Genomic DNA, 115,343 nt, shown 5'->3' with positions numbered 1-115,343 from the left:
GAAAGACTCGATTATTAGAGCTCCCATATGGGCCATGTTCACTAGACCTCGAACTATTGGGTGGCAGGATCCTGAACGACAGGAATTTAGATTAAAACCGAGTCCACCATCAGAAGAAAAAGCTAAGTAACTCATTCCCCTAAACTGAACATTGAGGGCGTATAGCCTCACAAAAAGAGCATTAAGCTCTCGATTGAAGACGGAATGAGGAATAGCTTAATTTCGATAGAGAACGTTAGTAGGTGTAATGAAAATTGTTGAAGAGAAGCGTTTGCATTTTCAGATTAAGCATAATTTGCTTGATTCTTATAATGGGTACGACGGGCTGTTGGAATCGTCGTGAACTGCCTACGTTAGCGATAGTCATGGGGGTTGGCATGGATAAATTCGAGGATGAAGAAGTTAACGATAAATTGCAATTAACAGTTCAAGTTGTTAAGTCAGGCGAGATGAAAGCAGGTGATAAAGGGGGTGGAAATACGGATGCTTTTTGGAATGTCAAGAATACTGGAGATAGCATTTTTGGTACAATAAGAGATTTCACTCATCAATCAAGTCGCAAGCTATATTGGCCTCACAATAAAGTGATTATCTTTGGTCGTTCGTTAGCAGAAGATGGAATCAGTGAATATCTTGATTTTTTTGTTCGAGACCAAGAAACTCGCCTTGGGGTATGGATGTTAGTAGCTGATGAGCAGGCCGGCGATATTTTTGAAGTAAAACCAAAATTAGAAAAAATGCCCGCTATTAATCTTGCGAACTTATTAGAAGCACAAGCAGCAACCTCTCAAACGGCTGCTATTAAGCTCGATGATTTTGTAACCCGTTTAATCAGTAAAACAACGGCACCCTTTGCCTCATTTGTTAAAATCTCTGGTCAGGGAAGTGAAAAATCACTACATGTGACAGGAACGGCAGTTTTCAAAGAAGATAAATTAATTGGAGAATTGAATAAGACTGAAACTCGAGGCTTACTATGGGTCATCGATGACGTGAAAAGCGGAATCATCGATGTGGAGTGCCCTGAGGATGATGGGAAAATTAGCCTGGAAATTATTCGTGCTCAGAGTAAGATCACACCAAGAATTAGCGAGGATAAAGTACATATTGAGGTGAAAATCAAGGAAGAAGGTAACATTGGAAGTCAGTCATGTTCCGATAATCTACAACTTCCGGAAGCAGTCGCAAAACTTGAAGCTGAAAATAATACTATCATCGAAAGTGAGGTTAGAGCTGCATTAAGTAAAGCTCAGAAACTAAATGCAGATATTTTTGGTTTTGGTGATGCCGTGCATCAAAAATTCCCTAAAGAGTGGAAAGAGTTAGAAAGTAACTGGGATGAGATTTTCCCTGATCTTGACGTAACGGTAACTGTCGAAGGAAAGATACGTAGATCAGGCTCTTCGAAAAAAGTAGTAGCACCGGAAAAGGAGTAAATAGATTGAAACTTGAAAAGGGAGAATTATCAAGTACGCAACTCATCTTTTTAGTAGGAGGGTTTATTCAAGGCTCCTTATTAACCTTATCCTTTGCTAGGCAAGTTGCAAAGAATGATATCTGGATAGCCTTAATTGCTGCGTTCATGATGAGTTTACCTTTGGCTTATGTCTATATAACGCTCGCCCTGAAATTTCCCGGACAAAACTTGATTCAAATTAACGATCTGATTTTTGGACCCTATTTAGGTAAATTAGTTTCAGTACAATACATCTTGTTATTTCTGATGATTGTTTCAGCCAATCTATGGTTTGTCAGTGATTTTGTGCTTACTTTTTTCTTTCCAGAAACTCCTATTTTGGCGATTATGATTATGTTTATTTTTATCTGCGCATGGGCAGTACGCTCTGGGATAGAGGTTATAGCTAGGATGAGTTTTTTGATCGTCATAACCACTATCCTAGCCGTTATAACAACCTTTTTTTTGCTGCTCAAAGAAATGAAGTTTAGTAATTTTTTACCAATCTTTGATATACCAATTTATGATTTTATCCAAGGGACTCATATAATAATGGCGATTCCCTTCAATGAAGTTTTAATTTTTATGATGGTAATCCCTTATGTCAATAAAATCAAGGAGGTCAAAACCTCCGTTTTTTTGGGGATGATTTTAGGGGGGGTGACCTTTTTTATAGTAGTGATACGAAATACAGCGGTACTGGGACCTCTTGCTGAGATTGTTGTCTCCCCTTCTATGGAAGCAGCACGATTAATAGATATAGGAAATATTATTAATCGGTTGGAAGCATTAGTAGCCATCGCATTATGGGAAACGATCTTTTTAAAGATGAGTATTTTTTACTATGCAAGTGTTTTAGGGATCGCTCAACTATTGAAACTACGCTCATATGTTCCCTTAGTGATCCCGATAGGGGTGATTGGAATTTCATTTGCTCTGTGTTATGAATCTGCGATGCAATTTAGCTATACATTGATGAATACCTACCCCATGTTCAGTTTCCCATTTTATGTTGTGCTACCACTTTTATCGCTATTTATAGCTAAGATACGCAAGTTACCTAAGTAGAAGGAAAGGAACGTTCAATGATCGTTTTGCTAATCAGTGGTTTTATTGGGATTATTCTATTTGAAGTCCCGAGTCTGATCAGGAATAAGCAGTGGCGAGAACTAGTGGTCTTTTCAAGTCTCCTACTTTTCGCATTCATATTGACGTTACTACAAACGTTAGGTATAAAAGTACCTAACCTTGGTAAAATGATCGATTTTTTGATCAGGGACGTGCTCCATTTAAATTATCGATAGTAAATAGTCCGCCATTTCAGAACTCATACCGCTGTACTTTACAGTGGATGTCATGGCTAAGGATGACAAAGTTCCCTTGTAAGAACTTTGCCTATTTGTTGCTTTCTGGCTAACTAAACAAGGGATTTCAGGGTTTTATGACGAATATACTTGAAGAAATAATAGATAGATTAAGGGAGTTAGAGGAGTCATTGAGATGAACAATAGAGATCTAATACAGAAGACTACCTTAGTCAGTATTATTGGAGTCTTTCTTTTAGTAGCGTCATCAATCCCTGTGCGAGCTGAAAACTTACAACAACAGCTCAATCAATCCAAACAGCAAGCTAATCAAATCAATGGGGTCTTAAGTGAACAAAAGGCTAAGGTGGCGGGTGTAACCCAACAGGTGCAAGCACTTAAGCAATCCGTTGAGGTTTTAAATAGTAGCATTGCCCGAGACCAAGCAAAATTAAATGAGGAACAAAGTAACCTTAAAAAGTTAGAAGAACAGCAGCAAAAACTTGAAGAACAACGAAAAGAGAATATTGAAGCCTTAGGGCACATTTTAAGGAATAACTACGAAGAGGGTGCTACGACGTATTTGGCAGTTTTGTTTGAAGCTGAAAATTTAGCGGATTTTATGGATCGCGCTGAAAATATTCAAATGCTTGTAGGTTCCTATGGTAAGCTGCATGATAATCTGATCGTGTTGAACGAAGCCTTGAATAGCCAAAAGGAACTTATCAATCAAAAAAAGGATACGATTCAAGCTGCAATACAGGGGACAACTCAAACACAGCAATCTGTGCAGCAGGTGTTAGATAAGCAACAAACTATTCTAGCTCAATTAAGTACAGATGAGAAAACCATCATGAACGCTGCTCTTTCTGCCCAAGCCAAGGTAAGTCGAATAGAAAAATTAATTGAACAAGAAAAACTCGAGGCAGCGTATGCTGCTAAGACTCCAACTCACTCCTCTAGTGGGGCTGATTCTAGCGCAGGAGTGGCTGGTACTGTTAAAGTTTCAGGTGGAGTGCAACAGATTCTGAATTATGCCGCTCAGTTTTTAGGTACACCCTATGTTTGGGGGGGAACGAAAGCATCACCAGGATTTGACTGTTCGGGATACACTCAGAGCGTGTACCGCCAGTTTGGAATAACCTTGAGTCGAACCTCTGAGCAGCAGTTTTTAAATGGAGTGTCAGTTTCGCGTTCTGACTTACGCCCCGGTGATTTAGTATTTTTCAGTACTTATCACTCTGGAGCTTCTCATGTTGGAATCTACATCGGAAAAAATACCATGATTCATTCGTCCTCAGGCGGAGTTTCTTACGATGACATGACAGACGCTTATTGGTCTAAACGGTATCTTGGGGCTCGGCGCGTAATCGCTTCCTAAAAGCAGTAAGAAAATAGTAGTAGCTGATGCTAAGCGCAAATCACTCCATTAGATCATGACTAGATCATGATTAGATAATGAAACCCAAAAAAGAAGGCGTGTTCTCTACCCCGGTAATAATTTACCAGTGAGAACGCCTTCTTTTATTATACTCAGAAAGTATAACTTTATGTTATTTACTTTCTGACGAGCATAAATGCAGTTAAGGTGACCGTCTTCGCTCATGCTTGGCGCTAACCAATTTCCTAGATGCTTATTTTTTTTTGGAATAACCGAAAGAACCTAGCTTTTCGGAAATGGAGCGGTATTCTCTTAGGCAATAACCGAAGGGCTGGATTTTGTCAATATCGGGACGTGCGTGAGAATCAAGCACATCTTCATTGTAATGAATCGCTAAAATCTCGGAGATAAAGACGTCATGACTACCGAGGAAAATGACGTTCTTAACTTTGCACTCAAGATTTACGGGACATTCGGCTATTAACGGTGCTTTTACATAGGTAGAGGAATAGGGAGTTAACCCTGTTTCAAGAAATTTGTTAACATCCCGTCCGGAAACAAGACCACAATAGTCTACGACTTTCACTTGGGATACCGACGGAATGTTGATCACAAATTCACCCGATTCTTTAATTAACTTGTGGGAATGTCTAACAGGGTTGAGGCTTATGTAGAGCATTGGGGGTTCGGAATTTAGAATTCCTGTCCAGGCAATCGTTATGATGTTCGGATCATACCCCGCGAGAAGAGACGTAACCAAGACATTGGGAACCGGTAAAAGATCAGTAGAGGGTTTTTTCATAATCTTATTCATAGATTCCGCTCCTTTCGGTTCATGAATTTAATTCTAAAGTTTAGTTAACAACTAAGCTATGATGAATAGTGCTGGCTTTTAGTATGAGATAGAACTCAGCTACCATGCAAAAGTATTATCAAATATTATACTTTAAAATCTATGATTCTATCTATGATTCTAGTCCTGAGTTTGCGTGAGACTAAATTATTAATATTTCGACATTTTATGATATAATTATAGGATGCTTTTCAGAAGGAGGTTATGTTTTGAAAGTACTCGCCATTAATCCAGGTTCAACATCTACAAAAATCGCAGCCTACGAAAACGAGACTTGCCTTTGGAAACATGGAATTGATCACCCAGCCAGTGAAATTAACGCGTTTACTCGCGTCGGAGATCAATACGGATATCGAATCGAGCAAATTTTACAAGTGATTGACGATCATGGGACACCGTTAGATGTTTTTGAGGGGATCGTGGGACGGGGTGGATTACTCAATCCTTTAGTTGGGGGCACCTATTTGGTGGATGCCTCCCTAGAGAACACATTACATAATGCACCCGGTGGGGAACATGCTTCTAACTTAGGTGGAATTATCGCCTATCACTTGGGGCGAAGAATCAACGTTCCAGTCTTTATTGTGGATCCTGTGTCAGTCGACGAAATGGAACCGGTAGCGAGGCTTTCCGGACTTCCGGAATTATCCCGCTTAAGTCAATCACATGCCTTAAACATGAAGGCTGTTGCCCGTAAAGTAGCCCAAGAACTCGGGAAAACATATCCGGACGTGAACTTAATTATCGCGCATTTAGGTGGGGGGATTTCAGTCGCCCCACACCGCAAAGGAAAAATGCTGGATGTTAATAATGCCAATAATGAGGGGCCTTATTCAGTCGAACGCTGTGGGACATTACCTTCCTTTCAACTCGTCAAACTGTGCTATTCCGGAAAGTATTCGGAAAAGGAAATGCTGACTAAACTTCTCAAAACAGGCGGTATGTTCGCTTACCTTGGAACAAAAGATGCGCGAGAAGCTGAGACGCGAATGAAGGAAGGCAACTCGGACGCCAAACTTGTACTGGAAGGCCTCTGTTATCAAGTGGCTAAGGAGATTGGCGCGATGGCCACCGTATTGGCTGGAGAAGTTGATCGAATTGTTTTAACTGGTGGACTCGCTCATTCTGAATTTATCACTCAAGAAGTTATTCGTCGTGTCTCATTTATTTCCCCTGTTGTAGTAGTACCAGGTGAAGAAGAGATGGAAGCTTTGGCCTTGGGTGCCTTAAGAGTCCTTAGAGGAGAAGAAAAAGCTTTGATCTACGAAGGATAAAAATGGGGTGAAAAAAGTGCGATTTAGTGGATTTGGATCTCTACAAGAAAAAGCGAAGAGCATAGGTCGGGTAACGGTTGCAGTGGCTGCTGCTGCTGATAAAGATATCTTAGAAGCTATCAAATTAGCCCAATATGAAGGGTTAATTACCCCTGTCCTGGTCGGAGATGTTGACCTGATTAAGAGATTAGCTCAAGATATCGGGTTAGACTTAGAAAATGCTGAACTGATTCAGGAACCATGTCCCGTTGCTGCCGCCAATAAGGCTGTAGATGCCATCGAGGATGGGCGAGCGCAGTTTTTGATGAAGGGTATAGTCAACAGCGCAGATTTTCTGCGGGCAGTGCTTAGATCAGATAGAGGACTGAGAACTGGGCGCTTACTCAGTCACCTTTCCGCATTTCAAGTTCCAGGTTTTTCTCGTTTGCTGTTTATGTCCGACGGGGGGATAAATATTGCTCCGGATTTGATGCAAAAAAAAGAAATCTTGGAGAACAGCTTGTTATATTTAAAGGATATTGGAATGGATTTGATAAAGGTTATCGCTTTGGCTGCTAATGAAGTGGCGAGCACTAAAATGCCGGCGACCATGGATGCCGAAGCTTTAGCCGGGATGAGTCGAGCCGGAGAATTCCAGGGTGCGATCGTGGAAGGTCCATTAGCTCTGGATGGAGCTGTGAGTGCAGCCGCCTTGAAACATAAGGGGATCAAGAGTCAGATCAACGGGGATGTGGATTTAATCTTAGTTCCTACGATCGAAGCAGGAAATGTTTTAGCAAAATCTTTAGTTTACTTTGCTGGAGCGACAATGGCGGGGATCGTTCTTGGGGCAAAAGTACCCATCGTTCTAACCTCAAGAAATGATACTCCGAGAAGTAAGTTCATGGCCCTAACCATGGCTGCTTTGAGTCGATAGACGAAGTGTGCAAAGAGCAGTAAGGGAGTGATTTTCTTGGATGGGTCGGGGACTTCTTTGCTGAATCGCCGAGTGTTGGTATTAGTTGGTGGGTATGGTGCCGGAAAAACTCAGCTTTTATTGATTGAATTGGAATGGTTTAATACATCGTTCCAGTATTAATCACAGGTTGACTGCTCGCTCGGAAACGATGGAGACGAGGAGGTTATTGATCATAGTAGCTTTACGCTCTTCGTCAAGTTTGACAACCCCATCTTTTTCGATTCGTTCAATTGCCATTTGAACCATGCCCACAGCACCCTCAACAATGATTTAACGGGCAGAGAGGATCGCCGAGGCTTGTTGCCTTTGCAGCATTGCGCCTGCGATTTCAGTAGCATAGGCTAGGTGGGTAAGGCGTGCTTCGCTTACTTCTACACCTGCTAGCCTAAGTCGTTGCCGGAGTTCATTCATTAATTCAGTACCTCTACCTACGTTTCCGGACCAACACCAAGATCAACAACCGGGATTTGAATCCTTGATGAATCCATTGCCTATTGCAGAATTAAAGTCACATCTTGTTATTTGAATTTTAATTATAATGATCAAAGAGTTAAACACTTGCTACTTAGCATGTATGTTTGAGGGGTCTAAATAACTAGTTTAATTTGATTAATTGATGTCACTGGGGTATTACATGGTTGAAAGGGGACCTTATGAAATCTAGCTATTTTAAACATGTTTCGATTAGACATGCTGTCCAAATACTGTTTGCGGCCGTCGTACTTTATATTGGAATAACCTTTATTGTATTTCTCGAACAGGTTGCTAATGGTTCAATAACTTACGTATCCCGACCTGCCGGAGTTGAGGCTTTTTTGCCGATCAGTGCCTTAGTTGGTTTGAAAGCATGGATTTCCACAGGAAACTTTGACTCTATCCATCCAGCGGGCCTAGTTATTTTCCTGGCGGCTATCATTTTATCTTTATTGCTTAAAAGGACCTTTTGTTCTTGGATCTGCCCGATTGGGACTCTTTCTGAAGGACTAGCGAAAATCGGGAAAGTAATTTTTGGTAGGAATTTTAAGGTTCCAAACTGGTTGGACTATGCTCTTCGATCGATTAAATACATCTTATTGTTCCTCTTTGTCTCGCTGATCTTATTTGGAATGAGTGGGGCAGAAGCAGTGGCTTTCATGAATACGCCTTACAACATGGTATCCGATGTTAAAATGCTGAGGTTTTTTCAGAGCTTAAGCATTGTAGGGATGTCAGTTATTGGTCTTCTTATCCTATTTTCGACTCTCTTCGAAAATTTTTGGTGCCGCTATCTTTGCCCATATGGTGGACTATTAGGGCTGTTTAGTACACTCAGTCCGTTTAAAATTACTCGGAATAAGCAGTCTTGCCTACAGTGTGGGAAATGTACAGCAAGTTGTCCGAATCGAATTCTTGTAGACCAAGCAGGTCAGGTATGGTCTCCGGAGTGTACGGGTTGCTTGAGCTGTGTGCAGCAATGTCCAGTTAAAGAAACTTTGACGTTTCAAGCCGTATCAGGTCAGAGGTCTCTTACCTCAAAAAACTTAGCTCTTGGTGTTCTGGGTCTATGGCTTTTGATTATCGGTGTTGCAATTCTCACAGGACATTGGGAGTCAAAGATGCCGATGGATGTGTATAGACGACTCTTGCCTGTGATTGATCAAATTGGGCATTGAACTGGACAACCATCCGTTGTAAATGGATGGTTGTTTTTTTATGGGTATAACTGAGTTATTCTTGACTTATTAAAGTAGTTATAAGTCGAACTGAATCGAAGATCCAATAATTTCAAGGTATTGAATCGATTGATTAGTACATCTAAAGAAAAATCGCATTGCCTTATATAGCGAAGAATTGCTGAATACTGTACCAAGCAGCCTTAAATGAATAGCTGTGGGAGTGAACGGTTTGTGTGCATGACTAGATATTTAGGCTTGGTTAAGAAGGGAGAATGAATATTGAAAGCCGAAAAGGAGAAAAAACCGGTCAACAGTCCCTTGATGGAAGTATTTGACGTTATGTTCATCATGGTATAACAAAGTTCATAAAAAAGTAAGTTGAAAGTTATTTTTTGATGGAGGTTATACAACTGTGAATATATGGGGATTGATGAATTGGATTGCCTGGGGGCTTTGTGCATTCTTGTTTGTAATAATGGCACAAGACTTTATCCGTGTTGAAATGAACCGCAAAGGAGGGGGCAAGTCTTGAGTGATTCAGTGGGCGTTCAACAGGAGCAACATCTTTCGAAAGTCCTAGGTCCGATGCATATTTGGGCACTGGGGGTCGGTATTGTTCTAGTCGGAGAATTTATGGGCTGGAACTTCACTGTTGCAAAAGGGGGGTCGCTGGGAGCCATTATCGCCTGTTGGGTCATCGGAATTCTTTATATATCCTTAGTAATGATTAACACAGAAATCGGGTCAGTCATTCCTGAAGCGGATCAGGTTATTACTTTTTCGATCCTTTCGGCCTTACTGGTCTATTTATTCATGGGGTACATGATGTTTAAATTCCGAAAGATGTATCCAATGGGCTCGATTGAACGTGGGTATGTCGCTCCTTGGCATCCTATTCCTGCGCTGATCTTACTAGTACTGACTTTAACGACGTTAGGTGGAATGTATTTTGGGTATTGGGTCAATGTCTTAGCAGGTTTACTATTTTACTTTTTGGCTTCTCTGTGGTTCACCTTGCATCGCTATAAATTTGTAGACACAAAGGCTTTTCTGCAGGCTGGATCTAGTCGCTGGCCTAGACCTCGTGGGTATTAAGGGATGATATGGAGGAGGCTTCGATTGCCATATCAAATTCCTATCATAGCCGCTATGATCATTCCAGGTTCAGGCTATCTCTTTTTATCGAGGCCCATGCGTGGGTTAGTGATGCTATTTTGGATGTGCATCTTCGGGTACATTACTTTTAAATTAACTTCGCCTGATATTTCAGTAATTGGCAGATATTCCGGAGGAATCGCTGTTTGGGTAATTTCTGTCCTCGAGGTATATCACATTATAAGGAAAGAACGAATCAGTTATTCGGAATGAGGAGAACCCTGATTTCAAGTCATTTATGAGTTAAGAATGACTGAAAAAAGTCCTTCGTGACTTGAACTATCGTGAAAACTAAGATAAGTTAAACATAGAAGCAGGGTTGATCTTCAGCGAAAATGCAGCTAGGATCGCTTCTAGAAACGATTACAGCAAATTGTTGCAAGAAACAATTTATGGTAAGGCGCTTCAACTTAAGATTGGCACTGAATTTGCATAGTATTAAAACCGTGTTCCAGTAGTGTGCTAGGTGTCATTTATACATGGGGGGTAGATCGGATTGATCGCGTGGACTCTAAATCCGCGTAGACGGGTGAAACTCCCGTACTCCTCGCCAATAAATTCCAGGGGGTAGCTGAGTGAGCATTACATGGACACCGATCCAAAAACAACGCTTACAAGAACTTAACGCCAATGAAGCCCAGCGAGAGATGTGTTTTGATTCTCAGCAAGCGCGCGACAGAGCTTTTCAGGAACAAGAACATCTGTTGGTAGTCGAGGGGAAGAGACACTTAATGGAACTGCGGGATATTAAGAGACGACCCTCTTTATGTCTTCTCGAACAGCAACTCGTTGAAGCTTTAACTAAGCAAGGATTCGTACAGGTGGTCACTCCGACGATCATCTCAAAAGCATCATTAGCTAAAATGTCAGTCTCTGAGGATCATCCACTTTTTGACCAGGTGTTCTGGCTTGATGCAAAGCGGTGTTTACGTCCTATGCTGGCGCCTAATCTATATACACTTTGGAAAGATTTATTGCGTTTATGGGAAAAACCGATACGCATCTTCGAGGTCGGGACTTGTTACCGGAAAGAGTCTAAGGGTTCTCTACATTTAAACGAGTTTACGATGCTTAACCTGACAGAACTTGGTTTACCAGAAGATCAGAGACATCAACGCTTGGAAGAACTTGCATCTTTGGTCATGGATACCGTTGGTATTGCCGATTATCAGTTGGAATTAACCTCGTCCGTTGTTTATGGAGATACATTAGATGTTGTTAAAGGTATCGAGTTAGGTTCAAGTGCTATGGGTCCCCATGTATTAGACGATCAGTGGGGAATTATTGATCCATGGGTTGGGATTGGATTTGGTTTAGAACGTCTATTAATGATGAAGGAAGGATCTCAGAATGTCCAGAGTATGGGTAGAAGCCTTACTTATCTTGACGGAGTACGCTTAAATATTTAAGGGCTAATCGGCAATATTACCAATCTCAGTAAATCCTTGATACTCAGGGTGTAGGATGCTAAAAAAGTGCAATTAGTGAATGGGAGGATTTATTGTCTATGCATGAACAAATTATGATCGAACCCGCTATCTCTTTGGAGACTATTGGGCGAGTTTACAAAATGATCAGTGAGATCCCTTATTTTTCGAACTCAAGAATTAGTGTGATTGAGATTTTACCCGGAGGAATAACAAACAGTAACTATAAAGTTACGATTGATGAAGTGACCTATGCTGTAAGGCTTGCTGGAGTCGGAACCATACATTACATAAATCGCCCAGCTGAAAAACACAATGCGCAGGTCATGGCTGATATGGGTATTAGTGCCCCTATTATTTATTACGACGAAACTACTGGGAATCAGGTGTGTAAATATATTGACGATAGTAAAACGTTGCATGGTGAAGATTTCAAGGAAGAGAATTACCTCATTATGGCAGCGCGCGTTTTCAGGAAATATCATGACGGTAATATAGAATTTTACTGTGATTTTAATCCTTTAAAAGAAATTGATGCTTATATAAAATTACTGGCTGACAAGAATTACGAATTTTATGAAGGCGCAGAAACAATGGTCCAAAAGATTGAAGAAATTAACGAGTTGTTTAAAAAGAACCCCCCTCCAAAGGCTCCTTGTCATAATGATCCACTTCCCGTAAATTGGTTGGATGACAAAAAGAACTTCTACCTTATTGATTGGGAGTATGCTGGGATGAACGATCCCATCTTTGATTTAGCAGCCTTATCTATCGAAGCTGAATTTTCTGAAGAACAGGAGCAATTTCTCTTAACACAATATTTCAGCGGGAAACAGACAGAGCAACAGTTGGGTTCCCTCGTTATTAATAAATTCCTGTGCGACGTTTTATGGGCGTATTGGTCTATCCTTCAAATTGCCATGGGCAAACCAAAGGAAGAGTATTGGGAGTACGGGTTAAATCGCTTTAATCGAGCTTATGATTTAATTTATAATGGAAGTTTAGATCGCTCAATTAAAGCTAATCAATAGGGCTCACTGTCTTGGGCTGTTTGCAGTCATTTTAGTAATATATTGTTGCAATTAGGGCAAGGATTAATTAGTCTATAAGTTGCATTGGAGGATGTAGTTTTATGCATGAGAAAACTCTGATTGAGCCCTCTATCTCATTGGAGACTATTGGGCGAGTCTATAAACTAATTAGTGAGATCCCAAAGTTTTCAAATTCACGAATTAGTGTTATTGAAATTTTACCTGGTGGGTTAACGAACAGTAACTACAAAGTTACCATAGATGAAGTAACCTATGCGCTAAGGCTTGCTGGAGCAGGAACGATGGAGTACTTAAATCGCCCAGCTGAAAAGCACAATGCTCAAGTTATGGCTGATATTGGCATTAGTGCTCCCATAATTTATTATGATGAAACAACAGGAAATCAAGTGTGTAAGTATATTGACGATTGCAAAACTTTACACATCAAGGATTTCAAAGAAGAAGCACGCTATCTGAGTATGGCAGCTCATGTTTTTAGAAAATACCATGACTCAAATAAAGAATTTATCTCTGACTTTAATCCCTTAAAAGAAATCGAAACCTATATACAATTATTAGCAGAGAAAAACTTTGCCTTCTATGAAGGTGCAGAAACCATGCGGGAAAAAATTGAAGAACTCAGAGTGCTCTTTAAGAATAATCCCCCGCCCTTAGCACCTTGCCATAATGATCCACTTTGCGAAAACTGGTTGGATGATCAGAAAAACTTCTACCTGATTGATTGGGAATACGGCGGTATGAATGATCCTTTGTTTGATTTGGGAGCGCTCTCCATTGAGGCAGAACTCACGGATGAACAAGAACGCTTTTTCTTAAAGGAGTATTATGGCGGGGAATTAACAGAGCAACAACTAGGTTCCCTAATTATTAATAAATTCTTATGTGATGCGTTATGGGCCTATTGGGCTGTACTGCAAATCGCTATGGGTAAATCGAGAGATGAGTATTGGCCGTATGGGTTGAATCGATATAACCGAGCGTATGCCTTAATTCACAATGGTAGTTTAGACCGATCTATTAAAGCGAATCAATAAGATTCTTTCTTAGCTCGGATCTTGTTAACTATATGACTCAACTACCTCTCTAATCTCTAATCTCTAGATCTCGAAATGTCTAAAACCTCAAACATCTCGTCAAGAAAGGGTTCAGTGCTATCGACACTGGATCCTTTCTTAATTATTAAAAGTCGATAGAGATGCAGGCTTTTCTTTATCACTAAGCATACCCTGTCAGGTATTGAAAGTGATCCAAAAGAATAAATCAAATATTCAATCCGTACTGACAAGATGGATTAAAGCAAGGTTTATACTTATTGCGGTTGTATTAACTTAAGAATATAATAAGTTAAAAATGTTACTATGGGAGGTAGTATCTAATTTTATCGCGCACTTAAGGACGGAGGTTGCAGATAAACGTCGTGCTGAAATAGGAGAAGCGTCTAAATCCTTGCCTATGTTTCGGGGTACCAGAGGGTACCCTTTTAAATGTGTGAGTTAATAATGACTTAACAGAGTACTGATGGACTTGAATTAATCCACATTTTCTCTAAGATTTCAAAATTAATACTCGACTGCTTCCACCAAAATGGAGTAATGTTTTGCGGATAGCCCTAGTGTGCGTGGGTTTCAGGGATCGAGAAAGAGAATCTAATAACAGGCGACAAATAATTATTTCTTGGCATAGAATTTGCATCATTAAGGATTAGGAGTTTTAGAAATGATTGAACAAAAAGAAGGTGATTTGATGTTAGATTCTGCAAGCTCGAAGTTAGATGTGATTCTAGAAAAAGCGGCCCAAGAGAACCCTTTGAGCAGAGACGAACTTTTGTTTTTGCTAACGTTGTCTGAAGAAACTGATCTTTCCAAAGTGTTTAACGTTGCCCGCCTGCTTCGAACCCGCTACTTTGAGGATAAAATATTTATATATGGGTTTGTTTATTTCTCAACCTATTGTCGCAATGAATGTTCTTTTTGTCTGTATCGTAAGTCAAATCACTCTATAGAACGATATCGTAAAACGGATTTAGAAATCATGGAGACAGCTTTAAGTCTCGTGGAATCGGGAGTTCACTTATTGGATTTAACGATGGGAGAAGATCCGTATTATTTTGACAAACAAGAGTCAGGCTTTGAACATTTGATAAGAACTGTAGAACTGATTAAAAAAAGCACAGAGATTCCGATTATGATCTCCGCAGGAGTTGTTTCTGAGGAGGTACTACGCGAGTTTAAGGCAGCCGGCATCGATTGGTATGCTACCTATCAAGAAACCCATAACCCTGATTTATATCATAAACTTAGACTTGGACAAAGCTATTCTGAACGAATGAAACGAAAAAAGTTTGCCCACAAGTTAGGTTTTCTCATTGAAGAAGGGTTACTGACTGGAGTGGGTGATACGGACGAAGACTTAGTAGATTCGCTGGAGGCTATGAGAGATTTAGGCGCGGATCAAGTACGGGTTATGAGTTTTGTTCCCCAGGAGGGCACTCCTATGCACCACTTCACCCCGGTAGCTCGGTATAGAGAGTTGCTGATCATCGCTATTATGCGTTTAGTCTTTCCGGATCGCCTGATTCCAGCTTCCTTAGATGTTGATGGTCTTAAGGGTTTAGCGGATCGCCTTGACGCTGGGGCTAATATTGTAACCTCGATTATTCCTCCCCAGTCTGGCTTGGCTGGAGTGTCGAATCATTCCCTAGACATTGATGACGGAAATCGAACGATAAGTAGAATTATTCCCGTACTAGCTCAGCACGGGCTGGTTCCGGCAAGCAGAGATGAGTATACAGACTGGGTCCTGAAGCGTCAAAATCGTTCATAATTCCTTTGGGAGGAGCATTAGCATGAGGGTTGTTGTTGTTGGGGGTAAGCTTCAGGGGGTTGAGGCGGTCTATCTTGCCAAGAAGGCTGGATGGGAAGTTGTCCTAGTCGATAAGAATTCTTGGGTTCCGGCGGCTGAACTTTGTGATCAGTTTCATTCAATAGATGTCACAAAAGTTGTAGAGTGGATACCTTTTCTAAAAGAGTTTGATCTGATCATTCCTGCTTTGGAGAATCAAGTCGCTTTAGATAGCCTTGTAAGAAGTGCTAAATATGCCAATGTGCCTTTAATGTTTGACGAGAATGCTTATGCCATCTCTTCTTCAAAAATTAGGTCTAATGAATTGTTTAATCGCCTAGGAGTACCTGCACCGATCGCTTGGCCGGAGTGTGGTTTTCCGCTGATCGTAAAACCTTCTGACGCAAGTGGGAGTGAAGGGGTTGTAAAGCTAGAGAGTAGTCAGGAATTTCACCACTTATTTGAAAAAGGTATGAAGGATTGGGTGATAGAGGAATACCTGGAAGGTCCGTCATATTCGCTGGAGATTATCGGTTTTTCTGGAGTCTATAAAGTCTTACAAATCACAGAATTGCATATGGATCAAGTCTATGATTGCAAACGAGTTGTGGGTTCAGTCCAATTATCAGATTCGCTAAGGGAAGAGTTTGAGCAGATCGGATTAAGTTTGGCCAAGAGCTTAAATTTGAATGGAATTATGGATGTTGAGACGATATTACATAGAGGACAGCTGAAAGTTCTAGAAATAGATGCTCGGCTTCCCAGTCAAACTCCTATCGCAGTTTATCATGCTACAGGGATTAACATGTTAGAAATCCTTGGTCAAGCCTTTGTCCTTAATAAGTCTTGGTCCGCGTTTGAGATTACCGAAAAGCGCGGCGCAATTCTAGAACACATTCAAGTAGGCAATGATTGTCTCGAAGTTTCTGGCGAGCATATTATGTCAGGTGTTGGACCGCTCTATCTTTATCCGGATTTTTTTGGGGCTGATGAAGTTCTCACCAACTACTCACCAGGTAAAACGGAGTGGGTAGCAACCCTTATAATCACAGGGGTAGACATAAAAGAGGCGTGGAGTAAGCGCTGCGCAGTCATTCAAGCGATCCGAAAGGAATGGGGCATCCGACATTATATAGACCGATACCCAGTGTATGAAGAGAGCGTTAAGCATTTTAAAAGCGCTTCAGGGAGTTGACAATATTGACACGACTTAAGGAAAACGATATTAACCAAATAGCCGAAACCTTAGTGGTTTATAATAATGATCTCGTGAGAATGACGGGATGTTCTTTAAAGGAAATAGCTGCCCAGGCTTCGGGCAAAGAGATCGACTACCTCGATATACAGAATCCGCTCGTGGCGGTAGTACCCATGACCTGTGGTCAGGGAATTATCGAAGGATTTTCAGAATCAGTGGCCAGCATTATTAATTATCTGGGCTTTAGGACTGTTATTGCAAACAACAGCGACGCTGGGGGTGTTGCTGAAGCAGTTCAAGAGGGTGCAGAAATCTTATTCATGGCCGACGATAATCGGTTTGTAGCTATTAATCTTAAAACAGGCAAGGTGTCTGATAACGGCGAAGCGACTGGTAAAGGTTATGTTACAGGCCTTAAGCACATGTGCCAAGGGCTTGAAGGTAAGCACGTGTTGCTTCTTGGGGCTGGTCCAGTAGGAAACAGTGCAGCTTTAGCGCTTGTCCGTTATGGAGCGCTGGTAACTGTTTTTGATATAGATTTATCTGCCAGTCAACGCCTGAGGGGTGTAATTGAAGATTTGGGTTATAGCGTTCAGGTAGAGACTGATTTGGAGAGCGCCTTAGCAAAACATCAGATTTTTGTTGATGCCTGTCCAGCGGTGAATGTAATAGAGCTAAAATATATTACGAAGACTACAAAAATTGCAGCACCCGGAATCCCCCTAGGAGTGCAGGGAGTAGGGGGAGAGCAACTACTTACTGATCGGTTGCTTCATGATCCGCTGCAAATTGGAGTAGCCACAATGCTAGGGGAAGTTTTGTAACGGACTTGTGCGTAGCAAAGTAGGTTGGTTTTCACTCGAATCACAGGAATCGTAGGATGGATTGGAGTTGAGACAGATGTCGATAGATTCGTCAAAAAAGCGTTATTATCGTAAGAATGTGGATTTCTTCAAGTTTGTTGAGAAGCTTAAATTATGGCCTTCAAAAAGTGGGACGTTGCATGGTATTAAGAGCATGACGATTAGAGGGAATCGCGCCGAAATCATAACTCATTGCAATGAATCATTCATGATTTACAATTCTAAAAATAGTCGGGCTGCTCGTTGCCTAAGAAACAAATTGTTCTTTAGGGCTTGCGGTACTTGCAAAATTCCGAACTGGAAACTGGTAAAATACTCAGCAACGTTTGTCAACCAAAACTACGGGTCCCGTTTATAAATTCTAATTCAACTGTTCTTAAATCTCTCAGCTAAGAACAGTGTTGCGATAGAAAGTTATTTTAGTTGATAATGCTTGTTCTACCTTTTAGCGGAAGGCAAGCTTTATTATTAAGACCATTACCTAGGGCGAGAGGTTTGCACAGGTAAATGGGCTAAATCGGATTTTTGGTTTGTTATGAATACCTAAAAAGAGGAGGAAATTTAGGAATGGCTAACTATGCGGATCTTGCAAAAAGTGTTATTGAGGGACAAAAAGATCAGGTTTTGGATCAGGTTAAGAGCCTTATTGCAGCAGGGAACAATCCACTGGAAATCGTAAACGAAGGCTTAATTGCCGGTATGAACGTAGTAGGTGTTCGCTTCAAGGCTGGGGATATGTATGTTCCAGAGGTTCTCATGGCTGCAAAAAGTATGAGTAGTGGTCTAGAGCTGGTGAAACCGTTAATTGCCGCTGCTGACCAAAAGAGCAAAGGTAAGATTCTGCTGGGTACTGTTAAGGGAGACCTTCATGACATCGGCAAAAACTTAGTCGGTATGCTGATCGAAAGTGGTGGGCTTGAAGTTATCAACATGGGAGTCGATGTCTCAGCTGAAGACTTTATTGATGCCATTATTGAGCATGAACCAGATATTTTAGCGCTGTCCGCGCTGTTGACCACAACGATGCCTGCTATGCAAGACATTATTGAAATGTTGGAAGAAGAGGAGCTCAGAGACAAAGTGAAAGTAATTATTGGTGGAGCTCCCGTTTCTCAGGAATATGCTGACACCATTGGTGCGGACGGTTATGGTGCAGATGCCGGTTCAGCTGTAGAACTTTGCAAGAGACTTCTGGCGTCCAAATAATCGGATTCTTGTGCGAATTTGAAAGCTTATTTAAGGGGGTGGTTTGTCCACGCAAAATGGATTTTAGGTATATCCTTAGTGTTTCTTTTAATAGTCCTTAAAATATATGGAGGTGAGTTTTTTGACATTCAGAGGTATACACGCTGGTTCCACCCGCATGGAGGGGATCGGGCTGAATATGTTTACCAACGATGAGCTGTATGATGTCCATTTAGCGACCTTGGACCTTCTATGGGATGTCGGGGTAAAGGTCGAAAGTGAAGAGGCACGAGAGATATTCTATAGTGCTGGATGTACTCTTGACCGTACTACTAATATTGTAAAAATTCCTGCGTTCTTAGTGGAGGACGCGATTCGCTCGATTCCTAAGACCTTTAGAGCATGTGGAAGAAAGCGCGAGAATGATTGGCTCAATGAAGGGAATCGGACCGGATTCGTTAACTTCGGTGAAGCTATCCGTATGATTGACCCTTATACTCGGCAGCTTAGAAAACCCTTTAAAAAAGACGTGGATGATGTAACCCGCTTCTGTGAAGCGATGGATCAGATCATCGTCTTTGAAAGAGCTTTAGGTCCTTCGGAAGTAGACCCAGACGTTGCCCAAGTGCATATTGCCGAATCGTTCTATAACTATTCGACCAAGCATGCTTATATCGGGATGAATCGTCCTGAAAATATGCGAGCAGTCGCCAAAATGGGTTATCTTGTTTCCGGCGGGGAAGACAAATTCCGACAAAGACCCCTTTTCTCACAAAGTACAGACCCAGTTGCCCCCCTTGTCCATGCTAAGGGTGCAACAGATACTCTACTTCAAGCAATTCGCTTGGGCGTTCCGGCTAAAATCAATTCCATGGGATTAGCTGGCGGGACGACTTGTGTTAACCTAGCTAGCACACTTGTGACCCATAATGCCGAAATTCTAAGTATGTTTGTTTTGGGTCAGCTGGAAAAGAGAGGGTATCCTATGGTCTATGGAACTTCCACGACCATGATGGACTTGAGAACAACCGTGGCCTGCGTAGGAACTCCAGAGCTTGCTCTCTTTAGCGCAGCTTGTGCCAAACTTTCTCAATTCTATAATATCCCTGTCTGGGTCGCTGGGGGATAGACGGATAGTAAAGTACCTGATGCCCAAGCAGCCCATGAGTTTACCCTGACCGCCTTATTACCAGCGTTAGCAGGCGCTAACATGATATATGGTTTGGGGATGCTCGAAGGTGGCTTAACTTGGGACTATGCTCAAATGGCTATGCAGAATGAAATGGCTCGCATGATTATGCATACCATTAAAGGTATTCCGATAAGTGATGAGAAAATGGCATTGGAAGTTGTCCGTTCGGTAGGTATCGGCGGAGAATTCATTAGCTGTGATCACACTTACGCGCATTACAAAGAGCTATCCAAATCTGAATTGTTAGATCGCAGGAATCGTGAAAACTGGGAAGCAGCTGGCAGTAAGGATATTGTCGAAACTTCTTATGCTAAATCGATCGATATACTTGAGAACTACGAAAATCAGAATCCCCTTTCAGAAGATATCCAACGCCAGTTGAAAGATATTGTCTTAGAAGCAGAAGCTGAAACAACAGAAATCAAGGCGAAGGAAAAAGAAGCTAGAAGAAGACCTCGAAAATCAAAATTCTAACCGTATGAGAATAGTTCAATGTGTTTTTGGAGAAAGAGTCGATATAGTTATCGGCTCTTTCACTTCTTTGACTTACTTAAGTTAAAACTGACTCGATATAGGTGTTGGTTATAAGGCATATAAACGTAATTACTAGTAATAGGGCTTTCTTAGGGTTTATTAATGTATGGCACAGTTTTTGCAATAAGATATACAAGCCGGTATTTTTTTGACTATTCAATAATATTTCCAGAGTATTGAGTAGATTATTTTGCTAAAGATGGAAGGTGAGAGTTTAATCAAAATTGAATAGGTTAAATAAGCGATTCAATTGTAATTCAATATCGAAGGAGTGACAATGAATGGGTTATGCTGATGTAAGTCCATTGTGGTACTGGTTAGTTTTTATTGCCTACATTGTATTTCTGATCGCCGTAGGTCTGAATGCCTATAAAAAGCAGAAATCTACTGCTAGCGCGGAAGAAGAGCATAATGATTATTGGATCACAGGTCGTAGTCAACCAGCCTATATGGTGGGTATGTCTGTTGCTTCCGGTTGGATGCTCATAGGTATGATCACCTGGATGACGTGGGCCACCTACGATCTGGGATTATCCGGATTATGGGTCGTGGCAATACCATGGTTTCTCTCAAACATTTGGCAATTTTTAATGGCTCGTCCATTAAGAAGGATTAAGGCTATATCTCAATGCCAGATGCTGGAAAAGCGTTTCGGATTGCCAGCGAGGATCCTGTCTGCTCCCATTAATATCTTTTCTTATACTATCTGGTCGGCTGCTGAACTTTATGCTGCATCATTAATCATGGCTCCGGCTCTGGGAATATCAATCGAGGCAATGATTATTATCTATGCAATTCCAATTGCCATGTATATGTGGATGGGTGGTTTCAGGTCAGTCATCAATGCCAATGTAGTTCAATTCTTCATGGGTGCAATTATTTTGATTGTCACTGCAGTTGCGATCTACTTAACTGCAAATGGCATTGCAACTGCTCAAGGTACCACGGTTTGGGGTATGCTGCAAGCTCAGCCTGTCGTTAACAGTCTTGCCTATCCGGTTGACGCGGCTAAGAATTCAACCAGCTTTTTCGCCTATGTTTCATTATCATTCCCCTTGATTGTCATGCTTGGACTGGTACCGGGCTGGGCGGCCGCAGAAGATTTCTGGCTTAAAGCGCAAGCTGCCAGAAGTACACGCGAAGCTCGTCGAGGTGGAATATACAGCATCGCTTTCAATACCTTTATTATCGTTATACCCGCCGCAATAATTGGTCTTTTGGGTCTAATCGTGTTCCCGCCTGAGACTACAGACGGCGTCGTTGCTGCTGCTGCTGTTCTGGGGGATAAAGGTGCTTATAACATAATTTCTGCGTACATTAATAACTATATGCCTCCTTTGTTGAAAGGCCTGCTGATTTTCTTATTGTCAGCTCATACGATGTCTACGGTAGCCAATTACAGCAATATTACGGCTATGAACTTATCGTATGATGTTTTGCAACCTCTGGTATACAAAAAGAGGAACTGGTCTGATGCTAAGATTGTTAAATGGTCACGCTTGGTTACCGTGTTCATGATTGTACTCAATATTCTTCTAGCCTTACTCTATAACAGCCCAGTCGTGGGAGCGACTCTCAATGATGCCTACTTCTTGTCGTCAGGGTTGCTTACTGCCGGTGTCTCCGTGATGCTTTATGTATTATGGTGGAAGCGTGCTACACTTTTAGGTGTAATGTTAGGTGGATTATTCGGCACCATAGGAACCTTTACCTTCTTCATTCTGGAATACAAAGTATGGGAATTCTCTTATAACACGCCAGTTTGGGACTGGATATTCGGTGCCGGAGCAATGGCTAACTCCTACTTGGGTTACTGCGTCGTCGGTTTGGTTTGCGGTATAGCTGGTGTATTAATTGGTACTTACGCATCCCCACCGCCGTCCAAGGAACTGCTTGCTGCTATCTCGGATAAGCCTATTGATAACAATGAAGAATTCTTTGCAGGGATGCACCAGTAAACTACCAACGATTTAGGATTAAGATTTGGATATAGATAAAAATGGCTAAGGAATCATTCCTTAGCCATTTTACAATATTAATTAAGTTGTAATACGTTGCCTAAATCGATATAATTTTTTAAATGCTAACAATTCATTAACTCTATCTTGAGAGGAGTTTCAAAAAATGCTGACAGCTGATTTTTCGAGATTTGTACTTATTCCCTTATTCGTCCTTAATATGGGAGCAATGGTGATTACCTTGTATCTGAAAAAGAAGATTAGACCAGAATTCTCAGGAAATCTTAATAAACTTTTTTTTGTCGAAAATATTATTGGCCTAGTCTGCGCGATAGCCTTAGGTTATATTGCTTTTTTTGTTAATTAAGTGTGTGTGTTCAATATTGATATGAAATCTTATTTTCAGTTTAGAATTTAGAATCAATCCGTCGTTTTAAGGTCATTTTCCTCAGAAGGAAAATACTTCCGTATCAAACGACTGGCTTTGCTTTGACTAATATCCAGGGATTTGGCGACTTCATAGGAACTTCCCAACTCTTTATAGGCTTGTAAGATGAGGTTTTTTTCCACATCACATAAAGCATCTTCAAGAGAAAGCGGTTTGCCTGTGAAGGAGGGCATCTGGTCCATCGGATGATTTATTGAAGCGTGAAAGGATTTAGGCAAATCATATTCATCAATAACCTTAGCCTGGGTGATGACGGTTAAGCGTTCAATAATATTTTCCAGTTCTCGAACGTTGCCTGGCCATGGGTATTCAACAAATATATCGTAACATCTCTCGCTGAATTCGTGGTCTAGTTTATATTTTTGATTAAATTTTGCCAGTATTTCTTGGGCTAAAGGAATAATCTCTTCTTTCCGTTCTCTTAAGGGGGGAAGTACCAGCTCGAATATATTTAAACGGTAATATAAATCTTCTCTAAAATCTCCATTCGCGATCATGGTTTGCAAGTTGCGATTCGTTGCCGCTATTACTCTGCAATTGACATGTTGAATCTCGCGGCCTCCTACTTTGAAGTATTGATTTTCATGGAGTACTTGCAGAAGTTTTGCTTGCATACGAGGGGAAAGTTCAGCGATTTCATCTAGGAAGAGGGTACCGTCATTAGCCAATTCGATTAAACCGATATTTCCCTTAATATTGGCCCCAGTAAAGGCTCCTTTGGAATAGCCGAACATTTCGGCTTCCATGAGTTCGGATGGAATTGAAGCGCAGTTTACAGTAATAAATGGGCCGTTTTTGTTTGGGCTGTTATTGTGAATATATTTAGCCATATGTCCTTTACCAGAACCCGATTCTCCAAGCAGTAGAACCGTTGAATTCACAGCAGCGATTCGTCGGACTAGTGTCAGAAGGGATTCCATTTTTGAACTTTTGCATACAAACTCAGGGATCTTAGTTTCTTTCTCGCGAAGAACAGCAACTTCCTTTTCATATCGTTTTAGTAACTGAATGCTTTTATCTAATTCGTGTTTAATTCCTTCTGACTCAGTCACGTCTCTGGAATTTTCAATGATCATTTCAATGTTACCATCTGAGTCGAAGATTGGAGTGGCTGTCGTGAGCAATGTTTTACCCGTACATGTTTTTTGCTCGAGGGTAATGCTCATTTTTTTATCGATGGCAATGGGGCTCACTCGAGGACCCCAATATTTTTTTTCTGAAATTTCTCTGGATTTTTTACCAATGATTTCGGAGGACGTTACACCGTAGTGTTTCTCGCAGGCATTATTCACGTAAATGACAATTCCATTGGCATTTGTAACGTAGATCTCGTCGTGAGAATTGTCTAGAATTTTTTTCAGCATGTAAAAATCCAACTCTTCTAGTTCGGTACTCATCCTGCTTTACCCCCTATAATCAGTGTGTTTATTATATTAGTTTATGCAACCTAATCTTTAGGCAGATTTTTTCAATGTGAATCATTTATAACTTAATATTATTTTCGACTAAATACGTGAAAAACCTCTTAATTTTCACCTATTTGGATAGGTAATTATTTTATCATATTATGGGCTATCAGTGAACTCGTTCAACTAAAGTTGAACATCGAGTCTTCGGTGGGGGAGTATTGCCACCCACTATTGACAGTGGAATATTCCTAAGGCAACATATAGGTAGACAAAAGGGATTAGTTATAGTGGAGGTCAGGTCAAAATGCTCCAAAATAAGGAAAGTCCACTCATTTTCTCAAATGATATGATATCTGATGCGCAGGACATATTGATTACTAATCGTATTGCAGAGGAATTTTTGCGGAACCAATACTTAAAGAAAAATTTAGATACAAAATCGTTATGGGTACTGGGTATAGGTACCACCATGGCCGGTCCGTTTATTGGATGGAATTGGGGCTTGGGCGAAGCAGGGCCGCTGGGTATGCTAGTAGCCTTGATTATTCTTTCTTTTTGCTATTTAGTATTCTTTTTGATTACAGCAAAATTATCCGTACTTTTTCCATACATCGGGGGGCCCTATGCGTACGTTAGACAAGGGTTAGGGTCTTTCGGGGCCTATTGGGCCGGGGTTCTAACTTGTTTCGAATTTATTGTTGGTACCGCGGTTGTTCTGGCAGCGTTCAGAAACTATCTAACGTTTTTTAACAGTGAGTATGCCACCTTGTTGTGTATAAGCATATTTATCTTACTCTTAGTTAATTTGCAACTATTCAGTGCTAGTCTTATGACATTTGTTCATTACTGCATTACTTGCTGTGCGCTAGGTGTACTTGTTATTTTCTTCCTGGGAACTTACGAAACTGTACAAAGTACTAATCTTTTAATAGCAGCACCTTCCTCTTTTGGGTGGCAAGGAATATTAAAAGCACTTCCATTTGTGTCATTATTTTTTTTAGGCTTGGAAACTATAACAATGACGGCAGAGGAAGTCAGATTCCCTGAACGGAGTATGCCTAGGGGGCTGTACATTGGGCTTTTGACGGCAGTGCTAATTAGTTTTAGTATCTGGTATTTTACCGTGGGGTCGGTTGATTGGCAGCTTTTAGACGCCAGCGAATTTCCATTGCTATTTACACTAGAACATGTTCAAAGCGAGGATCTAGTCCTGTTAAGCACCTTCACAGTTTTGGGTTCAGTCGGATTTATAGCCGCGCTGCAAGGGTTTATAAACGGTTATTCCAGACAAGTTTATGCGTTATCAAGAGGAGGATATTTCCCATCCTTTTTAAGTAAGCTCCATTCCACAAGGAAGACTTATTATTATGCAATTCTTGTTCCTGGAGCAATTAGTTTAGGCCTGTCCTACATGGTTCCGATCAAATTTCTAATAGTTTCGGCATTCAGTTCAGCTGTTTGTGTACATTTGCTGGTTATAATTTCTTTTATCAAAATTCGTAATTCAGAGCCGGAGTTTTTTTATTCGTATAGACGGGTTTATTATTCCTTCCTGTTATATATGATTGTCGTCATATTGACAGGTATTTTATTTAGCTTAATTTATAATTATTTATTTGGGAATTGGAGAATAATAGTTTTTGCTTTGATTATTATCAATTTCTATTATTTTAAATGGAGTCTTAAGAGTATTCGGCAAGAGGCACCCGAAGAAGCGGCAGCCGCATTAAAAATGAGAAGAAACCGTATACGTTTTCTTAAATAGATTTAGTTTTCCTCGGTATTTAAGGAGTAAAAAAATGGAAGCAAAGAACCAATTTGAAAGTCAAATTGAAAAGGATATTTGTGATTTAAACCGATTAGGATATGCTCAGGAACTTTACCGTACGATAGGTGGATTTTCTAATTTTGCTATCACTTTTTCGGTAATTTCAATTTTAAGTGGCTTATTGTTTCTCTATGGCGACGGGCAACAATTAGCAGGAAATTGGAATATTTGGACGTGGGGTGTGGTCTGTTTTTTTCAGATAATCTTGGCGTTAGCACTCGGCGAAATCGCATCGATTTACCCCTTGGCAGGAGGAGTGTATAAATGGACAGAGCTGCTTAGTAATAACCGAAGTATAGGTAACTTTTGTGGCTATTTTTCTATCATCGGATGGATTGCCTGTACCGCTGGGATAGAATTCGGAATGGGGATATTTCTAAGTTATTATTTGGATTTGGATTACAAGAATCCATGGATAATAATGGGGATGACCGGAATAATTATTTTGTTGCACAGTTTAATAAATATATATGGCATTCGTATTGTAACCTGGTTCAATGATTTCAGTGTCAATGTTCATATAATTGGAGTGGTAATCCTAGTAAGTTTATTATTAATATTTGGCCAAAGGAATTCGGCTACTAACGCTTTTCTCATCAGAGAAAAACTAGATGGGAGTTTAGTTGCCCAATTCGCTCAACCGCTTCTCATGTCCGCATGGACTCTTATGGCTTTTGATGCTGCAGCTAGTGTTTCAGAAGAAAGTATTAATCCCTCTAAGGTTGTACCCTGGGGAATGTTTTATGCTGTAGTGGTTTCTGCATTTCTTGGTATGATCCTGTTGATTAGTCTTAATTTAGCTTTGCCAGATTTAAACCAGCCAGTTGATCCTAAAATGCCGTTATCACTTTATGTAATCAGACAGACAACAGGCCCTACCATATATAAGTTTATTATGGGTTTCATACTGATGGCTCAGTTTGCAGCGGGACTTTCTTCACAAACAGTATTAATACGAATTCTTTACTCTTTTTCTCGGGATGATGGGTTACCATTATCAAAACTCTGGAGGCGTGTTTCTTCTAGATATGATACTCCAATTTATAGCGTGTTTTTAGCGGCAACACTGACCTTTTTATTAAGCCTTTTGACCCGGAATTTATATTTTATTACTTCACTCAGTACTATGGGAATGTATTTGTCTTATGTCATAACGCTGGGGGCCGCAATTTGGGGCTATCAAAAAATCGAAGAAAACTACGGATCTTTTTATCTTGGTAAGTTTGGGACTAGTATCCGTCTAATAAGTTTCTTTTGGGCTCTTTTCATTGTGGGATTTATTATTTTTCTCTCTTTCGTGAAAACAGAAAGGCTTTTGTGGTTTTAACTTTGTGATATTTACCGCCATTGTTTACGATGAAAGGTGTGTGCTGAAATGCATATTAAAGAGAATTCCTTGATTCATAACGAGCTTAAATTTGATCAAATTATTGCTTTGGAAAAAATAACCGAACACGTGAAATTACATAGATCTTATCTGTATGTTCGCACTGAAATTGCTATTTTCAGTAAAGATAAAGGGGAAGTTATTTTAGTTGATAATGAGAATGAAAATTTTTCTGGAGAAATATTTGCGGATAATGAGTGGAGTGAAGAGGATAAAAAAACAATTCCTATCTATCTAGAAAATAATAAGATAGGAAATGTAACCATTGAGGGGAAAAAAGTTCTAGCGGAGAATTATTTTGAGGATATAAAGCAGTTTTATACAGGGAGGCCTTATTCATATTCTCCAGTGAATGATTTAGTTCCCGATGGATTTTTAATCATAAACTCTAAAGGAGAGATAGTGTCTACCAATTACACAGCCGACTGCATTTTATTTAGGCTGGGTTTTCGAGATTTATCTCTTAGCGAACTTGTTGTAGCAATGGGCTTTAGCAAAAGAGACATTGCCAAATACATTAATCAACCAGTTTTCCTGGCACTTAACCTATCTATTGAACAATTCGATATTATTTTGATAATTATTCCTCTTTTTGCTGGGGAGAAATTCTTGGGGGCACAGATGATTCTTTCAGACCGAAGCTCTGTGAAAAGAATAGAAAAGGAACTCATGGAAAAACATACTGTAATCAAAGAGATTCATCATCGTGTAAAGAACAATCTTCAAACCATTACCAGTTTACTGCGTTTGCAAATGAGAAGAACGAACTCGAAAGTTGTGGAAAAAATCCTGAACCAAAGTATTAATCGTATTTTAAGCATCGCACTAATCCACGAAGCCCTTTCAAAACAAAACTTTGAAGTAGTCAATATTAAACAAACTAGTTATAATATCTTACAAACAGTATTATCGAATATGGTAGATTCAAATCAAAATATAACGGGTGAAATATCCGGGACCGAGGTATTCCTTCCCGCTACCGTAGCCAGCAATGTTTCTCTTTGCATCACAGAATTGATTCAAAACGCAGTGGAACATGCTTTCATCACTCGTTCCGAGGGTAACATCCGGATAGCAGTGAGAGGAGGAAAGGACGAAGTAATCATTACTGTTGAGGATAATGGGATTGGGATATCTTCTGACAAAGTTCAAAATGGAGGCCAACTTGGTACGCAGATAGTTGACAGTATTATTCGACGTAAGTTGAAGGGGGAGTTTTCTTTAGAAAGCTATCGCTACGGAACTAAAGCTTGCTTGAGGTTCCCTAGTTCGTACCATGAGGAGGGTGAGAGAGATGAAACAATTAAGGATCGTACTGGCAGATGATGAACCTATTACTTTATTAGATATAAAAGAAATACTTACTGAAGAAGGGTTTATAGTAATAGGTGAATGTGAGGACGGAGTAAGTGCAGTTAACCTAGCCAAAGTACTTAAGCCGGATTTGGTGATCTTGGATATCAAAATGCCAGTGATGAATGGAATTGAGGCTGCCAAAATACTTAGCCAGGAGCGAATAGCTCCGGTACTACTTCTAACAGCCTACAGTAGTGACGAATTTATTAACCAAGCCGGAGCTGCTGGGGTATTGGCTTATTTGATCAAACCTGTTACCAAGAACTGTTTGATTGCCGCCTGTAAAATTGCCTTAAAAAGAGCTGAGGAATTCAACGTCTTAAGAGATGAGAATTTGAGCCTTCAGGATGCCTTAGAAACTAGGAAACTGATTGAACGAGCTAAAGGACTTTTGGAGAAAAAATATTTATTAAGTGAGGAAAAAGCATTCAAAAAAATTAGACAAATAAGCATGGAACAGAATAAATCTATGAAAAATGTAGCAAAGGCAATTATTCTGAGCTTATCATAATGATTAGAAAAACCATTATTAGGATTACCTGCGTGCGAAAAATGTGCGAAGCTGCTTCAGTCGGGCTCTTCGTTTGGTGATTGACACTTGTTAAAAAGTGTGCTATATTGTGTTCAATTTCAAACTCATTGTGAATAAACTAATAATTCAATGGTAAACAGTGGATAGTCAAAGCGGAAAATTGTATAGTTATCAGGAATAATGTCGTTCCTGACGAGGGTGCTGAAATCCTCATAATCCGGTCAAATACTTGACCGGATTATGAGGATTTTTTTTATTTATAAGGGTAAAAGATTTGCGCAAATAGTTTAGACGCAGATTTTAGATATTACACTGAAGGAGGGTAGTACAGGTTAAGGGACAAAAAAGAGAAAAATTTGAGGAGGTTTATCATGGCGCAATTTGGAAATTATATTCTTTACATCATCATGGCCTGCGCGGTGGCAGGGGCTTTAGCTTCCATCCTTAAAGAAGAATCGGCTTTAGGGAAAGAATTTCTGGAAGGTTTATATTCTATCGGACCAATTTTTGTTCCGGTAGCCGGCATTATGGCGTCCGTTCCATATCTGGCGCTTTTTGTGGAAACTGTATTTGGTCCTCTTTTTGGCGCCGTTGGCGCAGATCCCGCCATCGCTGCTACAACTTTTATTGCGGTTGACATGGGCGGCTATCAGTTGGCGGACGTATTGGCGACTACTCGTGAAAGCTGGATCATGGCAATGATCACTGGCTACATGGCGGGTGCGACCATCGTTTTCAGTATCCCTGTCGGCTTGGCTATGTTGGAGAAAAAAGATCATAAATATATGGCGCTTGGGGTGATGTCCGGGATTCTCACAGTGCCCATCGGTGTATTTATCACCAGTACTATTCTGGCTCTAAGCAATGCCAAAGTTCGTGATATCATCACCACAGATGGCGAATCCACTTATCAACTTGCTTTAAGCTTCGGAACCATTTTTGCTAATCTAGTGCCGCTGATTGTTATTTGCGGGGCTATTGCTATCGGATTGAAACTTATTCCAGAGAAAATGATCAAAGGGTTCATGTTCTTCGGCAAATCGATGGATACTGGGATTAAACTGGTTCTCGTTTTTTCCATCGTCGAATATTTCACAGGTGCTTTCTCTAGCGTTTTAGGCGTCTGGGGATTCGACCCTATTATCGCCGATGCGGATGACCAGTTCCGTGCTTTAGAGATAGCGGGCTACATTGGGATTATGTTAGCCGGAGCATTTCCCATGGTGTATTTAATTAAAAAGTATTTAGCTAAGCCATTGGAAGCTATCGGCAGTAAATTTGGTTTCAGTTCTATTGGTAGCGCTGGGATTCTTGCCGCAGCCGCCAACATTCTGGCTTTATTCAGGATCATCAAAGATATGCCGGCTGCTGATAAAGTGAAATGTATTGCTTTTGCTGTCTGCTCCGCTTTCCTATTTGGGGATCACTTGGCTTTCACAGCAAACTTTCAGCCGACGATGATCCTACCGGTGATGATCGGTAAACTCAGCGCCGGGTTGATTGCCGTGGGATTGGCCATCTGGCTCTCGGTACCGCAAGCGATTAAATTGGAAATAGAAGATAAACTTGCCGAATCACAAAAATAATTGCCAGGCAGAGTGAACTCGTTCAGCTAAAGCTGAACATCGAGACTTCGGTGATGAAAGCTTTCCGTAACGATAGTCTCCGGTGGAGAGTATCGCCGAAGCGCACGGCCCTTAACGAATACTATCGCGCTGAGGATTGGTTTCGCCGAGCCGCCTAATTCCAAAAGGAATACTTTGACGGCGAAGGAGGACTCTACCCACCGAAGAAGAATATAAAACACCCACTTATTAAAGGTGGGTGGCTCGGAATTGATAAAAAAACTAGAAATGAAGGAACGTGCTCTGCGCTAAATGTATAGTGCGGAGCACGTATAAATGAGTGAAATATGGTTCATCGAAGTCATAAATGACTTAGGCGTAGCAGCCTTGTATTGATGTTCTTGCTTGATATTTTTGGTTTAATAAAGGACTTGTACAAGGGTATGGGTTCTTACTTCAATATCGTGTTATAGTTTAATTGGCAGGCATCAAAGGTTTGGAGTTTTTATTTTACTATCAGAAAGTATAAATTTCGGGTAAGCATAAGTGCAACTAAGGCGGCCGCCTTCGCCAAGGCTTGGCGCCAGCCAAGTTTTCTTTAAGTGGCACAGTTTTTGCATTAATATTTAAGTTGCGAAGGTTAGTGAGAGAGGACTGTTCTACAGCTGCTTTTATTAGTAATAAAAGACTAGCATCCTAGGACAATTTTTAAAAATCTTAATTGTAGGGAATACAGCCGTTGACACAACGGCTTATGAGTTATAGCTTTAAACTAGAGCAATCACTAAATTAGGTCGCTGAGTAGAAACGATGTATTCCAAGTGATAATTGATGTAATGAAGGGGGAAAAACACAAATGGCTATAAGAGCAGATCTCGTAGCACTAGGAATGGTAGAAACCCGTGGAATCGTAGGAGCCATCGAAGCGGCCGATGCCATGGTCAAAGCAGCGAATGTCACCCTAATCGGGAAAGTAAAAGTAGGAGGCGCCTTAGTCACGGTCATGGTCCGAGGAGATGTCGGAGCCGTAAAAGCCTCGGTTGATGCCGGAGCCGCCGCAGCCGAGAGAGTCGGAGAACTCGTCAGCTGTCACGTGATCCCGCGCCCGCATCCGGAACTTGAAGCCATCCTACCTAAATTACCAGTTATCGAAGAAAAGCCAAAAACTAAAAACGTCGAGAACACCAAATAAATCGTCGGAACTAAAATAAACGTCCGGCATTAATAGGGAGGGTTACCATGATAGAGCCCCTTAAGCCAAAAGTATTAGCCGTCAGATTAATCCCCAATGTCGCCCCAGATCTCGCCGAGAAATTGGGCCTCACGGGCTATCAGCGTTCCATCGGTATGATCACTGCCGACATCGATGATTCGACCTACGTCGCCTTAGACGAAGCCACCAAAAAAGCCGAAGTCGAAGTCGTCTATGCCAAAAGCTTCTATTGTGGAGCGGCACGAGCCTCAGGACCCTTATCCGGAGAAATCATCGGAATCTTAGCCGGGCCGAACCCAGCCGAAGTGCGAGCCGGAATCGATGCCTGCATCGACCACCTCGAAAACGAATGCTGGTTCTACACCTGTGACGGAGGGAAAACCGCATTTTTCCCACACACTGTCTCTCGAACTGGAAGCTACCTCTCCAAACTGGCAGGAATTCCAGAAGGCGAAGCGCTATCCTACCTGATCGCGCCGCCGATTGAAGCCATGTACGGCTTAGACGCCGCCTTAAAAGCCGCGGAAGTCACCATGAAAGCCTTTTACGGCCCACCGACCGAAACCAACTTTGGTGGCGGGCTCTTAACCGGCTCGCAAAGCGCTTGCAAATCCGCCTGTGATGCCTTCCAGAGAGCGGTCATCGACGTCTGTGAAAACGGCCTGAAATTTTAGCAAAAGGGAGGTGCCGCTCGTAATGGAACTCGATCGAGACCTATGTTCCTTACAAGAAGCCCGAAATTTAGTGCGAGCTGCGCGCAAAGCCCAAGAAGCCCTCAAAGACTTCACGCAAGAACAAGTCGATCACATTATCGACCTGATGCGTGAAGCTGGTGAAGCCAATGCAGCGAGGTTAGCCATGATGGCTGTCTCTGAAACGGGCATGGGAAACTACGAAGACAAATGCTTTAAAAACTACTTTGCTTCCCGAACCCTGTACGATTTTATAAAACCCATGAAAACCGTGGGAATCATCCGAGAAGACCGCGAACAAAAACTCTGGGAAATCGCCGAACCTGTGGGCGTCATCGCAGGGATCATCCCCACGACGAACCCCACCTCAACCGTGATCTACAAAGCCATGATCGCCCTCAAAGCTCGCAATGCGATCGTGTTTTCCCCGCATCCCAGCGCTGTACGCTGTACGAATGAAGCTGCGAAAATCATGCACCAAGCGGCTGTGGCTGCGGGAGCACCTGAAGGCGTGATCGGCTGCATCCTGAACGTCTCCATGGGAGCCACGAACGAACTCATGAAACACCCCAGCATCGCCATGATTCTAGCCACCGGTGGAAGCGCCTTAGTCAAAGCAGCCTATAGCAGCGGAAAACCTGCCCTCGGCGTGGGCCCTGGCAACGTACCAGCCTTCGTAGAACGCAGTGCCGACTTGGCCAAAGCCGCCGAATACATCGTGATGGGAAAAACCTTTGACAACGGAACCATCTGTGCCTCGGAACAAGCCATCGTCGCCGAAGAGTGCATCGCCGACGAACTCATTAACCACCTCAAACGCTTTGGTGCGCACTTCCTCGACCCTGAAGAGGTCACCAAAGTCTCCAAAGTCGTTATGCTCTCCAATGGAGGGGTCAACCCCAAAGTTGTCGGAAAAGACCCAAAATTCGTCGCCCAAATGGCAGGCATCAGTATCCCCGAGCGAACTCGATGCTTAGTCGCCCCCTTAACCGGCGTCGGCCCACAATGGCCCTTATCGTACGAAAAACTCACCACGGTCTTAGGCTTTTACCGAGTCGCCGATTGGCATGAAGGGTGCGAACGCTGCTTTCAACTCTTAGAAGCGGGTGGAGTGGGTCATAGCCTGGCCATCCATTGCAATAATGAAGAAGTGATCCGAGAGTTTGCGCTCAAGAAACCCGTCAACCGAATCCTCGTTAATACCCCAGCCGCTATGGGAGGCGTCGGAGCCACCACCGGCCTAGCTCCCTCGTTCACTCTGGGTTGCGGAACTTGGGCAGGCTCCAGCGTTTCAGAAAACGTCACCCCCCAGCACCTCCTCAACATCAAACGAGTCGCCTGGCATCTGGGCATACCCGAACGCAAACCCGTTGAACCTATGAAAACCAAGGGAAGCAGTGAGAGAGCCCAGAACCAAAACCAAGTACAAACGCCGCAAGTCGATGCTCAGTTGGTGCAAGAAATCATCAACCAAGTCCTGCAGCATTTAAACGGCATGAAATGCTAGGGTAAAACCGTGATTGATTAAGATTGAACCTCAAGCATTGCTTCATAGATCCTCGATTTTACACTTAAAATTAATTAATATCGAGCCTCGAGCATCGAACCTCGAGCCTCGAATACAGGAGGGAACAAAATGGCACAAGATCGAAGTGTAATAGCACTCGGAATGATAGAAACTAAAGGATTAATCCCAGCGATCGAGGCAGCCGACCAAATGTTAAAAGCAGCGAATGTCACCTTATGCGGAAAAGAACACGTCTCCGGTGGACTGGTCTCAGTTATGGTACGAGGAGATGTCGGAGCGGTGAAAGCGGCCGTCGATGCAGGAGCCTCAGCTGCCCAACGAGTGGGAGCCCTGCTCAGCGTCCACGTCATCCCGCGTCCCCACCAAGACGTTGAGTTCATACTACCCGTCGGCGATAACAAAGGCTATGGAGAAAAATAAAGAAACACTCATTGAAGTAGGCGACTTGAAAAAAGGTAAACGGGAAGTCAGATCGTTAATATTTGAAGTCGGTCGACTCTGACCTCTGGCTTCAGACCTCTGATTTCTGTAATGGGGTGAGGACTTGATCGTCACAGAGTATGAACTAAGAGCCAATTGGCACAAAACCAAGGATAAACTGATGATATTACCGCCTGGAAGTGTGATAACCCCATCGGCAAGGGATTTTATTCGCTCGAAGGGAATCGAGGTCCAAATCGAAGGAAATGGGCTTCAGGACCTCAACAGGAGTATCTTTTCCACTGCAACTCAAAGCATGGGAAGATATAACCCCAAATCCTTCGAATCGAATACCCTTTTGGAAACACAAGCTAAGACTAATACCCATACCCATACTAATACTAATACTAATACTAATACTAATACTAATACTAATACTAATACCAATACCAATATTCCTTCAGGAGTTAAACCCGAACACATGACCCATTTGCGCACAGGAGCCTTAGTCACCAAGACACATCCGGTGATTGCCTATCGAGGACAACTGGACCTCTTTCAATGTGAACTCGTTGAAGCCCAAAGCTACTTTCAACGCGAAGGAGAAGACGGACTTATTCTAAAACTAGAAGAAATCTCCGTCTTTTGCCGACAACTCATGGTCAGTGAAGTAAAGCAAGAGCCCTTTCAATGGACCACGTTAATCGGGCTGACGCTAGAAGAACTGCGGGACCGATCCCATCATCCCAAAAAATATTTTGGGATCGATCATACCCCGCTGAGCTATACTCATGGAGCTATAGTATCAAAACTTCACCATTTAAGAGCTAAGTCACGAGAAGTTGAACTTTACGCCAATCGAGCCTTCACCGACGAAACTGGGACATGTAGCCGAACGGATCTGATCCAGGCCTTAAACCGGCTATCCAGTGCCTTCTATATTCTGGCCTGTGAAGTGCGGGGACGAATAAATCCACAGCATGAAGTAAAAAAAGTCCCTTTAGGAACCTCGAATCGCCATATCCACCTTTCCCAGACCGACTTAGAGAGCCTCTTTGGTGAAAACTATAGTTTAACCGTTCAAAAAAAACTCTCCCAACCCGGACAGTTCGCAGCTCAAGAAACCGTCAACTTAGTTGGACCCAAAGGAAGGCTGGAGAAGGTACGAGTATTAGGTCCTGTAAGAAAAAACACGCAAGCAGAAATCAGCGTCACGGATTGTTTTAAATTGGGAATCAAGCCCGTCATCCGAGATTCTGGGCAACATGAAGGAACCCCTGGTCTTCAGATTGTTGGTCCAGTCGGTAAAGTCGAGCTTGAAGCAGGCGTCATGGTAGCCAGCAGGCATATTCACCTCCACACCGATGATGCTAAAGAGTGGTCACTAAAGGATGGAGACCGAGTGTGCGTAAAAGTCGAAAGTCGACGTCCGATGGTCTATGAAGATGTGTTGATCAGAGTCAGTGACCAATACCGTAAAGAGATGCACCTGGATCTCGATGAGGCCAATGCGGCCCTCCTCGATCCTTCGAGCCAGGGGAAACTCATGGAGGTATGACCATGAATGAAGAACTAATTAACCAAATCGTGCGACGCATTCTATCTGACCCTGCTTTACAAGGGCTATTACAAGGCAAGGTCAGCCCAGCAGGAGATAAGACGGTTAAGTCCCAAGCTTTAGTCCTTTTAAACTATGTCCCAGATTTCCCAGGCGTCTTAACCAAGGTGCAACAACGCTGGGGAGCCACCTACACGCTCAGCGTTCTACCTAGTGACCAGGTCTATACAGCAAATCCAGAACTCCCCCTTGGCATGACTTGGATTACGGCTCAAGACGCTTTGAGTAAGTCAGACTGGCAAAAACTAATCCTCCCCACGTGTTCCCCGAATACCTTGGCAAAAGCTGCCTTAGGGATACGAGATAACCCCATCTGTGAGATGCTTGGACGTGGGATAACTGAAGGGAACTCCATTGAATTAGTGACGGATTATCTTGGCTTGACTGCCAAAACCCCTCTGGCTTATAAAGAACTTTATGAAGGGTATATTCAGAAGCTACAATCATTCGGAGTTATGGTATGTGCTACCCTAGAAGAATGCACATTTGCTCAAAAACTTGCGCAACAATACCCACCAAATCATGATCAACAGATACCCGTGATCTACGAACAGAAGAAAACGGCTTCCTATGCGGAGCGTTCCTTCACACCCAACGAAATCCACTTTCTAAAAAAGTTCCTAGGGGACAAGCAGGCCTATGGATTTCCAGAGGAATCGAGAGTTCTCGTGAAGCAAGGGACCGTCATCTCCCCTCTCGCCCGAGACACCTTAAAGCTGCGCCGAATTGAGCTGTGTATCGAGAAGGAGGAGGGAAAAGGATGATCTTAGCTCGAGTCATAGGAAATGTATGGTCGACCCGTAAAGAAGATTCCTTACGTGGCCTGAAGTTTCTCGTCGTCCAACCAGTCACCCTCACCTATAACGAGGATGGAACACCAAAACTCCAGGAATTCGGGAATTCCCTGATTGCAGCAGACCAAATTGGAGCCGGAGAAGACGAGATTGTCATGGTAACCAGCGGTTCCTCAGCTAGGCAGGGTCTGGCCAATAATAGTATCCCGATCGATGCCACCATCGTAGGCATCATCGATAAAGAAACCTTTGAAGCGTGAGCTTAAGTGGGTGAAAAAATGAGCGAGATAAATAATAAAGAGATCAGTGCGAAGGTTCGAGAAGCTGGGGTAGTCGGCGCTGGTGGTGCAGGTTTTCCGACGCACGTCAAACTCTCAGCAAAGGCCGAGCTCGTCATCGTCAACGCAGCAGAATGTGAGCCCTTACTAAAAACCGACCAACAATTGGCAGCACGCTATCCAGAGCTTCTTGTTAAAGGCTTAACTCTAGCCATGAAGGCGACCGGTGCCCCAAAAGGAATCATCGCTTTAAAAGCTAAATATAAGGACGCGATAGCAGCCTTAGGGCCCTATATTATGAACACGGATAACCTAGAGATCGCCATTATGCCGGATATCTATCCTGCCGGAGACGAAGTCATCACCATCTGGCTAACGACGGGAAGGCGAGTCCTACCAGGTGGGATACCCTTAAACATCGGAGTTGTCGTTAATAACGTCCAAACCCTGATCAATGTAGCAAGAGCCGTTGTTGGAATCCCCGTGACCACAAGGACACTCACCGTCACAGGGGCCGTCAAAGTACCGAAGACCGTCACCGTCCCGATCGGAACCTCCCTGCGCGACGTACTCGAACTAGCCGGTGGCATCGACCAGGACCTCACGTATCTTAGCGGAGGACCCATGATGGGGACGTTGATCACCGACCTCTCGAGCCCCGTGACCAAAACCACTGGCGGATTGATCGGCCTTCCTAAGGACCATCCACTCATTAAACGAAAAAGCATGACCGCTGAAACGATCTTAAGAATCGCTAAAACCGTCTGCGAACAGTGCAGTTTCTGTACTGAGCTCTGCCCAAGGCATATCATCGGTCACGAACTCTCTCCCCATCGCCTGATTCGAGCGGTCAATTATAAAACCATGGCAGACCCGTTACTAGTCACCAGCGCCCTAACCTGCTCAGAGTGTGGCGTATGTGAAGCCTATGCTTGTCCAGTGGGAATCTCACCGCTGAGAGTGAATATGGCCCTGAAAGCAGAGCTTCGAGCCAAAGGCATCAAATATCAAGGGGAACTCGGGAAGGTTGACCCGATGGCCAAGCATCGCTTAGTTCCATCGTCGCGATTAATGGATCGCTTGAGACTAAGGCCCTGGTATAAAGAAGCCCCCTTATCCTTAGACGTGTATCAACCAGAGGAAGTCACGCTCAAGCTCCAACAGCATATTGGAGCACCCGCAGCCCCCATCGTTAAAGTTGGAGACATCGTTCAGGTTGGACAACTCGTCGGAGAAATTCCAGCAGGAGCACTAGGAGCAAAAGTCCACGCTAGCATCGGGGGAACCGTAATAGAGATGACCCCTCAAACCATAACGATACGGAAAGGTGGTGCAGCCAAATGATCCATGCCATAGGGCTAGTCGAATTAACAAGCATAGCACAAGGTATCGAATGTGCCGATATTATGGTCAAAACAGCCGATGTGACCATTTTGGTAGCGAAAACCATCTGCCCTGGAAAGTATATCGTCATGGTGAGTGGAGATGTCTCGGGAGTCCAGCAATCAGTGAACGCTGGCATCGACTTAGGTGCGGAGACCGTGGTGGATTCTTTCGTGATCCCCAATGTTCATCCGTCCATCTTACCAGCCATCGGCAACGCCAACAGGCTATATGATATTAAAGCCCTAGGGATTATCGAGACGTACAGCGTGGCATCCTTAATCGAAGCAGCCGATGCAGCTGTAAAAGCAGGAGATGTCGAGCCTATGCTGATCCATCTGGCCTTTGGAATCGGGGGCAAAAGCTATACCGTACTCACAGGAGAAGTCGCCTCCGTGAAAGCAGCGGTCGAAGAGGGAAGCGCCATAGCCAGTGAAAAGGGCCTCCTCATTCGTCAAGTTGTCATCCCAAGACCCGCGAAGCAACTCATCGAAAGCCTAGTGTAGGCGAAACGCGAGGCGCGAAGCACGAAGTTAGAAACTAGGGCAATGAACTAGTGGATACGAGGCGCAAAGCGCGAGACGAAGAACACGAGATACGAAGTATGAAGTCTAATGTCTAATGTAGTGAATACCAACGGAAGAATAAGAATACCGAACCACTAAAACTTAAAAATTGAACATCGAGCATCGGTCATCGAATAAAAAATCGAGCCTCGAGCATCGAACCTCGAGCCTCGATAAGGAGGTGTACTATGGGACGATTTATTTCGGCGGCCGTATTACGAGATTTGGCCAAGTTAGATAAAAATATTGTCATAGAAGAAGATAGTGTTCTAACACCCTCTGCCAAAGATCTCGCTAAAGAATTAGGGATCACGATTAGCAAAGGGAGACAAGAAATTGTCAGTCACAGTGTTGTCGGTCAATCGACCGAACCCCTGGTGAATCAAAAGCCTAGTGTCAGAGAAGTCAGTGTTTCCTCTGGAACCGTTACAGATTTAGGAAACCAGAGTGATGACCTGAAAAAAGCGGTGCAAAAGATTCTAGGTGAGGTGCTCAAGCCAGCCTGTGAGAACCCCAAAGCGACTCATGTCAAAGGGGAAACCGTGGTGATCCAGCCTTTTCTAGAAGCTCCTCCTGGGCAAAAGGTGGGACTCGTTGATGTGATTGACTCACGGGTGGGTAACCTCGCCTCGGGTTTTATGACGTTTGATCATTCCAGATTGCCTTGGTTTTTAAATTATGATGAAGTCGATTATGTCATAGAGGGAGAGTTTGTCCTGGAAGTTGAGGGGCAAGTCTTCCGTGCTCAACCTGGAGATGTAGTTTATATTCCTAAGGGAAGCCAAGTGGTCTTTTCCTCTCCAACGTTTTGCAAAGTTTTCTATGCTACCTACCCTGCTAACTGGGCAGATTTTTGCGATTAAGGACATTAAGTCAGATTGGGGGATCGATCCATGATTTTAAAGGCGAAAGTTTATAATAAAATTTTTGCATTCCAAAGTCTTAAGGAAGTTATGTCAAAGGCCAATGAAGAGAAGTCTGGTGATGAATTGGTCGGTATTGCTGCGAAATCTGCTTCTGAGCGAGTGGCAGCAAAATTAGTCCTAAGTAATCTTACCCTTGAGGACATCTATAATAACCCTGTCATTCCCTATGAAGAGGATGAAGTCACTCGGGCAATCTATGACGGTCTTAACTTGAGAATCTATCAAGAGATCAAAAGCTGGACGGTCGGCTACTTGCGCGAGTATATATTAGACCATAAAACAACGGGAGAGGACTTGGCACATATCAGTCGAGGTCTAACGAGCGAGATGATTGCTGCGGTGGCTAAGTTAATGTCCACCATGGACCTAGTCTTTGGCTCGAAGAAGATGCGCATTCAGTCACACTGTAATACCACACTTGGCGTACCTGGAACACTTGCTTTTCGTTGTCAACCCAATCACCCCACAGACAATGTCGAAGGAATGTTAGCATCCCTTAAAGAAGGGTTATCTTATGGTTCAGGGGATGCCGTAATTGGAATTAATCCAGTGGAAGACAACGTAGAGACGGTTACCCGCCTCTTAGATACGGTCAAAAACTTTATGGTCAAATGGGCAATTCCTACTCAAAACTGTGTGTTAGCCCATGTGACAACACAGATGAAAGCGATTGAAAAAGGAGCTCCTGTAGACTTGGTTTTCCAAAGTATTGCCGGAACGCAAAAAGCGAATGATGCTTTTGGTGTAAGCGCTGCCATTCTCGATGAGGCTTTTGCTTTAGCACAGCGTCAAGGAACGGCCACAGGCCCTAATCTTATGTATTTTGAAACTGGACAAGGCTCCGAGGTCTCTCTAGATGCTCACCTTGGCGTTGATATGATGACCTTGGAAGCAAGAACCTATGGGTACGCACGGGGTTATCGTCCATTTATGACCAACAACGTTTCTGGATTTATTGGACCTGAGACGATCTATTCAGGTCGAGAAGTGATCCGCGCAGACTTGGAAGATTTATTCATGGGTAAGCTGCATGGTTTACCGATGGGAATCGCACCCTGTTATACCAACCATATGAAAGCAGACCAAAATGATCAGGAAATGGGAACTCTTCTTTGCGCCATGGCTGGTTCGAACTTCTTCATGGGAGTTCCTGGCGGTGATGATGTCATGTTGAGTTATCAGGATACCAGTTACCATGATGATGCAAGTACCCGCGAAATCTTAGGGTTACGGCCGCTTCCTGAGTTCGAGCAGTGGTTGGAGAAGATGGGTATTTTAGAAGACGGCAAACTGACAGAGAGAGCCGGAGATCCATCGATATTTGATAAATAGGGAGGCGAATCGAGGTGGCAGTCGCGAATAACGAATTAGAAAAAGTCATAATCCAAAGTGTTATGGAAGAACTGGCCAAGAAAGGGCTGCTTTCACAAAAAGGGAAAGACCACGTGATGGCAGCAGCGATGATGGATACGTCCATACTCCCTAGCAGAGAATCAGAGGAGATGGTTACGTTCCCTCCCCTAGATGAAATGCAGATTTCGAACCCGTTCAATGCGGATGCGGTAAAGGCTATGATGAAATCAACCCCAGCCAGAATTGGAATTGGCAGAGCAGGAGCACGACCCAAGACCATGTCCTTATTAAGATTTTTGGCGGATCATGCAGTAGCTCAAGATGCTGTATTCCTCGATGTTTCTGAGCAATTTCTCCAACGGATGAACTTAATGTCTGTTCAAAGTGCAGCAACTAGTAAAGACGAGTTTCTGCAAAGACCAGACCTGGGGCGTCGTTTATCGGCAGAAGCAGTGAAAATGATTTCGGAGAAGTGTGAAAAGAATGTCCAAGTCCAGATTCTGATCGTCGATGGACTGAGTTCAAGTGCTATTGAGGCCAATATCCCCGATCTCTTGCCTGCCTTGATGCAAGGATTGAAATCTGCAGGAATCAAAGTTGGAGCCCCGTTCTTCGTGAAGAATGGCAGGGTATGGGTTCAGGACCATGTCGCATCTATCGTCAATTCTGATGTGATTATTTCCTTAATAGGAGAGCGTCCAGGACTGGGAACAGCGGAGAGTCTAAGTGCTTATATGATTTATCGACCCGATCAAAATACTGTTGAAGCAGATCGAACGGTTATCTCCAATATTCACAAGGGCGGAATCCCTCCTGCTGAAGCAGGGGCGCACCTCACGGATGTCATCAAACAAATTCTGGCTGCCAAAGCGAGTGGCGTCAAGCTGAACCAGCAAAAATAGGGGTGGTGATAAAATGCCCGAATCGACTACTCAAAGGATCACGAGTGTGGGCATTGATATTGGAACCACGACTACCCAACTGGTGATCAGCCAATTGACCATCGAAAATACGGCTTCCGGATCCTTAGTTCCTCGCGTAGAAATCACGGATAAAGAAGTGATCCATCGCAGCCAGATCTATTTTACTCCACTTTTAGACCGTGACTTGATTAATGCGGTTGCGGTCTCTAAAATTGTGGAAACCGAATATCAGGCTGCCGGGCTTACGCCCGATATGATTGACACTGGAGCTGTGATTATTACTGGTGAAACTGCAAAGAAGGAAAATGCTAAGTCGATTATTGATGCCTTAGCTGGATTTGCAGGAGACTTTGTAGTGGCCACTGCTGGTGCTAATTTAGAAGCGATTTTTGCGGGGAAAGGGTCGGGCGCTGCATTATTCTCCGCTCAAAGACACCAGGTCGTGGTCAATATCGACGTAGGTGGTGGAACCTCCAACTATGCCACGTTTCATGAGGGAAAGGCAGTTGATTCTTCTTGCCTGAACGTCGGCGGGCACTTAATAGAATTTGAACGGCAAGGGGACCGGATTACTTACATTTCTGAGCCGGCAAAAATTGCTTTACAATCTACTGGACAAAGGCTTCAAGTAGGGGAGCGAGTAACCCTGCCTCAACTTCGTCCCCTTGTCAAAGCAATGGCGGCGTGTGTTGTGGACGTACTCAAGACCTCTACTCACGCTGGGTTAACTAAGGAACTCCTTATGACTCCCCCTTTGCAATTAGAACATCGAATTCGAAAAGTAATGATTTCTGGCGGGGTAGCCGACTATGTTTATGCTCCAAATGGACCGACTACCATGGCGGAAGTGACTGCTTTTGGAGATTTTGGCCCGCTTCTAGGTTGGGAGCTTAAAGTGTGCTTGGAAGCAGCGGGGTTTGTCTTAGAAAAGCCGAATGAAACAGTTCGAGCAACCGTTATCGGGACTGGAACACAGTCGGTTAATTTAAGTGGCAGTACCATCCATCTTCAAGAAAAAACCTTGCCTTTACGTAATGTCATGGTTATTTCTCCCTTTACTGCCCAGATTCCCGATACACCGGAAAGAATAGCTGAAGTCGTTAAAAGCGAGATCCTCCGCCTTCAAGTGGATCACTCAGAGGGAGTCGTGGCTCTAGCCATGAAAGGGCCCCGCACAATGTCCTTTGCAGATATCAATAGTTTGGCACAAGGGCTAATTTGGGGACTGGAAGACTACTTGTATACAGATAAACCCCTCATTCTTGTTATTGAAGCAGACTGTGGGAAAGTCTTAGGACAGTGCATTAATGCTTTAGCCAATCGACCCCTAGAACTGGTTTGTATAGATCAACTCGAAGTGGAGAATTGTGATTATATTGATATCGGGAAACCTCTTATGGGTGGCAGAGTTGTCCCAGTGGTCTTAAAAACCTTAGTCTTCAATCGTTGAGCGAATTTCAAGTCCCCCCTGAAGACTATCGTATCTGAAGTCTCGATGGTCAGTTTAACTTTAACTGAACGAGTTCACTAGACGTGAATTTGACATAATATTAAGTGACATTTCCTAAGCGGCTGAATTCTATCAATGTTCAGTCGCTTTTAAAATCGTGCAGTTTAGGGCAGGATTTACAATAGTTCTGACGAATAGAAGAGATAATGAACTTGAGGGGAATTACTTCCCCCTTTATGTAAGGATGAGTTCGATGCGCAAAACATTTGAGGCTAACCTACTGGACCCTAACTATCTTGAAGAAATCCTAGGTAGTTTTCACAACGCTACTGGTTTGCATATCGAGGCGATTAATAACGAGGGAGCAACCCTTTCTGTGCTTGGAGAATTAGAACGCAGCGATTTTTGTCGTTATATTCGCTGCCAACCTGAAGGAGAAAAGAAATGTCAAGATTCCTATAAACGAGCTAGCTTGGAAGCTGCAAAATGGGAGGAACCCTATTTTTTTCGTTGTCATGCAGGATTGGTGATCTGGGCGGTTCCAATCACGATTCAAGGGGTTTCCAGGGGAAGCATTATCTGTGGACAAGTTTTAATGTGGGAACCTGATCACTTCTTCTTTCAAGAACTGAAGATGCTGAATGTTGGGATCAAGAACTTCGATGAATTAAAGTCGAAAGCCTGTAAGCTTGAGGTTGTCTCTCCGACTCGTTCTCAAGCAGCTGCAGATATGCTTTTCGTCGTTGTAAATCATATCGTGAAGCGAAATATTAATAGCTTAGCAGAAATTGATGCCACACGTTTGCAACAACAGCAGATACGTCGGGAGATCGAGGAGAGAAAGCGGAAGAATTTACCGGATATTAGTGATTATGACACTTATCTAAAGAAAGAACGTAAATTTTTGCGCTATATACGCCTTGGGGATCGAACGAGAGCAAACCAAACGCTTCAGAGTCTTTTAACAGACCTCTATACCAAAACTGTTGGGGATCTTGAAACGGTCAAAGTACGTATCTCGGAATTGGCAACGTTAACGTCTAGGGCGGCCGTAGAAGGTGGAGCTAACGCAGAACGCATTATGATGCATCTAAAAGACTTTAATAAGGAAATAGAAGATATTGAGCGAGTTGAAAAGTTTTTTTACAAGATTCAGCATATTGTTGAAACCTTCTTAGAGGGGATTTTTACCTTAGCAGATAAAAAACACCTGGCCATTGTTAAAAATGCTCGGGATTTCATCATGGAAAATTACGCCTTGCCCCTTACTGTTGCGGATGTGGCTGAGCATCTCTTTGTAAGTACTTCGCATCTCTCTCGCTTGTTTCGAGAAGAACTCGATTGTACGATTAATGATTACTTAACCAGAGTGAGAGTGGAGCAAGCGGTTGAAATAATGAAAAAACCTGAATTTAGTGTTGCTCAGGTTTCGAAAGCGGTTGGCTTTCAAAACCAAAGTTATTTTTCTAAAGTCTTCCGTAAGTATATCGGGGTTACACCCCTGATCTACAAAAACAGTTTGTATTAGAGGGTGAGTATGAATGGTTTTTCTAGCTATCATTAAATCAATTATTACAGGAGAAGCGGAAAATACCATGGCACTAACGAAACAAGCGTTAGCTCAGGGTTTTTCAGCAGAGTCTGTTCTGGAAAAAGGTTTGATCGCAGGAATGGATCATGTAGCTGAGAAGTTTCGTGAGCAAAGGGTTATGGTCCCCGAAGTTCTCATGGCATCTCGGGCAATGCATGCCGGGTTAAGCCTTGTAGAACCCTTGCTCAAGGATTCTGATAAAAAAATTGCAGCTAAAATCGTCATGGGAACGGTGGCTGGGGATCTTCATGATATTGGTCTAAGCTTAGTGAAGATGTTAGTCATCACCACCGGAGCAGAGATTATTAATTTGGGAGTGGATGTGACGCCCAAAAAGTTTGCCAGTGTCATTCGCAAGGAAAAACCTCATATTCTTATGATGTCTGCTTTACTCACAACCACGATGACTGTGATGAAAGAAGTGATTGACGAATTAGAGCTAATAGGGATTCGTAAAAACTTGGTCATCATCGTGGGAGGTGCACCTGTCGACTCAGGTTATGCTAAGACAATCGGGGCTGATTATTATTTTGAAGATGCTTTTGAAGTGCGACTCTTCTTAGAAGAAAATCTAGCTAAGATCATTAATAGAAAAAGTCGCTAAATTTTAATTCGCGTTTAAGACACCCACTTCTTGCAAGTGGGTGTTTCATAGTTTGCTTAGGTGAGGGTTTGAGTCTTCCTTGCTAATATCGACAAAGAATAGCAATATGTACTAAATAGTACGAATATTCAATTGGTTGTAATGCGTCAAAACGAGCAGGAATGTGTTAGAAAAAAATGATCTTAAGATGCTATGATTATAATAATAGTCAAACTAGTCACGCATTAGATATTGAATAATTAGATAGAGAAGGGTTGCGATTTTAGAGAGAGTAGTAATTAAGAGGAGGGTGCCTATGGACACAAGAAAAATGAGCCTTCTTGAAGAACTTAATGTAGATCAAACGTTTTCCATGTTTATCCAAAGTCAAGAGGTTAAAAAAGTTGCTACTCATTTCTTAGAGTCTATGGAATCAGTCCTGATCCGAAATCAAATCGTTGATGCGCTTCAAGATTATAATCTTGGTAGTGTCACAGGTGTTTACGAAATTTTTGGTGGATATGTTAATCGTAGTTTTGGCATTTATACTGAAAAAGACGGACAGAAGAACGAATATTTTGTGAGGAAATACAAATACGGAATCACGGAGACAGAAATCATCTTTGAACATTTAATGATTAATTACTCAAAAGCTCATGGCTTAGATATTGCGGCAGGATTAATTCGTACCAAAGATGGTTCAACGTTTGTTAAGAAAGTCGAGGGAGCGAATCAAAAGACAGAGATCTATTTTGCGGTGTATGAATTTCTGAAAGGAGAGGACTTATACACCTGGGATACTCCTAATTTAAATGATGAAGAATGTGCCAGCGCTGGAGAAGTTCTTGCAACGTTCCATAACGCTGCCAGAGATTTTGACTCACACGGTTTGGTGCGGGTTGAACCAAAAATCATGGACTTACTCTTGGCTCTACCGGAAAAATATAAGACTTTAGCACAGACCGATATCGACACGAAGTTTCACACCTATTATAAAAGTAAGCTTGACTCAATATTAGAGGTTATTGAGAATTCGCAAATCCCCCCTGAAATACTAGATAAGATGCCATACACACCTTGTCATAATGACTTTCATGCCGGCAACCTAAAATTCTTAGACAACAAGGTTGTGGGAATCTTTGACTTTGATTGGTCTAAAATTGATCACCGGCTCTTTGATGTTTCGCTTGCTCTAGCCTATTGTTGCTGCTCCTGGAAAGATGACAAGGATGGTGTACTACTTCTCGATAAATGTGCCATCTTTCTAAAAGCATATCAACAAAAATTGGTTGATATGAAAGGCCTTGAACCTCTCAATGCAGTGGAGTTAGAGTATCTGCCGACGATGATTGCGGCTGCCAATATCTATTTGATTAACTGGGATGTGCTAGCCTACTATGCCGGAACGAATTTGAACGAGTATGAGTACATCGCTTATTTACAGCATAATGTTCGTTTAATGAATTGGATTGAAAACCATAAGGCGGAGATTGCAGACGTTGCTAACTCCTTATCATGGTTTACATCATAATTAGAGCGAACTCACTTCGCTCAGTAATTCAGTGAGGTTCTCTACCCGCCTCCATTGAATTAAATTGCACAATTCTTCCCACATTATAGAAGCGGGAGACCTTCTTCAGGCACTTGTTAAAAGAGATATTCCAAAAATTCAGAGCACAGGAAAGGGGACTGTATCGTGGAATTCACAAAATTATTTAGTCAGGCGGAAGTAGAGCGTGTTCACGAAGCATCATTGGAAATACTTGAAACCGTAGGGATGCTGGTTCGCAATGAAAAGGCACTAGCGATTTTTGCTAAGAATGGTTGTCAAGTTGACATGGAGACAATGATGGTCAAGTTTCCAAGAGAAGTAGTCGAGAAAGCTAGAAAGTCATTTGTTCCTACTTATACTTTTACGGCCCAAGATCCTAAATTCGATGTCACAATGCCCGGAGACCGCCCGATCGTCGTAACAGGAAGTTCAGCACCTAATATTATCGATCCTAAAACAGGCGAAGAACGACGAGCAACCTCTGACGATATTGCCAATATTGCTTATCTGATTAATGAACTGCCGGGCTTCGATGTCTTTTCAATTTCTACCTTAGCTGATGATGCCCCAGAAGGGCAGTTCAGTATGTCCCGTTTTTACCCTGCTCTTAAAAACTGCAAAAAACCTGTCCGTAGTAATACACCCAACATGGAGGACCTCAAAACAGTCTTAGAGTTAGGCGCCCTGATTGCAGGAAGCGAAGAAGAATATCGTAAGCGTCCCTTTATCAACCACCACTACTGCCCAGTGGTTTCTCCCTTGACCTTTGATGTGGAGTCGACCGAAGCAGTCATCTACCTGATTGAACAAGGTTTACCAGTCTATGGAACGATTGTTCCTAATGCAGGGATGACCTCACCATTAAGCCTGATGGGGACATTGACGCTTGGTAATGCTGAGTTCTTGGGATTGGCAACTCTAACCCAAATGATTCGTCCTGGTGCCCCCATGATCTATGCAGTCTTATCGACAGTCGCTGATATGCGGACAGGAGCTTATGCACCTGGTGCTATCGAGACTGGTATGATGCAAATGGCACATACAGAGATGGCGAGATTTTATAATGTTCCTTCCGGTGGATACATTGGCTTGACGAATGCTCACTCGAATGATGCTCAGTCCGGCTATGAGACAGGGATGAATACCACTGGTGCCTTGCTTGCAGGAGCAGACTTATTTAATATGGGTGGTCTCTTAGGAAGTCTGATGGCCTTTGACTTTGCTAAAGCGGTTATCGATAATGAAATCGCTTTAATGCTCAAACGAATGAAAAAGGGCTATGAATATAGCGAAGAGAACCTCTGCTTAGATCTGATTGCAAAAATAGGACCTGGTGGCAGCTATATGGACACCGACCATACTATGAAAAATATGCGTACTATCGCAGTTCTCCCTAAAGTTGCAACGAGAGAAATGCGTCGTCGTTGGGAAGATCAAGGTAAGCCGGATGCCCATAGTCGAGCGATGAAAGAAGCCAATAGAATTCTGAGCAAACCTAATAAGTCTCGCTTCACCGATGTAATGGATGCTAAAGTTCGTGACCACTTTAAGGGACTTGTCGCTGGAGATGCTAAATGGAGCCTTTAATTCAATATTAAATAGTTTATCAGTTTATCATTTAATTCTTAGTCATGAAATTTAACGTGACGGTCAAGAGCGGCCGATAGGAAAGGGAGAGAATAATGAGCGTACAAGATATTTTTGCTGCAGTGGTTGAATTTGATATCGACAAAGTGGTGACTCTCGTTAATACAGAGGTAGCTAGTGGGACTGACGTTTCTGAAATTCTTAGTAATGGCTTGATTGCAGCCATGGATGAAGTTGGCCAACGCTACTCTGAAGGAGAATTCTTTGTCCCGGAAATGCTAATGGCGGCTAAAGCTATGAAAGCCGGACTTGAAGTACTTAAGCCATTGTTGTCTCAAGGGGAAAACGAGAAAAAGGGAACCATTATTATCGGAACTGTCAAAGGTGACTTACATGACATTGGCAAAAACCTAGTTTCCATGATGATGGAAGGAGCAGGCTTTGAAGTCTATGACCTCGGTGTAGATGTAGATACAGAAAAATTCCTGGCCACGGCTAAGGAGAAAAATGCCGATGTGATCTGCATGTCCGCTCTCTTAACCACCACGATGCCGTTCATGGAAGTCACCGTTAAAGCAATCCGCGAACAAGGTTTAAGCATTAAGACGATGGTCGGCGGCGCACCTGTTTCGGAAGATTTCGCTAACAAAATCGGGGCAGATGGTTGGAGTACGGACGCTCCCGGAGCAGTGGAGACGGCTCGCCGACTCACTGCTAAATAAGAATTAAGATTGAATTTAATCTCAGCTTATAATATAGTTTATTCTTGACTAAGTCATTACCGTTACCTGAGTTTGAAAGACAACCTTTAAATAGGTTGAATGACTTAAGCGGATCTAAGTCAGATAGACTTAAGTCCATGCTGACTTAGGAGATCATGTCAGAAGTTAGTGAATACTTATCCCGTTATACCGTTCCACTTAATCAGTGAACTTTTGCATAATATTTTGGTCGAGTTAGGTCATTAAGAGGGATTTTTGCCAGTATAGTTGTTGGCATAGAATTTGCATTATTCACTAAGAGAGTTGAAGTTGAACTGAAATATGAGGAGGAAAATTCTATGTTAGTAGTTGGAGAATTAATTAATGCAAGCCGAAAGGCTGTTGGAGAAGCCATCAAAGCACAGGATGCTGCATATATCCAACAGGTGGCTAAGGACGAATTTGAAGCAGGAGCGGACTTTATTGATGTGAATGCCGGTATCTTTGTGGGCAAAGAGCCTGAATACCTGCAATGGCTCGTAAAAACAGTTCAAGAAGCGGTTGACGCGCCTTGCTGCATTGATAGTCCAGATCCCAAGGCGATCGAGGCGGCTCTGTCTGTGCATAAAGGCATCGCGATGATTAACTCTATATCTTTAGAAAAAGAACGTTATAATGCCTTGATTCCTGTCGTTGCCGGAACTGACTTAAAAGTTGTGGCCCTTTGCATGAGTGACGAAGGGATGCCCGAAACAATGGATGCTCGGCTTAGAATTGCCGAAAAATTGATTGACGGCTTAGTCCAAAATAATGTGCCGCTCAATAATATTTATGTTGATCCGTTGGTTCAACCTGTTTCTACCAACAGTACCTTTGCAGTTGAGTTCATTAACTCTGTGGAGGCCATCATGACTCGCTTCAAAGGAGTCCATACGATTTGCGGACTTTCGAATGTATCTTATGGTTTGCCAGTTCGAAAATTTATGAATCATGCCTTTGCAATCATGGCGATCGGCAAAGGGTTGGATGGACTCATCATCAATCCGCTGGATAAGATGATGATGGCAAGCTTGGTCACTGCCGAGGCTCTGGCTGGACGAGATGACTATTGTGTCAAATATCTTAAGGCCTTCCGCAATAAACAATTCGATTTCTTAGGCTAATCTTAAACTACAAATCAGTGAATGATCCCCTTCTCTCGCTTGAGGAGGGGATCATCTTTAATAAGGGTATTATGCTTATAAACAAGTCAGTAGATAAAGAATTAGGAATTCTAATGGCAAGCTAGGTTAAGGAGGTTGAACGTGGCGCTCGTAATGTTTGATTATGATGGAGTTATCGTTGATTCCCAGGAGGTTTTTATAGCTCGCTTTTCACAAGCTTGCCTGGAGAATGGGTTCAGAGGAATCCAAGAACCGCATGATGTGATCGGGCTTTTTGAAGGGAACGTCTACGAAACTATGATGCAACGCGGTACAGATGAATCAACGATTGACAATATTTTAAAGCGATATGAAGTTTTACAAGGTGAACAATTGGCCGAACTTGAACTCTTTGTGGGCATAGGAGAAGCTTTACAACGTATTTCGGAAAAACACTCTGTTTATGTCATTACCTCAAATCTATCCAGCGCCACGATAAAGATTTTAAACCAAAACGGAATTACTTGCTTTATCGACGTCATTGGGGCAGAAAAGGAAAAGAGTAAAATTAAAAAGATTCAAAACACAATGTCCTTACATCCCAGAATCCCTGCCTATTATGTGGGGGATACTAAAGGAGATATGATCGAAGGTAAACATGCTGGAACCCGGACTATTGGAGTCACGTGGGGATGGCATTCACCCGCCAAACTCCAGGAAGGTTCTCCAGATTATCTCTTTAATACCCCTGAAGAGCTGGCAAATTTCTTGGAAAAGGTAGATTAATGACTGATAAGTCTGAGTTATCTTGAAGGATAACCATGAAACAAGGCGAATATTAATAATTAGTGAAAGTGTCTGTGGGAGAACAAGGGGACAGGTGCACTGTTTTGCTTTGGGGAAAGACAGATAGTCGATATGCTAACAGGAGGTAGTCATGAAGTTAACAATTTATCCCAATCAAGTCATAACAACAGAGGAAAATGAAACCTTAATGGAAGCCCTCATCCGTAATCGTCTTCCCGTTCAAAATATTTGTAACGGCAAAGGAACCTGTGGTAAATGTAAAGTTCGCATGACTGGGAATGTTTCTTCGCCGAGTGAGCGAGATTTGGCGCATCTCAATGATAGTGAATTAAAGACGGGTGTACGGCTTGCCTGTACCGTGGTACCTGCTGAGGGTATGGTTATTGAACTGGACTTTGTCGAGAGCCAGGATCGAAAAGAAGGGGCTCTCCTCGGAATGAAGGCGACTGCCTTAGATCCCATGGTGGAAAAGGTGTATATTCAGGCCAGCAAACCAACCCTTGCGGATGAACGAGGGGACTGGGACCGTATCGTAGATACCCTAAGCACGAGCACAGGTAAGAGTTATACGAAGGCCAGTTTGTATGTCCTAGGTAAGGTTCCGGACGTTTTACGAGCGGATAAGTACGCCTTGACGGTTACAGCTTCTGACGATGAGATTTTGGATATCGAAACGGGAGATACGACAAAACGACTTTATGGTGTCGCCATTGATATTGGAACCACTAGCGTAGCAGTTGCACTAGTCGATCTATTACAAGGGGATGTCCTGAAAGTTGTATCTACGGAAAATCAACAGACAGCTTATGGTGCGGATGTAATCTCTCGTATTTCCTTTGCTACGCAAAGTCAAGAGAATGCCTTGACTTTACGCAGCGCAGTGAGGAGGACGATTAATCACTTACTCGAAGAACTCGCCTCCAAGACGAGCATCCTGCAAAACGAGATCTCTAAAATGACGATCGTGGGTAACACGACGATGCAGCATCTTCTTCTAGGTTTGGATGTTTCTCATCTCGCAGTTTCTCCATTTGTTTCAGTCTGTAATCGACCCTTGACGTTCACGGCGAGCGAACTAGGATTGGAAATCAATGCCCAAGCTAAGGTTTACCTCTTCCCAAACATCGGAAGTTTTGTTGGGGGAGATACCATGGGGGCTATTGTAGGAGCACCTGAAGTTTTGGAAGAAGGGAATCATTTACTGATTGACTTAGGTACGAATTGCGAACTGTTCTTAAAAACCGAGAACACGATGATTGCCTGCTCTACAGCGGCAGGACCAGCCTTCGAAGGTGCTGGCATTGCCCACGGCATGAGAGCAAAACAAGGAGCCATTGAAGGAGTTACGATCACGGAGGCTGGAGTAGCCTATGAAGTGATCGGTGGACATGTACCACCCGTCGGCATTTGCGGCTCAGGTCTGATCGAGGGCATCGATGAGATGAGAAAGTCTGGAGTTATCAACAAACAAGGCAAACTATATGATCCTGAAAAAGAACAAGGGCTTTCTCCAGAGCTAGTCAGTCGGATTCGCATGACTGAAAAAGGGCGTGAATTTGTCTTAACTTTTGGTACGGATCAGGGAATAGATGTGACCTTAAGCCAGAGGGATATTGGGGAAATGCAGTTAGCCAAAGGAGCTGTCTGCGCAGGAATTAAAACCTTAGTTGAAATTGCTGGTATTACAGTACCTGAGCTTGATTCAGTTATTTTATCAGGGACCTTTGCGACCTATCTTAAGGCAAATAACATTTTAAATATAGGTCTTGTTCCAGATATATCCCCAGATAAGATTAAATCGGTTGGTAATGCGGCACATGTAGGAGCTATAAGAGCTCTTCTGAATTACCAAGAATTAACGAAGGCGAAGGAGTTATACCTTAAAATTCGCCATGTAGAACTGGGTGGAAATTCCACATTTTCCAATTATTTTATGGATAGCATGTATTTAGAGCGCTTAAGTTGATTGAATCTTTTAAAATTGATGGAAAACATCTTAAATTATTGTCCAAGAAGGGTTATAATGAAATAAGAAAACAAGATCGATATTGGAGAAAAGGGAGAGGTCTGTTGAATGTTAAATAAGTTTAAAGAGTCGATACTTGACAAAAACACACTTTCTGTAACATGGGAACTTGTACCTGGGAGAGGTGCCAATGAAAAGGCCCAAGAGAGTGCTATCGCATCGGCAGAACAAGCTGCTAAAGGTGGTAGAGTCCATGCACTCACCATTACAGATAACCCTGGTGGTAATCCGGCAATCCTGGCTGATTATTTGGGAATGGAAATTCTTAAAATGGGGATTGAACCCTTGGTGCATTTTACCTGTAAAGATAAGAACCGCAATCAGATGGAAAGCCAGTTATACGCTTTGGATCGTGCAAAAGTTCGCAATCTCTTAGTGATGACAGGAGACTACACCTATTCTGGATTTAAAGGACGCCCTAAACCAGTATTTGATCTCGATCCCTCTAATACCTTACAACTGATCACTGAAATGAATAAGGGCTTAGAAGTTCAAGGAATGAAGGGACCAACTTATCACGCACCCAGTGACTTTTTTGCCGGAGCGGCTGTTTCCCCGTTCAAGTCTACGGAGGCTGAACTGATGGTTCAGTACTACAAGCTGAAAAAGAAAATTGAAGGCGGCGCTCAATTTGTCGTCACTCAACTAGGATATGATGCCCGGAAATGCCATGAAGTCATCCAATTCCTGAAGGTTAATAAGTTAGATATTCCAGTTGTGGGAAATATTTACGTGCTGCCTTATGGAGCAGCTAATGTCATGAATCAAAACAAGTTGCCAGGTTGTGTCGTCACGGACAAACTTTTGGCAGAACTCAATGAGGAAAAGGGCGCCGCGGATAAAGGGGTAGGTCAACGAATGTTGAGGGCTGCCAAATTGTACGCGATTTTAAAAGGCATAGGCTGTGCCGGAGTTCACATAGGTGGTCATAATCTTAAATACGAACAATTAGAATACATTCTTGACAAAGGGGAGGAACTTTACCCTAATTGGCAAGATCTAGTCAAAGAATTTGATTATCCTCAAACGAATGGATTCTACTACTTTGAAAAAGATGAGAAAACCGGTTTGAACACTGATCGACCTACAAATCGAGCCAATCTCCCCTTAGATGCTCCAGCTGGAGCGATGTATTCGTTGATGCGGGGAATGCATGGTCTCTTGTTCACACCTGATAAGAAATTGTTCCCCATGATGCGCAGTATGTACCGTGCAGCAGAGGGTAAGAAGAAAACTGAAAAAAGGCTCCATGCGGTTGAGCATCTTGCCAAAGTCGTCATGCTTGATTGCAAGGATTGCGGCGATTGTGCCATGTTGGACTTAGCCTATCTTTGCCCTATGTCCCAATGTCCAAAGAATCAGCGCAATGGAGCTTGTGGCGGGAGCTTGGACGGTTGGTGTGAGGTTTATCCAAAAGAGAAGAAATGTGTCTGGGTCAGAGCTTATGCAAGACTTAAGAAATATGGAGAAGAGGCTTCCTTAGATGTTCCACCGGTGCCACCCGCTAACTGGGATTTCTATCAAACCTCATCATGGTCTAATTTCTTCTTAGGAAAAGACCATTCAGCCCCTATCTTAGGGATCAAGCGTCCGGAAAGTAAGTTAAAGAAATAATTGGTTAATGGTTAAATTAGATTGCTCCCTCTTATCCAGAAACTAATTTAAAAAATTTCGAGGTGAAAAATAATGGCAACAGGAGTTATTAAAGCGGGGGCGTGTGGTTTTACAATTAATGTAAAAGCACTAAGCGAGGACGGGCATAAAGTAAAATTGGAGATTACAAGTGACTGTCCGAATTACCAAAAGATCGCTCAAGAATTAGTCGAAGTCGATGCTTTCCAAGAGATTTTCAAAAAACTTCACATGGGGAAAGTGTATGAGATTTTTGCCAAATACAGCCCACACCCAAGTTGTTCGGGCGTTTCCGGAATTATGAAGACGATCGAAGTGGCTGCAGGGTTGGCTTTGCCCCAAAATGCTAGTATCAGTGTTACTAGGGAATAATTTTAAAAAGTTAAGGAAAACGTAGAAGGCCCATTGCCGATCGTTAAGATCGTTAATGGGCCTTCTTTTAGACGATCCACTGTTATTAAATGAATATGGGCTTAGCTAGGATCTGCAGTGTGGCAGATCTTTTTTTGACCTTACTAGAATCGAACATATAAGAATACATGTCCATATAATAATTAGATATGATAACTAGTCATAGAGGGCTGTGAAATAGGAATACCCACTTATAGAAGTGGGAATCTTTAACGTTGTTTAAATTGGTAAACGAACGTAATAAAAGATGGAGGAGCATAGAGATTGAGAGAGAGATGTCAAGTGTTCTATGCTGGTCAAAAAATGAGAAAAGCTCGTCTTGAAGCTGCTATTGGAACACAAAAGGAATTAGCTGAGAAGACAGGAATCCCTGCTAATATCATCAGTGATTTAGAACGAGGTAAACGTAAGATGAGCCCAGCATGGGCTAGGCGGATTGCCGAGGCAGTTGGGGGTAACTGGATGGATTTCATAGATTTAACCCAATGATCAAGCAGTAAATATTAAAGAGGTTAGGTGTGATTATATTCCTGGTTTTTTCCAACCAGTGACAGAATCTAAATCGATTAAATATACTGAAATTAGGACAAACATTCTCGGGCAGAGAACAGTTCACACAAATCTCTATCTGCCCTAGAGACTTGTGAAGCGCTTCGCATTCCAAAGCAGTCGGCAGATATCGGCAGCTTTTTGTATCCGAGAATATTTGTTCATTATTAATGAAAGGAAGTGATGAAAAATGGCTGTTATTGCAAGTAGTAAAGACACTGTGATGGTCGTAACCTTTCAAACAGGTTTAACCGCACAAGGTTCACCCAAACTAAGCCAGCGGAGTTTTTCAAATTTGAAGTCGAGCACCATAGACCAAGATGTTTATGATGTAGCCGTTGCCCTTTATGACCTACAGGATTACCCTTTAATCGGAGTGCGAAGAGACAATCGCATCGACTTAACGGCGGAGTAGGGAAAGAACGATGAATTATGACCTTATAGGGATTTGAGGTAAGGAAAGGAAAGGAGGAATATCAATTGGCGAGTACTACTAAAAAGGTTCTGAGAATGACCTTCAACAACGCTTCAGGGAACGCCGTAACGATAACTTTACCAGAACCTAAGGCAACTTTGACTGCGGCTGAAATCGAAGCCGTGATGGATCAAATCATCACAAAAAATATTTTCCTAACTTCCGGTGGAGAACTAATTTCCAAACGAGATGTAAAAATTGTCGATACGACAACCGATGATCTCTATGACCAATCAGTAGTCTAAAATACTGCATCAAACCAAAAGGCATCGGGATAATAACCGATGCCTTTAATAGGAGAAACAGGGGAACAGGTGCGTTGTTTCATGTGCAACTCTCACATATAGGTATTTCTGCGCTAAAATGGTCAAAATCAGTCAATCTTCTGATAAGAGTAGTTATGGGACCTTTGATCAGAGTTGAATTTATTTACTTAAAGTACTAGGGGTGCATCTGATCTGGACACGTCATATTAGAGATGTTTAATGAGAATTATAAGGAGGAATGGCAGTGAGCGCGACATCTATGCGTGGAAAGGGTATAATAAAATCGGCAGAAGTAGACACTAAAAGGGATTACTTTGTGTTGTCGTTGGTATTGAAAGTAGATAACTAATAAAATCGTAGAATGCCTATGATTTTATTGTATGTAAAAAACTAGGATACAAAAAGACAATAGAAGACAAGGAGATACGATGAGAAAGGAAAAGATAATCGAAACTGGATGGAACTTAGACAGCAGTTATGCTCGTCTGCCGAAATCATTTTTTACCACCCTTAATCCAATCGCTGTAAGCTCACCTAAGTTGATCATTCTCAATAATTCGTTGGCATCATCCCTGGGATTGAACGCACAGGTGCTGCAAAGCAAAGATGGCGTAGAGGTGCTTGCCGGCAACCGGATTCCTGAAGGCGCTTTGCCTCTTGCTCAAGCTTACGCAGGGCATCAATTCGGGCATTTTACCATGTTAGGGGACGGCCGGGCTCTGCTGCTTGGCGAGCAGATCACTCCCCTTGGTGAGCGGGTTGATATTCAGCTCAAGGGTTCAGGTCGAACGCCATACTCCCGCGGGGGCGATGGTCGAGCGGCTCTTGGACCGATGCTACGCGAATACATCATCAGCGAAGCAATGCATGCGCTTGGTATTGCTACCACCCGCAGCCTAGCGGTGGTGACAACTGGTGACTCCGTAATCCGCGAAACCGTCCTGCCTGGCGCGATTCTGACCCGCGTGGCTGCCAGTCATCTACGCGTCGGAACCTTTCAATACGTTTCAAATTGGGGCACCGCCCCGGATCTCCGGGTCCTGGCTGATTATACATTGCAACGACATTTTCCGGACGTTGACGCTGGTGAGAACCGATATCTTTTGCTACTTCAGGAAGTGATCAAGCGTCAGTCCGAGCTAATTGCCAAATGGCAACTGGTTGGCTTTATTCACGGGGTGATGAACACCGACAACATGGCTCTTAGTGGAGAAACCATCGATTATGGCCCTTGCGCCTTCATGGATGCCTATGACCCGGCAACGGTATTCAGTTCCATTGACGTTCAAGGCCGCTATGCCTATGGCAATCAGCCGCCTATTGCCGGGTGGAATCTCGCGCGCTTTGCTGAAACCCTATTGCCGCTGTTGCATGTCAATCAGACTGAGGCTGTCAAACTGGCCCAGGATGCGATTTCAGATTTTACGGAGTTGTATCACTTTAATTGGTTCGCGGGAATGAGAGCAAAACTGGGAATATTTAACCAAGAGATACAGGATGAATCACTTATTGAAGGCCTGCTCAGTATGATGCATAAGTATCGTGCGGACTATACTAATACCTTCCGCGCCTTAACGTTTGATAGGCTGGAGGATACGGTCCTGTTTGGCAGCCAAGAATTTGATCAGTGGCATGAGCTGTGGCAGGCGAGGCTAGGTAGGCAGCAGGAACCGAAAGCCTCTTCGCATCTGTTAATGCGGAACAGCAACCCTGCGCTTATCCCTCGCAACCACCAAGTAGAAGCCGCGCTTGAAGCCGCAGTGCAACAAGAAGATTACAGCGTGATGGAGCGGCTTCTTGATGTTCTTTCAAGCCCCTACGCGCACTCCCCCGAACAAGTTGATTACTCCTCACTGCCTGAGCTATCAACCCGTCCTTACCGAACCTTTTGCGGTACCTGAGATAGAAACATTAGGGACGGTTCGTGCGTTTTGTATGAAGTCATAACTTCCAAGGTCAAATGCCAGGACTTAGAATTATAAGAACGGCCTCAGCTTCGGCTGGGGCCGTTTCCGTTGATCGAAATCCTATCTAACTATGCACAGATATGACACTGCCCGCCCTAAATAGCTATTATAATCCTATTGTGTAGATTATTGGAGTGATAGCCCGGAATGATGTGTGTTTTTTATTGTATACAGATGAGAACATATTGCGATTTGCGCAATACAGGGTTAAGCTTAGAAAGGAGTAAAAAAGAAAGAAACCTGAAGGCATTACGTTCTAGTCTTTAGAAGTAGATGGATGGTAAGGCAGAACATATGCTATCCGAACTAAGCGCGGCTGAGAATGAAGGCAAAGTTCCTTTGGGTCAGACGGTTTAATGACAAATGAACAATTCTGCGTCAAGTAAGAACAAAGACATTGGCTCTTATCGCTGGGTAATTTTATCGGTAACAACGTTTACACAATCAACAATTGCTCTTATCTCCCAAGGGGTTGGGACATTAGCTCCATTCTTGGTCGCAGGGCTTGGACTTTCTAAGACGCAAGTCGGTTTCGCAGGCGGAGCAGTTAATGTTGGAATGATCCTGACGGCGTTATTAGCCGGGAGAGCCGTCGACATTTGGGGGGAAAAGAAGGTCCTGGTCGTGGGAGGGCTCACGACAGGTGGAGCGATTCTATTAGCTTCGTTTGCTAATTCGTTTCCCATGTTGATCGCCTTGTTGATGTTTACCGGCCTTTGGGCTGCAACTTCCACTCCAGCTGGTAGTAAAGCGATCATGACTTGGTTTCCCTTTTCCCAAAGGGCAATGGCTTTAGGGATTAGGCAAACCGGTGTACCCCTTGGCGGTATGGTTGCGGCCCTGATCATACCACCCATCGCCATTCGCTTTGGCTGGCAGATGGCCATGGTGACCATGAGTGCAGGGGCAGTCTTTGGTGCGGTTGTTTGCCTGCTTACTTATAGAGATCATCCTGCAGAAGTAGGGAGTACTAACCTCATAAAGGGACGCCAATGGACTCATCTGCTGCGTAACAAGAACATTTGGTTGGTAGGATTGACTGGGATCACTTATGTTGCAGCCCAGTATACGATTGTTACATATTTAGTCCTTTACTTACATGATAAAACAGGACAGTCTGTTGCCTTGGCTAGCCGCTTTTTGGCCTTGGTTCAGTTTGGAGGAATGGTTGGGAGAATTTTTTGGGGATATGTCAGTGACAACTATTTCTTGGGTAAACGTAAACCCGTGTTGGGGATTATCGGAATTATCGCCGCTGGAATGGCTTTTGTAATGCTATTCTTATCACAGACCACTCCTTTATGGATTGTCGGGTTAGCTACTTGGATCTTCGGTTTTACCGCTATCGGTTGGAACGGGATTTACGTCACTATGCTTTCTGAAATGGTCGGGAAAGATCAGGCTGGAACAGCTGTCGGCATGGGGTTGACCTTGTTGCAACTGGGTGTCTTAACGATTCCGCCAGCGTTTGGTCTATTAGTTGACCTCAGTGGATCTTATGAAATCAGCTGGATCGGGTTGGGAATTCTGATGGCTTTAGGAGCATTGACTCTGTTGCTGGTTGATGAAAAGAAAGCAGTAAGAAATTAAAGCGTGCCAGTTCATTATTAGCATTTGGGGCGTCGCAAGCCCTCGAACGTTAAGTGAAACTGCAATTGTCGGAGGCCCCCTCATCCAATCGATTGGACGAGGGGGCTATAGTTTAAGTAAAACTTAGGCAGCGGACATAAATTTATAAAAGGGTAAATCTTTCTGCGTGGCGAATATATTATGTCGTATTTGGAGGATAACGGAGGATTTAATGTGAAAATAAAGATTAGAGAAGCAGTCATAAACGATTACGAAAGTTTATGTGAGGTCTATGTCGAACTTGATGAACAACACAGGTTGAACCATCCCGAACTTTTTATTAAACCTAAAGATTTTGCAAGGGCAAAAGATTACATATTAGAAAGCATCAATGACCTGTTATCAAGAAGCGGGAATGGATACAATTAGACGGTATAGCCGTAAAGGGAGAGTACCAAAATCATAATATAGGGTCCTTGCTGTTAAACAAAGTAGTTGAATGGGCTAAAAGTAAAGAAATCAATAGAATTGAATTAAAAGTGTATGCTTTTAATTCAAGAATTTAATAATAGCGAAGTTGAAGAAGAAGTAAGGAAAGTGGAAATTATTAAGGATTTGTTTGGAAATGTAGGAACAAACCCTAGTATTGAACATAACTTCCATTGTGACTTAGGTTATAACATTCGCGTTGGTGATAATTTCTATGCGGGTTATAACTGTAGCATCTTAGATATTGCAGAAGTAAGAATTGGTAACAACTGTATGATAGGTCCTAATGTAGGAATATATACTACGGGTCATTCAATTGAACCTAAAGATAGGAACAAAAGTGGGTATGCCATACCCATTGTTATCGGTAACGATGTATGGATTGGAGGGAGTTGTGTAATCTTGGCTGGAGTCACCATTGGTGATAATTCAATTATTGCCGCTGGTTCGATTGTTACTAAGAATGTACCTTCCAATTCAATAGTGGCTGGAAATCCAGCGAAAATACTAAAGTATATAATTTAAGTTATTGGCAGTTTCCTCAATTCATTTATGTTCAGTGAGGGACAGGTACAGTATTTTGGATAACAGGACATTGTACCTATCTACCGTCCCTGCAACAATATGACCTAATAGATTGCTCATATGGGAAATTTCAAGTAAGCTAGTGGCAAGTTAACAGAAAATAGTGAATATATACACACTTTTGGGGAGGGGTGTTCGTCATGGACTGTGCTAACTGCAAACTGGACAATGCGTGTTATCAGGGTAAGAGTTGCTATGACCAAGGGTTCCAGCAACCTGAATACGGGGAAGAGGAAAACAGGCGGATATTAGCCACGGCTAGTCGTATAGAGGCAGAATATTATATGAAGATCACTCGGATACAAGAAGTGATTAAGTTCTGTCAGGACATGGATTATCGCACTTTAGGAATCGGCTTCTGTGTCGGTCTGAGTAAAGAGGTTAAAGAAATTTCTGCCATTTTGGGAAAGCATTTTAAAGTTCATTCGGTGTGCTGCAAAGTATGTGGAGTTGATAAAAAGGAATATGAGATACCCAATGTTAAGCCGGAACGTTACGAAGCAGCCTGTAACCCTGTCGGTCAGGTCAAGTACCTAAATAAGCTAAGCACCCAGCTTAACATCATTGTCGGGCTTTGTATTGGACATGATATACTCTTTACAAAATATTCCGAAGCACCGGTGACAACCCTGGTTGTCAAAGACAGAGTGCTTGCTCATAATCCCCTCGGGGCTATCTACTCCAATTATTGGCGTCGACAATTATAAGAACTCACGTCTCGGAATGATCAAGGCCTATATTCTAGGGGCGTTGCAGGGTATAACATCACGAATGACGAATATTAGAGATATTATACATACGAGGATCTTGGAGAGGACTTCAACTTATGAGCAAAATTCTTGTGACGTCTGCATACCCAGAATTGACGGTTTTAGTAGAAGAACTTGCCAAACAGTTAAAAATTGAGCTCAACGTGATCGAAGCAGTGCTGGAAGAGGCTGTAGCCGAAGTTGGACATTACTTGGAAACGTCGAATCCTGAAGTGATTGTGAGTAGAGGAGCCACGGCGGAACTTTTGCGACAAAACGTTTCATTGCCAATCGTGACTCTTGCTCCAAGTGAGTTTGATATTTTTCAAGCCTTGGCAAAAGCACTGACTGTCAGCCGACAGATCGGATATTTGAACCATCCCAGCTTGAATGACCACGGGTTTCTGTCTCAGGTTCGTTCTATGCTTGGACAGGAGATAAGGTATTATCCTTATCGTACGATGAATGAATTATCCCTCCAGATGGAAAAAGCGCATCATGATGGTTGTGAAGTTGTGGTGGGCGGCGGCCACTGGGGTTTACGCTTGGCAAACGCCTTTGGGATGGTCGGTTTACTGATTTATTCCAGCCGGAGTACAGTGGCCGGAGCCTTGGTCCAGGCGAAGGAACTCGCTGAATTTAGGCAAGTCAAGAAAAGGGAAGAGGAACACCAGCGCAAGGCAAGTGCAGCTAAGGGTTTGGTAGCGCATTATTCCTTTCGTGACTTGGTCGGTTCAGCCTTGAAAGATACGATTGCCAAAGCGAAGAGATTCAGCCAAGTCGAGGCTACTGTTCTAATCTGGGGAGAAAGTGGGACAGGCAAAGAATTATTCGCTCAAAGCATTCACGCAGAGGGTCCGAGGAGAAACGGTCCCTTTGTCGCCCTAAATTGTGTTGCCGTACCGGAGAGTTTGTTGGAAAGTGAATTGTTTGGCTACCATGACGGAGCCTTTACAGGTGCCAAAAAGGGAGGGAAAATTGGACTTTTTGAACTCGCCAATGGGGGCACCTTGTTCTTGGATGAAATCGGTAAGATGTCACTCAACCTCCAAGCAGGGTTACTCAGAGTGTTGCAGTCTAAAGAGGTGCGTCGCCTCGGTGGAGATAGAGTAATCCCTGTGGACGTCCGGATCATTGCTGCCAGCAATGAGGATTTGCAGGCAGCCGTAGATGCGGGTCAGTTTCGTTCCGACCTCTATTATCGTCTTAATGTATTGAACTTATATCTACCCTCGTTGCGTCAGCGCCAGCAAGATATTGCGGACCTCATTGAGTATATTCTAGAAAAGTTAGCGCATAAGCTTGGCTATCGTTCAGTTCTAGCAAAGGAATTTGCCCAGGCAATTGAAGACTATCATTGGCCAGGAAATGTGCGCCAATTAGAAAATGTTCTAGAACGATATGCGGTGTTGGTAGGTGAAGGGGAACCACTGGAACGATCTGAACTATTAATTTCCTTTCCGGAACTGCGTAATTTACTTGACGGTTCCGAACCGGTAACTGGAATCCCTGAATCCACTCTTAAGCCATCGGATTTGGCGATTTGTTCATTAACGAATTCGCCTTCTAAACCTATAAACGATGTTTTCGAGTCAAAGATGATTTGCCAAAGGTCGTCAATTAGTACATGTGAAAATGAGCAAATCCAGGATCTGGTGGTCGGGGAGGATATAATCATACGGTTAGGGACTTTGGAAGACATGGAGCTGCAGTTGATTGATGTTGTTATGCACCGTTGCCGGGGAAATAAAAGCAGTGCAGTGAGTCTATTGAAAATTAGTCGAACTACATTATGGAAGAAATTATCCTTGAAATCGTAACACTACCATCAACATGCAGAGTTGGATGGATTCTAGGCAAGATGCCCTTAATAATCCAGATTAGCGAAAGGACCCTTGAAAAGCGAGATATTACAAACGGTAAATATGAAATCTATTTATTGAATGTTACACTTGATGAACTTTTGCAATGCCCAGAACCTAAGCAAACCATTCTTCTCGTATATTGGACAGGTTGACTATTTCTAATAAAAGTCTATCTTGAGGTCTGGAGTTGTCAATTTTATTTTGCCCAATTACTTGCATTATGAGGAGGAGCTAGAATTGAACATCTTGGACCCTAAGAGTCCTATTATCAATAGAATCCTCAACTTTTGCTTTCCGGTATTGGTTACATATTTTATTGCGATAGTACTACTAATATTTATAGATTTGATTTCACGTTGGTAGACCATAATTAACAAGAACTGTAATGTCATAAAAATTGATGAACATAATATTTTTCCTTTGCGAATGTCTCTTAATTGGGGCATTCGTTTTTGATTATTGGGAGAGTGATGCATTTGGAGCGACTGGAAACAGGTGCTTTTCTTTAATTGGATCATAAAATTAGTAAATAGAGTCAAAAAAGATAAAAGATTCATAATTTGTCGTGAATCCGACAAATATAAGGTCGAAATTATAATACACTTAAGGTCAAATACACGACAAACTGTATACGTCATTTATGTTAAATTAGTAAGCATATCGAGATAGTTGGTTCACTTCAATACTCAGGAAACAAGCCACAGGATGGATTTATGGTTACAGAAAAAACATTTATTGGCATGCTTTTAGGGAGAATTGTGAAAGAAATTGTTTTCTCTAAGAATGTAAGAAGTACTACTTTAAGGGGGGTGAACTCGAGAAGGGGCTTTATTTCTATTTTTTATAGAGTTTGTAAAAGGGTTTCTACTTATTTTTGAAAAAGGGAGTGTACTACGAATGAGTGATGTATCCATCAATAAGACACCGACCACACCATCAGGTGGCTGGTCCGATCTATGGAGAAAAGAAGACTATTGGGCAGTTTGGCTTGGTTTAGGGGTAGTAGTGGCCGCAATATTACTTTGGACCACGGGCAGTACCTTTATGAAATGGGTAGCAATTAGCGTACCCAGTTACTCGGATTTTGGCAAGGCAACAAGTTATATCAGCAGTCATATCGGTGCTATCTTTGGGCTATATTTATTTTTTCTTCTCTTGTTTGCCGGCGCAGTAAAGGTTCTTGGCCACAAATTAAGCCAGTTTGTTCCAGGATTTACGGTTTTGTTCATAATGAGCCTCATCGTCACTGTTGTGGGTTCTTGGGATGTGATGAAAAAATATAACCTGGAAGCTCCGCTTCTCGCTCTTGCAGTTGGACTAATTCTCGGTAACTTTGGTAAGCTTCCTAAATTTATGGATACCTCTTTACGGACTGAGTTCTTCGTTAAAACTGGTATTGTACTCATGGGTGCGACCCTTCCTTTCACTCTAATAATGCAATCCGGCCCGACCGCATTCCTTCAAGCAACCATCATCGCGGTAACCACGTTTCTCACTATTTACTGGGCTGGAACCCGTCTCTTTGGATTAGATAAGCGTTTCGCTGCCACACTCGCAGCCGGAGGATCTATTTGCGGTGTATCCGCTTCAATTGCTATCGGAGGTGCAGTTAAAGCAGAAAAGCAGCATGTTTCGATTTCTATTTCCCTAGTCATCGTGTGGGCTATCGTCATGATCTTTGCCCTCCCAATATTTATAAAAGCTTTAGGAATTCCTCCCGGGCCTGCTGGAGCATGGATTGGAACCTCCGAGTTCGCCGATGCCGCAGGAATGGCAGCTGCTGCATCTATTAACGAGCAAGCGATTAAAACGTTTACATTAATGAAAGTCGTTGGCCGTGACATGTTCGTTGGAATCTGGTGTTTTATCATGGCTTTTATCTCCATCACAAAATGGGAGAAGAGACATGATGGCACCAAACCGAATGCGGGTGAGATTTGGACCCGTTTCCCAAAATTTGTATTAGGATTCTTTGTCGCTTCTATTATCATCACCGCTTTAGTTGCTAGTGTTGATGTCGCGACATCAAAAGCGATTACTGCTGAAGTTATTTCCCCACTAAAGGAATTAAGAAGTTGGGCCTTCATTTTCACCTTCCTTTCAATCGGCTTAACCACTCGCTTCAAAGATCTTACATCTGTGGGCTGGAAACCTTTTGCTGCGTTTACTACAGGTGTCTTAGTTAACGTCCCTCTCGGTTATCTCCTTTCTGTAGTAGTTATGGGCGGCTACTGGGCTATGGTAAAGTAATTGATTTAATGCAATCGCAAGAAGCCTTCCGTTCGGGAGGCTTCTTGTAGTATAATTATACAAACTCATAGTTGTGGGATTTATCCTCGATAATAACTGAGACACATAGGATTGTTAAATCTGCAAATCATCATGCTTGGAATGGCCTGATTCCATGTTTTAGTTTAAACTGCTCTAGACATTGAATTATTTAGCAAAGGAGTCGTAGTCATGGATCCGAATAATGAAACCTGTGTCCAAAGAGCGGGCTTTGTCTTTAATTATTACGAAAAAAAAGAGTGGTTACCTGGCGAGAGACCTCCCCTGGTTGACATTATTAAGATAAAAGATGTCCAGCCTGCAGCACTACGATATTTCGCCGAGTTTATGCATACCCGTTTAAATCGTATATCGGAAATGATGAACATTCTTTTAAAGGCACATGATAATTGGGCAGTCACAGGGTGGAAGGACCACATTCTGATGGAGACCGAGTCCTTCGATTTTAACGACGCCATTAAGGCCCTGGCGAACCAGGGTTTCCATGATGATGAGTTTGTTTTGAAGGTGGAATATACGCGCAAATGGGGTGTGCTTTAAAGGCCTTCGAAGTTCGCCTTCGGGGTCATATTTCCTCCCATAGGGATGGAAAAAACCAGTCAATGGTAGAGCAATTGCAAGGGAGGTTGCACCGAGGAGAAGTGGAGGTTATCGTTGGAGCAAAGGAACTGGCTATGTCGACAGTGGTTATAGACGATCTGCACGCAACCTTGCTGAAGCATTACTCTTTACAACAATCGGTGTTATTGGAATCTTATTGATAGCTAAAAGAACAGGGAAAATTATTAAGGTCCGCCCATATCTCGACGATTTGGTGCAGAGCGGCTACAGGATATCAAAAAAAATGTATGATAGTACGTTGGAAAGAGCAGGAGAATAAGAATTTTCCTGCTCTTTTCTCGACTCCGGAGCACGGACCTCGGTGCCTGACACGACACGACATCAGTCCTCTTATTCACATATGGGTTGACCCAGATCTTGATTGCTGTAGTTTTTATCGCTTCAGCAGGCGCGGTTATGGATCTGGCTATGGACATTGCTACTGCTGTTCATGAGGTTGTGGAAAATAGAGGATATCAATAGAATGTGTAGGTTGATCGTGTTATAATATGGTAATACATCAATCTTGGTAGATGAGGGGTGTTTATAGTGAGCTTAACTGAACATCAAGTCATTACAATCGCTGAATATAATAAACTCAGGGAAAATTCCGAGAGTAGATTAGAATACATCGATGGGATTGTGTATATGACTCCATCTCCTTCGACGAAGCATCAGAGGATTTCCAGTAGATTACAGGCAAAGTTATTCAATTTCCTCGCAGGAAAAGAATGTGAAGTTTTCCCTGCACCTTTTGACATTGAGCTTAGGGCAGCTGACGATGGCCAAGGGGATCAGGCTGAAAAAACTAAGGTGGTCATTCCAGATTTATCGGTTATCTGTGATAAGACTAAACTTGGCGAAAATAAATATGTTGGTCCACCTGAACTTATCATTGAAATTATATCTCCTTCAAATCAAGCTCATGATCTCGTTAAGAAACTTAATTTATATATGCAATGTGGGGTTAAAGAATACTGGATTGTTAATCCTTTTTTGAATACTGTACAAATCTATGTTTTAAATGAGGAAGGGCAGTATCATCAGGTAGAGGTATTGAAGGAAATAGGGATAGCCCATTCAGAGGTTTTGCAGGGCTTTTGTATGAATCTTGAAGAGTTATTTAAATGATGCCTAAACGTTCTAAATATAAACAAACAGAGGGAATTGAACCGGGTATCATGTACAAAAAGTGAACAATTCTTAGATAACGTTCAAATATTAAACAGAGACACCTCTTTATTAGGGGTGTTTCTGTTTTTTTTGAGATGGCACAGAATTTGCATATTATATTTCTAAATAATAAGAAAATTCATGAAATGGAGGAGATAAATTGGGTATTTCTCTGGAACTAGCACGATTTATTAAGCAACTTAACTTTGAATCTTTACCGGATGAGGTGGTCTTGGCTACTAAAAATGCTTTTCTAGATTGGCTTGGTTCTGCGGCTGCAGGTGTCCAACGAGAACCAGGACGTATCGTGCTAGCGATAGTCGAGGAGCTAGGCGGGAAGGAAGAGGCAACCCTTATCGGCACAGGGGAGAAAACATCTTCCATCCTTGCGGCTATGGTCAATGGGGCAATTTCTCACATTGTGGAGTTAGACGATGTCCACAAGGCCTCGATTATTCATGCGGGAGCGCCCATCATTCCAGCGGCTCTAGCAGCAGTCGAGAAAATTGGCGCGAGTGGTCGTGAACTAATCGAGGGAATCGTTGCTGGCTACGAGGTAGCTATCCGAATAGGAGAGGCAGTTACCCCTGCGCACTACTATTACTGGCATACTACAGCTACAGTGGGTACCTTCGGGGCAGCGGCAGCAGCAGGAAAGATATTAGGACTAAGCGAGGAACAATTGGTTCATACGTTAGGGACTGCAGGTACCCAGGCTGCAGGTTTATGGGAGTTTTTGGCGGATGGTGCTATGAGCAAACATCTCCACCCGGGTAAAGCAGCTCTCAATGGTCTTTTGGCAGCTCTGCTAGCTCGTCAAGGTTTTACTGGGGCAAGTCGGATTCTTGAAGGGGAAAAAGGGTTTGTCCGAGCCACAGCCAAGGAGTACGACCTCAGCAAAATAACCAAGGGTCTTGGGCAAAGCTATAAAATCGTGGAAAATTGTATTAAAATCCATGCCTCCTGTCGCCATACCCACCATGCCATTGACTTAGTTTTGGATCTAGTGAAAAAGCATGACTTGACACCGGAACAAATTGCTAAGATCGTCGTTAGGACTTATCCTATAGCCCTTGATCTAACTGGTAATTACCAGCCAGATACGTTATACGCCGCCAAATTCAGTTTACCATTCTGTGTCGCCCTTGCTGCTAAACAACGAAAAGCGGGCTTAAGAGATTTTAACGAACTTACCTTAGTCGACCCGTCTATTCGGACTCTGATGAGTCGTGTCGAGCTGATCGCTGATCAGGAGGTCACAGCACTTTATCCCGCTAAGTGGCCGGCGATCGTTGAGATTACAGACTTGGCTGGACAGATTTATACTCAGCGCACAGATTACCCTGCTGGTGATCCGGAGAATCCCATTAGCCAAACCGAATTAGAGGATAAATTCCGAGAACTGGCAAGTTCACACTTCGGAGTCGCACGTGTTGAAATGTTGGTGGCTGCAATCCGTCAATTAGAAGATATCACCAACCTCTCTAGCTTATTAGGCACAGGAAAGGAGGATTAAGGTGGCACATTCATTCTTCTGGCGCAAACTTCACTCACTATCCGGGATACTCCCTCTGGGCATTTTTCTAATGGTCCATATGTTTATTAATTCGATGGCCACTTTAGGTCAAGGGGATTTTAACCGTGGGGTTTCTCTCTTGCACAGTATACCCTACTTGTGGTTCTTAGAGCTGGTTGTCATCTTTATCCCCATTTTATACCATGCGCTTTATGGAATATGGGTTGTTTACCTAACCAGAAACAATATTGAGAACTATCGCTATTTTCGCAACTGGCTATTTTACCTGCAAAGAGTATCTGCCATCATTACTTTGCTGTTTGTGACCTGGCATGTCGTCGTTTTGCGCTTTTCGGAAGGTTTAATCAACCGTAACATGGACTTCGAGTTCGTGAGCACAGCCTTGAACCAACCCTTAATCCTTATTCTTTACTTGTTTGGTCTGCTTGCTTCATTTGGTCATTTTGCCAACGGTTTGTGGTCATTTCTAGTATCCTGGGGAGTTACTGTGGGGGAACAGGCTCAAAGAACTGCGGCTTATGCTTGCTTTGCGGTATTTATAATTCTGACGGCTGTAGGGATTAATGCCCTGCTAGCCTTCATTTAGGGGAGGGTCGGAGATGAGCGGAAAGGTAATTGTAATCGGGGGCGGCCTAGCCGGCCTAATGTCAGTGATCAAGCTAGCTGAGCGCGGTCAAAAAGTCGATCTGTTTTCGTTGGTTCCCTGTAAACGTTCTCACTCAGTATGCGCTCAAGGGGGCATCAATGCCGCTGTCAACACAAAAGGAGAAGGAGACTCTACCTGGGAACATTTTGACGACACGATTTACGGTGGGGATTTCCTAGCGAACCAAACCCCAGTGAAGAATATGATCGAAGCTGCTCCAAGTATTATTTATTTAATGGATCGGATGGGCGTGCAGTTTAACCGGACTCCGGAAGGATTTTTGGATGTGCGCCGCTTAGGTGGCGCCAAATACTCGCGTACTGTTTTTGCCGGGGCTACCACCGGTCAGCAATTGATCTATGCGCTGGATGAACAGGTCCGTCGCTATGAGGATGAAGGGTTGGTCACTCGCTATGAAGAGTGGGAATTGCTCTCCTTGGTACGTGATGAGGAAGGAACTTGCAGGGGAGCGGTCGTGCAGGATTTAAAAAGTCTGGAAATCCAAGTCTTTCCGGCCGATGCTGTGATTCTGGCCACAGGGGGGCCGGGCATGATCTATGTACGCAGTACGAACTCGACCATAAATACAGGGTTTGCTGCCGCCACTGCCTATCTGCAAGGGGCAACTTATGCCAATGGGGAATTTGTTCAAATCCATCCTTCTGCCATTCCAGGGCGAGATAAATTGCGTTTAATGTCTGAATCGATCCGGGGAGATGGTGGGCGTGTCTGGGTCTATAAGGACGGAAAGCCTTGGTATTTCCTAGAGGATTGGTATCCGGCCTATGGGAATATGGTGCCGCGAGATATTGCCACGCGGGCCATCTTTAAAGTCTGTGTGGACATGAAGCTGGGAGTGGACGGAGAAAACAAAGTCTATCTAGATATTACGCATTTAGATCCCCATGAGATCGATCGCAAACTAGCAGGGGTTGTGGACATTTACGAGAAGTTTATTGGAGATGATCCGCGTAAAGTACCGATGCAGACGTTTCCGGCGGTGCATTATTCAATGGGCGGGCTCTGGGTGGATTATGACCAAATGACCAACATACCGGGCTTATTTGCAGCGGGAGAGTGTGAGTATCAATACCATGGTGCCAATCGCTTAGGGGGCAACTCTTTAGTGGCAGCTTTATATGCCGGTATGGCAGTTGGGCCTAAGGCATTTGAGTATAGCAAGGGACTTAAGCAACGTTACACTGACTTGCCGACAGCCCTTTTTGAACGAGCCAAAGATCAGGAGGTGGCTAAACAGAAGGCTTTGTTTGGGATGCAGGGTCAGGAAAATCCATACAAATTGCATCAAGAACTTGGAGAGTGGATGGTGGACAATGTCACAGTCGTTCGCAATAACGACCGATTGTTAGCTACCGACCAAAAGATCCAAGAATTGATGGAGCGATATAAAAATATTGGGGTAGGTAACGGTGCTGCCTGGGGTAACCAGATTGTTCCGTTTACGCGCCGCCTGTGGGGTATGCTTTCTTTAGCTAGGGTAATTACTCTAGGAGCCTATCACCGCAACGAAAGTCGGGGTGCCCATTATAAACCGGATTATCCGGAGCGCGACGATGAAAATTGGCTTAAAACCACTAAAGCAAGCTGGACGGGGGATGGCCCGAGTTTTAGTTATGATCCTGTGGACATTAGCTTCATAAAACCACGCAAGCGACGCTACGATGTGGCGAAAGAGGTGACCGTGTAGATGTCTAAGGATATGAAAGATATTAAATTAGTGATTAAACGTCAAGTCAATCCTCAGTCGGCTTCCTACAGTGAGGAATTTTTAATCCCTTATTTCCCGAAAATGAATGTGGTAGCAGCCTTGATGGAAATCCAGAAAAACCCGGTCAATGCCAAGGGCGAGGTCACAACCCCTGTGGCTTGGGAGTGTAACTGTCTTGAGGAAGTCTGTGGTGCCTGTACTATGGTGATCAATGGTCAAGCACGTCAGGCATGTTCCGCTTTAGTCGATCGGCTGGCTCAACCCATTCATTTGGCTCCCCTCAGCAAGTTTCCGTTGGTTCAAGACCTTGTCGTAGATCGCAAGGTTATGTTTGATAACCTGCGCAAAGTAAAGGCTTGGATAGAGATTGATGGTACACATGACATGGGCCCAGGACCCAGAGTTTCTCCGCAGGTTCAGGAGCAGGCTTATGCACTTTCTAAATGCATGACTTGCGGTTGTTGTATGGAATCCTGTCCTAATGTCAACTCTAAATCAAAATTTATGGGTCCTGCGCCGATTGCCCAGGTAGATCTGATGAATTCTCATCCAACAGGAGTCTTGCAAAGAGAGAGGAGACTGGAGGCTTTGATGAATGAAGGAGGGATTGCCGATTGTGGCAACGCTCAAAACTGTATTAAAGCCTGTCCAAAGGAAGTTCCATTAACTCGTTCTATAGCCCGTCTCAACCGAGCTACCATGTTCTATGGGATTAAGAGTTGGCTCAATAAGTGAAGAACCACCTTATTAAGTGAAGGACCACAAGCAGTGGGGGTCTTGAAAATTCGATAAGCACACCTTCGAAAGGACAGATGGTATGGAATTGCATCATTTTTCGACCGATGTTTTGATTATCGGTGGTGGTTTAGCAGGGTTAAGCGCTGCGGTAGAAGCTGCTGGCAGGGGACTAAAGATTTCCTTGGTCAGTAAAGGAAAGGCTGGGCGCTCTGGCAACACTGTGATTACTCAAAATAATATGGCGGTCGTGTGGGACGGCATTCGCACTGAAGATTCAGCAGAGCGGCATATAGAGGATACTCTGACTGGTGGAGGTAATCTCAATGATCGTGATTTAGTCCAAGTATTAGCAGCAGAAGGGGCAGAGGGGATAACCTGGCTGATGGAACAGGGTGTTCAGTTCCAAAAGGACAAGGATGATCTCCTGATTAAGGGTTCGCCAGGGCATTCTCGCTTTCGGATGGTTCGAGCTTCAGGGGTTTCGAAATCCAACCGCACTCTGGGACTGGCCTTCTCCGTACCATTAGCTGACAGAGCCAAAGCTCTTGGCGTCGAGTTCTTGGATAATATATTGATTATCAGCTTATTACTAGATAGTGGTCGAGTATGCGGGGCTATTGGGTTGGATAAAAGGGAGGCTACACTTTGCATAGTACATGCTGGCTCAGTAATCCTAGCAGGGGGTGGGGCCGGAGGTCTCTTTCAACTAAGTACGAATGCTCGAGATGTATGCGGGGACAGTTATGCCCTTGGATATCAGGCAGGAGCAATGATACGAGACATGGAGTTTATCCAATTTCATCCTGCCGTCACAGTTGCCACTCCCAGGTTAGTCCTCTCGACTTCACCCTTTGCGGATGGAGCTGTTCTGAGAAATCGCCTTGGTGAAGCCTATATGGTGCGCTATTCTCCCCAAGCAGATATGGCAACAAGGGACGTTATGGCCCGAGCTAACTTTAAGGAAATCGCTGAAGGACGGGGTACAGATCGTGGCGGAGTCTATGTAGATTTTTCAGCTGTTCCTGTAGGAGTTATGACCAAAAATTATCAGGATATATGGACTGCTTTCCAAGGCGCAAAGATGATAGAAGTGGCACCCGCTCAGCATTTTATGAATGGCGGGATTGTGATTGATCCACAATGCCGAAGTACAGTTCCTGGTTTATGGGTTTGCGGTGAAGCAGCCGGGGGTTTGCATGGAGCAAACAGGTTGGCGGGGAATGCCTTGACCGAAGCGGCTGTGTTTGGTCGGCGGGCCGGAAGGTGGGCGGCGGCTGAGTGCGTGCAGCAGAAATCAAGTGTTTTGAGCCGTCCCTTCATGGAGGAGTTTCTTGAAACTAGATTTGGGCAATGGGTTAGTACGGAGCTTTCCGTTAGTCTGGAAGTGTCTTCGTCATGGTTGGAAACCCAACAAGATTTGAAGTGTTCCATGGGGCTTTATGTAGGAGTTATTCGCTCTAAGAAAGGACTTCAGCAGGCTAAAGCGGATTTGTTAACTATCGCGGATCGCTTGAATTCCCAGCCGTTGCGAACCTATGGAGATTTGTTGCAGTATTGTCAACAGAAAATGATGGTAATTACCTCGAACTTGATTGTTGACGCAGCTTGGCAAAGATCCACAAGTATAGGATCTCATTATCGTGATGATCGGTAAACTTGTATGTGTCTTGTATTGAAGGCGTATCAGCAATGGTCTGCGCGCTAAAACTATTAAAAAGATATTGGGGGGAATTATTTTGGGTAAATTACTTGAGAATTATAGCAAGAAAATTATCGCTGAGGCTAGTGTTTTAGTTCCTAGGAACAGCGTAGCCCGTAACCCGGAAGAAGCTGTGGAAAAGGCCAATGAGATCGGATATCCCGTTGTGTTAAAGGCCTTGGTTCCGGTAGGAAAGAGAGGGAAAGCAGGGGCCATTAAATTCGCCGACAACCCTGAGGAAGCGGCTTTGTTTACTCAAGAGCTCTTGGCGATGACTGTCAGTCATTTCCCAGTGGACAAAGTTCTTGTAGAAGAAAAGCTAGCCATTGCTAAAGAATGGTATCTATCGATTGCTATTGATAAAAAGGTCCAAGCTCCGGTGATCATCGCCAGTCTTGATGGAGGAGTGGATGTTGAAACCTTAAGCAGGGAACATCCTGAAAAAGTGATCGCCCGTCATATTGATCCAATCTTTGGGCTGGCTGATTATGAGGCCAAAGAGATTTGGTCTGATCTAGGTCTGAATGGAAAACCACTAACCCTAGCGACTCAGACCTTGGTGCGTTTAGTGCGGGTTTTTTTAGAGAAGGATGCCTCTATTTTAGAGATCAATCCCTTAGTGCTCACAGAAGCTGGAGAGGTTATGGCAGCCGCTTCTGTGATGAGTATTGACGATAGTGCTATGTATCGCCATCCGGAATTAGCGAGTATGGTCCAGTTAGGTAGTGAACGCACCTGGCGTCCCCAGACTGAACTGGAAAAGCAAATGGTCGAGGTTAATGAGGCAGATCCTTATCGAGGAACAGCACGTTACACTGAGATGGATGGCGGAGATATTGGCTTTTTATGTGGCGGTGGTGGAGGGAGCTTGCTCTCCTTTGATGCTCTCGTATCCTTTGGCGGAAAACCTGCCAATTATAGTGAAGTTGGAGGAAATCCCCCCGAACGGAAAGTCTATGGTATCACCAAAGGGATACTTTCCAAACCGGGGGTCCGTGGTTTGTTTGTAGCGCATAACATCACGAATAATACTCAGGTTGACGTCATGGCTAAAGGCGTGGTCCAGGCGTTACGGGATTTAGGTAAGGATCCGCATACCTTCCCTGTAGTTGTGCGGGAAGCTGGAGTGAATGACGAAGCTGCCAAAGAGATTTTTACTGCTGCAGGTATCGAGTACTATGGAGATGACGCCAGTATTACAGAAGCAGCTCAGCGTATGGTTGAACGAATTAGAGGTCTTGTGGCGACAGAAGGGGGGAACTAAGATGTCGATTTTACTCGATGGAAATTCTAGAATAGCCATCCAAGGTATTACTGGGCGAGAAGCAGCTATGGTGTCAAAACATAGCTTAGACTATGGAACGAAAATCTTAGCTGGAGTAACCCCGGGAAAAGAAGGGCAAGATGTTCACGGTATACCTGTCTACAATACATTAAAGAAAGCAGTTCAAGTACACAACGTTAATACGACCGTCGTTTATGTACCGCCAGCCTTTGTCTATGATGCTGTTTTGGAGGCCATTGCCGCTGGTATCAGACTGGTGATCATCGCTACAGAAAACGTTCCTCAATTGGATGCCCTGAGATTCTTAGCCAGAGCAAAACAGGCCGGAGTCCAAGTGATTGGACCGAATTCTGTAGGTATGATAACCCCAAAGGATCGAGTTAAAGTTGGGGCCATTGGTGGGGACAAGGTTGAGCGTTGCTTTGTGCCAGGACGGATAGGGGTGATTTCTCGCAGCGGTGGGATGACGGCGGAAAGCTCTTGGATGGTCAAAAGGGCAGGTTTCGGGGTAAGTACCTCGATTAGCATAGGAGGGGATGCTCTAATTGGTACCTCCATTAAGGATTTACTGTTGCTTTTTCAGGCGGACCCAGAAACGGATGCTGTCGTAACTTTTTCGGAGCCGGGTACACATTTTGAAGAAGAAGCAGCAGAGCTACTTAGTAGCGGTGGGTTCACCAAACCGTTGTTTTGCTTTATAGCTGGGCGCTTTACAGAGAGCATGCCCGAAGGAACCGTCTTTGGGCATGCTGGAGCGATGATTTCTGGAGGGGCTGGCAAACCATCTCAAAAAATGGAGAAGTTGCGTCAAGCTGGGGCACATGTCTTGGAACAGTTTGATGACCTAACATTCTTGATGAGAAATATCCTCACACCTACAGATTAAGGAACTGCGTTATTAGCATCGACAAAATGGGCTGTTAAAACTTGATGAAGTGAGTCTTTGAAGTGAGACCTATATCCCAGACAAAACAATAAAGAGCCCTCCCATGGTAGAATAAATCTACTAAGGGAGGGCATTTTCATGGGTAGGATTGTCATATTTCGTGTGCTTTGACCATGATTAAAGTTTAAATAACATTTGAGCATACGTGGGAAGCGGCCAAAGTTCTGCGTCAATGATCGTCTCGAGCTTATCTCCATCAAGCCTGAGAGTTCCCATGGCTTTAAAGACGAAATCTCGGTAATAGACGGCTTGCGCATAGGCATCTGTCAGAGTCGTGGCTTCCTCAGTAACGGTTTCAAGAGCACTCAAGTTTGCTTTGAAGGAAACCAAGGTTGAGCAGAGGTCGATCAGGATGCTTTCTTGAACGGAGACATCGACAGCACTTGAAGCAGATTTTATAGCATTGATTGAATTTGCTAAAACTGTGGAATATTTGACAGCGGCAGGGATGATCTGATGCTTAGCCATGTCGATCATGGTAAGAGCCTCAATGTTTATTTGTTTGGAATACTGTTCCAAGTTGATTTCGTAACGGGATTCCAGTTCTGTTTTATTTAATACTTGATGTTTTTCATAGAGTTCTACTGTGGACTCTCGTAGTAAAACTAGTGCGGCATCCACGGTGGAAGTGATATTGGGAAGTCCGCGTTTTGTGGCCTCTTCGACCCACTCGTCTGCATAGCCATTTCCATCAAAGAGGATGCGACTATGGTTGGTGGCAGTTTCCTTGAGGATTTGTTGAAGGGTTTGATCGAAGTCCTCTGCTTGTTCGAGACGATCTGCAAATTGCGAGAAGACTTCTGCAAAGATCGTATTGAGTACTACGTTAGGACCGGAGATGGATTGGGAAGAAGCTACCATTCTGAATTCAAATTTATTGCCGGTAAAAGCGAAGGGGGAAGTCCGATTGCGGTCCGTAGAGTCTTTACGGAAGGCCGGCAGGGTACTTACACCGCTCATTAATTTTTGCCCTTGAAGGGACCGTTTGACTCCTCCGTTTTGTAACTGTTTAAAGATATCTGAGAGCTGGTCACCAAGGAATATGGAGATAATGGCCGGAGGGGCTTCGTTTGCGCCAAGACGGTGGTCATTCCCTGGGGTAGCTGCTGAAAGTCGGAGTAATTCGGCATAATCATCGACAGCTTTAATGATGGCACATAATATGGTAAGGAATTGCAAGTTTTCATGAGGAGTATGACCGGGATCCAAGAGGTTAAGTCCATCGTTTGTGGACATTGACCAGTTATTGTGCTTTCCGGACCCATTGACTCCAGCGAAAGGTTTTTCGTGCAGTAAGCAAACCATGTCATGACGCAGAGCAACTTTTTTCATGGTGTCCATGACAAGTTGGTTATGGTCAGTTGCGATATTTGTAGTCCCGAAGATAGGAGCCAGCTCAAATTGTCCAGGAGCCACTTCGTTATGCTGGGTTTTAGCAAGAACTCCAAGCTTCCACAAATCGACATTTAAATCATGCATAAAGGCGGCTACACGAGTTTTTAAGCTTCCGAAGTAATGATCTTCCAGTTCTTGACCCTTTGCTGACATGGCACCGAAAAGAGTCCGACCTGTGAGCATAAGATCCATCCGTTGGTCGAAGAATTTCTTGTCTACAAGAAAATATTCCTGCTCCGCACCCACCGTGCTAGTGACACGGGTAGAGGACGTATTGCCAAACAGTTTTAACAAGCGCAAGGCTTGAGTGGAGAGGGTTTGCATAGAGCGCAAAAGAGGAGTTTTTTTGTCGAGTGCTTCTCCAGTGTAAGAGCAGAAGGCTGTAGGAATGCATAACGTTAAGACACCGCCATCTTCTTTTAGAAAAGCAGGAGAAGTGCAGTCCCAAGCAGTGTAGCCCCTCGCTTCAAACGTGGCACGAATTCCTCCACTTGGGAAGGAAGACGCATCAGGCTCACCTTGGATTAATTCCTTACCGGAAAACTCCATAACCACTAGGCCATGCTGGGTAGGGGAAATAAAGGAATCATGTTTTTCTGCAGTGATTCCGGTCATGGGTTGGAACCAATGGGTAAAATGTGTTGCTCCCTTTTCGATGGCCCAATCCTTCATGCTGTTAGCTACAACTTCGGCAACATCTGGGTCTAGAGGAAGGCCCTCTTCAATTGTTTTACGTAGAGATTTGTAGGTTGCTTTCGGTAAACGCTCTCTCATTATTGAGTCATTAAAGACGTTTTGCCCAAAAATATCCATGTATATAACCCCTTCCATTAGTTTTAGTTTCAAGATTTTGGGTATAAAACAAAAAAACACTCCCTCAAAGATTATACATAAATCTTCAAAGAGCGTCTTTGCTCCATTTGAATATATATAAATTTAACATTTTATTCGTCCGTTGACAAGAGGAAATGAACAAATATACAGTATAAATCTTATGGGAAAAAATATGGAATCTAGTTAGAAGGGATTATGATAAAATTGACGAATTAATATATTATTCGGATTTATCAAGGGGGGAGTGGCGGTTGAAAATTCCCCATCTAAAATTGGGAACTAAAATCGCAATGCTCTCATTCCTGTTAGTTTTTTTATCTGTCCTGCTGGCTGGAGTGATTATTGTCACCCGAATTACGGATAAAATGGAACAGGAAATTGGACATCGTGCGATCGCGATTTCACGAACGGTGGCTCAATTAGAAGAGGTGCAGGAGAATTTAAGTGAAGCGGATGGCTCCAAGGTAATTCAACCCCTTGCTGAGCGGATCCGTATTGCGACCGGGGTAGAATATATCGTTATCTTTAATATGGAAAAGATAAGGTACTCTCATCCTTATTTAGACCGGATCGGGACCGTCTTTAATGATGGGGATGAGGAACCTTCTCTACAGAGAAAGGAATATCTCTCTCAAGCCGTTGGAGTGATAGGACCGTCTGTGCGTGCTTTCGTACCTGTGCTAACTGATGAAGGCACTCGTCAAGTGGGTGTAGTAGCGGTTGGAATTCTAGTGCCTACCATAAGAGAAATAATTAGTACCATAAGACTGGAACTCTATTCTTCCTTATTAATTGGGTTAGCATTAGGCATTCTTGGTTCATTTTATCTATCTAGCAATATCAAAAAGAATATGTTTTCTCTAGAACCTAATGAAATAGCTAGGATGCTAGAAGAACGAGTGGCAATTTTCCAAGCAATGGATGATGGGGTCGTGGCGTTGGATGTCGAGAATCGGATTACTGTTATTAACCATAAAGCATGTCGAATGGCTGGGATTACTGACAAGGTTCTGGGACTTCAATTAAAAGAGCTTGTTGTATTTAATGGTCTCAAGGATCTATTAGAAGCCAATGATCCTTCCCAAACAACGGAACTTATCCTTTACCAAACTTGGGTTCTCGTTAATATTTTACCAGTGAAAGTCAAGGATCGAATCGTTGGGCGTGTGATTACCTTTAAAGATAAAACTGAAGTGCGTAAAATGGCTGAGGAATTAACGGGAGTCAGAACGTTTATCGAAGCCCTCCGAGTACAAAATCATGAATCGTTAAATAAATTGCACACTATTGCTGGGTTGATTCAGTTAGGCAAAGCTCAGGTAGCCATGGACTATATTTATCAAGTTACTGAGGAGCAACAAGAAGTAACCAGATTTTTAAGTAGCAAGATTAAACATCCCAGTGTCGCGGGATTACTGTTGGGTAAATATAACCGTGGCAAAGAACTTAAGGTCGATGTTGTATTTGATCCGGATTCTAGTTTATTAAAATTGCCGGAGGATTTTGACGATAACACACTGACCATTATTTTAGGGAACTTATTGGAAAATGCCATGGAAGCAGTTGTGGGCAGTGAGCTAAGAGAAGTTCACTGTCGTATTAAACAAGAGCAGACAGAATTAGTTCTGAGTGTTGAAGATACTGGGGTAGGTATTACTCCCGAAAATCAAGCAAGAATTTATCAATGGGGATTTTCAACCAAAGGAACAGATAATCGAGGAATTGGTCTGTCCTTGGTTAAACAAACAGTAGAAATGTTGGGGGGGACTATGGAGCTAGAGTCTGGAAAATGGGGTACACGTTTTGGAGTTAAGTTACCCTTGAAAATGGTTTAGTCGTAATCGTGCCTGAGCGACAACCTAGGCAAGGGTTTAAAAGGGGGTGAAACCATGAAGCTGATTGACTTAGTCCTTGTTGAAGACGATCCGATGGTAATGGAAGTCCATGAAGGATTTATCAAGAGAATTGGAGGATTTCGAATTTGTGGTAAGGCTAAAACGGGTAAAATGGCCTTAGAAATCATCCAAGATTTAAGACCACGCTTAGTCATTCTAGATATTTACCTGCCGGATTTAAATGGAATTCAAGTTCTCAGAGAGATTCGTCGTCTTGGGTTACCCACGGACATCATCTTGATCACGGCTGCTCAAGATGTGGCAACGGTTCAAGCCGGTTTGCGCTTTGGAGTGGTAGATTATATTATTAAACCTTTTAAATATGACCGGATCCATACTGCTCTTAACAATTATTATTCATACTCAGAACAGTTTCGAAATCGCTGGGAAATGAATCAAGAGGATCTGGACCGTTTGATTAAGATTCATCCCCCTCATGAATCTCTGCTAAATCGTAGTCGCGAAGATTTACCCAAAGGATTACGTGAGATTACCTTACAACAAGTTTACAACTTTCTTAAAGAAAGCCAGGTAGGACTATCCTCAGAGGAAGTTGCCGAAGGGGCAGGTCTAGCACGTGTCACCGCGCGTAGGTATTTAGAGTATCTAGAAAAAATTAACCGAGTATTATTGGAGACCCAATATGGCACTGTAGGTAGACCCATCAACAAATACAAAGTTGTACTTTAGAGTACAACTTTTTTTGACTAAAACTAGTGAGTAGACGTTGTGCTGTAGACCAATATGACCTTAATAATATCAAAAGGACCTAAATATTGAGAATAAACTGAAAATAAAATACAATACAAATATTCACAAAACAGAATCAGAAGGAGTAAAACGTATGGCTAGAAATAGCTGGCTTTTCATCCTCCTCATCGTTGTATTTGGATTATCAGGGTGTGGTACTAGGGTCTTCGATGGGCAGCAAGTCAAGAAAGAAGAAAAAATTATCATTAAGTTTTCCCACGTGGTAGAGGAAAACACACCCAAAGGTCTAGCGGCCATACGTTTTGCGAATTTAATCAGGGAGAGGTCTGGCGGTTCGATCGAAGTTCAAGTGTTTCCAAATTCTCAGCTATTCAAAGATGGTGAAGAATTCGAGGCCTTGAGCAGGGGAGATGTGCAAATGATTGCTCCGGCGACCTCTAAAGTTTCTCAATTATTTCCTCAATGGCAGATCTGGGATCTTCCCTACTTTTTTACTAATCTGGAAAGTGTTCATCAAATAATGGATGGCTCATTAGGTAAGGCATTACTTACTCAATTAGAGGAGAAAAATTTGAAGGGACTGGTGATGTGGGATAACGGCTTTAAACACTTAACCAATAACGATCATCCGATCGTCAAACCAAGTGATTTAGAAGGGTTGCGTTTTCGAATCATGTCTCAGGGAGTTTTAGAAGAGCAATTTCAGGCTTTTGGTGCTGACACACTCTTTCTTCCTTTCAATGATGTTTATACGGCTTTGGCAGAAGGGAGAGTACAAGGACAAGAAAATACAATCTCCAATATTTACTCAAAGGATTTTGATCAAGTGCAGAATTTTTTAACGCTTAGCCAACATGGATTTTTAGGGTATGCCGTCATCGTAAATCAGGAATTTTGGAATCAACTTCCTAGTCAGTCCCGTGAACTGCTTGAGGACACTTTGGACGAGGTAACCTCATGGGAAAGAGAAAAGGCTCGTGAGCTAAATGATGAACAATTAAAGGAACTTCAGAAGAGGAATAAGGTCAACATTTATTCACTCACCACTTTGGAAAAACAGATCTGGAAAGAGAGTTTTTCCTCGGTCTATTCTAAATTAGTACAAGATATTAGCCCAGAATTTCTACTTGCAGTCCAAAAGTGGGGCGAGCCCCAGTGAACTTGTTAACTCAAGCTGTGCGTGGAACTCACGATGGTCATGGACGACTTAGTGTCGCTGTAGCTACAGATGGTGAGAGGCAACCCCTTAAAGAATGGGGCGTTGGAAGAGGATAAGAAACTATAACTCGGATTTAAGGAGGTGAGGAAGGGCTAGTGGCCATAAGTGCATTGGATTAGTTTAATAAAATTTGAGGGGGAGAAAAAATGTTTAGAAAAAAACCGATGGCAGTAGCTTTGAGTGCAGTACTAGTCTTAGCCCTTTCTTTAGTTGGTTGCGGAGCAAAACCCGCAGCTACTACAACAGGTGAAGTCAAAAAAGAAGAAGTTAAGCCGATTATCGTAAAATTCGCCCATGTTGTGACTCCTGATACTCCAAAGGGACAGGCAGCACTTAAGTTTAAAGAATTAGCTGAACAGAAAACAAATGGAAAAGTAAAAGTTGAAGTTTACCCGTCATCCCAGCTCTATGGAGATAAAGAAGAATTAGAGGCTGCCCAATCGGGTAATGTACAAATCATTGCTCCGTCAGTTACAAAATTAGTGGGCTTGAACCCTAAATTCCAATATACAGATCTCCCGTTCTTATTCCCCGATAATCAAGCAGTCTACAAATTCTTTGCTTCTGATTCAATGAAGGGGCTCATGAATTCTTTGGATAAGTATAATTTACAAGGATTAGCAGTCTGGCCTAATGGCTTTAAGCAGTTTACCAATAATAAGCGCCCCCTAATCACTCCGGCAGATTTTAAAGGTTTAAAGTTTAGAACTCAAGCTGGTAAAGTGCTGGAGGCTCAGTTCAAAGCGCTAGGGGCTGGTTCTGCAACGATTGCTTTTGGTGAAACCTATGCAGCGTTACAACAAGGTACGGTGGACGGACAAGAAAATACCTTTAACAATATTGATACTCAAAAATATCAAGAAACCCAAAAATACCTCACAGTCACTAATCATGGTCGCATCGACTACATGATCATCGTCAATAAGAGTTTTTGGGCAGGTCTTGAGCCAGATATCCGTAAAGCCTTAGATGAGTCCATGGCTGAAGCAACCAAGTATGCTGTTGAACAAGCAGAACTTCTCGATAAAAAGAGTATGGATAACTTAAAGAAGGGTGGCAAAATGCAGTTCACTGAGTTAACCCCAGCACAAATGGGAGTGTTCCAAGAAACTATGAAGCCTGTTTATGCACAGTTTGAAAGTGTACTCAGCAAAGAGTTAATTGACGCAGCAATTAAAGCCGGCCAGAAGTAAGTCTTAGTCTCTTAAACTCAAATAAATAGATAAGAGGGTTCTTCTAGCAAGGACCCTTTTATCAAAAGGGGTATTCAGGAATCATTGCATAAATAAGAGCTAGAGGTGAAATAAATGAAAAAGTTCTGGCAAGTCTTTGAATTCCTTGAGGACATCGTTTCGGGTGGACTTCTTTCAGCAGGTGTTACCTTGATTTTCTACGGTGTCATCATGCGCTATGTGTTTAATGATGCGCGCTCTTGGGTTGATGAGATTTCTCAATATATGATTATTTGGGGGACCTTAATTGGTACCAGTGTGGCCTTGCGCAATGATCATCACATCAAGGTGGATATGTTATTTAATGTCTTGCCGAAAAAGGTGCAGTACATTGTCACTTTGTTTGCGCATACGGTAGGAATTACGTTTAGCCTTTTCATAGGGGTTTATGGTTATCAATTAGTCTCTTTCACGCACAATACAGGGCAAGTGTCTACAGACGTAGGAATTCCACTGTATATGGTTTACAGTATTCTTCCACTGACCGGAGCGCTTTTGACATTTCGATTTTTAGTCAAACTCTATGAAGCTGCACGAAATACCGGCGGGGTCGGCAAAGTGGCGGAAAGGATGTAATCAAATGTTAGTAGCATTGTTGTTTTTACTTTTTGTTATTTTCTTTTTGCTAAACGTCCCTATTGCCATTAGTTTAGCCATGTCTACAATTGCGCTGATCGTAACGACGGAAACGTTTAATATGATGATGATCCCTCAAAGGATGTTTGCCGGACTGAATTCGGCTACCTTAATGGCCATACCTGGTTATATTTTAGCCGGAGTTTTAATGTCGCGGGGGGGAGTTTCTAAATACTTGATCGAGAGTTTACGCTCTTGGATTGGGCATTTACCGGGTGGCTTATCCGTAGTCACTATTTTGGCGTGTATGATTTTCGCAGCAATATCAGGATCGAGTCCAGCAACGGCGGCAGCGATCGGTGCAATTATGCTTCCAGCTATGGTGGAGGGTGGTTATCCTAAACGCTATGCCATGGGACTTATCGCTGCTGCAGGAACCCTAGGAATTTTGATCCCACCGAGTATTCCCTTGATCGTGTATGGTGTCACCTCGGATGAATCAATCGGAAAGTTGTTTATGGCTGGAATTGTCCCTGGATTAATTCTAGGAAGTATCTTAGTAATTTCAGCGATAATTTACGCTAAGAAGAATAACTACGGACTCATGCCAAAATATACCTGGTCTCAACGGTGGAAAGCCTCTCTAAAGGCTATACCAGCAGCCCTTTTACCGGTGGTCATTCTGGGAAGTATTTATACTGGGATATGTACCCCCACAGAAGCAGCCGTAGTCGCCGTTTTTTATACTCTCGTCGTTTCTATCTTTATATATCGAGAACTACACTTTAAGGATATACGGGGTATTTTAAGGGAAACCATTAATACATCCTCGATGATCTTTTTAATTATCGCGGCTGCTTTGGTTTTTGCGCTTTACTTAACAAATAACCAAATACCGAATAAAGTAGCTGATTGGATAAGTGAAGCTAACCTTAATATCATCCTCTTTTTTGTTGTGACACAACTGGTATTCTTTGTAATGGGTACGTTTTTAGAAGCGGTTTCGATTATCTTAATTACCTTACCCATCTTGTTACCGATCATTAAGCAATTAGGTATTGATCCGATTCATTTTGCCATTGTCATGACGGTCAATATGGAATTAGCGATGATTACTCCCCCGGTTGGCTTGAACTTATTTGTGGTTAGTTCAATGGCTAAGGAGCCTTTAGGAGAAGTCGTTAAAGGAGTAATTCCCTTTATTATCTTAATGATTGCCGCGATGATCTTGTTTGTGATTTTCCCGGATCTATCTCTCTATATTCCACGCGTCATAATGGATTAGGGTAGTATTGCATAGAAGCCTTTCCTGAATAGGTGTCATTCACCTATCCAGAGAAAGGCTTTATGTTTTAAAAAATAGAATACTACCAAGTCTCCCCATTTTCTAAGTCTTAACATTTTTTCTGCTTATAAAATTCTAAAAATTTTAAATTCAAGTAGGAGATTAGAGTCCTGAGCGCGAATATTCTAATAACAATAAAAAATGAAGGGTCAATTTGTGGGGGGGAATAGAGTGGCGCGCAAAGTAAAAGTGGGTATTGTCGGCATGGGTCAAGGGGGCGTGTCGATCTATAAAACGCTAAGAAGTATCGAGCATGTCGAGCTCAGTGTAGTCTGCGATCAGCAAGTTAATTCCCACGGTCTGCAAATGGCTCAATTAGACGGAGTACAGACTTGTGTCCTAGTGGAGGATTTCTTGAAAGTGCCTAACCTGGATGTGATTATTGAAGCTACCGGTGCTTCTCATGTTCAGCAACAAATTGAAAAAGCTAAAGACAAGACCTGCGCTGTGATTGAAGCCCAAGGTGCCAATCTAATGATGTATATAATTGAGGAAAAGGAAAAGCTCGCCGATATTAAACGATTAAAAGGTGAGCTTGATGCGATCTTGAACTCAGTTCAGGAAGCTATTGAAGTAGCGGGGATCAACGGTAAAATCAAATATGTCAATCCGTCGTTCAGTCGTGTCACCTCAATCCCTGCTGGCCAGCGTATCGGCAACAATATATTTGACGTTTCTCCTAACGGGGCACTGGCCCGGTCTCTTCGAACTCACGAAGCTGTTTTCGCTCATCGTGCTGTGGTCGGAGGCGCAAACGTCGAGGTGGTTGCCAATGCTTCCCCCATTGTAGTGGATGGGAAAATGGAAGGTGCAGTTGTCGTTTTTCAGCCATTAACAGATATTTACAAACTGATGGAACAATTACGAGCTTCCAATCAAGTGATTGATGATTTGCAAACTCGCATCAATCAGATTTCTACTAGTTCGTATACGTTTGATGACCTGATTGGGAGCCACCCGGAATTTGAAAGTGCTTTAAATTTAGCCCTAAAGGCAGCCAAAAGTAACTCAACTATTCTGATTACTGGAGAGTCCGGGACAGGAAAAGAATTATTCGCTCATGCCATCCATGGGGCTAGTTTACGCTTGGACAAGCCATTTATCAAAGTGAACTGTGCGGCAATCCCTGAAACGTTACTGGAAAGTGAATTTTTCGGGCATGAAAAAGGAGCTTTCACTGGAGCTCTCAAAACAAAACTGGGTAAAATGGAGTTGGCCAATGGCGGAACCATTTTCTTGGATGAAATAGGAGATATGAATCTAAGTTTACAAGCCAAATTGTTAAGAGTTTTACAAGAGATGGAGTTTGAACGGGTTGGTGGAAATCAAACCATTAAAGTGGATGTTCGAGTAATATCAGCAACCAACCGAAATTTGTTGGAAATGACCAAACGTGGAGAGTTTCGGGAAGATCTTTATTACCGTCTCAATGTTCTTGAATTGCGTTTACCGCCTCTTCGTAAACACAAAGAAGACATTCCATCCTATGTTCAATCCTTGATCGTTAAATTTAACCGTAAATTTGGTAAACACGTGAAGGGATTGACGACCCAAGCTGAGGAACTCTTAATGCAATACAATTGGCCAGGTAACATCCGTGAACTACAGAATGTTGTGGAACGAGCCATGGTTACGGTAGAAGAAGAAATTATTACTCATAAGTATATTTTCAATTTAGTGGATTCACAGGCCCAAATGCAAAATGAATCGGTGCTCGGAGGAGTCATACCCCTTGAACAAATGGAAAAGCAGCTGATTCGTTTGGCCTTAAAAGAATACGGGGATACTGTAGAAGGAAAAAAACAAGCCGCGAAGGCCTTAAAGATATCCTTGGCGACGCTCTACAATAAACTAAAGACAATGTCGTGACTTGAATAGAGATTAAGGCGGATACCGGAAGCTGTATTCTAGAATTTAGAATATTCATGTCTACATTCTAGAAATTATAAACACTTTAAGTCATCCAAGTATAACGGATGATAAGCTGTACTACCCTTAGGCTGGTATAAACTAACATTTTTTTTACTGGAAGCTGAGTATTCATGCGGAGTTAATTTTTTACCAAAAAAAATGTCTGAAAATTAATTTTATTCTATTATATTGGCACATAGATTGCTTAATGTTATTAAGTTCCTTAAATGATTCTTGACTTGTAAATGGAGGGAGATATAGAAACTATAAGTTAAAATTGGACAAGGCAATAATAGCTGTATCAAAATTTATTTGGAGGAGGATTGAGAGTATGAGTACGACACAAAAACCCTATCATTTTTTAATTCGAAGAGTCCATTCATTATTAGGATTAGTCCCGATTGGCTTTTTTTTAATGTTTCATATGGTTCTCAATTTAACAGCTCTCGGGGGTCCAAAACTGTATGACCAGATTATCCATACTATGCAAAGTTTTCCGGGTATTTTCCTGATCGAATTGATCGTGATCTTTATTCCGATCGCAATTCATGCCATTTATGGAACTTGGGTGGTTTATACGGGTCAAAGCAACATTCTGAGATACAACTATGCTCGGAACTGGTTCTATATTATCCAACGGGTCTCGGGTCTTTATACCGTGATATTTGTCGTTATTCATGTCTATCTTTTGCGTTTTGGCGAAGCCAATTTTGTTGCACTGCAACAATTCCTGAGTCAACCCTTAGGACTTTTATTTTATGCTTTGGGCGTGATCTTTGCGATTTTTCATTTCACGAATGGCTTATGGGCCTTTGCCATTACTTGGGGCTTAACAATTGGACCACATTCTCAAAAAGTATGGTCGTATTCATTGGCCGCAGTGTTCTTTGTCTTAACTGCAATCGGTTTATTTGATATTTCCGCCTTCCTGAAGTAAAGAAAAAATCTATTATTCATACTTGTATTTAAATGAAATCATTAATTAGGAGGTTCAAGGGATGAGTAAAGTCATCGTTGTAGGAGGTGGACTTGCTGGACTGATGGCTACGATCAAGATGGCCGAAGCCGGCACGCACGTCGACTTATTCTCGTTAGTACCCGTTAAACGTTCCCACTCAGTATGCGCCCAGGGAGGCATTAATGGTGCAGTCAATACCAAAGGCGAAGGGGACTCTACGTGGCTTCACTTTGATGATACGGTGTACGGGGGAGATTTTCTGGCTAATCAACCACCAGTGAAGGCTATGTGTGATGAAGCACCCGGGATTATTCACTTGATGGATAGGATGGGCGTAATGTTTAGCCGTACGCCGGAAGGGTTGCTTGATTTCCGACGTTTTGGAGGGACCAAATTTCACAGGACAGCCTTTGCAGGGGCCACAACAGGTCAACAACTACTCTATGCACTCGATGAGCAGGTTCGTCGTTATGAAGTTGAAGGCATGGTACAAAAATTCGAACAATGGGAATTGCTCTCGACTGTGCTCGATGAAGGAACTTGTAAAGGGATTATCGCTCAAGACCTTCGAACGATGAGCATTCAGTCGTTTGCTGCGGACGCCGTGATTATTGCAACTGGGGGACCGGGTGCGGTCTTTGGTAAAAGCACAAACTCGACGATTTGTACGGGAAGCGCTGTCTCAGCGTTATATCAACAAGGCGTGAAGTATGCCAATGGGGAATTTATTCAGATCCACCCTACGGCAATTCCAGGTGATGACAAGCTCAGGTTGATGTCCGAATCGGCTCGTGGCGAAGGCGGACGAGTCTGGACTTACAAGGATGGAAAACCCTGGTATTTCCTTGAAGAGATGTTTCCGGATTACGGTAATCTCGTTCCGAGAGATATTGCAACTCGAGCTATTTATGAAGTGGTCTTTGATCAAGGTCTGGGGATTAATGGGGAGAACATGGTTTACCTCGATCTGTCGCATATTGATCCGGTGGTCTTGCAAGTCAAACTTGGGGGAATCCTGGAAATCTATGAAAAGTTCGTGGGTGATGATCCTAAGAAAGTCCCCATGCGAATTTTCCCTGCTGTTCACTATTCCATGGGTGGACTCTGGGTCGATTACGACCAGATGACGAATATTCCCGGACTTTTTGCTGCTGGGGAATGTGAATATCAATACCATGGGGCAAACCGTCTAGGAGCGAACTCGTTGCTTTCAGCAATCTACGGGGGAATGGTCGCTGGGCCTAAAGTAATGCAGTACATTAAGAAAAATAAGCTTCAAACTCCAAGCGGCACTGGGCCAGCCTTTTTGAAGGCGAAGAAACTTCAAGAGGAGCAGTGGACGAAGATCCTGGCTATGAAAGGGACAGAAAACCCCTACTATCTTCACAAAGAACTAGGCGATATTATGACTTTGAACGTGACCGTCGTACGTTACAACGATAAACTGGCGGAAACCGACCTTGTCCTTCAGGAACTCATGAAACGCTGGCATAATATTGGCAGAAGCGATACCGTTGAATGGGGGACCCAGGAAGGAACGTTCATCCGTCAACTCTGGAACATGTTGGAATTGGCAAGAGTTGTTACTTTGGGTGCCTTACGCCGCAATGAGAGCAGGGGTGGACATTATAAACCGGAGTATCCGGAGCGTGATGATGTGAATTTCTTAAAAACAACCATTGCGGATTGGACACCCCTTGGCCCAGAACTCAGTTATGAAGACGTTGACGTATCCTTGATTCCACCGCGTCCACGCCACTATTAATTAGCGAAGTAGGAGGTGTATTTAAGATGGCTGAACAACAAAAAACAATACGTTTTAAAATCCGTCGTCAAGACGGACCTGATAAGCAAAGTCGTTGGGAAGAGTTTGATATTCCTTACAGAGAGAAACTGAATGTTATTTCTTGTTTGATGGAGATACAGAAAAACCCAGTAACCTCTGAAGGTAAGAAGACGACCCCCGTGGTTTGGGAATGTAACTGCCTAGAGGAAGTCTGCGGGGCCTGTACTATGAATATCAATGGACAAGGAAAACAAGCTTGCTCGGCTCTAATAGACCAATTGCCTCAACCTATTGTCCTTGAGCCACTGACAAAATTCCCGGTGGTACGGGATCTTATGGTTGACAGGCACATCATGTTCGATCATTTGAAAACAGTTCATGCTTGGATTCCGATTGATGGAACTTATAATTTGGGATCCGGCCCGCGCATGGCAGAAGTGAAGCGCCAGTGGGCCTACGAACTCTCAAAATGTATGACCTGCGGGTGCTGTATGGAAGCTTGCCCCCAAGTTAATTCCCGTTCCAAATTTATTGGACCGTCTGCTATTTCTCAGGTTCGACTCTTTAACGCTCATCCTACAGGAGAGATGAACAAACATGAACGCTTGGAACCATTGCTTGACGAGGGTGGAATAGCGGACTGTGGCAATTCACAAAATTGTGTTCGCGCTTGTCCTAAGGAGATACCCTTGACTACGAGTCTAGCCGATTTAAATCGTGAAACAAATAAGTTTGCCTTAGATCGCTGGCTCCGAAAATAGATAACTTAACTCTTGGTCTTGTATAATTTGGTAATATTTGCAGATTCTAAACTAAATGTATTGCATAGAATAATTAAAAAGGAGATTCGAGTTTATGAAAACACAACGAGAGGATTCCACGGCCCTTCGTCATGACAATGACCTCGAAATCCGGACTAATGTTCTGGAACGCGATGAGGATGACATTTTGAATTATTCAACTTCGAGCATCTTTGGTCCTTGTTGCCCCAATGGTTGCCAGTACTGCCGACCAAACTGTCATGAAAAGTCGGATCGACTTGATTTCTTTTAAACTAAATTAACTTAAGCGGAAAATTCTGTTGACCTACTTTTGCACCATGTATCCCCTTTCGCTATAATGAATGGGAATGGATGGTGTATCTTTGTCTATGGTTAAATTATTCTAATGGTATTTTAGAAAGGAAACTAAGAAAATGATTGAACTTGGGAAATTCCATAAGCTTAAAATTTCAAATTTTACATCCTTTGGTGCTTACTTAGACGCTGGAACAGGTGTACGTCACGACAATATTCTTCTGCCCGTTAAACAATTACCCGAGGGGGCTAAAGCGGGGGACGAATTAGAGGTTTTTATCTATCGAGACTCAGAAGAAAGGTTAATCGCCACGACTAGGAAACCGTTAGCCCAATTAGGAGATTTGGCCTATCTCAAGGTCAATGCCAAGACGAAGATCGGAGCCTTTTTGGATTGGGGTTTAGAAAGAGGCTTATTTTTGCCTTTTAAGGAACAGAAATATCCCATCGAAGTAGGTAAGAGTTATCTGGTGAAAGTCTATTTGGATAAGAGTCAGAGGATGAGCGCTACGACAGAGATTTATGAGTATCTTAAGGCTGATACACCTTATCAAAAGAACGATAAAGTGGTCGGTACGGTCTATTCAGTTAATCCTGAGTATGGTGCGTTTGTTGCGGTCGATAATCTATATCTCGGCTTAATTCCAGTTAATGAATATTTTACGGAACTCAAAGAAGGGGACCAGGTAGAGGCTCGAGTTATCAGAGTAAGAGAGGATGGCAAGCTTGACTTGTCGCCAAGAGATCTTTCTCATCTCCAAATTGGTAGTGACACAGAGAAAATCCTCCAAGGGATCAGAAACCATGAAGGATTTCTAGCGCTCAACGATAAAAGTAGCCCCCTCGAAATTCAAAGTCGTTTGAATATGAGTAAAGCAGCCTTTAAACGTGCTTTAGGCAAACTGCTTAAAGAGAACAAAGTTACGCAGACGGAAACAGGGTTGAAGGAAAACGATGAAAAATGAAAATTATTGTGGATGCTGACGCTTGTCCTAAATCAGTTCTACAGATCTGCCTCAGGTTAGCTCAAAATTATGCTATTCCAGTTTGGACGGTAGCCAGTTTTAATCACAATATTGTTTCCGAGCATCATATAGTTGTTGGAGACTCATCACAAGAAGCGGATATTCGTGTCATGAATCTAGCTCAAGCTGGAGATGTGGTTGTGACCCAAGATTGGGGTTTAGCGGCCATGTTATTAGGAAAAGAAGTTAAATGCCTAAGTCCTGCAGGACGTGAATTCGACCCTTCAAAAATTGAATTTTTATTAGAGGAGCGCGAAGCTAAAGCAAAGTTTCGACGAGGTGGAGGAAGAACTAAAGGGCCTAAAAAGAGAATCACTGAGGATGATCGCAAGTTTGAAGCATGTTTACAGGAAATACTGAAAGCAAACTCTACGATCACTCCAGAGTGAACTCGTTCACTCTACCCTTTATGCAAAAGACTTTGCACTTTTGCCAAAATTTGATTAAACTATGAATAGAGGCTCGACTAATTAATGTCCCCTACTTTTTTTAAAACGACGGAGGTAAAGAATGAGTACTGTAGTAGAAACAAAGGAATTCCAAACAGAGATCAGGCAATTATTGGACATTGTCATTCATTCTCTCTATACTGAGCGCGAGATTTTCTTAAGAGAACTTATTTCCAATGCGGCCGATGCCATGGAGAAACTTCGCTACACCCAGCTCACGGGTCCGGAAGTTAAGGACAAGGACTTGGCATTGGAGATCCAGATTAATACAGATGACAATGCACATACCTTAACTATTACTGACACAGGAATTGGGATGACTAAAGATGAATTGGTGGAAAATTTAGGAACCATTGCTCACTCAGGGTCCAAAGAATTTTTAAAGCACTTGTCTGCTAAAGGAGATCAAAAGGATCTCAATCTGATCGGGCAGTTTGGGGTTGGCTTTTACTCTGCTTTTATGGTTGCGGATAAGGTGACGATCTACACCCGTTCTTATCATCAAGAAGGGGGTAGCTATGTCTGGGAATCCGACGGTGTTGGCAGTTATACAATCACTGAAGGGGAAGACTGTGCTAGGGGAACTAAGCTGGTTCTTCACTTAAAAGAAGATGCCTATGATTTTGCCAAGGAAGAAACTGTCAAAAGAGTTATTAAACAGTATTCGAGTTTTGTACCCTATCCCATTACGCTTAATGACCAAAAAGTAAATACGGTTGACGCTCTCTGGACCAAAAATAAGAATGAAATTTCTGACGAAGACTATAATGAGTTTTATAAATTTATAGCTAATGCTCATGATGAACCACTTTTACGTTTGCATTTTTCTTCGGACGCTCCCTTAAATATTAACACCTTATTATTTGTTCCCAAGGAAAACTTCGAGCAGTTTGGTTTCGGACGAACTGAACCTGGTGTTAACCTTTATTGCAAAAAAGTTCTCATCCAAGAAAAATCTCCAGCCGTTTTGCCTGAGTGGTTGCGCTTCTTAAGAGGAGTTATGGACAGTGAGGAGCTTCCCCTTAACATCTCGAGAGAAACTATGCAGGACAGTGCCTTAGTCAGTAAACTCAACAAAGTTGTCACTACCCGCTTCCTTAAGTTTTTGGAGAATCAAGCAACCTCAGAACCTGAGAAGTATAAAGAATTCTGGGAGAAGTTTAACCTCTATCTTAAAGAAGGGGCGGCTAATGACTACACTCATCAAAAAGAACTTGTCAAACTTCTGCAGTTCGAGTCTTCAAAAACTCAGTCTGGAGAACTCGTGTCTTTGTCCGACTATGTTGGTCGAATGAAAGAAGGGCAAGAGGCAATCTATTATGTCAATGGCCCTTCGCGCGAGGTTATCGAATCCGGTCCTTATTTGGAAATATTCCGTGATAAAGACCTAGAAGTAATCTACACTTATGCACCGATAGACGACTATATCTTTGGGGCGATCAGGGAATATGAAGGGAAGCGTCTCATTTCTGCGGATGAAGCGGATCTGAACTTAAACGAACCCGAACAGAAGGATCGAAATGAACAAGCCCTATCTGAAGAGGATGTCTCAGCCTTAACGGGTTGGCTTAAAGAAGTTCTAGGTAGTAAGGTTACCGAAGTACGAGAATCAAAGCGCTTGGTAGACAGTCCGGCGGTTGTCCTCAGTCCCTATGGTACAAACAGTATGCAACGCATGATGCAGCTCGTGAATAAAGACCTTAATAACGTGGGTCCCAGTGTTTTAGAAATAAATGCTGCACATCCTATGATTAAGCGTTTAGATACTGCACATAAAAATGGAGATGCATTTGCAACCATTGCTGCAGAACAGATATTCGAAAACGCGCAAATTGCGGCAGGTCTGATCATTGATCCCCGGGGAATGGTAAATCGCCTCAATGAGATTTTAGAACGTGCTTTAGGATAAGGAAGAGAAGTCGAGTTTCGAATGATCAGGATCAACAGGATGAGACCAAATGAGAAGGGCTGCAGGTTTTTGCAGCCCTTCTTACTAAGTAGCGAAAATAACACTATGCCCTTTGATCTGCATATAATATTTATCGTAGCAATACGATTATCTAATTGATCTATAAGAAATTAGAATTTTACAAGCTAAGGAAAATTCCTTAGACTGATAGTGATAATAAGAACAAATTCAGTCATGACATAGTAAGTAGAACAAGAATCATATTTTAGAAGCCCACCAAAAGTCAGACTATCATTAAAGGAGAGTAGGGACGCTGATTTATGTGAAAACGTTCTCAGGGTGAAAGTCGATGTTGAATGGGGGGGCGGGTCCATTCAACATCGACTGAATTATGTTACTCGGAGGACTCAAACATTAGTGCTCTTAGTTGGAAAGAACAGAGTTGTTTTTAACTGAGTTGAGCTACAAGGAGTGATCGATAATGGAACTATACTTTAGAGAACTCCTAAAAGAAAGAAAATCTGCTATTGCTGAAAAGTGGTTCGATGCTATTATTGCTTCTTATCCCATGGATAACTCGGGATTTATTAAAAATCAAAGAGATTGGTTTGCAAACCCGATAGGGTACACCTTTTCAAAGGGGTATAGAAAGCATCTTAAAGTCACTCATTGAGGGAGACAGCTTTGCAGTAGGATTGCCGTTTCTAGAGGATATTATCAAAGTAAGAGCAATACAAGATTTTACACCAGCCAAGGCTTTGAACTTCATATTTTTACTCAAAGTGATAGTTCGTAAAGAACTGGAAAAGGAACTCAGGCAGAACCAGATCTCAAGTGCAGTATTAGGGTTTGAATCCAAAATTGATGATCTGGCTCTTGTTGCCTTTGATATATATGTAAAGTGCAGAGAACAGATCTATGAGCTCAAGACCGATGAGCTAAAACGGATGACATTTACATTGTTGAAAAAAGCGAATCTGATGTCCGAGATCCCTGTTCAGGAATTTGAACACAAAGACCAAAATTAAAGGAAGGAGGTCGTAGAGTGAAAGTCTTGTATTCTCTCATCGCAGTAATTCTTCTCATTCTAGTCGCCACCATGGGAGCGTTTATAACAAGTTTGCATTACACGTTTGGCATCATCATACCTTATGTAGCCTTTACTATGTTTGTAGGTGGATTCGTTTACCGAATCGTCAAATGGGGTCAATCTCCTGTGCCGTTCCGTATTCCCACAACGATCGGACAGCAAAAATCTCTCCCGTGGATCAAACAGAATAAGATCGAAAACCCTACCAGCGCACTGGGTGTCATTGTCAGAATGGCCATGGAAGTCCTCTTTTTTCGCTCACTATTCCGCAACACTAAGACTGAATTAAGGGAAGGTAAGAATGGCCCAGAACTCGCCTACGGCTCGGCAAAATGGCTTTGGTTAGGTAGTTTGTTCTTTCATTGGTCGTTCCTAATCATCGTAATAAGACATCTTAGATTTTTCTTGGAACCTATTCCGTTTTTTGTGCAATTATTGGAAAGCGTTGATGGTATCTTACAGATTGGCTTGCCAGCAGTTTATTTAACAGATGCTTTCTTTTTAATTGCGGTTACGTTTTTGTTCCTCAGAAGACTTGTTGTTCCTCAAGTTAAATACATTTCACTTCCTGCGGATTTTTTCCCGCTGTTTATGATTATGAGCATTGCAACTTCAGGAATCCTCATGCGTTATTTCTATAAAGTAGATCTAGTCGCCGTCAAGCAATTGGCAATTGGGTTAGCTACGTTTCAACCCGTTCTGCCTCCAGGAATTGGAGTTATGTTTTTCATCCACATATTTCTAGTCAGTGTTCTATTCGCCTATTTCCCCATGAGTAAGTTAATGCATATGGGCGGAATTTTCTTAAGCCCTACTCGCAATATGATCAGTAACAATCGTATGGTGCGACACATTAATCCTTGGAATCAGGATGTAAAATATCATACGTATGAACAATACGAAGATGAATTCAGGGAAAAAATGAAAAAAGCTGGTATACCGGTAGAAAAGGAGTGATCGTGGATGGCGCCGAAAGTTAAACTTCCTAAACCGGGAGAATTATCTAAGATAGACTTTTCTCTTCCGACAACGGATTGGATGGATACACCAGTCGAGTTCAAACCGGGTACCTATTGCTGGGGTTCAAAGGAAAAAGACCTCTTAACCTTAGGGTTACCTAACCCAAGACAGTGGTCGCCAGCAGACGAAGACTGGAAAATACCAGAGGGCTGGGAAACCACTATTTTAGACGGGATTGCGGAAAGATTAAGCAAATATCGCTCTTTTAAGATTTTTATGGATATTTGTGTTCGGTGTGGTGCTTGTGCCGATAAATGTCACTTTTATATCGCCACAGGGGACCCTAAAAATATGCCGGTTCTGAGGGCAGAACTGCTAAGATCCGTATATAAGAGGTACTTTACAAAATCCGGGAAGTTCCTTGGGCGTTTGGCTGGGGCGAGAGAACTTGATATGAACGTCTTAAAGGAATGGTGGTCTTACTTTTTCCAATGTACTGAATGTCGTCGCTGCTCAGTTTTCTGTCCTTATGGTATCGACCAAGCAGAGGTTACAATTATAGGTCGGGAACTCCTGAATTTAGTGGGTCTAAACATCGATTGGATTTCTGGACCTGCTGCTAACTGTTACATGAAGGGCAATCACCTCGGACTGGAGCCCCATGCTATTACTGGTAACATTGAATCAATGGTCGATGACATAGAGGATATTACGGGTATTAGAGTGGAGCCAACCTTCAACAGAAAAGGTGCCGAGATCATGTTTGTCACTCCTTCTGGAGACCTTTTAGGTGAACCAGGAATTCAAACCTGTATGGGTTACCTCATGCTATTCCATGAACTTGGTCTTGACTACACTTGGAGCACCTACGCTTCTGAAGGTGGAAACTTCGGCTTCTTCACCTCGAATGACATGGCCAAGCGGCTTAACTACAAGATTTATGCAGAGGCCAAACGATTAGGGGTTAAATGGATCCTTGGTGGAGAATGTGGCCACATGTGGAGAGTTTTGAATCAGTACATGGATACATGGCACGGCCCAGCTGACTTCCTAGAGGTTCCAAAATCTCCGATTACCGGGACGGTCTTTGAAAATGCTAAATCCACGAAGATGATTCACATCTCCGAATTTACAGCAGACCTGATCAAACACAATAAACTAAAACTTGACCCCAGTCGTAATGACCACTTGAAGGTGACGTATCATGATTCCTGCAATCCTTCCAGAGGTATGGGACTTCTCGAAGAGCCACGCGAAATCATTAGGGCTGTCTGTAATAATTTCTATGAGATGCCTGAAAACACAATCCGAGAGAAGACCTTCTGTTGTGGAAGTGGTTCAGGACTCAACGCCTCAGAAAATATGGAACAGCGGATGAGAGGTGGATTCCCACGGGCTAATGCCGTTAAATATGTCAAAGAAAAACATGGTGTAAACATGTTGGCGAATATTTGTGCCGTGGACCGAGCCGCTTTACCTGCTCTAATGGACTACTGGAATCCTGGCGTAGGGGTTACTGGCGTGACTGAGTTAGTGGGTAATGCCTTAGTGATGAAAGGCGAGAAAGAAAGAACGACCAACCTGCGCTTTGAAGATCTTCCGGGAAAGGGGGGGGATGAGTAATGTATAAAGGTGGAAAGATAATTGCCTCACTGATTATCTTTATTGGACTACTCACCCTACCGTTCTTCTACAATATGGGGAAAGCCAATGCGGGACCGGATGTTCCTCTTGATACCCCAGCTATCCAGCAACTTGCGGATAAAGACAAAGAATGTGTAGAGTCACCGGAATACATGAAGGCTAATCACATGCAACTGCTCAATGATTGGAGAACAGCAGCGGTACGCGATGGTCAAACCGTCTATGTCAATAGTAAAGGAACAGAATACGAGATCAGTCTTCAAGATACCTGCCTAAAATGTCATGCCACTGATACGGCAGCGAACCCAGTTGTTTTGAATAACCCAGTCTCGAGCAACACAGGAATGAGTAACCCGACCTTGAATTCGTCGAACTCGTCGCCTCAATTTTGTGCCTCCTGCCACGATTATTCAGCAGTAAAGCCATTGTGTTGGAGTTGCCATTTTGAGCCAAAGGAGGCAGTGAAATGAGCATCAATAGACGTCAATTTCTGAGAAGAGCTGGTATGATCACTGCATTAGGACTAGGGAGTTCATTTATTATCAGCGGTTTCCGAAAAAAAGAAGTTGCTGAAGCTGCTGAATATGGAAAGAGTTCAAAAGATTTACCTGCTAAACGTTGGGCTATGGTTGTGGATATGAGTAAATTCAAGACAGAAGAGGACTTTAAGCGAGTTACAAATGCTTGTCATAGTCTTCATAATGTTCCTAATTTTAAAAACACAAAAGATGAGATTAAATGGATATGGAAAGATGACTACCATCATGCCTTTGCCGGTGGGCATAACCAATATCTAGATGACCATGTTATCCATAGTCCTTTTATGGTATTATGTAATCATTGTGAAAATCCTCCTTGTGTTAAGGCTTGCCCCACTCAGGCTACGTTTAAAAGGAACGATGGGATCATTGCAATGGACTTTCACCGTTGTATCGGCTGCAGATTCTGTATGGGTGCCTGCCCATTCGGTGCCAGAAGCTTTAATTTCAAAGATCCAAGACCCTATATTGAGGAGATTTCCACAGAATACCCAACTCGTACCATAGGTGTTGTGGAGAAATGCAATTTCTGCTATGAACTCTTAGCAAAGGGTCTCAAACCAGCTTGTGTGGAAAAGTCTAATGGCGGGTTGATTTTTGGAGATTTAGCGGATACCAATTCAGAAGTGCGAAAAATCGTTAGTACTCGACATACTATTCGGCGTAAACCTGAGCTGGGAACTCAGCCGACCGTTTACTACCTAATGGGGGGTGACGACAATGCTTGAGACAGCACTATCCGGTAGCAGACGGTATTGGACCTGGGTTTCACTATTACTGGCTGTTATTGCTGTAGGTTTCTATGCTTATATGAATCAGTATAACAACGGTTTGGGTGTAACTGGCATGAGCCGCGATGTTTCTTGGGGATTGTACATTGCACAGTTTACTTTTCTAGTTGGTGTTGCCGCATCGGCCGTTATGCTTGTCTTACCTTATTATCTCCATGATTTTAAGAAGTTCGGTAAAATGGTCATCCTCGGTGAATTTTTAGCCATACCAGCTGTTATCATGTGTATGCTATTCATCGTAGTCGACGTAGGACAACCAATGCGGATCTTAAATGTAATCTTGTATCCGAGCCCACGATCGGTTATGTTTTATGATATGTGCGTTTTAATCGGATACCTCTTGATAAACATTGTTGTGGGGTGGACGACTCTTAGCGCTGAACGCAAAGGATTCCCATCGCCAAAGTGGGTAAAACCAATAATCTACCTTTCGATCCCTTGGGCTGTTAGTATTCATACCGTGACAGCTTTCTTATACGCAGGTCTTCCTGGTAGGCATCTCTGGTTATCTGCCATTATGGCAGCGCGCTTCCTAGCTTCCGCCTTTGCGGCTGGTCCTGCAATTCTGATTCTTTTATGCTTAATCGTTAGAAAGGTCAGTAAGTATAACGCTGACCCAGAGGGTGGAGCAATTCAGTCCCTCGTTAAGATTGTCAGATATGCTATGATTGCCAACGTATTCTTCTATATCTTAGAGTTATTTACTGCCTTCTATAGTGGTATTCCTGAATATAGCGCATCACTTAGATATATCTTTTTTGGTCTTGATGGCTATAACAACCTAGTTCCCTTTATGTGGACTGCCACAGTATTGGCCTTTTTAGGGATTGCCTTACTCGTTTTTCCAAACACAAGAATGAATGGAAAAACTCTAGTAATAGCCCTGCTATCCATTATTATTGCTAACTGGATTGATAAGGGTATGATCCTAATTGTTGCTGGATTTGTTCCTAATTCCTTCGAAAGAATTGTCGAGTACGCTCCCACTCTTAATGAAATTTTAGTGACAATGGGTGTCTATGCAATCGGGGCGTTATTAATCACGATTCTCTACAAAATTGCAGTTTCGGTTCGACAAGAGAGAGCTTAGTAGGCAAAGCGGGTCTTTTGATACTTGTTTGGGTAGGACTCTGGTATCTTAAGCCCAAACAATATCAATTTAATAATAACATTACTAAAGGAGGAAAATTTAAAATGGCACAACTAGTAGTAGGCGATTTAACAATTGAATTGGATGAAGATGGTTTCTTAGAGGATCATAGTGCTTGGAATGAAGATGTAGCAAGAGCCCTTGCAGTGACTGAGGAAGTAGAAGAACTCACAGAAGAACACTGGAGCATGATTAATTATCTGCGCGATTATTATGATCAATTTGGTGTTGCTCCGATGGTTCGTAAAATGGTTAAGGATACTGGGTTTAATCAAAAGAGAATTTATGAACTCTTTCCAGCTGGTCCAGGAAAAGGCGCTTGTAAAATTGCAGGCCTCCCGAAACCAACAGGTTGTGTATAAACCATTCAACTATAGTTTTAGTGAATAGTGTAATTGAGCTGATCACTTTGGTGATCGGCTCTTTCTTTATACTGTACAAAAAGTATAAACTTTATAGAAAACTCAAAAGTCATAGCTGAATTATGGTTTCTCAGTTTTCTATAACGTAAGTCTGGAGAAGAGTTTAGAATTTGTTAATATCCTGTTTAGAGAAATTCAAGACCACAATGTTAAACTATATCTAAGGAAGCTTCCTGTAATAAATTAAGGGGTTGTACGGAATGAAATTCAAAAAGAAAACAACTATGCTAGTCAGTTTCACGGTAGGAACCCTGTTGTTAGCAACAACAGCCCTAGCGGACATTGCTAGTAAAAGTGGGTATGATGAGTTTAAGGATGCTCTAAAGGTAACTGCTGAGCAAAGTAGCGAGAAGTTTGACAGTTTCACAATGGACTTTTCTATGGCTATGAATGATAATGGCAAAACCTTGATATCCGCTAATGAAACTACGAAATTTGACAGAACAAAGGGTGCTTCAGAAAGCAAATCTGCAAATGTTGATCTAAACGGATATAACAACACCTCTCAGACTTATTCAGACAAGACGACGGTAATCCGAGTGTCTGAAAGTGATCCAACCTATTATGTGACAGAGTATACTAAGGAGAGAGAAGATACGACCTTTAAAAACCCCTTCAAAGAAGATAGCGCAAATGATATCGAAAAAATCGCGGATGCTATTGTCGGAAGTCTCAAAGACCATGTCATTGTAACGGAAAATTCTGATGGCAGCAAAGGGCTTGCAGGTAAACTGACTGAGGTACAAATCCCTTCTTTAGTCAATGCTGTTGCTTCATTTCAGTTAAAACAGGAGTTTAATGGTAATCAAAACAAGGTGCCTCATCTGACCAAGGATGTGTTTGTCAAAGAGGTCAACGGTACAGCTAAAGTCAATAAAGACGGCGTGATGGAGAGCATTTTAGGGACCGTTGTGCTATCAGGCAAAGATGACCAAGGGACGGAGCATAACATAACGATTGAGGCTTTAGCTAAGGTAACGGACATCAACTCTACCACTGTTACGAAGCCTGATCTTACAGGGAAGGTCGTTGTTAGAAACATTGCCAGGGATTACGAAGAGTCTGAGATTATTAATCCGGAGAAGTTTGTAGGCAAATTTAAAAACGATATTCTGATTGAGAAAAACGGTAAGTTTGCTAAAATCGGCGAACGGTTTGTAGATATAACGCATATGGATAATAAGTCGGTGATGGGGCGATATTATGAAGAGTATAAGCCGGGATTTGAAGAATACTCTACCAATAATCGTAATATCAATTTTAGTGCCCAATTTGAAAAAGACCAAAGAGGGAATGGGAATTTTGAGTATACTACAGAATCCGGTGGTAAGGGGCAGGGTAATATTTTTATAAGTGATTATCAAGGAAAAGTGAACTTTAATCTCCATAATATGAATACATCCCCTGGTGGTTTGATGTTTGATTCAACTTTTAGCCCGGATTTAGATTAACAAAATTGTAAATCAAAACAGAAATGGAACTGCCGGGATTGTTTCCGGCAGTTCCATTAGTTACTGACGATGGAGGTAAGGGATGGACAAGGTTAGTGAGATCAAGAATCTCACTAAATCCTATGGGAATGGACGGGGAATTAATGACATCAACCTAGACATCTATCGAGGAGATATCTTTGGTTTTCTAGGTCCGAACGGAGCAGGAAAAACAACTGCCATGAAAATTATGACGGGTTTAATTCGACCAGACCATGGAGATGTAAAAATCCTTGGATATAGTGTCATTGAAGAGTTTGAGAAAGCAATGAAGCAGGTAGGTTGTCTGATTGAAATTGCTGAGTCTTATCATTATCTAAGTGCCGTTGATAATCTAAAGCAGTTAGCTCGGTACTATCCCGAGGTGGATCATAAGCGGATTGAAGAGGTACTAGAACTTACAGGCCTAATTAAATTCAAGAATGAAAAACCCAAAAAGTTCTCCCTAGGAATGAAGCAGCGCTTAGGTCTGGCAGCTGCCGTATTATCCAGACCAAAGGTTGTTATTCTTGATGAACCATTGAATGGCCTTGATGTCGAGGGAATGATCGATATTCGGAAATTGATCCAACACTTAGCTGAAAATGAACAGACGACGTTTTTTATCTCGAGTCACCTCATCCATGATGTGGAGCTGACCTGCAACCGCATCGGAGTGATCTACAATGGAAAGATACTCAATGTGGAGAGTACTCATAACATTTTGAAAAATTATGCCACACTGGAGAATTACTTTGTAAGTGAGGTGGAGAGAAATGGCCGTGTTCCAAGCAGCGCTGATTAATGAGGTTGAGAAACTCTATAAAAAGAAAAAAGTCATGGTGGCCGTGCTCCTTTCACTGGCAGTCATCGTCATAGGACAGCTAGGGATAATTGGAGTAAGAAGTGGTTTTGGTCTCCGAGGGACGGGAAGTCTAGAATTCCCCATGCTTGTTCTGTCAGTGGTTGTTAACACCGTCTTGCCGTTATTTACGGCGCTAGTTACAATTGATAGTTTCTCAGGAGAGTTTTCACAGAATACCATGCGTATCACGCTAACCCGACCGGTCAGTCGATTCAAGATTTATTTAGCAAAAATCACAGCTATAATGCTCTTTATCCTAGGTGTCCTGCTGCTGCTCTTGTTTTTTTCGATGTTGGCTGGATTTATCTTTAATACTAATTCAGCAACCCTTGATTCCCTAGGTAGGACTGTATTTTCCTATCTTGTAAGCTTATTCCCCATGCTTGTATTGGCTTTAGGAATTGTCCTCTTAGCCAATATTTTTAAGAGCGGAATAGCGGTCTTTTTTGTATCTATCCTAATATTTCTCGCCTTGAAAGTTCTCGGCGTAATCTTTTCCCAATATTCGAGTTTACTCTTGACGACACAACTCGACTGGTATAATCTTTTTCTAGTCAATTCTTTTCCCCTAGCAAAGATAGTGCGCCAGTTTTTAATTATGCTGGGATCTGCTATGATGTTGTTTACGGCAGGGTTTTATATATTTGATAAAAAGGAATTTTAGGGTGACGCTATGAGGCTCAAAAAACGCTTAATCTTAGCTAATGCTGCGACAGTAATTATTCCCTTGATTATTACTGTTTTAATAGCATTGGCTGCTTTTTTTATTTTCGGCAAATTATTAGGCAGCGAGATATCCTTTGAGAAATACCAAAGGATATCCATGATCAAGCTTGATCTGATCAAAGAGGCGAATGCTTTGAGTAGATCACCTGAGATGATAGAGGATGAACGTTTTCATAAATACCTACAGGAAAAGTTGTCTGAAATTAAGGGAGAGTGTGCCTTGATTAAGGATGATCAGATAATCTACTCTTCTAAGAATTTGTCTAAAATTGATGTGGCCAAGTGTTTTGGCTTACTTTTGTATTTAGCCCAAAATCCTAATCGAGTGTTTGGACGGGAAGAATTATTTGAACGTGTCTGGGGATTAGATGCTTTAGGAGACTCAGCAACCGTTACAGTTCATATAGCCCGAATACGTGAGAAAATTGAAAGTGACCCATCAAATCCACAATACGTGGAGACTGTTTGGGGTGCAGGTTATCGATTTAGGGTATAATATCTATGGATTCTAATAAAACTCATGTCTTAAAAAAAGAATACAAATATAAAACTTATTATAATGGGAACGTATTTAGAAAGAATACTTAAGTGCAAGTAATACTTGTTCGTTAAGATTTGGAGGAGATTAAGCATACTATGGATCAGCGCCTGGAAACCTGTCAAAAAGTAGTCGAGAAGGGGATCGAAATGCTCGCCATAAACCTCACAGTGGGAACTTGGGGTAATATTAGTTGTCGGATCCCAGAGAAAGACTATGTTGCTATTACCCCATCCGGTATGAACTACGACACATTAGCTCCAGAAGATATTGTGGTTTTGGATCTCAGGGGAAATACCATAAGCGGAACACACAAGCCTTCGATTGAATTACCTTTGCATCTAGCTATCTATAATGCCCGTGATGATGTCCAAGCTATTATGCATACTCATAGCCCTTATGCGACCGCTTTGGCTGTCGCACGTAAGGAACTTCCAGGAGCGGTTGAGGATATGGTTCAAATTGTGGGTGGGAATGTAAGGGTTAGTGAGTATGCGCTTCCAGGGACAGCGCAACTTGGTAATAACACAGTCAAAGCATTGGAGGGCCGAAACGCGGTTTTACTTGCCAACCACGGAATGATCGGGGTCGGAAGGAACTTAGACGAAGCGTTTAGAGTATGCCAAGTCGTGGAGAAGTCAGCCCAAATCGTCATCTTTGCAAAACTGATGGGTGGAGTAGTGAAGTTATCTGAATCGGATATTGCTGGAATGCGGGATTTTTACCTAAATGGCTATGGACAAAAATAAACCCAGTGGTTTTATCTATCGGACAAGGTACACATAACATAAAAATAATTGTAGAAGATCAGTGTTATAGAGTATAATCAGTAAACATACTCAAGTACATGCCCCTGGTCTAGTAGGGCATTTAGTAGGTTCTTGGCATAGATTAGAATTAGAAAGAGGGTATTGTGACATGAATTTAAAATACACCATCCGAGATTTATCCTTGGCCTCAGAAGGACAGCGTAAAATCGATTGGGTTATTCCACGGATGCAAGTGCTCAATCGGGTACGTCAGGAATTTGAAGAACAACTGCCTTTCAAAGGTAAAAAAGTCGTGATTTGCTTGCATTTAGAGGCCAAAACAGCTTACCTTGCTCAGGTGATCAAAGCCGGGGGTGCTGAGGTGACCGTAGTTGCCAGTAACCCACTCTCGACTCAAGACGATGTGGTAGCGGCTCTCGTTCAAGGCGGGATTGGAGCACATGCTTGGTACAATGCGACGGACAAAGAGTTTCAACATCATCTCCAATTAGCTCTTGATACTGAACCTGATTTCATCATAGATGACGGGGGAGATTTAGTCTCCACGCTGCATACCACTCGACCTGAACTGCTTCAAAAAGTGAAAGGTGGAGCAGAAGAGACGACCACCGGGGTTCTACGTTTACATTCAATGGCCCGGGATGGGGTTCTAAAGTTTCCCATGGTCGCTGTCAATGATGCTCAATGCAAGTATTTATTTGATAACCGATATGGCACAGGACAATCCGTTTGGGACGGAATTATGCGGACCACGAACTTGGTAGTGGCCGGTAAAACAGCCGTCGTCGCGGGGTACGGCTGGTGTGGTAAAGGAGTGGCTTTACGCGCTAAGGGGTTAGGGGCGCGAGTGATCATTTGTGAAATTAACCCTATTAAAGCAAACGAGGCTTTGATGGATGGCTTTGAAGTTATGCCAATGATTGAGGCAGCTAAGTATGGAGATTTCTTTATTACGGTGACAGGCAACACAGATATCATCAATAAAGAGCACTTTGTGGTCATGAAATCCGGTGCTATTATGTGTAATGCGGGACACTTCGACGTAGAAGTCAATGTTGCCCAACTGAAAGCAATATCCGTCTCTGAAAGAACGGCTAGGACGAATATTACCGAATACACACTGCCAAAGGGTCAATGTTTATACCTTTTGGCTGAAGGTCGCTTAGTTAATCTGGCTGCAGGGGATGGACATCCTGCAGAAGTCATGGATATGACCTTTGCTTTACAGGCATTGTCTTTAGAATACGTTGCTTTAAATCATGACAAATTGTCCCCTCAAGTCTATCAGGTCAATACAGAGATCGATGAGAGAGTAGCCATGTTAAAGCTTGAGTCTCTTGGATTATCGATCGATAAATTAACCAAGGAGCAAGAAAAGTACCTCACTGCTTGGAGTTCTGATGAGTCCAAATAACCTTTGTAATTTGGCTTCAGAGATGGCTTTCCTAGGCACCTTAGGAGACGATTGACTATAGCAAAAACACCGTTCTTCATACGGTGTTTTTGTTTGTGGAAAGGTTATGAGCAACATTGCCTATATAATCTCGGATGGTTAAGATATAATGGATCTGAAAGTTATGGATAAAGAGAGGCTTAGGCATGGGAAAAACACTGATTGTCGCCGAAAAACCGTCTCAAGCCCGTGAATATGCAACAGCCTTAGGAGTTAGAGGTAGAGGTGACGGGTATCTAGAAAATGAACAGTATGTAATTACCTGGTGCTATGGCCACCTTTTAGAGCTAGAGCGTCCGGAAGCATATATGGATTTAGAGCGAGTAGGGAAACGCTGGAGTTTAAATCGTCTGCCAGTCTTACCTAGTTTGAAGACCTTTCGTCGGGTTGTCAAAGCGGGGTCTGCTAAACAATATCAAGTCATCCAACAGTGGTTAAAGTCTTCGGACATCGAAGAGGTTATTTGTGGAACTGACGCCGATCGGGAAGGGCAGCTGCTCTTTCAAGAAGTATGGGATGCCTCTAAATGCAGTAAGCCTTTATCTAGGCTCTGGATTTCTTCGCTGACGACCGCGGCGATTCGAGAGGGTTTAAAGTGTCTACGACCTGCAGAAGCTGTGGCTGGCTTAGCAGCTGCTGGGAATGGTCGAGCCTTTGCAGATTGGGATTTTGGCATGAATCTGACCGAAGGGTTTACCGCATTGTTTGGTAGCTTTGATGCTGTTCGCAAAAAACCCAATGTAATTTCCATAGGCAGAGTGCAGACCCCGACTTTGGCCTTGATCGTTGAAAGAGAATGGGAGATTGAACGGTTTGTAGCTCAGCCGTTCTTTGAAGTCCGAGCAGAGTTTGTGACCACACAAGGGGATTACCTTGGCAAGTGGTTCGATCCACGTGAGGAGTCGAAACGTCTTACTGATCCCCAAGTGGCCGAGAGCATTGTAGCCAAAACTCAAGGTAAAGCAGGAAAAATAGTAAAAATGGAACAGAAGGATGTCCAGGAACCTGCCCCGCTGCTCTTTGATTTGACTTCCTTAACGATTGCTGCCTCAAAGAAATTTGGCTTTAGCGCAGAAAAAGTTCTCCAATTGGCACAATCCCTGTATGAGAAAAAGGCCATAACCTATCCACGAACGGACTGCGCCTATCTTTCTGAGGATCTTATACCCAAGTTACCTGAACACCTGCAAGCGATACGCCAAGAACCCTACACGAATTGGGTGGACGAGGCCAGTCATTTAGGTGTACCTAAGGGTAAACGCGTCATTAATACTATCACGGCCCACCATGCCATCATTCCGACGACAGAGAAGGTTGCCCTCGAGAGACTTAGTCGTGAAGAACAGAACCTGTATGACTTAATCGCTCGACGATTTTTGGCTGTCTGGTTTCCGCCTGCTAAATATCATCAAACAGAGGTGGTGACATTGGTCGAGGGGGAGCAGTTTCGTACCAAAGGCAAAGTGCTTCTGAGTCCTGGCTGGAAAAAAGTTCATGGACCCGATGAATTAGATGAGGCAAATACTCGTAAAACCAAGAAGAAAAACGACAGTGAACAGGCAGATGACGAAAACACCTCCCTACCACCGTTGAGCAAAGATGAGGAGGTGCGCACAAAACGTGTTTTTAGCGAAGAAAAAAGCACTAAACCGCCGAAACGCTTTACCCAGGGAGACCTGCTCAAAGCCATGGAAGGCGCAGGCAAGCAGATTGATGATGAAGTGCTCCGTCAGCAATTGAAAGGTAAAGGGTTGGGCACTGTCGCAACCCGACCAGCGATTATGGAAAACCTCATCGATAGGGGATATATTCTCCAAGACCAGAAGGCTTTAAAACCGACCCAAAAAGGAATCGAACTGATTCGTCTGATCAAGGAACGGCTTCCTCAGGCCCAGCTCCTGATCAGTGCCGAGATGACAGGGCAAATGGAGTTCAATCTTTCCAAAGTGGAAAAGGGAGAATTGACCATCGAACAGTATATGACGGATGTTGAAGAAGCGATAGGTCGAATTATCAAGGAACTGCGCTCTTTTGAACACTCTCATGGGAAAACCCCCCTGGCCCTTGCACCAACCGTAGAAGTTCAGACTTCTAGGACAGGGACGGGGGAAGGGGCAAAAGCTACCCGCAAGAAGCCTACTAAGGCCCAAAATTCTTCTGGGGCAACGGAAGAGAAGGCTAAAATTAAAAAGTTAGAGCATCCTGTCAAAGAAAACAGAGAGAAAAGTGAACTCCAGACCGAAGCGTTTGGTAAGTGTCCAAAATGCGGTGGGGACGTGATCGAAGGGCAAAAGGGGTTCGGGTGCGCGAATTGGCGAGAAGGATGCCGTTTTGTTCTCTGGAAGACCCCAATCTGTGGTAAGGTGCTTACCCCGAACCAAGTTAAAAGCCTGTTGAAGAAAGGAAAAACTCCCCTTATTAAAGGGTTTAAATCTAAATCGGGTAAATCTTTCGCAGCTTATCTAACTTGGGAGGATCCCAGCGAGGCTAAATTAAAATTCGAATTAGAGAAAGAATGAGTATTAGAGGATGAAACAGACCTTCAACTTACTGCAAAAGATGAGACAATTAGTTTTGATTTTATGGCCTGTCTTAGTTGCCCAGGTAACAATGTTTTCTATGAATTTTTTTGATACCGTGATGTCTGGACAAGCGAGTACAGCAGACTTAGCCGGGGTTGCCATTGGTTCAAGTTTATGGGTACCCATTGGTGCTGGGTTGGGTGGAATTTTAGTGGCGGTGACCCCCATCGTAGCTCAGCTAATCGGTGCTAAACGCAGTGAAGAGATTGCGGGCAAGGTCGTACAGGGAATCTATTTGGCCATGGCAATTTCAGTCTTAGTGATTATTGGGGGAGCACTTTGCTTGGACTCTGTGCTATCTTTGATGGGTTTAGAAGATACAGTGCGTCGTATTTCCCGTTCTTACTTGTTAGCTCTAGCCTTTGGAATTCCGGCACTGTTTATATACCAGGTTCTACGTTCTTTCATCGATGCCTTAGGGAAGACTCGTGTCACGATGATGATTGCCATACTTTCATTGCCCATAAATATTGCTTTAAACTTTATTTTGATTTTCGGAAAACTTGGTTTCCCAGCTTTAGGCGGAGTTGGAGCAGGTGTCGCCTCTGCCATCACTTACTGGTGTCTACTTCTTATTGCCTTGACCATCATTTTACGGATGGAATCCTTCGCAGCTTATGGAGTGTTTGATCGTTTATTTGGCGTATCCCTTAAGGAATGGGTTGAACAGTTAAAGATAGGTTTACCTATTGGGTTTGCCATCTTTGTGGAGGTCAGTATATTTGCAGTGGTTGCTTTACTGATGAGTAATTATAATACAGTAACCATTGCAGCTCATCAGGCAGCTATGAATTTTGCTTCATTGCTCTATATGGTACCTTTTAGCATTTCTACTTCCTTAACGATTTTGGTCGGCTTTGAAGTAGGTGCGGGAAGACACAGGGATGCTCGACAATACAGCTTTTTAGGCATGGGGATGTCCGTGGGCATGGCTGGTATCTGTGCAATTATTTTATTAATCTTTAGCGAGCAAGTAGCCAATTTGTATTCGCGGGAAACTGAAGTCATTCAAATGGCCCAACAGTTTCTCATTTATGCCTTGTTCTTTCAATTATCGGATGCGATTGCCGCCCCGATTCAGGGGGCTTTACGTGGCTATAAAGATGTTAATGTGACGTTTATAACCGCGTTCATCTCCTATTGGATTATCGGATTACCGGCAGGGTATTACATGGCTAGCTATACTTCATTAGGAGCAGTGGGTTACTGGATTGGTTTAATTTTGGGATTGGCGGTCAGCGCTGTTGGTCTGTCGGGGCGACTTCTTGTTGTACAACGTCGATATTCCTCTTGAGGATAGTAAACTTGGTTAAAGGGTTTAAGACTTCCTGACTTACAGAATACTTCGAAAATAAGTCTTGGTGACTTAAATGAGTTATCAAGACTTATTTATTTATGATTGAAAAGTTAAAATCTTTAAATTACTCTGAGATAATGCTTTTCCGGGGTTTGATAAATAGGACCTGAAAGCTTAGCATAAGTCCTTGAAAATACGTACATACTCCACTGCTATTAAACTTTCTGATATAATATACTAATTTGTGTGATAATTGGCAAAGAACTTGCAATGAAGTTGTGGAATAGTAGTTAATCCTTTTATAAAAAGGAGGTTTTGATGGTCATTTCAGGGCAATGAAATATTTGAATCAAAGGAGGAATATAAGTAAAGGTTTAACTGTAATATTATGCATTTTTCATGATATATCTTTGTAATTCTTACTTGACAAATCATTTTGAACTTTATGCAAGTCTAATGAGGTGAAAAATAGGCAAAATTAAGGCCGATAACCTAAGGTTCTTAGCGTTCATCGCATAGGATTATTTTTCACAGACCTGAAAATACCAAGAAGGTAATAACCAAGGATTTTTCTTTCGTAACACATACTAAGATTGACACGTGGAATTTATCAGCTGACTTATCTTCTTAAACCCGGTTCTCAGATTAAATCACAAGAAAGGGTGAATAACTTGTCACAAGAGAAGTCTAAAGGGATATATGCTCGTATTAATCCTGTTGTTTTCTGGGGCAGTGCTATTTTATGTGTTTTGTTATATGCCCCAATGCTTATTTATGGTACAGCACTGAAACCCTATGTTGCAGTCATATTAAAAGCTATAACTTATAGAATGGACTGGTTATGGTTATTATTTACTTTGGGCTGTGTAATATTTTCATTTTGGCTGGCTTTTGGCAAATATGGCAATGTAAAATTGGGTGGAACAGATGATAAACCAGAATTCTCAGACTTCAGCTGGTTATCTATGATGTTCACTGGCGGTGTTGGAGCAGGTTTAGTTTATTGGTCCATGGCCGAGCCTCTGTATTATCTAAAGTTCCCTCCTTACTGGAATGAGACATTTTCTGGGCAAGCTTCGCAATTCGCTATTGCCTATGGAATGTTTCACTGGGGTATTTCTGCCTGGGCTATCTTTGTTCCAGGGGCCATCGCTTTTGCCTACATGCTTTACGTAAGAAAAAAACCCTACTTCTCCCCAAGCTATGCTTGCCGGGGAATTTTGGGTGACCGGGTAGACGGATGGCTTGGCAGAGCGATCGATATCTTTGTTGTGCTTGGACTGGTCGGCGGATTAGGAACAACCTTAGGAACAGTTATTCCTATGATGTCGGCTGTTGCAGCTGGTTATCTGGGTATTCCGGATACTATGACGGTAAAAGTCGTGACCACACTGGTGATTGCAGCAACATTTACCTATAGTGCTGTCTCCGGTATAAATAGCGGAATTAAAAAATTGTCGGAATTAAATAGTTGGTTATGTATGGGACTATTAGCGTTTGTTGCGATCGTTGGCCCCACCTTGTTTTTGTTTTCCTTTTATGTTGACAACTTAGGGGTTTTGATTACTAACTTTTTTAGGATGAGTTTATATACAGATCCGATTAGCAAATCCGGTTTTCCACAAGACTGGACAGTATTTTACTGGGCTTGGTGGGCAGCATGGGCTATGTATTTCGGCTTATTTGTTGCCAGGATCTCCAAGGGGAGAACGATCAAAAACGTGGTTCTAAATATGATGGTTGTAACGTCCATTGGCTGTTCGCTGTTCTTCTTAGTGTTCGGCGGCTATGCTGTAAATCTTCAGCTTAATCTAGGGGTAGCACTTGATATGACTATGAAGGATGCCGGTGCTGGGGCAATGATTTCCCAACTCTTGCATACCTTACCCGGCGCTGTAATTGTTATTCCCTACTTCTTATTTGTAATGCTTATTTTCCAAGCTACTACCATTGATACTAATGCGTATATTATTTCTAGTATTTCTTGCAAAGAAGTTAGGAGCAATCAGGAATCTCCCCGCTGGACAAGACTTTTCTGGTGTGCACTCCTTGCTGTGATCGGAGTAGCTATCATGATGGTGGGCGGATTACCGGTAATTCAGCTTTCATCGGTTGCCACCAGCGTACCGATTATAGTTATTATCATCATCTTATCGCTGTCCCTACTCAAGTGGCTCAAGGAGGATTTCGGCAAAGAAGAAGAAATACAAGTTGTCGATTATCCGGAAGAAGATTAATCATAACAGGGCTGTAGCAGTAAGATCAGCCCGGAAGATAGCAAAAGGCGGCTTCAGCTTGAAGTCGCCTTTTGCCGTCAAATATAAGCCATGCCTGGGTGCACCTCTAATTATATCCTATATAAGTGTTTAGTATATTACAGTTATCCCGGGAGGCACAATAATAAGTAGAATGAAAAGCTCATTGTCAATTTTCACTTGCTAGAGAAGCTTTAGAGACAGAGAATCCATTTTCACAAATAGATTTAAGTTCTAGGATAAACTCTTTTTCTATTAAATTAACCGTTTGACGATTTGATCTGATTAACCCTACGGTTATCCCTAATTTAACATCATTAATAGGAATTGGTTTTATTCCACCAGATTTCAGATAAATATCACCAATGGACATAAATTTTGGAAAGAATGAGATTGCCATCCCTTGGGAGACAACTCGTTTTATGAGTTCAAAGTTACAAAATCTAAAGGCTACTTTAGGCTCTCCATAGTTTTTCAGAATGCTTGTAATACCACCATTATTTTTGGTATATTCGTCATTATAGGCGACAACAGGATACTCTAATGCTTCCTTTAAGGATACAGAGTCCTTAGCTGAAAGGGGTGAATCTTTTCCCGCGTAAACCAAAAATTCATCAGAAAATAAAACTTCGCTAAAAATGTCTTTTCTGTTAATTTCTTCAGTCAAGAGAACGATACCAAGGTCAAGTTTACCAGATAAAACGTTCTGTAAAATAATGATTGATTCTTCAACGGATAAATTTATATTGATATTAGGATGCCTCTTTTTTAGGTGTGATAAAACGCTAGGGATGATTTTGTCGCCCATGCTGGGGATTATTCCAACAGACAAGCTACCTGATAATTCAGAGGTATTAGCAATTTGCTTAATCTCTTCCACTCGATCAAGAACATCCCGGGCCTTTTCGATAATGATCTTACCAATATCTGTCGGGTAAGCGCCAGAAGTAGTACGCTTAAATAATACGGCCCCTAATTCATCCTCAAGCTTGCTAATCGCGGAGCTGACGGCTGGTTGGGTGATAAAGGCATGTTCAGCTGCCATGGATATTGAGTTATATTTAGCTACTTCACAGAGAAGATATAATTGTGTTAATCTCATAAATACCTCGCTTGTCTTTAATCAATATTAAACTTAAATTATTAGCTAATGTTCAATAAAGTCCGATTAAATTTCAGTAGCGTTGCATCAAACTAGATCGAGTCATGTCAATAAAGAAAATGCTTTCTCTATAATTACTTAATATACCATTATTGGTGTATACATCCATGTGGTTTTTCCTCCCATAGGCCAAAGGAGCATTGACATAGAAGGTAGTTCTTTTCCG

106 protein-coding genes and 3 pseudogenes (1 of these 109 running past the window's edge) are annotated in these 115,343 nt (G+C 42.7%); 104 read left to right on the top strand and 5 right to left on the bottom strand.

What is annotated here, in order from left to right; translation table 11 throughout:
* From ACYQ3Q_RS19320 to ACYQ3Q_RS19305, 4 genes are all read left to right on the top strand, one after another.
* A protein-coding gene (locus ACYQ3Q_RS19320; protein ID WP_459930146.1) for a spore germination protein crosses the window boundary here: on the top strand, positions 1 to 130 show its end. Its footprint begins 1,508 nt before the window's first position; only the last 130 of its 1,638 coding nucleotides appear in the window; its start codon lies beyond the left edge, outside the window; the stop codon is at positions 128 to 130.
* A 124-nt stretch (positions 131 to 254) separates the two neighbouring features.
* On the top strand, positions 255 to 1,436 hold the full coding sequence (locus tag ACYQ3Q_RS19315) for a Ger(x)C family spore germination protein (protein WP_459930145.1): 1,182 nt from the start codon (positions 255 to 257) through the stop codon (positions 1,434 to 1,436).
* A gap of 5 nt (positions 1,437 to 1,441) precedes the next feature.
* A complete protein-coding gene (locus ACYQ3Q_RS19310; protein WP_459930144.1) occupies positions 1,442 to 2,524 on the top strand; it encodes a GerAB/ArcD/ProY family transporter in 1,083 nt (360 codons plus the stop codon).
* A 432-nt stretch (positions 2,525 to 2,956) separates the two neighbouring features.
* Complete coding sequence (locus ACYQ3Q_RS19305; RefSeq protein WP_459930143.1) at positions 2,957 to 4,141, top strand: C40 family peptidase; 1,185 nt, start codon at positions 2,957 to 2,959, stop codon at positions 4,139 to 4,141.
* A 253-nt stretch (positions 4,142 to 4,394) separates the two neighbouring features.
* On the opposite strand, the gene ACYQ3Q_RS19300 is transcribed toward ACYQ3Q_RS19305, so the two are convergent.
* Complete coding sequence (locus ACYQ3Q_RS19300; protein WP_459930142.1) at positions 4,395 to 4,955, bottom strand: flavin reductase family protein; 561 nt, start codon at positions 4,953 to 4,955, stop codon at positions 4,395 to 4,397.
* A gap of 248 nt (positions 4,956 to 5,203) precedes the next feature.
* On the opposite strand from ACYQ3Q_RS19300, the gene buk reads away from it, so the two are divergent.
* The 3 genes from buk to ACYQ3Q_RS19285 are packed head-to-tail and all read left to right on the top strand — an operon-like array spanning position 5,204 to position 7,346.
* Positions 5,204 to 6,268: a butyrate kinase gene (gene buk, locus ACYQ3Q_RS19295; protein WP_459930141.1), complete on the top strand. Its 1,065-nt coding sequence runs from the start codon at positions 5,204 to 5,206 to the stop codon at positions 6,266 to 6,268.
* Positions 6,269 to 6,284: 16 nt separating this feature from the next.
* Complete coding sequence (locus ACYQ3Q_RS19290; RefSeq protein WP_459930140.1) at positions 6,285 to 7,184, top strand: bifunctional enoyl-CoA hydratase/phosphate acetyltransferase; 900 nt, start codon at positions 6,285 to 6,287, stop codon at positions 7,182 to 7,184.
* Positions 7,185 to 7,220: 36 nt separating this feature from the next.
* Positions 7,221 to 7,346, top strand: a complete 126-nt coding sequence (locus tag ACYQ3Q_RS19285; protein WP_459930249.1) for a hypothetical protein — start codon at positions 7,221 to 7,223, stop codon at positions 7,344 to 7,346.
* Here ACYQ3Q_RS19285 and ACYQ3Q_RS19280 read toward each other — a convergent pair.
* Positions 7,324 to 7,643: pseudogene (locus tag ACYQ3Q_RS19280) on the bottom strand (SPFH domain-containing protein); the annotation flags it as partial. The gene ACYQ3Q_RS19285 and the pseudogene ACYQ3Q_RS19280 sit on opposite strands and share 23 nt — an antisense overlap.
* Positions 7,644 to 7,879: 236 nt before the next feature.
* On the opposite strand from ACYQ3Q_RS19280, the gene ACYQ3Q_RS19275 reads away from it, so the two are divergent.
* From ACYQ3Q_RS19275 to ACYQ3Q_RS19210, 14 genes and pseudogenes are all read left to right on the top strand, one after another.
* Entirely contained in the window at positions 7,880 to 8,878 is a 999-nt protein-coding gene (locus tag ACYQ3Q_RS19275; protein ID WP_459930139.1) for a 4Fe-4S binding protein, read from the top strand.
* Between the two features lie 531 nt (positions 8,879 to 9,409).
* A complete protein-coding gene (locus ACYQ3Q_RS19270; RefSeq protein WP_459930138.1) occupies positions 9,410 to 9,976 on the top strand; it encodes a hypothetical protein in 567 nt (188 codons plus the stop codon).
* A gap of 24 nt (positions 9,977 to 10,000) precedes the next feature.
* A complete protein-coding gene (locus ACYQ3Q_RS19265) occupies positions 10,001 to 10,249 on the top strand; it encodes a hypothetical protein (RefSeq protein ID WP_459930137.1) in 249 nt (82 codons plus the stop codon).
* 362 nt (positions 10,250 to 10,611) lie between these two features.
* A complete protein-coding gene (gene pylSc / locus ACYQ3Q_RS19260; protein ID WP_459930136.1) occupies positions 10,612 to 11,445 on the top strand; it encodes a pyrrolysine--tRNA(Pyl) ligase large subunit in 834 nt (277 codons plus the stop codon).
* A 98-nt stretch (positions 11,446 to 11,543) separates the two neighbouring features.
* Positions 11,544 to 12,494, top strand: coding sequence for a phosphotransferase (locus ACYQ3Q_RS19255; protein ID WP_459930135.1), 951 nt, complete (start codon positions 11,544 to 11,546; stop codon positions 12,492 to 12,494).
* A 101-nt stretch (positions 12,495 to 12,595) separates the two neighbouring features.
* Complete coding sequence (locus ACYQ3Q_RS19250; RefSeq protein WP_459930134.1) at positions 12,596 to 13,549, top strand: phosphotransferase; 954 nt, start codon at positions 12,596 to 12,598, stop codon at positions 13,547 to 13,549.
* A 682-nt stretch (positions 13,550 to 14,231) separates the two neighbouring features.
* Positions 14,232 to 15,338: a methylornithine synthase PylB gene (gene pylB, locus ACYQ3Q_RS19245; RefSeq protein ID WP_459930133.1), complete on the top strand. Its 1,107-nt coding sequence runs from the start codon at positions 14,232 to 14,234 to the stop codon at positions 15,336 to 15,338.
* Positions 15,339 to 15,360: 22 nt separating this feature from the next.
* Positions 15,361 to 16,551: a 3-methylornithine--L-lysine ligase PylC gene (gene pylC / locus ACYQ3Q_RS19240; RefSeq protein ID WP_459930132.1), complete on the top strand. Its 1,191-nt coding sequence runs from the start codon at positions 15,361 to 15,363 to the stop codon at positions 16,549 to 16,551.
* A gap of 5 nt (positions 16,552 to 16,556) precedes the next feature.
* Positions 16,557 to 17,378, top strand: a complete 822-nt coding sequence (pylD, locus tag ACYQ3Q_RS19235) for a 3-methylornithyl-N6-L-lysine dehydrogenase PylD (RefSeq protein ID WP_459930131.1) — start codon at positions 16,557 to 16,559, stop codon at positions 17,376 to 17,378.
* Between the two features lie 76 nt (positions 17,379 to 17,454).
* A complete protein-coding gene (gene pylSn / locus ACYQ3Q_RS19230; RefSeq protein WP_459930130.1) occupies positions 17,455 to 17,775 on the top strand; it encodes a pyrrolysine--tRNA(Pyl) ligase small subunit in 321 nt (106 codons plus the stop codon).
* Positions 17,776 to 17,984: 209 nt separating this feature from the next.
* The gene (locus ACYQ3Q_RS19225) at positions 17,985 to 18,623 is read left to right on the top strand and encodes a cobalamin B12-binding domain-containing protein (RefSeq protein WP_459930129.1); all 639 of its coding nucleotides are present in this window, start codon (positions 17,985 to 17,987) and stop codon (positions 18,621 to 18,623) included.
* Positions 18,624 to 18,729: 106 nt separating this feature from the next.
* Positions 18,730 to 20,268 (top strand): annotated as a pseudogene (gene mttB / locus ACYQ3Q_RS19220) ([trimethylamine--corrinoid protein] Co-methyltransferase).
* 341 nt (positions 20,269 to 20,609) lie between these two features.
* Positions 20,610 to 22,286 carry a sodium:solute symporter family protein gene (locus tag ACYQ3Q_RS19215; RefSeq protein ID WP_459930128.1) on the top strand — a complete coding sequence of 559 codons (1,677 nt, stop codon included), beginning with the start codon at positions 20,610 to 20,612 and terminating at the stop codon, positions 22,284 to 22,286.
* A gap of 166 nt (positions 22,287 to 22,452) precedes the next feature.
* Positions 22,453 to 22,653 carry a hypothetical protein gene (locus ACYQ3Q_RS19210; protein ID WP_034145239.1) on the top strand — a complete coding sequence of 67 codons (201 nt, stop codon included), beginning with the start codon at positions 22,453 to 22,455 and terminating at the stop codon, positions 22,651 to 22,653.
* Between the two features lie 53 nt (positions 22,654 to 22,706).
* Here the strand turns inward: ACYQ3Q_RS19210 and ACYQ3Q_RS19205 are convergent, their stop codons facing one another.
* Complete coding sequence (locus ACYQ3Q_RS19205; protein WP_459930127.1) at positions 22,707 to 24,131, bottom strand: sigma-54 interaction domain-containing protein; 1,425 nt, start codon at positions 24,129 to 24,131, stop codon at positions 22,707 to 22,709.
* 316 nt (positions 24,132 to 24,447) lie between these two features.
* On the opposite strand from ACYQ3Q_RS19205, the gene ACYQ3Q_RS19200 reads away from it, so the two are divergent.
* The 52 genes from ACYQ3Q_RS19200 to ACYQ3Q_RS18945 all read left to right on the top strand — a co-directional run bounded on the left by ACYQ3Q_RS19200 (position 24,448) and on the right by ACYQ3Q_RS18945 (position 77,083).
* Positions 24,448 to 25,908 (top strand): amino acid permease, encoded by a 1,461-nt coding sequence (locus ACYQ3Q_RS19200; RefSeq protein WP_459930126.1) that lies wholly within the window; start codon positions 24,448 to 24,450, stop codon positions 25,906 to 25,908.
* Between the two features lie 34 nt (positions 25,909 to 25,942).
* The gene (locus ACYQ3Q_RS19195; protein ID WP_459930125.1) at positions 25,943 to 27,298 is read left to right on the top strand and encodes an APC family permease; all 1,356 of its coding nucleotides are present in this window, start codon (positions 25,943 to 25,945) and stop codon (positions 27,296 to 27,298) included.
* A gap of 48 nt (positions 27,299 to 27,346) precedes the next feature.
* Complete coding sequence (locus ACYQ3Q_RS19190) at positions 27,347 to 28,684, top strand: sensor histidine kinase (protein WP_459930124.1); 1,338 nt, start codon at positions 27,347 to 27,349, stop codon at positions 28,682 to 28,684.
* Positions 28,653 to 29,225: an ANTAR domain-containing response regulator gene (locus ACYQ3Q_RS19185; RefSeq protein WP_034145243.1), complete on the top strand. Its 573-nt coding sequence runs from the start codon at positions 28,653 to 28,655 to the stop codon at positions 29,223 to 29,225. Before ACYQ3Q_RS19190 ends, ACYQ3Q_RS19185 begins: the two co-directional genes overlap by 32 nt.
* A gap of 392 nt (positions 29,226 to 29,617) precedes the next feature.
* Positions 29,618 to 30,832 (top strand): ethanolamine utilization protein EutH, encoded by a 1,215-nt coding sequence (gene eutH / locus ACYQ3Q_RS19180; RefSeq protein ID WP_459930123.1) that lies wholly within the window; start codon positions 29,618 to 29,620, stop codon positions 30,830 to 30,832.
* Positions 30,833 to 31,667: 835 nt separating this feature from the next.
* A complete protein-coding gene (locus ACYQ3Q_RS19175; protein WP_034145001.1) occupies positions 31,668 to 32,003 on the top strand; it encodes a BMC domain-containing protein in 336 nt (111 codons plus the stop codon).
* Between the two features lie 47 nt (positions 32,004 to 32,050).
* A complete protein-coding gene (gene eutL, locus ACYQ3Q_RS19170) occupies positions 32,051 to 32,698 on the top strand; it encodes an ethanolamine utilization microcompartment protein EutL (RefSeq protein WP_459929338.1) in 648 nt (215 codons plus the stop codon).
* A gap of 22 nt (positions 32,699 to 32,720) precedes the next feature.
* Positions 32,721 to 34,223, top strand: coding sequence for an acetaldehyde dehydrogenase (acetylating) (locus ACYQ3Q_RS19165; protein ID WP_459929339.1), 1,503 nt, complete (start codon positions 32,721 to 32,723; stop codon positions 34,221 to 34,223).
* A gap of 129 nt (positions 34,224 to 34,352) precedes the next feature.
* Entirely contained in the window at positions 34,353 to 34,664 is a 312-nt protein-coding gene (locus ACYQ3Q_RS19160; protein ID WP_034145246.1) for a BMC domain-containing protein, read from the top strand.
* Positions 34,665 to 34,788: 124 nt separating this feature from the next.
* Entirely contained in the window at positions 34,789 to 36,222 is a 1,434-nt protein-coding gene (pduL, locus tag ACYQ3Q_RS19155) for a phosphate propanoyltransferase (RefSeq protein WP_459930122.1), read from the top strand.
* Between the two features lie 2 nt (positions 36,223 to 36,224).
* Positions 36,225 to 37,046, top strand: coding sequence for a flavoprotein (locus ACYQ3Q_RS19150; protein WP_459930121.1), 822 nt, complete (start codon positions 36,225 to 36,227; stop codon positions 37,044 to 37,046).
* Positions 37,043 to 37,336, top strand: a complete 294-nt coding sequence (locus tag ACYQ3Q_RS19145) for a EutN/CcmL family microcompartment protein (protein WP_459930120.1) — start codon at positions 37,043 to 37,045, stop codon at positions 37,334 to 37,336. Before ACYQ3Q_RS19150 ends, ACYQ3Q_RS19145 begins: the two co-directional genes overlap by 4 nt.
* Before the next feature lie 18 nt (positions 37,337 to 37,354).
* A complete protein-coding gene (locus ACYQ3Q_RS19140) occupies positions 37,355 to 38,698 on the top strand; it encodes a 4Fe-4S dicluster domain-containing protein (protein WP_459930119.1) in 1,344 nt (447 codons plus the stop codon).
* Positions 38,695 to 39,243, top strand: a complete 549-nt coding sequence (locus ACYQ3Q_RS19135) for a BMC domain-containing protein (RefSeq protein WP_459929345.1) — start codon at positions 38,695 to 38,697, stop codon at positions 39,241 to 39,243. Before ACYQ3Q_RS19140 ends, ACYQ3Q_RS19135 begins: the two co-directional genes overlap by 4 nt.
* Positions 39,244 to 39,491: 248 nt before the next feature.
* Positions 39,492 to 40,166: a cupin domain-containing protein gene (locus tag ACYQ3Q_RS19130; RefSeq protein ID WP_459929346.1), complete on the top strand. Its 675-nt coding sequence runs from the start codon at positions 39,492 to 39,494 to the stop codon at positions 40,164 to 40,166.
* Between the two features lie 30 nt (positions 40,167 to 40,196).
* On the top strand, positions 40,197 to 41,561 hold the full coding sequence (locus ACYQ3Q_RS19125) for an ethanolamine ammonia-lyase subunit EutB (protein WP_459930118.1): 1,365 nt from the start codon (positions 40,197 to 40,199) through the stop codon (positions 41,559 to 41,561).
* 14 nt (positions 41,562 to 41,575) lie between these two features.
* On the top strand, positions 41,576 to 42,484 hold the full coding sequence (eutC, locus tag ACYQ3Q_RS19120; protein ID WP_459930117.1) for an ethanolamine ammonia-lyase subunit EutC: 909 nt from the start codon (positions 41,576 to 41,578) through the stop codon (positions 42,482 to 42,484).
* A gap of 13 nt (positions 42,485 to 42,497) precedes the next feature.
* Positions 42,498 to 43,955, top strand: a complete 1,458-nt coding sequence (locus ACYQ3Q_RS19115; protein ID WP_459930116.1) for an ethanolamine ammonia-lyase reactivating factor EutA — start codon at positions 42,498 to 42,500, stop codon at positions 43,953 to 43,955.
* A 253-nt stretch (positions 43,956 to 44,208) separates the two neighbouring features.
* Positions 44,209 to 45,483, top strand: a complete 1,275-nt coding sequence (locus tag ACYQ3Q_RS19110) for a PocR ligand-binding domain-containing protein (protein ID WP_459930115.1) — start codon at positions 44,209 to 44,211, stop codon at positions 45,481 to 45,483.
* Between the two features lie 13 nt (positions 45,484 to 45,496).
* Positions 45,497 to 46,150, top strand: coding sequence for a corrinoid protein (locus tag ACYQ3Q_RS19105; RefSeq protein ID WP_459930114.1), 654 nt, complete (start codon positions 45,497 to 45,499; stop codon positions 46,148 to 46,150).
* Between the two features lie 295 nt (positions 46,151 to 46,445).
* Positions 46,446 to 47,660, top strand: coding sequence for a phosphotransferase (locus ACYQ3Q_RS19100; RefSeq protein WP_459930113.1), 1,215 nt, complete (start codon positions 46,446 to 46,448; stop codon positions 47,658 to 47,660).
* Positions 47,661 to 47,825: 165 nt separating this feature from the next.
* The gene (locus ACYQ3Q_RS19095) at positions 47,826 to 49,268 is read left to right on the top strand and encodes a trimethylamine methyltransferase family protein (protein ID WP_459930112.1); all 1,443 of its coding nucleotides are present in this window, start codon (positions 47,826 to 47,828) and stop codon (positions 49,266 to 49,268) included.
* A 95-nt stretch (positions 49,269 to 49,363) separates the two neighbouring features.
* Positions 49,364 to 49,990: a corrinoid protein gene (locus ACYQ3Q_RS19090; protein WP_459930111.1), complete on the top strand. Its 627-nt coding sequence runs from the start codon at positions 49,364 to 49,366 to the stop codon at positions 49,988 to 49,990.
* A 338-nt stretch (positions 49,991 to 50,328) separates the two neighbouring features.
* Positions 50,329 to 51,132 carry a methyltetrahydrofolate cobalamin methyltransferase gene (locus tag ACYQ3Q_RS19085; RefSeq protein WP_459930110.1) on the top strand — a complete coding sequence of 268 codons (804 nt, stop codon included), beginning with the start codon at positions 50,329 to 50,331 and terminating at the stop codon, positions 51,130 to 51,132.
* Between the two features lie 141 nt (positions 51,133 to 51,273).
* Positions 51,274 to 51,897, top strand: a complete 624-nt coding sequence (locus tag ACYQ3Q_RS19080; protein ID WP_459930109.1) for an HAD family hydrolase — start codon at positions 51,274 to 51,276, stop codon at positions 51,895 to 51,897.
* Positions 51,898 to 52,048: 151 nt separating this feature from the next.
* Positions 52,049 to 53,884, top strand: a complete 1,836-nt coding sequence (locus tag ACYQ3Q_RS19075; protein ID WP_459930108.1) for an ASKHA domain-containing protein — start codon at positions 52,049 to 52,051, stop codon at positions 53,882 to 53,884.
* 108 nt (positions 53,885 to 53,992) lie between these two features.
* A complete protein-coding gene (locus ACYQ3Q_RS19070) occupies positions 53,993 to 55,558 on the top strand; it encodes a methylenetetrahydrofolate reductase C-terminal domain-containing protein (protein WP_459930107.1) in 1,566 nt (521 codons plus the stop codon).
* A gap of 72 nt (positions 55,559 to 55,630) precedes the next feature.
* Positions 55,631 to 55,948 carry a DUF6951 family protein gene (locus tag ACYQ3Q_RS19065; protein WP_459930106.1) on the top strand — a complete coding sequence of 106 codons (318 nt, stop codon included), beginning with the start codon at positions 55,631 to 55,633 and terminating at the stop codon, positions 55,946 to 55,948.
* A 303-nt stretch (positions 55,949 to 56,251) separates the two neighbouring features.
* Positions 56,252 to 56,476, top strand: coding sequence for a helix-turn-helix domain-containing protein (locus tag ACYQ3Q_RS19060; RefSeq protein ID WP_459930105.1), 225 nt, complete (start codon positions 56,252 to 56,254; stop codon positions 56,474 to 56,476).
* A gap of 250 nt (positions 56,477 to 56,726) precedes the next feature.
* The gene (locus tag ACYQ3Q_RS19055; RefSeq protein ID WP_459930104.1) at positions 56,727 to 56,951 is read left to right on the top strand and encodes a DUF1659 domain-containing protein; all 225 of its coding nucleotides are present in this window, start codon (positions 56,727 to 56,729) and stop codon (positions 56,949 to 56,951) included.
* 65 nt (positions 56,952 to 57,016) lie between these two features.
* The gene (locus tag ACYQ3Q_RS19050; RefSeq protein ID WP_459930103.1) at positions 57,017 to 57,256 is read left to right on the top strand and encodes a DUF2922 domain-containing protein; all 240 of its coding nucleotides are present in this window, start codon (positions 57,017 to 57,019) and stop codon (positions 57,254 to 57,256) included.
* A 449-nt stretch (positions 57,257 to 57,705) separates the two neighbouring features.
* Complete coding sequence (locus tag ACYQ3Q_RS19045; RefSeq protein ID WP_459930102.1) at positions 57,706 to 59,178, top strand: protein adenylyltransferase SelO; 1,473 nt, start codon at positions 57,706 to 57,708, stop codon at positions 59,176 to 59,178.
* Positions 59,179 to 59,607: 429 nt separating this feature from the next.
* Positions 59,608 to 60,834, top strand: coding sequence for an MFS transporter (locus ACYQ3Q_RS19040; RefSeq protein WP_459930101.1), 1,227 nt, complete (start codon positions 59,608 to 59,610; stop codon positions 60,832 to 60,834).
* A 213-nt stretch (positions 60,835 to 61,047) separates the two neighbouring features.
* Positions 61,048 to 61,242 carry a hypothetical protein gene (locus ACYQ3Q_RS19035; RefSeq protein WP_459930100.1) on the top strand — a complete coding sequence of 65 codons (195 nt, stop codon included), beginning with the start codon at positions 61,048 to 61,050 and terminating at the stop codon, positions 61,240 to 61,242.
* Positions 61,215 to 61,379, top strand: coding sequence for a GNAT family N-acetyltransferase (locus ACYQ3Q_RS19030; RefSeq protein ID WP_459930241.1), 165 nt, complete (start codon positions 61,215 to 61,217; stop codon positions 61,377 to 61,379). Before ACYQ3Q_RS19035 ends, ACYQ3Q_RS19030 begins: the two co-directional genes overlap by 28 nt.
* Complete coding sequence (locus ACYQ3Q_RS19025; protein ID WP_459930099.1) at positions 61,357 to 61,827, top strand: sugar O-acetyltransferase; 471 nt, start codon at positions 61,357 to 61,359, stop codon at positions 61,825 to 61,827. Before ACYQ3Q_RS19030 ends, ACYQ3Q_RS19025 begins: the two co-directional genes overlap by 23 nt.
* Before the next feature lie 200 nt (positions 61,828 to 62,027).
* Complete coding sequence (locus tag ACYQ3Q_RS19020; RefSeq protein WP_459930098.1) at positions 62,028 to 62,594, top strand: DUF1847 domain-containing protein; 567 nt, start codon at positions 62,028 to 62,030, stop codon at positions 62,592 to 62,594.
* A gap of 119 nt (positions 62,595 to 62,713) precedes the next feature.
* Complete coding sequence (locus ACYQ3Q_RS19015; protein ID WP_459930097.1) at positions 62,714 to 64,456, top strand: sigma 54-interacting transcriptional regulator; 1,743 nt, start codon at positions 62,714 to 62,716, stop codon at positions 64,454 to 64,456.
* A complete protein-coding gene (locus ACYQ3Q_RS19010) occupies positions 64,429 to 64,653 on the top strand; it encodes a hypothetical protein (protein ID WP_459930096.1) in 225 nt (74 codons plus the stop codon). The genes ACYQ3Q_RS19015 and ACYQ3Q_RS19010 overlap by 28 nt, the downstream gene beginning before the upstream one ends.
* Before the next feature lie 745 nt (positions 64,654 to 65,398).
* On the top strand, positions 65,399 to 66,751 hold the full coding sequence (locus tag ACYQ3Q_RS19005) for a YeiH family protein (protein ID WP_459930095.1): 1,353 nt from the start codon (positions 65,399 to 65,401) through the stop codon (positions 66,749 to 66,751).
* Between the two features lie 210 nt (positions 66,752 to 66,961).
* Positions 66,962 to 67,330 (top strand): hypothetical protein, encoded by a 369-nt coding sequence (locus ACYQ3Q_RS19000; RefSeq protein ID WP_459930094.1) that lies wholly within the window; start codon positions 66,962 to 66,964, stop codon positions 67,328 to 67,330.
* Positions 67,315 to 67,551 carry a hypothetical protein gene (locus ACYQ3Q_RS18995; RefSeq protein ID WP_459930093.1) on the top strand — a complete coding sequence of 79 codons (237 nt, stop codon included), beginning with the start codon at positions 67,315 to 67,317 and terminating at the stop codon, positions 67,549 to 67,551. The genes ACYQ3Q_RS19000 and ACYQ3Q_RS18995 overlap by 16 nt, the downstream gene beginning before the upstream one ends.
* Positions 67,527 to 67,670, top strand: coding sequence for a DUF3368 domain-containing protein (locus tag ACYQ3Q_RS18990; protein WP_487247262.1), 144 nt, complete (start codon positions 67,527 to 67,529; stop codon positions 67,668 to 67,670). Before ACYQ3Q_RS18995 ends, ACYQ3Q_RS18990 begins: the two co-directional genes overlap by 25 nt.
* A gap of 86 nt (positions 67,671 to 67,756) precedes the next feature.
* Positions 67,757 to 67,873: a YibE/F family protein gene (locus ACYQ3Q_RS18985; protein ID WP_459930091.1), complete on the top strand. Its 117-nt coding sequence runs from the start codon at positions 67,757 to 67,759 to the stop codon at positions 67,871 to 67,873.
* A gap of 66 nt (positions 67,874 to 67,939) precedes the next feature.
* The gene (locus tag ACYQ3Q_RS18980) at positions 67,940 to 68,521 is read left to right on the top strand and encodes a Uma2 family endonuclease (RefSeq protein WP_459930090.1); all 582 of its coding nucleotides are present in this window, start codon (positions 67,940 to 67,942) and stop codon (positions 68,519 to 68,521) included.
* A 202-nt stretch (positions 68,522 to 68,723) separates the two neighbouring features.
* Entirely contained in the window at positions 68,724 to 70,079 is a 1,356-nt protein-coding gene (locus ACYQ3Q_RS18975; protein ID WP_459930089.1) for an MmgE/PrpD family protein, read from the top strand.
* Between the two features lies 1 nt (position 70,080).
* Positions 70,081 to 70,686 carry a succinate dehydrogenase/fumarate reductase transmembrane subunit gene (locus tag ACYQ3Q_RS18970; protein WP_459930088.1) on the top strand — a complete coding sequence of 202 codons (606 nt, stop codon included), beginning with the start codon at positions 70,081 to 70,083 and terminating at the stop codon, positions 70,684 to 70,686.
* 13 nt (positions 70,687 to 70,699) lie between these two features.
* On the top strand, positions 70,700 to 72,454 hold the full coding sequence (gene sdhA / locus ACYQ3Q_RS18965; protein WP_459930087.1) for a succinate dehydrogenase flavoprotein subunit: 1,755 nt from the start codon (positions 70,700 to 70,702) through the stop codon (positions 72,452 to 72,454).
* Positions 72,455 to 73,210 (top strand): succinate dehydrogenase iron-sulfur subunit, encoded by a 756-nt coding sequence (sdhB, locus tag ACYQ3Q_RS18960; RefSeq protein WP_459930086.1) that lies wholly within the window; start codon positions 72,455 to 72,457, stop codon positions 73,208 to 73,210.
* An 82-nt stretch (positions 73,211 to 73,292) separates the two neighbouring features.
* Positions 73,293 to 74,867, top strand: a complete 1,575-nt coding sequence (locus ACYQ3Q_RS18955; protein WP_459930085.1) for an FAD-dependent oxidoreductase — start codon at positions 73,293 to 73,295, stop codon at positions 74,865 to 74,867.
* Between the two features lie 82 nt (positions 74,868 to 74,949).
* Entirely contained in the window at positions 74,950 to 76,176 is a 1,227-nt protein-coding gene (locus ACYQ3Q_RS18950; RefSeq protein ID WP_459930084.1) for a succinate--CoA ligase subunit beta, read from the top strand.
* A 1-nt stretch (position 76,177) separates the two neighbouring features.
* Entirely contained in the window at positions 76,178 to 77,083 is a 906-nt protein-coding gene (locus tag ACYQ3Q_RS18945) for a succinate--CoA ligase subunit alpha (RefSeq protein WP_459930083.1), read from the top strand.
* 177 nt (positions 77,084 to 77,260) lie between these two features.
* Here the strand turns inward: ACYQ3Q_RS18945 and ACYQ3Q_RS18940 are convergent, their stop codons facing one another.
* Complete coding sequence (locus ACYQ3Q_RS18940) at positions 77,261 to 79,351, bottom strand: glutamine synthetase III family protein (protein ID WP_459930082.1); 2,091 nt, start codon at positions 79,349 to 79,351, stop codon at positions 77,261 to 77,263.
* 272 nt (positions 79,352 to 79,623) lie between these two features.
* Here ACYQ3Q_RS18940 and ACYQ3Q_RS18935 point away from each other — a divergent pair, with 272 nt between their 5' ends.
* The 31 genes and pseudogenes from ACYQ3Q_RS18935 to ACYQ3Q_RS18785 all read left to right on the top strand — a co-directional run bounded on the left by ACYQ3Q_RS18935 (position 79,624) and on the right by ACYQ3Q_RS18785 (position 113,997).
* Complete coding sequence (locus tag ACYQ3Q_RS18935) at positions 79,624 to 81,207, top strand: ATP-binding protein (RefSeq protein ID WP_459930081.1); 1,584 nt, start codon at positions 79,624 to 79,626, stop codon at positions 81,205 to 81,207.
* A gap of 54 nt (positions 81,208 to 81,261) precedes the next feature.
* Positions 81,262 to 81,957, top strand: coding sequence for a response regulator (locus tag ACYQ3Q_RS18930; protein WP_459930080.1), 696 nt, complete (start codon positions 81,262 to 81,264; stop codon positions 81,955 to 81,957).
* Between the two features lie 154 nt (positions 81,958 to 82,111).
* Entirely contained in the window at positions 82,112 to 83,137 is a 1,026-nt protein-coding gene (locus ACYQ3Q_RS18925) for a DctP family TRAP transporter solute-binding subunit (protein ID WP_459930079.1), read from the top strand.
* Positions 83,138 to 83,343: 206 nt separating this feature from the next.
* Positions 83,344 to 84,390: a DctP family TRAP transporter solute-binding subunit gene (locus tag ACYQ3Q_RS18920; protein WP_459930078.1), complete on the top strand. Its 1,047-nt coding sequence runs from the start codon at positions 83,344 to 83,346 to the stop codon at positions 84,388 to 84,390.
* 114 nt (positions 84,391 to 84,504) lie between these two features.
* Entirely contained in the window at positions 84,505 to 85,005 is a 501-nt protein-coding gene (locus ACYQ3Q_RS18915; RefSeq protein ID WP_459930077.1) for a TRAP transporter small permease, read from the top strand.
* A 4-nt stretch (positions 85,006 to 85,009) separates the two neighbouring features.
* Complete coding sequence (locus tag ACYQ3Q_RS18910; protein ID WP_459930076.1) at positions 85,010 to 86,290, top strand: TRAP transporter large permease; 1,281 nt, start codon at positions 85,010 to 85,012, stop codon at positions 86,288 to 86,290.
* Positions 86,291 to 86,521: 231 nt separating this feature from the next.
* The gene (locus ACYQ3Q_RS18905; protein WP_459930075.1) at positions 86,522 to 88,219 is read left to right on the top strand and encodes a sigma-54 interaction domain-containing protein; all 1,698 of its coding nucleotides are present in this window, start codon (positions 86,522 to 86,524) and stop codon (positions 88,217 to 88,219) included.
* 373 nt (positions 88,220 to 88,592) lie between these two features.
* Positions 88,593 to 89,198, top strand: coding sequence for a succinate dehydrogenase/fumarate reductase transmembrane subunit (locus ACYQ3Q_RS18900; RefSeq protein WP_459930074.1), 606 nt, complete (start codon positions 88,593 to 88,595; stop codon positions 89,196 to 89,198).
* Between the two features lie 61 nt (positions 89,199 to 89,259).
* Entirely contained in the window at positions 89,260 to 90,984 is a 1,725-nt protein-coding gene (gene sdhA / locus ACYQ3Q_RS18895; RefSeq protein WP_459930073.1) for a succinate dehydrogenase flavoprotein subunit, read from the top strand.
* A gap of 26 nt (positions 90,985 to 91,010) precedes the next feature.
* Positions 91,011 to 91,766 carry a succinate dehydrogenase iron-sulfur subunit gene (sdhB, locus tag ACYQ3Q_RS18890; protein ID WP_459930072.1) on the top strand — a complete coding sequence of 252 codons (756 nt, stop codon included), beginning with the start codon at positions 91,011 to 91,013 and terminating at the stop codon, positions 91,764 to 91,766.
* A gap of 94 nt (positions 91,767 to 91,860) precedes the next feature.
* Complete coding sequence (locus ACYQ3Q_RS18885) at positions 91,861 to 92,058, top strand: hypothetical protein (RefSeq protein WP_459930071.1); 198 nt, start codon at positions 91,861 to 91,863, stop codon at positions 92,056 to 92,058.
* A gap of 142 nt (positions 92,059 to 92,200) precedes the next feature.
* The gene (locus ACYQ3Q_RS18880) at positions 92,201 to 93,046 is read left to right on the top strand and encodes a CvfB family protein (RefSeq protein ID WP_459930070.1); all 846 of its coding nucleotides are present in this window, start codon (positions 92,201 to 92,203) and stop codon (positions 93,044 to 93,046) included.
* On the top strand, positions 93,043 to 93,495 hold the full coding sequence (locus ACYQ3Q_RS18875) for a YaiI/YqxD family protein (RefSeq protein ID WP_459930069.1): 453 nt from the start codon (positions 93,043 to 93,045) through the stop codon (positions 93,493 to 93,495). Before ACYQ3Q_RS18880 ends, ACYQ3Q_RS18875 begins: the two co-directional genes overlap by 4 nt.
* 121 nt (positions 93,496 to 93,616) lie before the next feature.
* Positions 93,617 to 95,464: a molecular chaperone HtpG gene (gene htpG / locus ACYQ3Q_RS18870; protein WP_459930068.1), complete on the top strand. Its 1,848-nt coding sequence runs from the start codon at positions 93,617 to 93,619 to the stop codon at positions 95,462 to 95,464.
* A gap of 481 nt (positions 95,465 to 95,945) precedes the next feature.
* Entirely contained in the window at positions 95,946 to 96,137 is a 192-nt protein-coding gene (locus ACYQ3Q_RS18865) for an RsbRD N-terminal domain-containing protein (protein WP_459930067.1), read from the top strand.
* Positions 96,138 to 96,159: 22 nt separating this feature from the next.
* Positions 96,160 to 96,492 carry an RsbRD N-terminal domain-containing protein gene (locus tag ACYQ3Q_RS18860; protein ID WP_459930066.1) on the top strand — a complete coding sequence of 111 codons (333 nt, stop codon included), beginning with the start codon at positions 96,160 to 96,162 and terminating at the stop codon, positions 96,490 to 96,492.
* A gap of 17 nt (positions 96,493 to 96,509) precedes the next feature.
* Complete coding sequence (gene dsrM / locus ACYQ3Q_RS18855) at positions 96,510 to 97,511, top strand: sulfate reduction electron transfer complex DsrMKJOP subunit DsrM (RefSeq protein ID WP_459930065.1); 1,002 nt, start codon at positions 96,510 to 96,512, stop codon at positions 97,509 to 97,511.
* Between the two features lie 6 nt (positions 97,512 to 97,517).
* The gene (gene dsrK / locus ACYQ3Q_RS18850) at positions 97,518 to 99,137 is read left to right on the top strand and encodes a sulfate reduction electron transfer complex DsrMKJOP subunit DsrK (RefSeq protein ID WP_459930064.1); all 1,620 of its coding nucleotides are present in this window, start codon (positions 97,518 to 97,520) and stop codon (positions 99,135 to 99,137) included.
* Positions 99,137 to 99,628 carry a sulfate reduction electron transfer complex DsrMKJOP subunit DsrJ gene (gene dsrJ / locus ACYQ3Q_RS18845; protein WP_459930063.1) on the top strand — a complete coding sequence of 164 codons (492 nt, stop codon included), beginning with the start codon at positions 99,137 to 99,139 and terminating at the stop codon, positions 99,626 to 99,628. Before dsrK ends, dsrJ begins: the two co-directional genes overlap by 1 nt.
* A complete protein-coding gene (gene dsrO / locus ACYQ3Q_RS18840; RefSeq protein WP_459930062.1) occupies positions 99,625 to 100,425 on the top strand; it encodes a sulfate reduction electron transfer complex DsrMKJOP subunit DsrO in 801 nt (266 codons plus the stop codon). The genes dsrJ and dsrO overlap by 4 nt, the downstream gene beginning before the upstream one ends.
* Positions 100,418 to 101,578 carry a sulfate reduction electron transfer complex DsrMKJOP subunit DsrP gene (gene dsrP, locus ACYQ3Q_RS18835; protein WP_459930061.1) on the top strand — a complete coding sequence of 387 codons (1,161 nt, stop codon included), beginning with the start codon at positions 100,418 to 100,420 and terminating at the stop codon, positions 101,576 to 101,578. Before dsrO ends, dsrP begins: the two co-directional genes overlap by 8 nt.
* 104 nt (positions 101,579 to 101,682) lie before the next feature.
* Positions 101,683 to 102,000 (top strand): TusE/DsrC/DsvC family sulfur relay protein, encoded by a 318-nt coding sequence (locus tag ACYQ3Q_RS18830; RefSeq protein WP_034145102.1) that lies wholly within the window; start codon positions 101,683 to 101,685, stop codon positions 101,998 to 102,000.
* 260 nt (positions 102,001 to 102,260) lie between these two features.
* Positions 102,261 to 103,511 (top strand): hypothetical protein, encoded by a 1,251-nt coding sequence (locus ACYQ3Q_RS18825; RefSeq protein ID WP_459930060.1) that lies wholly within the window; start codon positions 102,261 to 102,263, stop codon positions 103,509 to 103,511.
* 82 nt (positions 103,512 to 103,593) lie between these two features.
* A complete protein-coding gene (locus tag ACYQ3Q_RS18820; protein WP_459930059.1) occupies positions 103,594 to 104,334 on the top strand; it encodes an ABC transporter ATP-binding protein in 741 nt (246 codons plus the stop codon).
* Complete coding sequence (locus ACYQ3Q_RS18815) at positions 104,306 to 105,058, top strand: ABC transporter permease (RefSeq protein WP_459930058.1); 753 nt, start codon at positions 104,306 to 104,308, stop codon at positions 105,056 to 105,058. Before ACYQ3Q_RS18820 ends, ACYQ3Q_RS18815 begins: the two co-directional genes overlap by 29 nt.
* 342 nt (positions 105,059 to 105,400) lie before the next feature.
* Positions 105,401 to 105,616: pseudogene (locus tag ACYQ3Q_RS18810) on the top strand (winged helix-turn-helix domain-containing protein); the annotation flags it as partial.
* Between the two features lie 140 nt (positions 105,617 to 105,756).
* On the top strand, positions 105,757 to 106,407 hold the full coding sequence (locus ACYQ3Q_RS18805) for a class II aldolase/adducin family protein (RefSeq protein ID WP_459930057.1): 651 nt from the start codon (positions 105,757 to 105,759) through the stop codon (positions 106,405 to 106,407).
* Positions 106,408 to 106,576: 169 nt separating this feature from the next.
* Positions 106,577 to 107,842 (top strand): adenosylhomocysteinase, encoded by a 1,266-nt coding sequence (locus ACYQ3Q_RS18800; protein ID WP_459930056.1) that lies wholly within the window; start codon positions 106,577 to 106,579, stop codon positions 107,840 to 107,842.
* 185 nt (positions 107,843 to 108,027) lie between these two features.
* Positions 108,028 to 110,400: a DNA topoisomerase 3 gene (locus ACYQ3Q_RS18795; protein WP_459930055.1), complete on the top strand. Its 2,373-nt coding sequence runs from the start codon at positions 108,028 to 108,030 to the stop codon at positions 110,398 to 110,400.
* Positions 110,401 to 110,440: 40 nt separating this feature from the next.
* The gene (locus ACYQ3Q_RS18790) at positions 110,441 to 111,757 is read left to right on the top strand and encodes an MATE family efflux transporter (RefSeq protein ID WP_459930054.1); all 1,317 of its coding nucleotides are present in this window, start codon (positions 110,441 to 110,443) and stop codon (positions 111,755 to 111,757) included.
* Positions 111,758 to 112,431: 674 nt separating this feature from the next.
* Entirely contained in the window at positions 112,432 to 113,997 is a 1,566-nt protein-coding gene (locus tag ACYQ3Q_RS18785; RefSeq protein ID WP_459930053.1) for a BCCT family transporter, read from the top strand.
* Between the two features lie 187 nt (positions 113,998 to 114,184).
* Here the strand turns inward: ACYQ3Q_RS18785 and ACYQ3Q_RS18780 are convergent, their stop codons facing one another.
* Complete coding sequence (locus ACYQ3Q_RS18780; RefSeq protein WP_459930052.1) at positions 114,185 to 115,117, bottom strand: LysR family transcriptional regulator; 933 nt, start codon at positions 115,115 to 115,117, stop codon at positions 114,185 to 114,187.
* Positions 115,118 to 115,343: the final 226 nt, after the last annotated feature.

The sequence above is a fragment of the Desulfosporosinus burensis genome (genome assembly GCF_054657535.1).
Note: the sequence above shows the minus strand (reverse complement) of the source record. Positions and strands in the feature narration are given on the sequence as shown.

What these genes read in the sequence shown, in the direction of transcription:
- sdhB (WP_459930072.1), top strand. Translation starts at nt 91,011, where the DNA reads ATGGCTGAACAACAAAAAACAATACGTTTTAAAATCCGTCGTCAAGAC.
- sdhA (WP_459930087.1), top strand. Translation starts at nt 70,700, where the DNA reads ATGAGCGGAAAGGTAATTGTAATCGGGGGCGGCCTAGCCGGCCTAATG.
- ACYQ3Q_RS19255 (WP_459930135.1), top strand. Translation starts at nt 11,544, where the DNA reads ATGCATGAACAAATTATGATCGAACCCGCTATCTCTTTGGAGACTATT.
- ACYQ3Q_RS19300 (WP_459930142.1), bottom strand. Translation starts at nt 4,955, where the DNA reads ATGAATAAGATTATGAAAAAACCCTCTACTGATCTTTTACCGGTTCCC.
- ACYQ3Q_RS19070 (WP_459930107.1), top strand. Translation starts at nt 53,993, where the DNA reads ATGTTAAATAAGTTTAAAGAGTCGATACTTGACAAAAACACACTTTCT.
- ACYQ3Q_RS19055 (WP_459930104.1), top strand. Translation starts at nt 56,727, where the DNA reads ATGGCTGTTATTGCAAGTAGTAAAGACACTGTGATGGTCGTAACCTTT.
- ACYQ3Q_RS18920 (WP_459930078.1), top strand. Translation starts at nt 83,344, where the DNA reads ATGTTTAGAAAAAAACCGATGGCAGTAGCTTTGAGTGCAGTACTAGTC.
- ACYQ3Q_RS19195 (WP_459930125.1), top strand. Translation starts at nt 25,943, where the DNA reads ATGGAAGCAAAGAACCAATTTGAAAGTCAAATTGAAAAGGATATTTGT.
- ACYQ3Q_RS19000 (WP_459930094.1), top strand. Translation starts at nt 66,962, where the DNA reads ATGGATCCGAATAATGAAACCTGTGTCCAAAGAGCGGGCTTTGTCTTT.
- ACYQ3Q_RS19305 (WP_459930143.1), top strand. Translation starts at nt 2,957, where the DNA reads ATGAACAATAGAGATCTAATACAGAAGACTACCTTAGTCAGTATTATT.
- ACYQ3Q_RS19135 (WP_459929345.1), top strand. Translation starts at nt 38,695, where the DNA reads ATGATCCATGCCATAGGGCTAGTCGAATTAACAAGCATAGCACAAGGT.
- ACYQ3Q_RS18940 (WP_459930082.1), bottom strand. Translation starts at nt 79,351, where the DNA reads ATGGATATTTTTGGGCAAAACGTCTTTAATGACTCAATAATGAGAGAG.
- htpG (WP_459930068.1), top strand. Translation starts at nt 93,617, where the DNA reads ATGAGTACTGTAGTAGAAACAAAGGAATTCCAAACAGAGATCAGGCAA.
- ACYQ3Q_RS18780 (WP_459930052.1), bottom strand. Translation starts at nt 115,117, where the DNA reads ATGAGATTAACACAATTATATCTTCTCTGTGAAGTAGCTAAATATAAC.
- ACYQ3Q_RS19075 (WP_459930108.1), top strand. Translation starts at nt 52,049, where the DNA reads ATGAAGTTAACAATTTATCCCAATCAAGTCATAACAACAGAGGAAAAT.
- ACYQ3Q_RS18930 (WP_459930080.1), top strand. Translation starts at nt 81,262, where the DNA reads ATGAAGCTGATTGACTTAGTCCTTGTTGAAGACGATCCGATGGTAATG.
- eutL (WP_459929338.1), top strand. Translation starts at nt 32,051, where the DNA reads ATGATAGAGCCCCTTAAGCCAAAAGTATTAGCCGTCAGATTAATCCCC.
- pylSn (WP_459930130.1), top strand. Translation starts at nt 17,455, where the DNA reads ATGTCGATAGATTCGTCAAAAAAGCGTTATTATCGTAAGAATGTGGAT.
- ACYQ3Q_RS19200 (WP_459930126.1), top strand. Translation starts at nt 24,448, where the DNA reads ATGCTCCAAAATAAGGAAAGTCCACTCATTTTCTCAAATGATATGATA.
- ACYQ3Q_RS18925 (WP_459930079.1), top strand. Translation starts at nt 82,112, where the DNA reads ATGGCTAGAAATAGCTGGCTTTTCATCCTCCTCATCGTTGTATTTGGA.
- ACYQ3Q_RS18815 (WP_459930058.1), top strand. Translation starts at nt 104,306, where the DNA reads ATGGCCGTGTTCCAAGCAGCGCTGATTAATGAGGTTGAGAAACTCTAT.
- ACYQ3Q_RS18915 (WP_459930077.1), top strand. Translation starts at nt 84,505, where the DNA reads ATGAAAAAGTTCTGGCAAGTCTTTGAATTCCTTGAGGACATCGTTTCG.
- ACYQ3Q_RS19105 (WP_459930114.1), top strand. Translation starts at nt 45,497, where the DNA reads ATGGTTTTTCTAGCTATCATTAAATCAATTATTACAGGAGAAGCGGAA.
- ACYQ3Q_RS18880 (WP_459930070.1), top strand. Translation starts at nt 92,201, where the DNA reads ATGATTGAACTTGGGAAATTCCATAAGCTTAAAATTTCAAATTTTACA.
- ACYQ3Q_RS18945 (WP_459930083.1), top strand. Translation starts at nt 76,178, where the DNA reads ATGTCGATTTTACTCGATGGAAATTCTAGAATAGCCATCCAAGGTATT.
- sdhA (WP_459930073.1), top strand. Translation starts at nt 89,260, where the DNA reads ATGAGTAAAGTCATCGTTGTAGGAGGTGGACTTGCTGGACTGATGGCT.
- dsrO (WP_459930062.1), top strand. Translation starts at nt 99,625, where the DNA reads ATGAGCATCAATAGACGTCAATTTCTGAGAAGAGCTGGTATGATCACT.
- ACYQ3Q_RS18820 (WP_459930059.1), top strand. Translation starts at nt 103,594, where the DNA reads ATGGACAAGGTTAGTGAGATCAAGAATCTCACTAAATCCTATGGGAAT.
- ACYQ3Q_RS18995 (WP_459930093.1), top strand. Translation starts at nt 67,315, where the DNA reads ATGGGGTGTGCTTTAAAGGCCTTCGAAGTTCGCCTTCGGGGTCATATT.
- ACYQ3Q_RS18885 (WP_459930071.1), top strand. Translation starts at nt 91,861, where the DNA reads ATGAAAACACAACGAGAGGATTCCACGGCCCTTCGTCATGACAATGAC.
- sdhB (WP_459930086.1), top strand. Translation starts at nt 72,455, where the DNA reads ATGTCTAAGGATATGAAAGATATTAAATTAGTGATTAAACGTCAAGTC.
- ACYQ3Q_RS19175 (WP_034145001.1), top strand. Translation starts at nt 31,668, where the DNA reads ATGGCTATAAGAGCAGATCTCGTAGCACTAGGAATGGTAGAAACCCGT.
- ACYQ3Q_RS19250 (WP_459930134.1), top strand. Translation starts at nt 12,596, where the DNA reads ATGCATGAGAAAACTCTGATTGAGCCCTCTATCTCATTGGAGACTATT.
- ACYQ3Q_RS19045 (WP_459930102.1), top strand. Translation starts at nt 57,706, where the DNA reads ATGAGAAAGGAAAAGATAATCGAAACTGGATGGAACTTAGACAGCAGT.
- ACYQ3Q_RS19205 (WP_459930127.1), bottom strand. Translation starts at nt 24,131, where the DNA reads ATGAGTACCGAACTAGAAGAGTTGGATTTTTACATGCTGAAAAAAATT.
- ACYQ3Q_RS19025 (WP_459930099.1), top strand. Translation starts at nt 61,357, where the DNA reads ATGCTTTTAATTCAAGAATTTAATAATAGCGAAGTTGAAGAAGAAGTA.
- ACYQ3Q_RS19020 (WP_459930098.1), top strand. Translation starts at nt 62,028, where the DNA reads ATGGACTGTGCTAACTGCAAACTGGACAATGCGTGTTATCAGGGTAAG.
- ACYQ3Q_RS19100 (WP_459930113.1), top strand. Translation starts at nt 46,446, where the DNA reads ATGGACACAAGAAAAATGAGCCTTCTTGAAGAACTTAATGTAGATCAA.
- ACYQ3Q_RS18830 (WP_034145102.1), top strand. Translation starts at nt 101,683, where the DNA reads ATGGCACAACTAGTAGTAGGCGATTTAACAATTGAATTGGATGAAGAT.
- ACYQ3Q_RS19125 (WP_459930118.1), top strand. Translation starts at nt 40,197, where the DNA reads ATGATTTTAAAGGCGAAAGTTTATAATAAAATTTTTGCATTCCAAAGT.
- ACYQ3Q_RS19165 (WP_459929339.1), top strand. Translation starts at nt 32,721, where the DNA reads ATGGAACTCGATCGAGACCTATGTTCCTTACAAGAAGCCCGAAATTTA.
- ACYQ3Q_RS19115 (WP_459930116.1), top strand. Translation starts at nt 42,498, where the DNA reads ATGCCCGAATCGACTACTCAAAGGATCACGAGTGTGGGCATTGATATT.
- dsrK (WP_459930064.1), top strand. Translation starts at nt 97,518, where the DNA reads ATGGCGCCGAAAGTTAAACTTCCTAAACCGGGAGAATTATCTAAGATA.
- eutH (WP_459930123.1), top strand. Translation starts at nt 29,618, where the DNA reads ATGGCGCAATTTGGAAATTATATTCTTTACATCATCATGGCCTGCGCG.
- ACYQ3Q_RS18825 (WP_459930060.1), top strand. Translation starts at nt 102,261, where the DNA reads ATGAAATTCAAAAAGAAAACAACTATGCTAGTCAGTTTCACGGTAGGA.
- ACYQ3Q_RS18805 (WP_459930057.1), top strand. Translation starts at nt 105,757, where the DNA reads ATGGATCAGCGCCTGGAAACCTGTCAAAAAGTAGTCGAGAAGGGGATC.
- ACYQ3Q_RS18900 (WP_459930074.1), top strand. Translation starts at nt 88,593, where the DNA reads ATGAGTACGACACAAAAACCCTATCATTTTTTAATTCGAAGAGTCCAT.
- ACYQ3Q_RS18800 (WP_459930056.1), top strand. Translation starts at nt 106,577, where the DNA reads ATGAATTTAAAATACACCATCCGAGATTTATCCTTGGCCTCAGAAGGA.
- dsrP (WP_459930061.1), top strand. Translation starts at nt 100,418, where the DNA reads ATGCTTGAGACAGCACTATCCGGTAGCAGACGGTATTGGACCTGGGTT.
- ACYQ3Q_RS19015 (WP_459930097.1), top strand. Translation starts at nt 62,714, where the DNA reads ATGAGCAAAATTCTTGTGACGTCTGCATACCCAGAATTGACGGTTTTA.
- ACYQ3Q_RS19185 (WP_034145243.1), top strand. Translation starts at nt 28,653, where the DNA reads ATGAAACAATTAAGGATCGTACTGGCAGATGATGAACCTATTACTTTA.
- pylC (WP_459930132.1), top strand. Translation starts at nt 15,361, where the DNA reads ATGAGGGTTGTTGTTGTTGGGGGTAAGCTTCAGGGGGTTGAGGCGGTC.
- ACYQ3Q_RS19225 (WP_459930129.1), top strand. Translation starts at nt 17,985, where the DNA reads ATGGCTAACTATGCGGATCTTGCAAAAAGTGTTATTGAGGGACAAAAA.
- ACYQ3Q_RS18795 (WP_459930055.1), top strand. Translation starts at nt 108,028, where the DNA reads ATGGGAAAAACACTGATTGTCGCCGAAAAACCGTCTCAAGCCCGTGAA.
- ACYQ3Q_RS19130 (WP_459929346.1), top strand. Translation starts at nt 39,492, where the DNA reads ATGGGACGATTTATTTCGGCGGCCGTATTACGAGATTTGGCCAAGTTA.
- ACYQ3Q_RS19065 (WP_459930106.1), top strand. Translation starts at nt 55,631, where the DNA reads ATGGCAACAGGAGTTATTAAAGCGGGGGCGTGTGGTTTTACAATTAAT.
- ACYQ3Q_RS19150 (WP_459930121.1), top strand. Translation starts at nt 36,225, where the DNA reads ATGAATGAAGAACTAATTAACCAAATCGTGCGACGCATTCTATCTGAC.
- ACYQ3Q_RS19010 (WP_459930096.1), top strand. Translation starts at nt 64,429, where the DNA reads ATGGAAGAAATTATCCTTGAAATCGTAACACTACCATCAACATGCAGA.
- ACYQ3Q_RS19210 (WP_034145239.1), top strand. Translation starts at nt 22,453, where the DNA reads ATGCTGACAGCTGATTTTTCGAGATTTGTACTTATTCCCTTATTCGTC.
- ACYQ3Q_RS19005 (WP_459930095.1), top strand. Translation starts at nt 65,399, where the DNA reads ATGAGTGATGTATCCATCAATAAGACACCGACCACACCATCAGGTGGC.
- ACYQ3Q_RS19110 (WP_459930115.1), top strand. Translation starts at nt 44,209, where the DNA reads ATGCGCAAAACATTTGAGGCTAACCTACTGGACCCTAACTATCTTGAA.
- dsrJ (WP_459930063.1), top strand. Translation starts at nt 99,137, where the DNA reads ATGTATAAAGGTGGAAAGATAATTGCCTCACTGATTATCTTTATTGGA.
- ACYQ3Q_RS19145 (WP_459930120.1), top strand. Translation starts at nt 37,043, where the DNA reads ATGATCTTAGCTCGAGTCATAGGAAATGTATGGTCGACCCGTAAAGAA.
- ACYQ3Q_RS19085 (WP_459930110.1), top strand. Translation starts at nt 50,329, where the DNA reads ATGTTAGTAGTTGGAGAATTAATTAATGCAAGCCGAAAGGCTGTTGGA.
- ACYQ3Q_RS19160 (WP_034145246.1), top strand. Translation starts at nt 34,353, where the DNA reads ATGGCACAAGATCGAAGTGTAATAGCACTCGGAATGATAGAAACTAAA.
- ACYQ3Q_RS19040 (WP_459930101.1), top strand. Translation starts at nt 59,608, where the DNA reads ATGAACAATTCTGCGTCAAGTAAGAACAAAGACATTGGCTCTTATCGC.
- ACYQ3Q_RS18910 (WP_459930076.1), top strand. Translation starts at nt 85,010, where the DNA reads ATGTTAGTAGCATTGTTGTTTTTACTTTTTGTTATTTTCTTTTTGCTA.
- ACYQ3Q_RS19140 (WP_459930119.1), top strand. Translation starts at nt 37,355, where the DNA reads ATGAGCGAGATAAATAATAAAGAGATCAGTGCGAAGGTTCGAGAAGCT.
- ACYQ3Q_RS18790 (WP_459930054.1), top strand. Translation starts at nt 110,441, where the DNA reads ATGAGACAATTAGTTTTGATTTTATGGCCTGTCTTAGTTGCCCAGGTA.
- ACYQ3Q_RS19190 (WP_459930124.1), top strand. Translation starts at nt 27,347, where the DNA reads ATGCATATTAAAGAGAATTCCTTGATTCATAACGAGCTTAAATTTGAT.
- ACYQ3Q_RS18955 (WP_459930085.1), top strand. Translation starts at nt 73,293, where the DNA reads ATGGAATTGCATCATTTTTCGACCGATGTTTTGATTATCGGTGGTGGT.
- ACYQ3Q_RS19215 (WP_459930128.1), top strand. Translation starts at nt 20,610, where the DNA reads ATGGGTTATGCTGATGTAAGTCCATTGTGGTACTGGTTAGTTTTTATT.
- ACYQ3Q_RS18875 (WP_459930069.1), top strand. Translation starts at nt 93,043, where the DNA reads ATGAAAATTATTGTGGATGCTGACGCTTGTCCTAAATCAGTTCTACAG.
- ACYQ3Q_RS19275 (WP_459930139.1), top strand. Translation starts at nt 7,880, where the DNA reads ATGAAATCTAGCTATTTTAAACATGTTTCGATTAGACATGCTGTCCAA.
- ACYQ3Q_RS18865 (WP_459930067.1), top strand. Translation starts at nt 95,946, where the DNA reads ATGGAACTATACTTTAGAGAACTCCTAAAAGAAAGAAAATCTGCTATT.
- pylB (WP_459930133.1), top strand. Translation starts at nt 14,232, where the DNA reads ATGATTGAACAAAAAGAAGGTGATTTGATGTTAGATTCTGCAAGCTCG.
- ACYQ3Q_RS19090 (WP_459930111.1), top strand. Translation starts at nt 49,364, where the DNA reads ATGAGCGTACAAGATATTTTTGCTGCAGTGGTTGAATTTGATATCGAC.